Source organism: Streptomyces sp. NPDC101234, assembly GCF_044767525.1.
In the GTDB taxonomy this organism is placed as follows: domain Bacteria; phylum Actinomycetota; class Actinomycetes; order Streptomycetales; family Streptomycetaceae; genus Streptomyces; species Streptomyces sasae.
Genome location: NZ_JBIWOA010000008.1, coordinates 249,794 through 345,357, shown reverse-complemented (window position 1 = coordinate 345,357; position 95,564 = coordinate 249,794). Strand labels below are relative to the sequence as shown.

94 protein-coding genes, 1 tRNA gene, 1 pseudogene and 1 riboswitch (1 of these 97 cut by a window edge) are annotated in these 95,564 nt (G+C 69.7%); of the genes and pseudogenes, 54 read left to right on the top strand and 42 right to left on the bottom strand.

Annotation, left to right across the window (positions count from 1 at the left end; genetic code table 11):
* Window positions 1-442 precede the first annotated feature (442 nt).
* Together ACIRR9_RS17900 and dapE are read left to right on the top strand one after the other, a co-directional pair.
* The gene (locus tag ACIRR9_RS17900; RefSeq protein ID WP_403752299.1) at window positions 443-1,909 is read left to right on the top strand and encodes an amino acid permease; all 1,467 of its coding nucleotides are present in this window, start codon (window positions 443-445) and stop codon (window positions 1,907-1,909) included.
* On the top strand, window positions 1,906-2,952 hold the full coding sequence (gene dapE, locus ACIRR9_RS17895) for a succinyl-diaminopimelate desuccinylase (protein WP_403752296.1): 1,047 nt from the start codon (window positions 1,906-1,908) through the stop codon (window positions 2,950-2,952). The genes ACIRR9_RS17900 and dapE overlap by 4 nt, the downstream gene beginning before the upstream one ends.
* On the opposite strand, the gene ACIRR9_RS17890 is transcribed toward dapE, so the two are convergent.
* Entirely contained in the window at window positions 2,930-4,477 is a 1,548-nt protein-coding gene (locus tag ACIRR9_RS17890; RefSeq protein WP_403752293.1) for a PucR family transcriptional regulator, read from the bottom strand. The genes dapE and ACIRR9_RS17890 overlap by 23 nt on opposite strands.
* Before the next feature lie 117 nt (window positions 4,478-4,594).
* Here ACIRR9_RS17890 and ACIRR9_RS17885 point away from each other — a divergent pair, with 117 nt between their 5' ends.
* The 3 genes from ACIRR9_RS17885 to ACIRR9_RS17875 are packed head-to-tail and all read left to right on the top strand — an operon-like array spanning window position 4,595 to window position 7,387.
* Window positions 4,595-5,437, top strand: coding sequence for a chorismate synthase (locus tag ACIRR9_RS17885; protein WP_403752290.1), 843 nt, complete (start codon window positions 4,595-4,597; stop codon window positions 5,435-5,437).
* Complete coding sequence (menC, locus tag ACIRR9_RS17880; protein WP_403752287.1) at window positions 5,434-6,543, top strand: o-succinylbenzoate synthase; 1,110 nt, start codon at window positions 5,434-5,436, stop codon at window positions 6,541-6,543. Before ACIRR9_RS17885 ends, menC begins: the two co-directional genes overlap by 4 nt.
* Before the next feature lie 55 nt (window positions 6,544-6,598).
* Window positions 6,599-7,387 (top strand): S16 family serine protease, encoded by a 789-nt coding sequence (locus tag ACIRR9_RS17875; RefSeq protein WP_403752284.1) that lies wholly within the window; start codon window positions 6,599-6,601, stop codon window positions 7,385-7,387.
* Window positions 7,388-7,627: 240 nt separating this feature from the next.
* Here the strand turns inward: ACIRR9_RS17875 and ACIRR9_RS17870 are convergent, their stop codons facing one another.
* Both ACIRR9_RS17870 and ACIRR9_RS17865 read right to left on the bottom strand, forming a co-directional pair.
* Window positions 7,628-8,212, bottom strand: a complete 585-nt coding sequence (locus ACIRR9_RS17870; protein ID WP_403752281.1) for an ArsR/SmtB family transcription factor — start codon at window positions 8,210-8,212, stop codon at window positions 7,628-7,630.
* Between the two features lie 83 nt (window positions 8,213-8,295).
* Window positions 8,296-8,775, bottom strand: coding sequence for an Lrp/AsnC family transcriptional regulator (locus ACIRR9_RS17865; protein WP_403752278.1), 480 nt, complete (start codon window positions 8,773-8,775; stop codon window positions 8,296-8,298).
* A gap of 121 nt (window positions 8,776-8,896) precedes the next feature.
* On the opposite strand from ACIRR9_RS17865, the gene hppD reads away from it, so the two are divergent.
* Window positions 8,897-10,045, top strand: coding sequence for a 4-hydroxyphenylpyruvate dioxygenase (hppD, locus tag ACIRR9_RS17860; protein ID WP_123976620.1), 1,149 nt, complete (start codon window positions 8,897-8,899; stop codon window positions 10,043-10,045).
* A 147-nt stretch (window positions 10,046-10,192) separates the two neighbouring features.
* Here hppD and ACIRR9_RS17855 read toward each other — a convergent pair whose 3' ends face one another.
* On the bottom strand, window positions 10,193-11,674 hold the full coding sequence (locus ACIRR9_RS17855) for a tetratricopeptide repeat protein (RefSeq protein WP_403752275.1): 1,482 nt from the start codon (window positions 11,672-11,674) through the stop codon (window positions 10,193-10,195).
* 92 nt (window positions 11,675-11,766) lie between these two features.
* Here ACIRR9_RS17855 and ACIRR9_RS17850 point away from each other — a divergent pair, with 92 nt between their 5' ends.
* Window positions 11,767-13,173, top strand: a complete 1,407-nt coding sequence (locus ACIRR9_RS17850; RefSeq protein ID WP_403752273.1) for an FAD-binding oxidoreductase — start codon at window positions 11,767-11,769, stop codon at window positions 13,171-13,173.
* Between the two features lie 18 nt (window positions 13,174-13,191).
* Here ACIRR9_RS17850 and ACIRR9_RS17845 read toward each other — a convergent pair whose 3' ends face one another.
* Window positions 13,192-13,605 (bottom strand): SsgA family sporulation/cell division regulator, encoded by a 414-nt coding sequence (locus ACIRR9_RS17845; RefSeq protein ID WP_403752270.1) that lies wholly within the window; start codon window positions 13,603-13,605, stop codon window positions 13,192-13,194.
* Window positions 13,606-13,861: 256 nt separating this feature from the next.
* Here ACIRR9_RS17845 and ACIRR9_RS17840 point away from each other — a divergent pair, with 256 nt between their 5' ends.
* The gene (locus ACIRR9_RS17840) at window positions 13,862-15,328 is read left to right on the top strand and encodes an RDD family protein (protein ID WP_403752267.1); all 1,467 of its coding nucleotides are present in this window, start codon (window positions 13,862-13,864) and stop codon (window positions 15,326-15,328) included.
* Window positions 15,329-15,416: 88 nt separating this feature from the next.
* Window positions 15,417-16,091, top strand: a complete 675-nt coding sequence (locus tag ACIRR9_RS17835) for an RDD family protein (protein WP_403752264.1) — start codon at window positions 15,417-15,419, stop codon at window positions 16,089-16,091.
* A gap of 98 nt (window positions 16,092-16,189) precedes the next feature.
* Here the strand turns inward: ACIRR9_RS17835 and ACIRR9_RS17830 are convergent, their stop codons facing one another.
* Entirely contained in the window at window positions 16,190-16,483 is a 294-nt protein-coding gene (locus ACIRR9_RS17830; RefSeq protein WP_384556076.1) for a hypothetical protein, read from the bottom strand.
* Between the two features lie 421 nt (window positions 16,484-16,904).
* Between ACIRR9_RS17830 and ACIRR9_RS17825 the strand changes: the two genes are divergently transcribed.
* Together ACIRR9_RS17825 and ACIRR9_RS17820 are read left to right on the top strand one after the other, a co-directional pair.
* Window positions 16,905-19,265, top strand: coding sequence for an immune inhibitor A domain-containing protein (locus ACIRR9_RS17825; protein ID WP_403752260.1), 2,361 nt, complete (start codon window positions 16,905-16,907; stop codon window positions 19,263-19,265).
* Between the two features lie 121 nt (window positions 19,266-19,386).
* The gene (locus ACIRR9_RS17820) at window positions 19,387-19,716 is read left to right on the top strand and encodes a hypothetical protein (RefSeq protein ID WP_385680485.1); all 330 of its coding nucleotides are present in this window, start codon (window positions 19,387-19,389) and stop codon (window positions 19,714-19,716) included.
* 558 nt (window positions 19,717-20,274) lie between these two features.
* Here ACIRR9_RS17820 and ACIRR9_RS17815 read toward each other — a convergent pair.
* The gene (locus tag ACIRR9_RS17815; protein ID WP_365337986.1) at window positions 20,275-20,859 is read right to left on the bottom strand and encodes a nicotinamidase; all 585 of its coding nucleotides are present in this window, start codon (window positions 20,857-20,859) and stop codon (window positions 20,275-20,277) included.
* A gap of 148 nt (window positions 20,860-21,007) precedes the next feature.
* On the bottom strand, window positions 21,008-22,354 hold the full coding sequence (locus ACIRR9_RS17810) for a nicotinate phosphoribosyltransferase (protein ID WP_403752256.1): 1,347 nt from the start codon (window positions 22,352-22,354) through the stop codon (window positions 21,008-21,010).
* Between the two features lie 7 nt (window positions 22,355-22,361).
* Between ACIRR9_RS17810 and clpS the strand changes: the two genes are divergently transcribed.
* The 9 genes from clpS (at window position 22,362) to ACIRR9_RS17765 (ending at window position 30,449) form a co-directional block, all read left to right on the top strand.
* A complete protein-coding gene (gene clpS, locus ACIRR9_RS17805; RefSeq protein ID WP_403752345.1) occupies window positions 22,362-22,727 on the top strand; it encodes an ATP-dependent Clp protease adapter ClpS in 366 nt (121 codons plus the stop codon).
* Between the two features lie 46 nt (window positions 22,728-22,773).
* Window positions 22,774-23,379 (top strand): DUF2017 domain-containing protein, encoded by a 606-nt coding sequence (locus tag ACIRR9_RS17800; protein WP_403752253.1) that lies wholly within the window; start codon window positions 22,774-22,776, stop codon window positions 23,377-23,379.
* A 334-nt stretch (window positions 23,380-23,713) separates the two neighbouring features.
* Entirely contained in the window at window positions 23,714-25,162 is a 1,449-nt protein-coding gene (locus tag ACIRR9_RS17795) for an amino acid permease (protein ID WP_403752250.1), read from the top strand.
* Window positions 25,163-25,295: 133 nt separating this feature from the next.
* A complete protein-coding gene (locus tag ACIRR9_RS17790) occupies window positions 25,296-25,718 on the top strand; it encodes a Mov34/MPN/PAD-1 family protein (RefSeq protein ID WP_123976633.1) in 423 nt (140 codons plus the stop codon).
* 355 nt (window positions 25,719-26,073) lie between these two features.
* Complete coding sequence (locus ACIRR9_RS17785; protein WP_311737230.1) at window positions 26,074-26,169, top strand: putative leader peptide; 96 nt, start codon at window positions 26,074-26,076, stop codon at window positions 26,167-26,169.
* An 84-nt stretch (window positions 26,170-26,253) separates the two neighbouring features.
* The gene (locus tag ACIRR9_RS17780) at window positions 26,254-26,532 is read left to right on the top strand and encodes a MoaD/ThiS family protein (protein WP_123976634.1); all 279 of its coding nucleotides are present in this window, start codon (window positions 26,254-26,256) and stop codon (window positions 26,530-26,532) included.
* 7 nt (window positions 26,533-26,539) lie between these two features.
* Window positions 26,540-27,490, top strand: coding sequence for a cysteine synthase (locus ACIRR9_RS17775; RefSeq protein WP_365337995.1), 951 nt, complete (start codon window positions 26,540-26,542; stop codon window positions 27,488-27,490).
* Between the two features lie 245 nt (window positions 27,491-27,735).
* Window positions 27,736-29,811 carry a putative Ig domain-containing protein gene (locus ACIRR9_RS17770; RefSeq protein WP_403752245.1) on the top strand — a complete coding sequence of 692 codons (2,076 nt, stop codon included), beginning with the start codon at window positions 27,736-27,738 and terminating at the stop codon, window positions 29,809-29,811.
* A 122-nt stretch (window positions 29,812-29,933) separates the two neighbouring features.
* A complete protein-coding gene (locus tag ACIRR9_RS17765; protein WP_403752242.1) occupies window positions 29,934-30,449 on the top strand; it encodes a hypothetical protein in 516 nt (171 codons plus the stop codon).
* 37 nt (window positions 30,450-30,486) lie between these two features.
* Here the strand turns inward: ACIRR9_RS17765 and ACIRR9_RS17760 are convergent, their stop codons facing one another.
* Entirely contained in the window at window positions 30,487-30,945 is a 459-nt protein-coding gene (locus ACIRR9_RS17760; protein WP_403752239.1) for a type II toxin-antitoxin system PemK/MazF family toxin, read from the bottom strand.
* A 236-nt stretch (window positions 30,946-31,181) separates the two neighbouring features.
* On the opposite strand from ACIRR9_RS17760, the gene ACIRR9_RS17755 reads away from it, so the two are divergent.
* Window positions 31,182-31,934, top strand: coding sequence for an MBL fold metallo-hydrolase (locus ACIRR9_RS17755; protein ID WP_365338003.1), 753 nt, complete (start codon window positions 31,182-31,184; stop codon window positions 31,932-31,934).
* Between the two features lie 106 nt (window positions 31,935-32,040).
* Here the strand turns inward: ACIRR9_RS17755 and ACIRR9_RS17750 are convergent, their stop codons facing one another.
* Both ACIRR9_RS17750 and ACIRR9_RS17745 read right to left on the bottom strand, forming a co-directional pair.
* Window positions 32,041-33,288 (bottom strand): PTS transporter subunit EIIC, encoded by a 1,248-nt coding sequence (locus tag ACIRR9_RS17750; protein WP_403752236.1) that lies wholly within the window; start codon window positions 33,286-33,288, stop codon window positions 32,041-32,043.
* A 132-nt stretch (window positions 33,289-33,420) separates the two neighbouring features.
* Window positions 33,421-34,719, bottom strand: a complete 1,299-nt coding sequence (locus tag ACIRR9_RS17745) for a PTS transporter subunit EIIC (RefSeq protein WP_403752233.1) — start codon at window positions 34,717-34,719, stop codon at window positions 33,421-33,423.
* Window positions 34,720-34,897: 178 nt separating this feature from the next.
* Between ACIRR9_RS17745 and ACIRR9_RS17740 the strand changes: the two genes are divergently transcribed.
* The 4 genes from ACIRR9_RS17740 (at window position 34,898) to rdgB (ending at window position 37,147) form a co-directional block, all read left to right on the top strand.
* Window positions 34,898-35,131, top strand: a complete 234-nt coding sequence (locus ACIRR9_RS17740) for a PTS glucose/sucrose transporter subunit IIB (protein ID WP_365338009.1) — start codon at window positions 34,898-34,900, stop codon at window positions 35,129-35,131.
* A gap of 77 nt (window positions 35,132-35,208) precedes the next feature.
* The gene (gene rph, locus ACIRR9_RS17735) at window positions 35,209-35,949 is read left to right on the top strand and encodes a ribonuclease PH (RefSeq protein WP_365338011.1); all 741 of its coding nucleotides are present in this window, start codon (window positions 35,209-35,211) and stop codon (window positions 35,947-35,949) included.
* Window positions 35,950-36,078: 129 nt separating this feature from the next.
* The gene (locus ACIRR9_RS17730; protein WP_403752229.1) at window positions 36,079-36,483 is read left to right on the top strand and encodes a hypothetical protein; all 405 of its coding nucleotides are present in this window, start codon (window positions 36,079-36,081) and stop codon (window positions 36,481-36,483) included.
* Window positions 36,484-36,544: 61 nt separating this feature from the next.
* Window positions 36,545-37,147: an RdgB/HAM1 family non-canonical purine NTP pyrophosphatase gene (rdgB, locus tag ACIRR9_RS17725; protein ID WP_365338015.1), complete on the top strand. Its 603-nt coding sequence runs from the start codon at window positions 36,545-36,547 to the stop codon at window positions 37,145-37,147.
* A 55-nt stretch (window positions 37,148-37,202) separates the two neighbouring features.
* On the opposite strand, the gene ACIRR9_RS17720 is transcribed toward rdgB, so the two are convergent.
* Window positions 37,203-37,285 (bottom strand) — tRNA-Leu (locus ACIRR9_RS17720).
* Window positions 37,286-37,469: 184 nt separating this feature from the next.
* Window positions 37,470-37,937 (bottom strand): thioredoxin-dependent thiol peroxidase, encoded by a 468-nt coding sequence (bcp, locus tag ACIRR9_RS17715; RefSeq protein WP_403752225.1) that lies wholly within the window; start codon window positions 37,935-37,937, stop codon window positions 37,470-37,472.
* A gap of 96 nt (window positions 37,938-38,033) precedes the next feature.
* Here bcp and ACIRR9_RS17710 point away from each other — a divergent pair, with 96 nt between their 5' ends.
* The 3 genes from ACIRR9_RS17710 (at window position 38,034) to ACIRR9_RS17700 (ending at window position 39,234) form a co-directional block, all read left to right on the top strand.
* Window positions 38,034-38,366, top strand: a complete 333-nt coding sequence (locus ACIRR9_RS17710; protein ID WP_365338021.1) for a DUF3618 domain-containing protein — start codon at window positions 38,034-38,036, stop codon at window positions 38,364-38,366.
* Between the two features lie 78 nt (window positions 38,367-38,444).
* Window positions 38,445-38,747, top strand: a complete 303-nt coding sequence (locus ACIRR9_RS17705; protein ID WP_263980593.1) for a co-chaperone GroES — start codon at window positions 38,445-38,447, stop codon at window positions 38,745-38,747.
* Between the two features lie 52 nt (window positions 38,748-38,799).
* A riboswitch (guanidine-III (ykkC-III) riboswitch) is annotated at window positions 38,800-38,881 on the top strand.
* A gap of 32 nt (window positions 38,882-38,913) precedes the next feature.
* Complete coding sequence (locus ACIRR9_RS17700; protein WP_046730550.1) at window positions 38,914-39,234, top strand: multidrug efflux SMR transporter; 321 nt, start codon at window positions 38,914-38,916, stop codon at window positions 39,232-39,234.
* 39 nt (window positions 39,235-39,273) lie between these two features.
* On the opposite strand, the gene ACIRR9_RS17695 is transcribed toward ACIRR9_RS17700, so the two are convergent.
* Window positions 39,274-41,595, bottom strand: coding sequence for a transglycosylase domain-containing protein (locus ACIRR9_RS17695; protein ID WP_403752342.1), 2,322 nt, complete (start codon window positions 41,593-41,595; stop codon window positions 39,274-39,276).
* Between the two features lie 934 nt (window positions 41,596-42,529).
* On the opposite strand from ACIRR9_RS17695, the gene ACIRR9_RS17690 reads away from it, so the two are divergent.
* The 5 genes from ACIRR9_RS17690 to ACIRR9_RS17670 all read left to right on the top strand — a co-directional run bounded on the left by ACIRR9_RS17690 (window position 42,530) and on the right by ACIRR9_RS17670 (window position 47,683).
* On the top strand, window positions 42,530-43,315 hold the full coding sequence (locus tag ACIRR9_RS17690; protein WP_403752221.1) for an ABC transporter permease: 786 nt from the start codon (window positions 42,530-42,532) through the stop codon (window positions 43,313-43,315).
* A gap of 49 nt (window positions 43,316-43,364) precedes the next feature.
* A complete protein-coding gene (locus ACIRR9_RS17685) occupies window positions 43,365-44,129 on the top strand; it encodes an ABC transporter permease (RefSeq protein ID WP_403752339.1) in 765 nt (254 codons plus the stop codon).
* Window positions 44,087-45,121: an ATP-binding cassette domain-containing protein gene (locus ACIRR9_RS17680; protein WP_403752218.1), complete on the top strand. Its 1,035-nt coding sequence runs from the start codon at window positions 44,087-44,089 to the stop codon at window positions 45,119-45,121. Before ACIRR9_RS17685 ends, ACIRR9_RS17680 begins: the two co-directional genes overlap by 43 nt.
* 33 nt (window positions 45,122-45,154) lie before the next feature.
* Window positions 45,155-45,895 carry a DUF1707 domain-containing protein gene (locus ACIRR9_RS17675; RefSeq protein ID WP_403752215.1) on the top strand — a complete coding sequence of 247 codons (741 nt, stop codon included), beginning with the start codon at window positions 45,155-45,157 and terminating at the stop codon, window positions 45,893-45,895.
* 489 nt (window positions 45,896-46,384) lie between these two features.
* Window positions 46,385-47,683 carry a DUF445 domain-containing protein gene (locus ACIRR9_RS17670; protein WP_403752336.1) on the top strand — a complete coding sequence of 433 codons (1,299 nt, stop codon included), beginning with the start codon at window positions 46,385-46,387 and terminating at the stop codon, window positions 47,681-47,683.
* Here ACIRR9_RS17670 and ACIRR9_RS17665 read toward each other — a convergent pair.
* Window positions 47,655-48,614 carry an AraC family transcriptional regulator gene (locus tag ACIRR9_RS17665; RefSeq protein WP_403752212.1) on the bottom strand — a complete coding sequence of 320 codons (960 nt, stop codon included), beginning with the start codon at window positions 48,612-48,614 and terminating at the stop codon, window positions 47,655-47,657. The genes ACIRR9_RS17670 and ACIRR9_RS17665 overlap by 29 nt on opposite strands.
* Window positions 48,615-48,716: 102 nt before the next feature.
* On the opposite strand from ACIRR9_RS17665, the gene ACIRR9_RS17660 reads away from it, so the two are divergent.
* Window positions 48,717-49,628 carry an MBL fold metallo-hydrolase gene (locus ACIRR9_RS17660; protein WP_403752209.1) on the top strand — a complete coding sequence of 304 codons (912 nt, stop codon included), beginning with the start codon at window positions 48,717-48,719 and terminating at the stop codon, window positions 49,626-49,628.
* Here ACIRR9_RS17660 and ACIRR9_RS17655 read toward each other — a convergent pair.
* Both ACIRR9_RS17655 and ACIRR9_RS17650 read right to left on the bottom strand, forming a co-directional pair.
* A complete protein-coding gene (locus tag ACIRR9_RS17655; RefSeq protein ID WP_403752206.1) occupies window positions 49,622-51,088 on the bottom strand; it encodes an alginate lyase family protein in 1,467 nt (488 codons plus the stop codon). The two genes, ACIRR9_RS17660 and ACIRR9_RS17655, sit on opposite strands and share 7 nt — an antisense overlap.
* Window positions 51,089-51,196: 108 nt before the next feature.
* The gene (locus tag ACIRR9_RS17650) at window positions 51,197-51,655 is read right to left on the bottom strand and encodes a hypothetical protein (protein ID WP_403752203.1); all 459 of its coding nucleotides are present in this window, start codon (window positions 51,653-51,655) and stop codon (window positions 51,197-51,199) included.
* A 143-nt stretch (window positions 51,656-51,798) separates the two neighbouring features.
* Between ACIRR9_RS17650 and ACIRR9_RS17645 the strand changes: the two genes are divergently transcribed.
* Window positions 51,799-52,752: a GlxA family transcriptional regulator gene (locus ACIRR9_RS17645; RefSeq protein ID WP_403752200.1), complete on the top strand. Its 954-nt coding sequence runs from the start codon at window positions 51,799-51,801 to the stop codon at window positions 52,750-52,752.
* Window positions 52,753-52,756: 4 nt separating this feature from the next.
* Here the strand turns inward: ACIRR9_RS17645 and ACIRR9_RS17640 are convergent, their stop codons facing one another.
* The 6 genes from ACIRR9_RS17640 to ACIRR9_RS17615 all read right to left on the bottom strand — a co-directional run bounded on the left by ACIRR9_RS17640 (window position 52,757) and on the right by ACIRR9_RS17615 (window position 59,137).
* The gene (locus ACIRR9_RS17640; protein ID WP_365338042.1) at window positions 52,757-53,059 is read right to left on the bottom strand and encodes a hypothetical protein; all 303 of its coding nucleotides are present in this window, start codon (window positions 53,057-53,059) and stop codon (window positions 52,757-52,759) included.
* A 138-nt stretch (window positions 53,060-53,197) separates the two neighbouring features.
* Window positions 53,198-54,523, bottom strand: a complete 1,326-nt coding sequence (locus ACIRR9_RS17635; RefSeq protein ID WP_403752197.1) for a hypothetical protein — start codon at window positions 54,521-54,523, stop codon at window positions 53,198-53,200.
* Between the two features lie 29 nt (window positions 54,524-54,552).
* The gene (locus ACIRR9_RS17630; protein WP_403752194.1) at window positions 54,553-55,059 is read right to left on the bottom strand and encodes a SigE family RNA polymerase sigma factor; all 507 of its coding nucleotides are present in this window, start codon (window positions 55,057-55,059) and stop codon (window positions 54,553-54,555) included.
* Window positions 55,060-55,176: 117 nt separating this feature from the next.
* Entirely contained in the window at window positions 55,177-55,719 is a 543-nt protein-coding gene (locus tag ACIRR9_RS17625; protein ID WP_403752191.1) for an MOSC domain-containing protein, read from the bottom strand.
* 156 nt (window positions 55,720-55,875) lie between these two features.
* The gene (locus ACIRR9_RS17620) at window positions 55,876-57,048 is read right to left on the bottom strand and encodes a serine hydrolase domain-containing protein (protein WP_403752188.1); all 1,173 of its coding nucleotides are present in this window, start codon (window positions 57,046-57,048) and stop codon (window positions 55,876-55,878) included.
* Between the two features lie 169 nt (window positions 57,049-57,217).
* Window positions 57,218-59,137, bottom strand: a complete 1,920-nt coding sequence (locus ACIRR9_RS17615) for an N-acetylmuramoyl-L-alanine amidase (RefSeq protein WP_403752185.1) — start codon at window positions 59,135-59,137, stop codon at window positions 57,218-57,220.
* A 315-nt stretch (window positions 59,138-59,452) separates the two neighbouring features.
* Between ACIRR9_RS17615 and ACIRR9_RS17610 the strand changes: the two genes are divergently transcribed.
* Both ACIRR9_RS17610 and ACIRR9_RS17605 read left to right on the top strand, forming a co-directional pair.
* Window positions 59,453-60,298 (top strand): alpha/beta fold hydrolase, encoded by an 846-nt coding sequence (locus ACIRR9_RS17610; RefSeq protein ID WP_403752182.1) that lies wholly within the window; start codon window positions 59,453-59,455, stop codon window positions 60,296-60,298.
* A 76-nt stretch (window positions 60,299-60,374) separates the two neighbouring features.
* Entirely contained in the window at window positions 60,375-60,890 is a 516-nt protein-coding gene (locus tag ACIRR9_RS17605; RefSeq protein WP_403752332.1) for a TetR-like C-terminal domain-containing protein, read from the top strand.
* A 15-nt stretch (window positions 60,891-60,905) separates the two neighbouring features.
* On the opposite strand, the gene ACIRR9_RS17600 is transcribed toward ACIRR9_RS17605, so the two are convergent.
* The 10 genes from ACIRR9_RS17600 to ACIRR9_RS17555 all read right to left on the bottom strand — a co-directional run bounded on the left by ACIRR9_RS17600 (window position 60,906) and on the right by ACIRR9_RS17555 (window position 69,883).
* Window positions 60,906-61,793 carry a maleylpyruvate isomerase N-terminal domain-containing protein gene (locus tag ACIRR9_RS17600; RefSeq protein ID WP_403752179.1) on the bottom strand — a complete coding sequence of 296 codons (888 nt, stop codon included), beginning with the start codon at window positions 61,791-61,793 and terminating at the stop codon, window positions 60,906-60,908.
* Between the two features lie 183 nt (window positions 61,794-61,976).
* Entirely contained in the window at window positions 61,977-62,522 is a 546-nt protein-coding gene (locus tag ACIRR9_RS17595) for an SMI1/KNR4 family protein (protein ID WP_403752176.1), read from the bottom strand.
* A 99-nt stretch (window positions 62,523-62,621) separates the two neighbouring features.
* On the bottom strand, window positions 62,622-63,134 hold the full coding sequence (locus tag ACIRR9_RS17590) for a nucleoside deaminase (RefSeq protein ID WP_403752173.1): 513 nt from the start codon (window positions 63,132-63,134) through the stop codon (window positions 62,622-62,624).
* Window positions 63,135-63,188: 54 nt separating this feature from the next.
* Window positions 63,189-63,716 (bottom strand): hypothetical protein, encoded by a 528-nt coding sequence (locus ACIRR9_RS17585; RefSeq protein WP_403752170.1) that lies wholly within the window; start codon window positions 63,714-63,716, stop codon window positions 63,189-63,191.
* On the bottom strand, window positions 63,713-65,407 hold the full coding sequence (locus tag ACIRR9_RS17580; protein WP_403752167.1) for a hypothetical protein: 1,695 nt from the start codon (window positions 65,405-65,407) through the stop codon (window positions 63,713-63,715). Before ACIRR9_RS17580 ends, ACIRR9_RS17585 begins: the two co-directional genes overlap by 4 nt.
* A 304-nt stretch (window positions 65,408-65,711) precedes the next feature.
* A complete protein-coding gene (locus tag ACIRR9_RS17575; protein ID WP_403752164.1) occupies window positions 65,712-66,404 on the bottom strand; it encodes a HEPN domain-containing protein in 693 nt (230 codons plus the stop codon).
* 2 nt (window positions 66,405-66,406) lie between these two features.
* A complete protein-coding gene (locus ACIRR9_RS17570; protein ID WP_403752161.1) occupies window positions 66,407-67,660 on the bottom strand; it encodes a DUF262 domain-containing protein in 1,254 nt (417 codons plus the stop codon).
* Window positions 67,661-67,882: 222 nt separating this feature from the next.
* Window positions 67,883-68,653 carry a DUF6551 family protein gene (locus tag ACIRR9_RS17565; RefSeq protein WP_403752158.1) on the bottom strand — a complete coding sequence of 257 codons (771 nt, stop codon included), beginning with the start codon at window positions 68,651-68,653 and terminating at the stop codon, window positions 67,883-67,885.
* Between the two features lie 184 nt (window positions 68,654-68,837).
* Window positions 68,838-69,038: a DUF397 domain-containing protein gene (locus ACIRR9_RS17560; protein ID WP_403752155.1), complete on the bottom strand. Its 201-nt coding sequence runs from the start codon at window positions 69,036-69,038 to the stop codon at window positions 68,838-68,840.
* The gene (locus ACIRR9_RS17555) at window positions 69,038-69,883 is read right to left on the bottom strand and encodes a helix-turn-helix domain-containing protein (protein WP_403752329.1); all 846 of its coding nucleotides are present in this window, start codon (window positions 69,881-69,883) and stop codon (window positions 69,038-69,040) included. Before ACIRR9_RS17555 ends, ACIRR9_RS17560 begins: the two co-directional genes overlap by 1 nt.
* Before the next feature lie 205 nt (window positions 69,884-70,088).
* On the opposite strand from ACIRR9_RS17555, the gene ACIRR9_RS17550 reads away from it, so the two are divergent.
* Window positions 70,089-70,757: an ATP-binding protein gene (locus ACIRR9_RS17550; RefSeq protein WP_403752152.1), complete on the top strand. Its 669-nt coding sequence runs from the start codon at window positions 70,089-70,091 to the stop codon at window positions 70,755-70,757.
* 114 nt (window positions 70,758-70,871) lie between these two features.
* Here the strand turns inward: ACIRR9_RS17550 and ACIRR9_RS17545 are convergent.
* The 3 genes and pseudogenes from ACIRR9_RS17545 to ACIRR9_RS17535 all read right to left on the bottom strand — a co-directional run.
* Window positions 70,872-71,176 (bottom strand): annotated as a pseudogene (locus ACIRR9_RS17545) (DUF3427 domain-containing protein); the annotation flags it as partial.
* 380 nt (window positions 71,177-71,556) lie between these two features.
* Complete coding sequence (locus tag ACIRR9_RS17540) at window positions 71,557-71,706, bottom strand: hypothetical protein (RefSeq protein ID WP_403752148.1); 150 nt, start codon at window positions 71,704-71,706, stop codon at window positions 71,557-71,559.
* A gap of 22 nt (window positions 71,707-71,728) precedes the next feature.
* Window positions 71,729-72,130 carry a very short patch repair endonuclease gene (locus ACIRR9_RS17535; RefSeq protein ID WP_403752145.1) on the bottom strand — a complete coding sequence of 134 codons (402 nt, stop codon included), beginning with the start codon at window positions 72,128-72,130 and terminating at the stop codon, window positions 71,729-71,731.
* Between the two features lie 517 nt (window positions 72,131-72,647).
* Between ACIRR9_RS17535 and ACIRR9_RS17530 the strand changes: the two genes are divergently transcribed.
* Window positions 72,648-74,171, top strand: a complete 1,524-nt coding sequence (locus ACIRR9_RS17530) for an alpha-1,2-mannosidase (RefSeq protein WP_403752142.1) — start codon at window positions 72,648-72,650, stop codon at window positions 74,169-74,171.
* Between the two features lie 38 nt (window positions 74,172-74,209).
* Here ACIRR9_RS17530 and ACIRR9_RS17525 read toward each other — a convergent pair whose 3' ends face one another.
* Window positions 74,210-75,229 (bottom strand): hypothetical protein, encoded by a 1,020-nt coding sequence (locus tag ACIRR9_RS17525; protein ID WP_403752139.1) that lies wholly within the window; start codon window positions 75,227-75,229, stop codon window positions 74,210-74,212.
* Between the two features lie 77 nt (window positions 75,230-75,306).
* On the opposite strand from ACIRR9_RS17525, the gene ACIRR9_RS17520 reads away from it, so the two are divergent.
* Window positions 75,307-75,597, top strand: coding sequence for a DUF1905 domain-containing protein (locus ACIRR9_RS17520; protein ID WP_365338096.1), 291 nt, complete (start codon window positions 75,307-75,309; stop codon window positions 75,595-75,597).
* A gap of 52 nt (window positions 75,598-75,649) precedes the next feature.
* Here the strand turns inward: ACIRR9_RS17520 and ACIRR9_RS17515 are convergent, their stop codons facing one another.
* The gene (locus tag ACIRR9_RS17515) at window positions 75,650-77,122 is read right to left on the bottom strand and encodes a beta-1,6-galactanase (protein WP_403752135.1); all 1,473 of its coding nucleotides are present in this window, start codon (window positions 77,120-77,122) and stop codon (window positions 75,650-75,652) included.
* A 261-nt stretch (window positions 77,123-77,383) separates the two neighbouring features.
* Here ACIRR9_RS17515 and ACIRR9_RS17510 point away from each other — a divergent pair, with 261 nt between their 5' ends.
* The 5 genes from ACIRR9_RS17510 (at window position 77,384) to ACIRR9_RS17490 (ending at window position 83,847) form a co-directional block, all read left to right on the top strand.
* A complete protein-coding gene (locus ACIRR9_RS17510; RefSeq protein WP_403752132.1) occupies window positions 77,384-78,217 on the top strand; it encodes a class E sortase in 834 nt (277 codons plus the stop codon).
* Window positions 78,218-78,327: 110 nt separating this feature from the next.
* Entirely contained in the window at window positions 78,328-78,639 is a 312-nt protein-coding gene (locus tag ACIRR9_RS17505) for a hypothetical protein (RefSeq protein WP_403752129.1), read from the top strand.
* Window positions 78,640-78,645: 6 nt separating this feature from the next.
* Window positions 78,646-83,031, top strand: a complete 4,386-nt coding sequence (locus tag ACIRR9_RS17500) for a polymorphic toxin type 28 domain-containing protein (RefSeq protein WP_403752126.1) — start codon at window positions 78,646-78,648, stop codon at window positions 83,029-83,031.
* An 82-nt stretch (window positions 83,032-83,113) separates the two neighbouring features.
* Window positions 83,114-83,521, top strand: coding sequence for a contact-dependent growth inhibition system immunity protein (locus tag ACIRR9_RS17495; protein WP_384556124.1), 408 nt, complete (start codon window positions 83,114-83,116; stop codon window positions 83,519-83,521).
* A 179-nt stretch (window positions 83,522-83,700) separates the two neighbouring features.
* On the top strand, window positions 83,701-83,847 hold the full coding sequence (locus tag ACIRR9_RS17490) for a hypothetical protein (protein WP_403752122.1): 147 nt from the start codon (window positions 83,701-83,703) through the stop codon (window positions 83,845-83,847).
* Between the two features lie 126 nt (window positions 83,848-83,973).
* Here ACIRR9_RS17490 and ACIRR9_RS17485 read toward each other — a convergent pair whose 3' ends face one another.
* Together ACIRR9_RS17485 and ACIRR9_RS17480 are read right to left on the bottom strand one after the other, a co-directional pair.
* Window positions 83,974-84,282, bottom strand: a complete 309-nt coding sequence (locus ACIRR9_RS17485; protein WP_403752120.1) for a hypothetical protein — start codon at window positions 84,280-84,282, stop codon at window positions 83,974-83,976.
* Window positions 84,283-84,943: 661 nt separating this feature from the next.
* On the bottom strand, window positions 84,944-86,365 hold the full coding sequence (locus ACIRR9_RS17480) for an MFS transporter (protein ID WP_403752118.1): 1,422 nt from the start codon (window positions 86,363-86,365) through the stop codon (window positions 84,944-84,946).
* Window positions 86,366-86,433: 68 nt separating this feature from the next.
* Here ACIRR9_RS17480 and ACIRR9_RS17475 point away from each other — a divergent pair, with 68 nt between their 5' ends.
* The 4 genes from ACIRR9_RS17475 to ACIRR9_RS17460 all read left to right on the top strand — a co-directional run bounded on the left by ACIRR9_RS17475 (window position 86,434) and on the right by ACIRR9_RS17460 (window position 89,254).
* Complete coding sequence (locus tag ACIRR9_RS17475; protein ID WP_403752115.1) at window positions 86,434-86,961, top strand: winged helix-turn-helix transcriptional regulator; 528 nt, start codon at window positions 86,434-86,436, stop codon at window positions 86,959-86,961.
* Between the two features lie 48 nt (window positions 86,962-87,009).
* Window positions 87,010-87,330 (top strand): DUF6412 domain-containing protein, encoded by a 321-nt coding sequence (locus tag ACIRR9_RS17470; protein WP_403752112.1) that lies wholly within the window; start codon window positions 87,010-87,012, stop codon window positions 87,328-87,330.
* 162 nt (window positions 87,331-87,492) lie between these two features.
* On the top strand, window positions 87,493-88,236 hold the full coding sequence (locus tag ACIRR9_RS17465) for a YidC/Oxa1 family membrane protein insertase (RefSeq protein WP_403752109.1): 744 nt from the start codon (window positions 87,493-87,495) through the stop codon (window positions 88,234-88,236).
* A 160-nt stretch (window positions 88,237-88,396) separates the two neighbouring features.
* Window positions 88,397-89,254, top strand: coding sequence for a fumarylacetoacetate hydrolase family protein (locus tag ACIRR9_RS17460; protein ID WP_403752106.1), 858 nt, complete (start codon window positions 88,397-88,399; stop codon window positions 89,252-89,254).
* A gap of 124 nt (window positions 89,255-89,378) precedes the next feature.
* Here ACIRR9_RS17460 and ACIRR9_RS17455 read toward each other — a convergent pair whose 3' ends face one another.
* Complete coding sequence (locus ACIRR9_RS17455) at window positions 89,379-89,879, bottom strand: heme-degrading domain-containing protein (protein WP_403752103.1); 501 nt, start codon at window positions 89,877-89,879, stop codon at window positions 89,379-89,381.
* Complete coding sequence (locus tag ACIRR9_RS17450) at window positions 89,879-90,961, bottom strand: Gfo/Idh/MocA family oxidoreductase (protein ID WP_403752100.1); 1,083 nt, start codon at window positions 90,959-90,961, stop codon at window positions 89,879-89,881. The genes ACIRR9_RS17455 and ACIRR9_RS17450 overlap by 1 nt, the downstream gene beginning before the upstream one ends.
* Before the next feature lie 48 nt (window positions 90,962-91,009).
* On the opposite strand from ACIRR9_RS17450, the gene ACIRR9_RS17445 reads away from it, so the two are divergent.
* The 5 genes from ACIRR9_RS17445 to ACIRR9_RS17425 form a co-directional block, all read left to right on the top strand.
* Window positions 91,010-92,119: an ROK family protein gene (locus tag ACIRR9_RS17445; RefSeq protein WP_403752097.1), complete on the top strand. Its 1,110-nt coding sequence runs from the start codon at window positions 91,010-91,012 to the stop codon at window positions 92,117-92,119.
* Window positions 92,120-92,428: 309 nt separating this feature from the next.
* Window positions 92,429-93,421, top strand: a complete 993-nt coding sequence (locus ACIRR9_RS17440) for a hypothetical protein (RefSeq protein WP_403752094.1) — start codon at window positions 92,429-92,431, stop codon at window positions 93,419-93,421.
* Window positions 93,422-93,569: 148 nt separating this feature from the next.
* Window positions 93,570-94,349, top strand: a complete 780-nt coding sequence (locus tag ACIRR9_RS17435) for an HAD-IIA family hydrolase (RefSeq protein ID WP_123976709.1) — start codon at window positions 93,570-93,572, stop codon at window positions 94,347-94,349.
* Between the two features lie 118 nt (window positions 94,350-94,467).
* Window positions 94,468-95,016 carry a hypothetical protein gene (locus ACIRR9_RS17430; RefSeq protein ID WP_403752091.1) on the top strand — a complete coding sequence of 183 codons (549 nt, stop codon included), beginning with the start codon at window positions 94,468-94,470 and terminating at the stop codon, window positions 95,014-95,016.
* Window positions 95,017-95,030: 14 nt separating this feature from the next.
* Window positions 95,031-95,564, top strand: the 5' portion of a protein-coding gene (locus ACIRR9_RS17425; protein WP_403752088.1) for a class F sortase. Its footprint extends 135 nt past the window's final position; only the first 534 of its 669 coding nucleotides appear in the window; the start codon lies at window positions 95,031-95,033; its stop codon lies beyond the right edge, outside the window.

Sequence of the window (95,564 nt, the reverse complement as noted above, 5' to 3'; positions counted from 1 at the left end):
GGGGGGGGGGGGGGGGGGGGGGGGGTGGGGGGGGGGGGGGGGGGGGGGTGTTGGGGGGGGGGGGGGGGGCGGGGGGGGGGGGTTTTGGGGGGGGGGGGGGGGGGGGGGGGGGGGGGGGGGGGGGGGCGGGGGGGGGGCCCCCGGGGGGGGGGGGGGCGGGGCGGGGGGGGGGGGGGGGGGGGGGGGGGGGGGGGGGGGGGGGGCCCGGGGGGGGGGGGGGCCCCCCCCCCCGCCGGGGGGGGGGGGGGGGCCCCCCGGCCAGCCCCCACGCACCCGCAGCCAGCCGCCGTCCTCCGGCCCCCTTTGTTTCGCCCACGCACCCGCATTGGCCGATCCGCCAATCCCGCACCCCACCCTCTGGCCGATCCCCCCATCACGCTGACCCCACTCCCTCCGCATCATCAGGGCCAGACAAAGTGCCCACGGTGGAGGGAGCCGGAGTATGGAGACGGTTGGGACACGGCCGCGGCCAGGGCAACGGGCCGCCGGTACCGCAAGTCGGCTCACCCGGCGGCAGTCCGTCGACACCCTAGTCGGTGAGGCCGGCGCCAGCCCGCTGACGCGGACCATGGGGCTCACACAGCTCACCCTGCTGAGCGTCGGAGCGACCCTCGGCACCGGCATCTTCGTCGTGCTCGGGCAGGCCGTGCCCGAGGCCGGCCCCGCGATCGTCGTCTCCTTCGTGCTGGCCGGCGTCACCGCCCTGTTCTCGGCCCTGTCGTACGCCGAGCTCGCCGGGATGATCCCCGGCTCGGGATCGTCGTACAGCTATGCCTACGCCACCCTCGGCGAACTCGTCGCCTGGGTGTGCGGGTGGTGTCTGATCCTGGAGTACGGCGTCTCGGTGGCCGCCGTCGCCGTCGGCTGGGGGCAGTACGTCAACGAACTGCTCCACCTCACCTTCGGCGTCACCCTGCCGGACTCGCTCAGCGCCCCGCCCGGCGCCGGGGGCACGCTCAACATCCCGGCCGCGCTCATCGTCGTCCTCGCGATGGTCGTGCTGCTGCGCGGGGCCAGGGAGAGCGCCGTCGCCAACGTCATCATGGTCGGCGTGAAGATCGCGGCCCTGATCCTCTTCTGCGCGGTCGCCTTCACCGCGTTCCACGCCGGGAACTTCCAGCCGCTCTTCCCGCTCGGCGCCGCCGGGATGAGCGCGGGGGCCGCCTCGCTCTTCTTCTCCTACATCGGCTTCGACGCCGCCAGCACCGCGGGCGAGGAGGCCCGGAACCCGCAGCGCGATCTGCCGCGGGCGATCATCCTCTCCCTCGTCCTGGTCACGGCCCTGTACGTGCTGGTCGCCGTCGCCGCGCTCGGCGCGATGCCGTGGAAGGAGTTCGCGGGGACCGAGGCGACGCTCAGCGAGGTGCTGGTGCGGTCCGTCGGCGGCGGGAACCTGTGGCCGATCCTGCTCTCCGTCGGTGCCGTGGTCGCCACCACCAGCGTCGTGCTCACCGTGCAGTACGGGCAGATCCGGATTCTGTTCGCGATGTCCCGGGACGGGCTCGTGCCGCCGTTGTTCGCGAAAGTCCACCCGCGCACCGGGGTGCCCCGCGCCAACACCGTGATCGTCTCCTCCTTCATCGCGGTCCTCGCCGCCCTCGTGCCGCTCGGCAGCCTCGCCGACGCCACCAGCATCGGCACCCTCTTCGCGTTCATGCTGGTCAACCTGGCCGTGGTGATCCTGCGGCGGCGCAGCCCCGACGCGCCCCGCTCCTTCCGGGTCCCGTTCTCCCCGGTCGTACCCGTCCTCGGCGTCGGCTTCTGCGGCTACATGCTGTTCAGCCTGGGCACCGACACCTGGATCGCCTTCGGGACCTGGATGGCCGTCGGCCTCGTCATCTACGGCTGCTACGGCATCCGTCACTCCAGGCTCGCCCACGCCGACGCCGACCCGCGGGAAGCCGCATGACCGTCTTCGACCTCACCGCCGACGTCGTCGACCTCACCCGGGCCCTCGTCGACCTGCCCTCCGAGAGCGGGGCGGAGGCCCGGATCGCGGACGCCGTGGAGCACGCCCTGCGCGGCCTCGGGCATCTCAAGGTCGACCGGGTCGGCAACACCGTGGTCGCCCGTACCGCCCTCGGCCGGGACCGGCGTGTCCTGATCGCCGGGCACCTGGACACCGTCCCGGCCGCCGGGAACCTGCCCTCCCGGCTCGCCGACGGGTGCGTGCACGGGCTCGGCGCCTGTGACATGAAGGGCGGGGTGGCGGTCGCGCTGCGGCTCGCCGCCACCGTCCCGGCACCGGCCGTCGACCTCACCTTCGTCCTCTACGAGTGCGAGGAGGTCGAGGGCGAGCGCAACGGACTCGGCCTGCTCGCCCCCGAACTCCTCGCCGCCGACCTCGCCATCCTCATGGAGCCCTCCGACGCCGGGGTGGAGGCCGGCTGCCAGGGGTACCTCGCCGCAGACATCGTCGTACCCGGCCGGCGCGCACACACCGCGCGGGCCTGGCAGGGCGTCAACGCCGCCCACCGGGCCGCCCGGGTGCTCCAGCGGCTCGACGACCACACCGCCGAGCGGGTGGTGATCGACGGGCTGGAGTACCGGGAGGGGCTGAGCGCGGTCGCCGTGCGGGCCGGGGTCGCCGGGAACGTCGTACCGGACGAGTGCGTCGTGAGCGTCAACTACCGGTTTGCCCCCAGCCGTTCGGCGGCGGACGCGGAGGCGTACGTACGACGGCTGTTCCCGGAGTACGAGGTGCGGGTCACCGAGGCGGTCGCCGGTGCGTTGCCCCGGCTGGACCGGATCGCCGGGCTCGTCGAGGCGCTCGGGGCCGTGCCCCGGCCCAAGTTGGGGTGGACCGACGTCGCGCGGTTCGCGGCGCTGGACATGCCCGCGCTCAACTACGGTCCCGGGGACCCCTCCCTGGCACACACGGCGGGGGAGTACGTGCCGGTCGCGCAGCTGCGCGCCTGTGAGGAGGACCTCAGGGCGTGGCTCGTGCGCTGAGCCCGGCCAGCACCCGCAACTGCAGCCACAGCACCAGCCGTTCGTCGGGATCGTCCAGGTCGATCCCGACGTGCTGCCGGAGCTGGCGCAGCCGGTAGCGGCAGGTGTTGGGGTGGACGGCCAGCAGCTCGGCCGCGCCCGCCATGTCGCAGCCCGCGTCGAACCAGCAGACCAGGGTACGGGCGTACTCGGTGCCGTGCCCGGCGTCGTACGCCAGCACCCGCTGCCACGCCCCCGCGGTCAACTCCCGCTGCTCGCCGAGCACTTCGGCCAGCCGCAGCAGGGTGACCCGGGGGCGCACCTCGTCCACCGTGGCCACCGGGCGCTCCGCGTCCAGGACCCGCAGCACCAGGTCCGCGTCCGCCCGGGAGCCGACCAGCTCGCTGACGTCCGGGACCAGTTCGCCCAGGCCCGCCCGCACCGGCACCCGCAGCGCCTGCCCGGCCCGCCGCACGATGTCCTCGGCCAGCGGCCGGTGCCGTGCCCCCGGACCGGGCAGCAGCGCGTACACCACTCCGTCGACCAGCACACACGCGTGCCGCCCGTAGCGCGCCTCGCACTGCAGCCGTACGACGTCCAGCAGGCGCAGCGCGGTGCGCTCGGCGTCCGGCACGCTGGTGGTGGTGTCGAGCGTGAACGCGGCCACCCGCACCTCGCCGTCCACCCCCAGGCGGATCGCGGCGGCCGCGGCGTCCGCCGTGCCGTCGAGGAGACGGCGCAGCAGGTCGCCGCTCTGGTGGCGGGCCAGTTCCTGCGCCGCCCGGGCGCGCAGCAGGAGCAGGGCGGCGGTGGCGGCACCCTGGACGAGGGTGTCCTCGGCGTCCGGCGCGAGCGTGCCGCCGTCGACCACCCAGACCGAGCCGAGGGTCTCGCCGCCGGCCCGCACCGCCATCGCCAGCCGGGGCAGGTCGGCATCGCTCAACGCCGGGAGCCTGACCGGTCGTTCGGCGGCGAACAGGGTCCGGTACTGCTCGGTGTTCTCGGCGCTGGCCGGTACCTGGAGGCCCAGGATGCCCTGCCGGCGGTCCTCGTCGACCGGCTGCCCGGCCACGGTGGAGTAGGCGAGGAGCCGCTGCCGTGGGTCCTCGATGGCGGTGGCCCCGCCGACCCCGGCCGCGATCGCGTCGGCCAGTGCGAACAGATCGCCGAGCCCGCTCCCGGGGGCCGCCGGGCGGGCGCCGATCGCCGAGGCCAGCAGCAGGTGGACATGGTGCCAGGCGGCATCCTCGTCGACCGACAGCAGCGCGATCCCGTGCGTCTCCGCCTCCCCGACCGGCCCGTCGGCGCCCCGCACCACCACCCCGGTCAGCCCCGCCTCGGCCGCCGCCCGCACCAGCGGCCCGGCCGCCGCCGCGCGCACCCCGACCGCCAGCAGCAGCGCGCCCGGCCGCCGGGGCAGCGGGGCGTGGGCGTCGTACAGCAGCGCCTCGGTCACCGGCACGGTCAGCCCGGCGGGGGCCGTGTGCAGCCGGACGGAGGGACCGCCGACGATGTCGAGCAGGTCGCCGAGGGTGCAGGCGTCCATGGGAATCCCTAACCAGGAGTTTTTCGAGGGGGGGCTTGGCTGATCTCCTCATGACCGTACGCATTCCTTGTCCGTCCGCACAACACGGGGGAGGGCGTCGGCTCCGAGACTCGGATCATGACCCTGACCGTGACCGGAGTCAGCATCCGTACCGTCCACGACGTCGCCGGGCTCGCGGCCGTGACCGACTACTTCAGCGACGTCTGGCAGACGCCCCGCACCGCCCCGCCCTACCCGGCCGAGGTCCTGCACAGCCTGGTCCACGCGGGCGGCGCCGTGCACGCCGCCTACGACGGCACCCGGCTGGCCGGGGCGGCCGTCGCCGTGTTCGGCCCGGACCGCGACACCTACTCCCTCGTCGCCGCCGCCGACCAGGGCCTCGGGCACGCCGTGAAGCGGGCCCAGCGCGCCTGGGCCCTGGATCTCGGCGCCCGTACCATGCGCTGGACCTTCGACCCGCTGGTCGGCCGCAACGCCCGCTTCAACCTGGTCAAGCTGGGCGCCACCGGCACCGAGTACCTCGTCGACTTCTACGGCCCGATGGCCGACGGAGTGAACGACGGCGACGAGAGCGACCGGCTGACCGTGACCTGGGACCTGACGGCGGACGCCGCCGCGGTGCCTTCCACGTCGTACGACAGGCACGATGCCCCTGCCAGCCACCACGGCCCCGACGGCGAGGTCCTCGCCCGTCGCGACCTCGACGACCGGGCCGTGTGGTGCCGGGTGCCGGAGGACGTCGTCCGGCTGCGGGCCGCTGACCCGGTGCTCGCCCTGCGCTGGCGGTACGCCGTCCGCGAGGTGTTCACGGCGGCCTTTGCCGAGGGCTTCCGGGCCGTGGGGATGTCCAGGGACGGCTGGTACACGCTCGCCCGCACGACGGAGAAGACGGAGAAGACGGAGAAGACGGAGAAGACGGAGAAGACGGAGACGACGGAGACGACGGAGGGGACGGCATGAAGCTGGAGCGCGTGGAGATCGTGCATGTCGCGATCCCGCTGGTCACGCCCTTCCGTACGTCCTTCGGGACCATGACGACGAAGGACACCTTCCTCCTCCACGTCGTCACCGACACCGCCGAGGGCTGGTCGGAGTTCGCCGCCGACCCCGAGCCGCTGTACTGCTCGGAGTTCACGGCCGGCGCGGAGATCGTGCTGCGCGACTTCCTGGTGCCGCGCCTGGCGGCGGTACGGGACCTCACCGCCGCCGCGGTCGGCCCGGCGACCGCGAAGATCAAGGGGCACGAGCTCGCGAAGGCCACGCTGGAGACGGCGGTGCTGGACGCGGAGCTGCGGACGTACGGGATGCCGCTGTCCGTGTTCCTGGGGTCGGTGCGGGACCGGGTGCCGGCCGGTGTCTCGGTCGGCATCAAGGACTCGGTCGGCGAACTGCTCGACGACGTCGAGGGGTATCTCGCCGAGGGGTACGTCCGGATCAAGCTGAAGATCGAGCCCGGCTGGGACGTCGAGCCGGTACGCGCGGTGCGCGAGCGGTTCGGGGACGCGCTGCCGCTCCAGGTCGACGCGAACACGGCGTACGGCCTCGCCGACGCGGAGCACCTGCGGCGGCTCGACGAGTTCGGGCTGCTGCTGATCGAGGAGCCGCTGGAGGAGGACAACCTGCACGGCCACGCCCAGCTGCAGCGGCGGATCACGACGCCGGTCTGTCTCGACGAGTCCCTGCACAGCGCACGGGACACGGCGGCCGCGATCGCCATGGACGCGTGCCGGGTGGTGAACATCAAGCCCGCACGGGTCGGCGGCTACCTGGAGGCCCGCCGCATCCACGACGTGGCACGGGCGCACGGGGTGCCGGCGTGGTGCGGCGGAATGCTGGAGACCGGGATCGGACGGGCGCCGAACCTGGCGCTGGCGGCGTTGCCGGGCTTCACGCTGCCGGGCGACACATCGGCGTCGAGCCGGTACTTCGCCGAGGACATCACCGAACCGTTCGTCCTGGACGACGGGCACCTCCGGGTGCCGACCGGTCCCGGTATCGGGATCGAGCCGCTGCCGGACGCGCTGCGCCGCTTCACCCTGGAGCGCCGCGAGCTGCTCACGCGCTGACCGGAGCGGTGGCCGGGGCGGTGGCCCGAACAGGTCGCCGCGTTAGATTGACTCCGTGCTCTCACGTCTCACGCGTCTCCAGGCCATCGCCGTCTGTGCGGTTCCCGTCGTGGCCCTCGTCGGTACGGCCGTCTTCGCGCCGTTGCCGTTCTCGGTGGCCCAGCCCGGGATGACGGCGAACGTCCTCGGTGACAACCAGGGCACCCCGGTGATCACCATCGCCGGAGCGCCCACCCGGACGACCGGGGGGCAGCTGCGGATGACGACGATCGAGGCGACCGGGCCGGACGCCCGGGTGTCACTCGGTGACGTGATCGGCAGCTGGTTCCGCACGGACCGGGCCGTCATGCCGCGCGACGCGGTGTATCCGAGCGGCAACAGCGTCAAGGAGATCGAGCAGCACAACACCGAGCAGATGCAGCAGTCGCAGGACGCGGCGGCCCAGGCTGCGCTGAAGTACCTCGATCTCAGCGCGAGCAAGGTCAAGGTGACCCTGAAACTCGCGGACGTGGGCGGGCCGAGTGCGGGGTTGCTGTTCTCGCTCGGGATCATCGACAAGCTCGACGGGAACGGGAGCGGGGGAGACCTCACCGGGGGGAAGAACATCGCCGGCACGGGCACGATCAGTGCGGACGGCACGGTGGGGGCCGTGGGCGGGGTCGCGCTGAAGACGCAGGCCGCGCGGCGGGACGGGGCGAGTGTCTTTCTCGTGCCGAAGGACGAGTGCGCGGATGCCAAGGCCGAGCTGCCGAAGGGGCTGCGACTGGTGCCGGTGACCACGCTCAAGGGGGCCGTTTCCGACTTGGTCGCGTTGGAGAAGGGGGCGAAGGTCCCCGGCTGCTGAGTTTCGTCTGCGGGCCCGGTGGGGGCTGGCCGCGCAGTTCCCCGCGCCCCTAAAGGGGCGCTGATGCAGGGGCCGGTGTTGCCAGGCGGAGGCCTATTTCCACCAGCGTCCAGCCGATGCGGGTGCGGAGTTCCCTCTTTGGCTTGGCTGCCTTCGCTAAGCGGTAGGTCTGTGCCTGAGCGTGTCGTTCGGCCATCCGGTACTCGGCGAGCTGGGTCTGGAAATGCATCGCTCTGCCTCTCAATCCGTCCTCGTGGGAAACAGGTGGGTGTGGATGCGCACCGTCTCCGCCTCCGGGGTGTCCTTGCCGGGGGGCGTGGTGCGGAACTCGTCGATGAGGGCGTGCATCCTGCCGACCAGTTCCTGAGCGAGCTCGGGTGTCAGCCGTAGTGTCATGTCGCTCATGTCGGTGGAGCGCGCCCAGGCGGGCGACCACTCGTTGCGGGTGGTCAGCCATGCCGACAGCTCGCGTGTGTGGGTGTTGGCGACTTCGTGCATGAACGTGTCCATCGCGCCGCGCAGTTCCGGGTCGGCGTCCTGGAACTGGTCGCTGTCGAAGACCAGCCCCTCATCGGCCGCCTTCCACCAGCGCTCCCGGCCCTTGCCGTGTTCCGGAGCGTCCTCGACGAAGCCGTGGGCGGCGAGCTGGCGCAGGTGGTAACTGGTCGCCCCGCTGGACTCGCCCAGTTTCGCGGCCAGTTGGGACGCGGTGGCCGGCCCGCCGTACCGCAGCGCGTTCAGCATCGCCATCCGCAGTGGGTGCGCCAGCCCGCGCAGCGAACGGGCGTCCAGAACGCGCGGTTTCCGTGCCTCGTGCTCCGTCATGCGCACAAAGGTATCTATGCAAATAGACCTTTGCAACCCTCTCTTTGCATCAACTTCTTTGTAACTCGCTCCACTTGAGGCGGTCAGCCCTCCTCGCTGTCCTCCGCCGCCTGTTCCACCAGCGGGATGACCCGCAGCGGAACGGGGTTCTCCATGACAATCGCCGTGGAGGCGCGGACGATGCCGTCGAAGCCGACGACCCGGTCGATCACCCGCTGGAGATCGGCGTTGGAGCGGGCCACCAGGCGGCACAGCATGTCGCCGGTGCCGGTGGTGGTGTGCAGTTCGAGGACCTCTGGCACGGTGGCCAGATGGGCCCGGACGTCCGGGCCCTGGCCCTGCCGGATCTGGAGGGTGGCGAACGCGGTGACCGGGTAGCCGAGGGCGGCCGGGTCCACCTGCGGGCCGAATCCCTGGATCACCCCGTTCGACTGGAGCCGGTCGAGACGCGCCTGCACGGTCCCCCGGGCCACCCCCAGCCGGCGGGACATCTCCAGCACGCCGATCCGCGGCTCCCGGGCCAACAGCACCAGGATCCGTCCGTCCAGACGATCGATCGTCATGCCCGCCTCCCGATGGTCACCATGTACAGAAAGTCCGCCGGTATGGAGGTACCGCTGAGCATATTGCCCAGGCAAAACGCGAACTATTGCGCACCTTGCCCGCCAGGTTCACCCTTCGACCATGACGCAGACCACAGACCACACTCCCGACACGACCACCCGGCAGGACGACCCCTTCCCGGTCAAGGGAATGGACGCGGTCGTCTTCGCCGTGGGCAACGCCAAGCAGGCGGCGCACTACTACTCCACCGCCTTCGGCATGCGGCTGGTCGCGTACTCCGGACCGGAGAACGGCAGCCGCGAGACCGCGAGCTATGTGCTGGAGAACGGCTCGGCGCGGTTCGTCCTCACCTCCGTCATCAGGCCGGACTCCGAGTGGGGCCACTTCCTGGCCCGCCATGTCGCCGAGCACGGCGACGGTGTCGTCGACCTCGCCATCGAGGTCCCGGACGCTCGCGCCGCGCACGCCTACGCGGTCGAGCACGGCGCCCGGTCGGTGGCCGAGCCGTACGAACTGAAGGACGAGCACGGGACCGTCGTCCTCGCCGCGATCGCCACGTACGGCCAGACCCGCCACACCCTTGTCGAGCGGCGGGGCTACGACGGCCCGTACCTGCCGGGATTCGTCGCCGCGTCCCCGATCGTCGAACCGCCGGCCCGCCGCACCTTCCAGGCGGTCGACCACTGCGTCGGCAACGTCGAACTCGGCCGGATGAACGAATGGGTCGGCTTCTACAACAAGGTCATGGGCTTCACGAACATGAAGGAGTTCGTGGGCGACGACATCGCCACCGAGTACAGCGCGCTGATGTCGAAGGTGGTGGCGGACGGGACCCTGAAGGTGAAGTTCCCGATCAACGAGCCCGCCGTAGCCAAGAAGAAGTCCCAGATCGACGAGTACCTGGAGTTCTACGGCGGCGCGGGCGTCCAGCACATCGCGCTCAACACCAACGACATCGTCGGGACCGTGCGGACCATGCGCGCGGCCGGTGTGCAGTTCCTCGACACCCCGGACTCGTACTACGACACCCTCGGCGAGTGGGTGGGCGACACCCGGGTGCCGGTCGACACCCTCCGCGAGCTGAAGATCCTCGCCGACCGCGACGAGGACGGCTATCTGCTGCAGATCTTCACCAAGCCGGTCCAGGACCGGCCGACGGTCTTCTTCGAGATCATCGAACGGCACGGCTCGATGGGCTTCGGCAAGGGCAACTTCAAGGCCCTGTTCGAGGCGATCGAGCGCGAGCAGGAGCGCCGCGGGAACCTGTGAGCCGACGGCCGGAACGTGACTCCGGTCGAATTCGTCTCCGCCGCGACGGCGATCAGCCACGGCGGCGGAGTCCGGCGGAGTATGGCGGTGCCCAACCGGCCCGGTGGTGTCCGGCGGCGCTGCTCGCCGGAGTCCGCCGGGGTCCGGCTACCCCGGCAGCGGCTCCTCCGGTGGCTCTTCCCCGAGCGCGGCCAGGGTCGCCTTGGCCACCGGTACCTGCAGCGGCGAGAAGTACGGGTTGATCCGCAGTGCGTCCTGGAGGTGGCGGCGGGCCGGGGCCTCCAGCTCCAGGTCGCGTTCGATCATGCCCCGGTGGAACGCGTACGGCGCACTGCGGACCCCGCCGCCCTTCGTCGAGTCCGTCGCGATCGAGGCGTACCGCAGCGCCTCCTTGTCGTCACCGGCCCGGTGCAGCGCCCAGCCCAGGGCGTCGGCGACCTCGATGCCGGGCTGCCGCTCCCATTCGGCCGTCAGCCGCTGCACCGCCTCCTGGACATCCCCGTGGTCCTCCTCGTACCGCCCGATCAGCAGATCGTCGTCGATCCCGGCCGCCAGCTCCCGCTGCACCTGCGCCCGCAGGGCCGCGTACTGCGTGTCCGCCTCCCGCCCCAACCCCAGCGACTCGTACAACTCACCCAGCTCCAGGGAGACTTGGGGAGACGGCCGGTGTGCGAGGGCGCCCTGGTACGCGGTCAGCGCATCCTGTGTGCGGCCCAGCGCGGCCAGTGCCCGCCCCTGCCCCGCCCGGGCAACCGACAGGTCGGGGTCGAGGCCCACGGCCGCACGGAAGTGCCGCAGCGCGTCGTCCCGGTCGCCCCGCTCCCAGGCCAGCTGTCCGGCCTGGCACAGGTACGCGGCCTGCTCGGCGGGCGTCCGGGCGGCCGCCGCCGCGTCGGTCACCTGGGCCACGGCGTCCTCGCGCCAGCCCCGGTCCCGGTACACGGCGGAGGCCCGGGCCATCACGGCGGGCCTCACGTCGGCCCCGACCTTCAGCGCCATCAGCTTGTCCAGCGCGGACCTGGCCGCCTTGTAGTCGCCGAGCCCGTTGTAGGCGTCGATCAGCGCCGGATACGTCGACCACTGCTTCGGCGCCGCCCGCAGCGCCTCCTCGCCGAACCGCTTGGCCTCGGGGAAGTCCCGGCGGGCGTTGGCCAGCGCCGTGAGTCCGCGCAGCGCCTCGGCGTTGCCCTTGGCCGACACCTCAAGGGAGGTCTGCAGCGCCCGCTCGGCCCTCGGATAGTCGGCGATCCCGGCGGTCCGGGCCGCCCGCTCCACATACGCGGCCCCGAGCACCGCCCAGGCCCGCGCGTCCTTCGGCTGTGCCCGGACCCGGGCCTCCCGCTCGCCGATCAGCGTCGTGAGGTCGGGCAGCGCGGCGGGCATCCCGTTGACGACCTCCGTCACGACCTGCGCCGTCGACTGCCGCTGCGCCTGGGGTCCGGCGGCCGCGGGCCGGGCGGCGGGGGGTGACGGGTGCGGGTGCCACAGCAGCAGCGCTCCGCAGGCCGCCGCGCTGCCGGCCAGTGCGACGATCAGCAGCCTCCGCAGCACCCGGCGGCGGCGCGGCGGCTCCGGCTCCGGGAGCAGCGAGGTGGCGGGTCCGGACGGTCGGTTGTCGAGCGCGCACATGCCGCACACTGTGCGTCAATACGACCACCACATCCATGCGGCCCAAGGACGGACCCTGTGGGGTTCACACCGATGGCCCCGGGTGCGACGCTGTGATCATGAGCCGTATCGAAGCGCCTCGGGACGAGGCCACCGGAAACCTCACCGACCGGCTCCTCGCGGGTCTGCCGGCCGACGCGGTTCTCGTCGACCCCGATGTGACCGCCTCCTACGCCAACGACATGGCGAGCTTCTGCCCGGCCGGTGCCCCGGCCGTGGTCGTGCTGCCGCGCACGGTCGAAGAGGTCCAGCACGTCATGCGCACCGCCACCGAACTGCGTGTCCCGGTCGTCCCGCAGGGCGCCCGCACCGGCCTGTCCGGCGGCGCCAACGCCACCGACGGCTGCATCGTGCTGTCCCTGACGAAGATGGACCGCATCCTGGAGATCTCGCCGGTCGACCGCATCGCCGTCACCGAACCGGGCGTCGTCAACGCCACCCTCTCCCGCGCGGTCGAGGAACACGGCCTCTACTACCCGCCGGACCCCTCCAGCTGGGAGATGTGCACGATCGGCGGCAACATCGGCACCGCGTCCGGCGGGCTGTGCTGTGTGAAGTACGGGGTGACCGCCGAGTACGTGCTGGGCCTGGACGTCGTCCTCGCCGACGGGCGGCTGCTGTCCACCGGCCGGCGTACGGCGAAAGGTGTCGCCGGGTACGACCTCACCCGGCTCTTCGTCGGCTCGGAGGGCTCGCTCGGCATCGTCGTACGGGCCGTGCTGGCCCTGAAGCCCAAGCCGCCGCAGCAGCTGGTGCTGGCGGCCGAGTTCGGCTCCGCGGCCGCCGCCTGCGACGCGGTGTGCAAGATCATGGCGGGCGGGCATGTGCCGTCCCTCCTCGAACTGATGGACCGCACGACCGTGCGGGCGGTCAATGCCCTCACCCACATGGGCCTGCCGGAGTCCACCGAGGCGCTGCTGCTCGCCGCCTTCGACACCCCGGACCCCGCCGCGGACCTGGCCGCCCTCGGCGAGCTGTGCGAGGCCGCGGGCGCCACCCAGGTGGTCCCGGCCGACGACGCCGCCGAGTCCGAACTCCTCCTCCAGGCCCGCCGGTCCTCACTCGTCGCCCTGGAGGCCGTCAAGGGCACCACGATGATCGACGACGTGTGCGTGCCCCGTTCCCGGCTCGGCGACATGATCGAGGGCGTCGAGCGCATCGCGGACAAGTACCGGCTGACCATCGGGGTGGTCGCCCACGCGGGCGACGGCAACACGCACCCCACCGTCTGCTTCGACGCCCAGGACCCCGACGAATGCGCCCGCGCCCGTGCGTCCTTCGACGAGATCATGGCCCTCGGACTGGAGCTCGGCGGCACCATCACCGGCGAACACGGCGTCGGCGTCCTGAAGAAGGAGTGGCTGGCCCGCGAGATCGGGCCGGTGGGCGTGGAGATGCAGCGGGCCGTCAAGGACGTCTTCGACCCGCTGGGCATCCTCAATCCCGGCAAGCTGTTCTGACCTCATCCGCCGGGGGCCTCACTGGGCCAGCAGCTGGTCGAGCGCGTCGTCGATCCCCAGCCGCCGGCCCTCGGACCCCGGGGGCACCGCCCGCAGCGTCCGCTCCAGCCAGGCGGACACCTGGGCGGTCGGCGCCTGGAGCAGGGCGTCCCCGTCGGGCGAACTCAGCGCCATCAGCACGACGCTGCGGCCCTCCGACTTCGTCGGCCACACCCGTACGTCCCCGTGCCCGCTCGGCCGGAACACCCCCTCCACCAGGAGGTCGCGGGCGAAGGTCCAGTGCACCGGGAAGTCGGAGTTGATGTGGAAGCTGACATGGACGGCGTACGGGTCGTCGGAGCGGTAGGCGAGCCGCGCCGGGACCGGGATGCTCCGCTCCGGGGACAGGATGAGCCGGAGCTCCAGCTCGCGTTCCACCACGGTGTGATCCATGACGTTCGTTTCCTCTCTCGATCATTCGTTCTCGATCAGTCGTACGGGCGCCTGCGGGTGGGCCCGTACGAGTGGAGAGAGGCTGGGGCCGCGAGCATTACGCGGGTTCCGGAAGATTTTTTTCCGATGCGGTGAAGGGGATGCACAGGGCTGCCCGGAAAGGGGCGGGTCCTGCGGGACTGGCGGTGGGGACCACCCGGGTCTGATAGATGTGGAGGCTCCCACACGACCCCCGAGCAGATACGGGACGACGGACATGAGCGCCCCAACTCCGGCACCCGGTGACGAACGGCCCCGCGAGGGCTACTACCCGGACCCGTCCATCCCCGGCTACGTCCGTTACTGGAACGGTGCCTCCTGGGTGCCGGGCACCAGCCGCCCCGCCCCGGCCGACGGCCGGCCGCTCATGCCGCCGCCCGGCTCCGGCCCTGCGGCTTCCGGGGCTCCCGCGCCCCCTGCGGCCTCTTCGGTGGAGGAGACCGGCCCGCACTTCTTCGACGAGGACCCGCAGGCGGCAACCTCCGGCTGGGGCGCCGACCCCCGGGCGGCCGGCGCCCCGGCCCAGCCGGACGGCCGGTCGTCCCGCACCGACGGTACGGCGACGATCCCGCCGGCGGACCAGGGCGACATCGACTCGGGGGGCACGTTCATCTTCCGCAGGCCGACGGTCGGCCCGGCCCAGCCGCCCATGGACGACGGCACGCTGACGTTCCGTCCGATCCGGGGCGAGGGCGCGCAGGGGCCGGACACCGGCGCGGCGGACCCGGGCACGGGGGCGGGCGGTACCGGCGCGGGCCAGGGCGGGTTCGGTGCGCCGGGCTCCGGTGGTGCCGGTGCGTCCGGTCCCGGTGGTTACGGCGCTCAGAGCTCCGCCGGTCCCGTCGGCGCGGCCGGCTTCGGGGCCCAGGGACCCGTCGGCGCGCCCGGTGCCGGAGCGGGCGGTACCGGCACCGGCCGTCCCGGCTTCGGTGCCGGAAAGGCGGCCGCGGCCCGCGCGGCGGCGGCCCAGGCGGAACCCGACCAGGGGCCCGCCGCTCCCCAGGCGGTCGCCCCGTCCCTGCCCCAGCAGTCCGGTCTGCCGCAGTCCCCGACGGCCGCCGCCGGCCCCATGGCCGCCGGTGCCGGCGGCGGGCAGTCCTCCTGGGCGCAGCAGGTGCACCAACTCGCCGGTGACCAGCAGCCGGCGCCCTGGAAGCCGCCGGTGGAGGACGTCTTCCAGGCGGCCGCCCGGCGGCAGGCGGCGGCCCGTCCCGCCGGACTCGGCAAGCGGTTCGCCGCGCGGCTCGTCGACAGCCTGATCGTCGGCGGGGTCACCGCGGCCGCCGCCGTACCGTTCGGCACCAAGGCGGCCCAGCACGTGCAGGACAAGATCGACGCGGCCAAGCTGTCCGGCCGTACCGAGACGGTCTGGCTGCTCGACGGCACGACGGGCGCGTACCTCGGGATCGTGCTCGCCGTCCTGCTCGTCGCCGGTGTCCTCTACGAGGTGCTGCCCACCGCCAGATGGGGCCGCACGCTCGGCAAGAAGCTGTTCGGCTTGGAGGTACGGGACATCGAGGGCCATGAGCCCCCCGCCTTCGGCGCCGCGCTGCGCCGCTGGCTGGTGTACACCGTGCCCGGGCTGCTCGGCATCGGGATCGTCGGTGTCGCCTGGTGCCTGTTCGACCGGCCCTGGCGCCAGTGCTGGCACGACAAGGCGGCGCGCACCTTCGTGGCGGAATAGGGATCGCCCCCTCCGTGGCCGGACGGGGATTGCCCCGTACGGCCGCGCGCCGGATGCGGGCCGGGCGGCTTCGCGGTCCACTCGGGCCATGAGCACCGAACCGCCGCCGGGCTCCGGACAGCCGCCGGAAGACGACCCGTTCAGGAAACAGCCCCCGCCGGGCGAGGGCCAGGGGCCGGGTTCGGGCTCGCCGTACGACACCCCGTACGGCGGCTCGCAGCCCCCACCGCCCTCCTACGGCGGTGGCCCCTACGGCGGCGGCCCCTACGGAGCGGGCGGCGACGAGGGCGGCTACCCCGCCGATCCGCTCGCCGGGATGCCCCCGCTCGCCGACAGCGGCAGACGCACCCTCGCCAGGATCATCGACATGATCCTGGTGGGCATCGTGGTCGTGCTGGTCACCTTGGCGTTCGGGGTGAGCGAGTACCAGATGCACGGCGAGCGGATCTCGGCCGGCAGATCCCTCGCCCAGTCGGTCATCGCCGCCGTCCTGTTCGTCGCCTACGACACCCTGCTGATCGCCAAGACGGGCCAGACCCTCGGCAAGAAGTGGCTCGGCATGCGGGTCGCCAACCTGAACGACGGTGCCACCCCCTCCGGCCAGACCTCGCTGATGCGGGCCCTGGTGCTGTGGCTGCCGTTCGCCTTCTGCTGCGCCTGCGTCTGGACGATCATCTGCGGCGGCTGGAGTTTCTTCGACAAACCGTACAAACAGGGGTTGCACGACAAGGCCGCGAAGACGGTCGTCGTCAGTACGAGGTGATCCCGCCGTAGGCGGTACGAGGTGGTCCCGAGGGGCGCACAAGCAGTCGGCGGGTCCGTCAGTCTCACGGACCCGCCGACTTCGCGTGTGTGCGTGTGTCAGGGCGCGGTGGGCTCCCGGACGGGCTCGGCCGTGGCGGCGGCCACGGTCTCCCGGGGTGCGGGGACCCGCACACCGGGCGGTGCGGTCGGGGTGGGCTGTGACTGTGCGACCGTGCGGGGCCCAGGGAGCGGGACCGTCATGGCCACCAGCAGTCCCAGACCGAGCGCGGCGAGCGCGATGACCGCGATCCCGATGCCCGAACTCGTCTGTGACAGCAGCAGCATGGCGAGCGTCGAGCAGATCACGGTGCACGAACCGTAGACGAGCTGTGCCGGGGTCGGACGAGGCATGGCAATCGTGTCCTCGGAAGATGTGGGGGTGAGACGGGTAGCCGGCCTGACATTTCACCGGCTTCCGGGCGTTCCACCATTCGACTCTATTCGCGTGTGTGCCCGAGAGGAACGACCGGTAAGCGTGACCTAACCCACGGTACCGGTGCACAGGGGGCGCACGGTCGCATGGCATACGGCAACCAGAGGCATATGCGCGCCGGTTGAGCGAGGTCCTTCGTGGGTGGGTCCCTCCCCGGGCGTCCGTAAAGCGAACTTCAGCTCCGCATACTGGAGTTGAAGTTTCTAAGTCAAGGTCTGTCTTTTCTCGTAAACCAGTAGTCAAATGTCGTCACTTGAATCGACGCGTTGAACGTGCGCGCACGGACCCAACCATGACCCGGTCCCCCTTCCGTGCGCGCGGCGCGGGGGAGGAACTCAAGTGACCAGCAGACCCTGGACGTTCAGAGCACTCGCCGTAGGAGTGACGCTCGCGACCGCCTCCGTGGGATTCGCCACCTTCGCGGTCGCGGAGGCGGCGACCCCGGCCGCGACCGCCACCGCCGGCCGGCACGACCCGTCGGCGAAGCAGGACGAGCACGATCTCGACGGCCCCCTGAGCAAGACCCAGGAGGCCCAGCGCCAGGAGGCCCTCGACCAGGTCATATCCGGCAAGGCCCAGGTCAAGGACCGCAACGGTTCGAAGGTCGTCCAGCTCAAGGGCAAGAAGGGCGACAGCAAGTACGTCGAGCTCGGCCGCGAGAAGACGGACAAGATCTTCACGATCCTGGTGGAGTTCGGCGACCAGACCGACCCCCGGTACAACGGCACGGCGGGCCCGCTGCACAACCAGATAGCCCAGCCGGACCGCACCAAGGACAACTCCACGGCGTGGCAGGCGGACTACAACCAGGCCCACTTCCAGGACCTCTACTTCGGCACCGGCAAGAACACCGAGTCGCTGAAGAAGTACTACGAGAAGCAGTCCTCGGGCCGCTACTCGGTCGACGGTGAGGTCACCGACTGGGTCAAGGTCCCCTACAACGAGGCCCGTTACGGCAACAACGCCTGCGGTTCCACCACCTGCTCCAGTGTCTGGAACCTGGTGCGCGACGGCCTGAACGCCTGGGTCGCCGACCAGAAGGCGGCCGGCGAGTCCGACGCCGCCATCAAGGCCGACCTCGCCCAGTACGACCAGTGGGACCGCTACGACTACGACGGCGACGGCAACTTCAACGAGCCCGACGGCTACGTCGACCACTTCCAGATCGTGCACGCGGGCGAGGACGAGTCCGCGGGCGGCGGCGCCCAGGGCACCGACGCGATCTGGGCGCACCGCTGGTACGCCTTCGGCACCGACGCCGGCGCCACCGGCCCCGACAACAACAAGCTGGGCGGTACCCAGGTCGGCGACACCGGCATCTGGGTCGGCGACTACACCATGCAGCCGGAGAACGGCGGCCTCGGCGTCTACGCCCACGAGTACGGCCACGACCTCGGCCTGCCGGACGAGTACGACACCGACGGCGGCGAGAACTCCACCGGTTTCTGGACCCTGATGTCCTCCGGCTCCTGGCTGGGCACCGGCAAGGAGTCCATCGGCGACCTGCCGGGCGACATGAACGCCTGGGACAAGCTGCAGCTCGGCTGGCTCAACTACGACGTGGCCAAGGCGGGCGTGAAGTCCGCCCACAAGCTGGGCGTCGCCGAGTACAACACGAAGAACAAGCAGGCCCTCGTGGTCACCCTGCCCGACAAGGCGGTCACGACCACGGTCGTCACCCCGGCTGAGGGCTCGACCCAGTGGTGGAGCGGCAGCGGCAACGACCTGAAGAACACGCTGACTCGTGAGGTCGACCTCACCGGCAAGTCGTCCGCCGCGCTCTCGCTCGACGGCTGGTACGACATCGAGGCCAACTACGACTACCTCTACGCGGAGGTGTCCACCGACGGCGGCGCCAACTGGACCGCCCTGGACGGCACGGTGAACGGCGCGGCCATCCCGCGCGACGGCAGCGACAAGCCGGCGCTCACCGGTTCGATCGACGCGTACGCCAAGCTGTCGTACCCGCTGGACGCCTACGCGGGCCAGAAGATCCAGCTCCGCTTCCGCTACCAGACCGACGGCGGGGTCGCCCTGAAGGGCTTCACGGCCGACGAGATCACGGTGACCGCGGACGGCTCGGCCGTCTTCTCCGACAACGCGGAGTCGGCGGACGCCGCTTGGACCGCCTCCGGCTTCTCCCGCATCGGTGAGTCCTTCACCAAGGACTATGCGCAGTACTACATCGCGGAGAACCGCCAGTACGTGTCGTACGACAAGACCCTCAAGGTCGGCCCGTACAACTTCGGCTTCTCGACGACCCGTCCGGACTGGGTGGAGCACTACCCGTACCAGAACGGCCTGTTGATCTGGAAGTGGGACACCTCCGAGGCGGACAACAACACGCACACGGGCGACGGCGGTCACCCGGGCACCGGTCTGATCCTCCCGATCGACTCCCACCCGGCGCCGCTGAAGTGGTCCGACGGCACGCTGATGCGCAACCGCATCCAGGCCTACGACTCGCCGTTCAGCCTCTACCGCACGGACGGCATCACCCTGCACAAGGCGGACGTCGCGACGAAGATCAAGTCGGCTGCCGGGGTGCCGGTCTTCAACGACCACACCAGCACCTACTACGACGCGTCGAACCCGGCCGCCGGTGTCAAGATCACTGACACCAACACCAAGATCAAGATCGTCAAGGAAGCGCGAGACGGCTCGACGATCTCCCTCCAGGTCGGCCCCGCGACGAAGTAATCCCTGTTCTCGCAGGTCAGACACATATCGGCGGCGACCCCTTGGCGGGTCGCCGCCGATCGTGTTTAGGTGCGTCCTGTGGATTTCTTATTGACACCGACGCGGACGGGGATCTGATCGCATGGCCGCAGGAGGCTTCTGCAAGCTGCCCAACGGCATGGTGGTGGTGGCGCTGAACCTGCCCAGCCCGACCGCCGCGGACGGCTCGTCCGCGGTACGGGTACTGGTCCATGCCCAGAACCGCGCCCGCGCCCTGACCAGGCTCCGCAACCTCGGCATGCGAGCGGTCTACCTACGGGGCAACGCCGCCCCTCCGACCCCGGACGAGATCACGGCCGTCCTCCACCACCCCGACGGCCTGATATGGCGAACGGCCCCTGACAACGGTGTCACGGCAACCGAACTGTGGAGACCGATCAGATCCCTACTCCGCCGACCAACAGCAGCGTGACCAGCACGTTCCCGACACCGGCCGGGCAGCCGACCCAGGGCCGCAAAGGCCGACGGCAAGGGTTGAGTACTGGGCAGGGCAGCCAACCCAGGGGCGCGGGGAACTGCGCGACCGGCCCCCACCGGCCCGGGCAGCCGACCCAGGGCCGCAAAGGCCGACGGCAAGGGTTGGGCGCCGGGCGGGGCAGCCGACTCAGGGGCGCGGGGAACTGCGCGACCGGCCCCCACCGGCCCGGGCGTGGGCGGGTGCGTCGATCGGCGCCGGCCCGGGCAGCCGCCCCAGGGCCGCAAAGGCCGACGGCAAGGGTTGAGTGCTGGGCAGGGCAGCCGACTCAGGGGCGCGGGGAACTGCGCGACCGGCCCCCACCGGCCCGCGGGTGACCACCGGCCGGTCCGGCACCGCCGAAATCCGCCGTCGCGGCTGAGCGCCGCTGCGGCGGAGATGAATGTGAGCGGTGGACGCAGCCGCAGGGGGCCTGAGGGTGCAGCGGCCTGAGGGTGCAGCGGCCTGAGGGTGTGGCGGCCTGAGGGTGCGGTGGCCTCGGGGGTGTGGCGGTTTCTAGACGACCGGCTTGCCGGTCAGTTCTACGCCGGCCTCGCGGAGCTGTTCCAGGGCGCGTTCCGTCGTGTCCTCGGCCACCCCCGCCGTGAGGTCCAGCAGGACCTGCGTGCGGAAGCCCTCCCGCGCCGCGTCCAGCGCCGTCGCCCGCACGCAGTGGTCCGTGGCGATGCCCACCACGTCCACCTCGTCGATCTTGCGGGCGCGCAGCCAGTCGCCCAGTTTCACCCCGTTCTCGTCGGCGCCCTCGAAGCCGCTGTACGCCGCCGCGTACTCCCCCTTGCTGAACACGGCGTCCACCGCCCCGGAGGCGACCGCCGGGGCGAAGTTGGGATGGAAGCCCACCCCCTCGGTGCCGGCGACGCAGTGCGCCGGCCAGCTGCGGACATAGTCGGGGTTGTCGGCGAAGTGGCCCCCCGGCGCGATGTGGTGGTCGCGTGTCGCCACCACGTGGCGGTAGCCGGCGGGCGCCTGCCCGATCAGCTCCGTGATCGCGGCGGCCACATCGGCACCCCCGGTCACCGCGAGACTGCCCCCCTCGCAGAAGTCGTTCTGCACATCGACGACGATCAAGGCGCGGCGCATGGTCGGTGTCCTTCGCATTCGATTTCGGTTCTGTCGACGGGGGAGACGCGTGGATGAAGCGTGCGGGTCCGGCCTGAACCTACGAGCGTAGAGACTTACGGGGGCGTAGGGGAGGGGGCTTTGCGGGGCGCGTACGCGGGCACCCGCTCTAGCTACCCGAGCGCCCCTGTACGTACTCCGTCGGAAGGACCGGTTCCCCTCGGGAGAGCTGGGTCGCGGACAGGGGGAGATTCGCCCGGGCCGCCGCATGGCGGGTGCGGGGCGCGTCCAGGGGCTCGCGCGCGACCACCTCGCCGGACTTCACCAGCTCGACCAGGAGCTGCTGGTCGACCAGGTCGGCCGGGACCTCCCCGGTGCCGACGACCTCGGCCTCCGCCACCCCGTCGGCGTCCAGGCGCCGCGCCGCCCACTTGCGGCCGCCGACGGACGTCTTGCCGCCGGTCGACTTCTTCGCCACCGGCACCAGCGGCGCCCTGAGGTCGGCGGACTCGGCGCGGGCGACCAGCTTGTAGACCATGGAGCAGGTGGGGTGCCCGGAGCCGGTGACCAGCTGGGTGCCGACGCCGTACGCGTCCACCGGCGCCGCGGCGAGCGAGGCGATGGCGTACTCGTCCAGGTCCGAGGTCACCACGATCTTGGTGTCGACGGCGCCCAGCTCGTCCAGCTGCTGGCGCACCCGGTGGGCGACCAGCAGCAGGTCGCCGGAGTCGATGCGGACCGCGCCCAGCTCGGGTCCGGCCACCTCCACGGCCGTACGGACCGCCTCGGCGACGTCGTACGTGTCGACGAGCAGCGTGGTGCCCCGGCCGAGCGAGTCGACCTGGGCCCGGAAGGCGTCGCGCTCGCGGTCGTGGAGCAGGGTGAAGGCGTGGGCGGAGGTGCCGACGGTGGGGATGCCGTAGCGGAAGCCGGCGGCGAGGTCCGAGGTGGTGGCGAAACCGCCGACGTAGGCGGCGCGGGAGGCGGCGACGGCGGCCAGTTCATGGGTGCGGCGGGCACCCATCTCGATCAGCGGACGGTCCCCGGCGGCCGAGGCCATCCGGGAGGCGGCGGCCGCGATCGCCGAGTCGTGGTTGAGGATCGAGAGGATCACGGTCTCCAGGAGCACGCACTCGGCGAAGGAGCCCTCCACCCGCATGATCGGCGAGCCCGGGAAGTAGACCTCGCCCTCGGGGTAGCCCCAGATGTCACCGCTGAAGCGGTACCCGGCGAGCCAGCGCAGGGTGGGCTCGTCGACGATCTTCCGCTCCGCCAGGAAACCGAGGACGCCGTTGTCGAACCGGAAGTTCTCGACCGTGTCCAGGACACGCCCGGTGCCCGCCACGACGCCGTAGCGGCGCCCCTCCGGCAGCCGCCGGGTGAAGACCTCGAAGACGCTCCGCCGCTCGGCCGTACCCGCCTTCAGGGCGGCCTGCAGCATCGTCAGCTCGTACTGGTCCGTGAAGAGCGCCGTCGAGGGAACGTCCACCGGCAGCCCAAGGTCCGCTGTGTTCATGACGAGGATGCTACCCCCATTTCGTCAGTGTGACGATTTTTCCTCGGCGTGGCAGCATGGCCATGTGACGTCACCCGCTCCCGTAGAGATCGAACGCACCGAGTCGGCGGAGGAGGCCTTCGCCGTACCTGAGCCCGACGTCCCGTGGATCACGATCGTGCACAACGACCCCGTCAACCTCATGAGCTATGTGACGTACGTCTTCCAGTCGTACTTCGGCTATCCCAAGGACAAGGCCACCAAGCTCATGCTGGACGTCCACCACAAGGGCCGGGCGGTCGTCTCCAGCGGCAGCCGCGAGGAGATGGAACGCGACGTACAGGCGATGCACGGCTACGGCCTGTGGGCCACCCTCCAGCAGGACCGGAAGTAGCCCCAGCCCCCTCCTCGACCAGGACCGGAAGCAGCGAATCCCCTCCATGCCAGGAATCTTCGAACCGCTCCCCGGCGGCGGCGCCGCCGTCGCGCTCGACGACGTCGAGATCTCCATCATCCGGTCGCTGGCCGTCCAGCTCCTGGAGCTCATCGGACCCGGCCCCGCCGAGGACGCCCCCGACGACCCGCTCGCCGAACTGTTCGCCGAGGGCCCGAGCGAGGCGCCCAGCGACCCGGTGCTGCGCCGGCTCTTCCCGGACGCCTACTGCGACCCGGAGCGGCTCCCGGAGTCCTCGCAGGAGGCGGAGGAGCAGCGGGCCCATTCCTCCGAGTTCCGCCGCTTCACCGAGAACGACCTGCGGGCCGGCAAGAGGGAGAGCGCCCTCGCGGTGATCCGCTCGCTGGACGCGCTGGCTCCGGTGGAGAAGGGCGGTGCGGTCCTCAAGCTGTCCCCGGACGAGTCCCGGCAGTGGCTCGGCGCCCTCAACGACCTGCGCCTCGCCATCGGCTCCCGCCTCGACATCACCGACGAGGACGACACCGATCTGCTCTACCGGCTCCCGGACGAGGACCCGCGCAAGCCGATGGTGATGGCGTACCTGTGGCTCGGCGGTCTCCAGGAGACCCTGGTCGCCACCCTTATGTCGTAGAAGGTCCGGATTTCGTGTTCGCTCAGAGGACGCTCAAATCCGGATAACGATCCTGTCACCGATGCGGCCTGGTATGGCCGTTTCGGCCGCACTATGTCCGCTTCTTCCAGTGGCGTGCGCCACAATCCCTCTCGGCGGATCCCGGTGATCAGCGTTGCGGCCGTGATAAATCTTCACGACCGCCCGGCGCACACACCACCCATGTGTACGGCCGGGTGCGCCACCGAACCGGCAACCACCGGTCAGGCACCGCTCCATCAATCCGGGGGGATCGAAACCCGATCCGAGGCCGACCAGAGGCCCGGTTCGGCATGGAGAAAGGCGCGCACCACACATGACCTCCGCTCAGGTCGACACATCGGAGAAGGCGTCCAGCGCCTCCGAAGCCCCCGAAGAGGGGTACGAGCGCGGGCTCGGCAGCCGTCAGGTCCAGATGATCGCGATCGGCGGCGCCATCGGCGTCGGCCTCTTCCTGGGCGCCGGGGCGAACATCGCCAAGGCCGGTCCCAGCCTGATCCTGATGTACGCCGTCGCCGGCGCCATCGTCTTCTTCATCATGCGGGCCCTCGGCGAGCTCCTGCTCTACCGCCCGGTCTCCGGCTCCTTCGCCGAGTACTCCCGGGAGTTCCTCGGCCCGTTCTTCGGATACTTCACCGGCTGGACGTACTGGCTGATGTGGGTCGTCACCGGCATGGCCGAGCTGACCGCCGCAGCGATCTACGTCCACTACTGGTTCCCGTCGATCCCGCAGTGGGTGACGGCCCTGGTCTTCCTGGTGGTCCTCTTCGGGGTCAACCTGATCTCCGTGAAGGTGTTCGGAGAGCTGGAGTTCTGGTTCTCCATGGTCAAGGTCACCGCCCTGATCGGCATGATCGTGATCGGCCTCGGCGTCCTGACCTTCGGCTTCAGCAGCGCCGGTGACACCGCGTCGGTCGCGAACCTCTACCAGTTCGACGGCTTCTTCCCCAAGGGCATCGGCTCCTCCCTGATGACCCTGCAGGGCGTCATGTTCGCCTACCTCGCGGTCGAGCTGGTCGGCGTCACCGCCGGTGAGTCGGAGAACCCCGAGAAGACCCTCCCCAAGGCGATCAACACGCTCCCCTGGCGCATCGCCCTCTTCTACGTCGGCGCGCTCACGGTGATCCTCTGTGTCGTCAAGTGGACCGAGTTCGCCCCGGGGGTCTCGCCCTTCGTCGCCGCCTTCGCGAAGATCGGCATCCCGGCGGGCGCCGGCATCGTCAACTTCGTCGTGCTGACCGCCGCCCTGTCCTCCTGCAACTCCGGCATGTACTCCACGGGCCGGATGCTGCGCACCCTCGCCGACAGCGGCGAGGCGCCGGCCGTGTTCCGCCGGCTGTCCGCGTCCAAGACCCCGGCGATCGGCGTCACGGTCTCGGTCCTCTTCATGGGCATCGGCGTGGTCCTCAACTACATCGTCCCGGAGAAGGCGTTCGGCTACGTCACCTCCGTCGCCACCGCGGCCGGCATCTGGACCTGGCTGATGATCCTGATCAGCCACGTCCGCTACCGCCGCGCGGTCGACGCGGGCCGCCTGCCCGCCTCCTCCTTCCCGGCCCCGGGCGGCGCGGTGTGCAGCTGGATCGCCATCGCCTTCCTGCTCTTCGTCACCGGCCTGATCGCGTACGACGCCGACTCCCGCGTCTGCCTCTACGTGATGGCCGGCTGGGCCGCCGCGCTCGGCGCCGGCTGGCTGGTCCTGAAGAACCGCAACCCGGAGATCACCGAGCGGCGCGAGCAGCCGTCGCCGGCGAAGGTCAGCTGACCACCCCCTCCGGACGTCCGCCCCGGGGAGCACTCGTGGCGTTCCCCGCGGCAGCCGCTCAGGACGTCCGGCATCTGGGCCGTCCCGTACCAGCCTTCGGTACGGGACGGCCCTTCTGCTTATCCTGACCGACATGCTGACCATCACCCAGGCCCTCGTCGACCAGATCGTCGCCCACGCGCGCAAGGACCACCCCGACGAGGCGTGCGGCGTCATCGCGGGCCCGGCGGGCTCGGACCGCCCCGAGCGCTTCATCCCGATGCTGAACGCGGCGATGTCCCCGACGTTCTACGAGTTCGACTCCGGCGACCTCCTGAAGCTCTACCGCGAGATGGACGACCGCGACGAGGAACCGGTGGTCATCTACCACTCCCACACGGCGACGGAGGCGTACCCGTCCCGCACGGACATCTCCTACGCGAACGAGCCCGGCGCCCACTACGTCCTCGTCTCGACAGCCGACACCGACGGCCTGGGCGACTTCCAGTTCCGCTCCTACCGCATCGTGGAGGGCGAGATCACAGAGGAAGAACTCACGATCGTCGAGGCGTACTGAGGCCCGGCCGACCGGCCTCTCACGGCCCCGGTGCTCGCCCTGTCCTCTCCGCCGTCGACAGGCTTCCCCGCCGCTCCCGTTTCTCTCGTCGGCCACATCTCTCCGCCGCGGCGGCGCTTCGCCACGACGGCGGATTTCGGCGGTGCCGGACCGCGCGGTGGTCACCTGCGGGCCGGTGGGGGCTGGTCGCGCAGTTCCCCGCGCCCCTGGGTGGGCTGCCCCTGGCCGGCGTTGGAGACGTGACCCCGCGCCCCGGGGTGGCCGCCGCCAGCCTCGTCTCAGAGTGCGGCCGGAATCCGTCCGGTATATGGGATCACACTCCAGGACCCCGGTCGGGAATCGATACGATGACCCCATGGTTTCCTACGACGTGAGCGACAAGGCGCCGGGCAGCATGCTCGTGGCGCGGCTGCACGTCGACCTGTGCAGGCTGAACAGCGCCATCTGTTGACGTTCCCTGCCGCCGTACGGCCGTGAGCCGCGGCGTGCCGCTGCGCGCCCACCCACCCAGACTTTCCGACAGGAGCCCTGAGCCATGGCCATCGAGGTCCGCATCCCGACCATCCTCCGCCAGTACACCGACGGTCAGAAGGCGGTGGAGGGCGGCGGTGACACCCTCGCCGACCTCTTCAACGACCTCGAGTCCCGGCACACCGGCATCCACGCCCGCATCGTGGACGACGGCAAGCTCCGCCGCTTCGTGAACGTGTACCTGAACGACGAGGACGTCCGGTTCCTCGACGGCATCAACACCAAGCTCAGCGACGGCGACACCGTGACGATCCTGCCGGCGGTCGCCGGCGGCATGGCCTGAGATCGGCATGCGCTACGACTCCCCGTTGGCCGCGGTCGGCAACACCCCCCTGGTGCGCCTGCCGCGGCTCTCGCCGTCCGCCGACGTCCGGATCTGGGCCAAGCTGGAGGACCGCAACCCGACCGGCTCGGTCAAGGACCGCCCCGCCCTGCACATGATCGAGCAGGCGGAGAAGGACGGCCGGCTCACCCCGGGCTGCACCATCCTGGAGCCGACCTCCGGCAACACCGGTATCTCGCTGGCGATGGCCGCCAAGCTCAAGGGCTACCGGATGGTCTGCGTGATGCCCGAGAACACCTCGCAGGAGCGCCGTGACCTGCTGGGGATGTGGGGCGCGGAGATCATCTCCAGCCCGGCGGCGGGCGGTTCCAACACCGCCGTGCGGGTGGCGAAAGAGATTGCCGCCGAGCACCCGGACTGGGTGATGTTGTACCAGTACGGCAACCCGGACAACGCCGGTGCGCACTACGCGACGACCGGCCCGGAGATCCTCGCCGACCTGCCGTCCGTCACGCACTTCGTCGCGGGGCTCGGCACGACGGGCACGCTGATGGGCGTCGGCCGCTATCTGCGTGAGCACAAGCCGGATGTGAAGATCGTCGCCGCGGAGCCGCGGTACGACGACCTCGTGTACGGGCTGCGCAACCTCGACGAGGGCTTCGTGCCCGAGCTCTACGACGCCTCCGTGCTCACCACCCGCTTCTCGGTCGGCTCGGCGGACGCCGTGACCCGGACCCGGGAGCTCCTGCAGCAGGAGGGCATCTTCGCGGGCGTCTCCACCGGCGCCGCGCTGCACGCCGCGATCGGCGTCGGCAGGAAGGCCGTACAGGCCGGCGAGAGCGCCGACATCGTGTTCGTCGTCGCCGACGGCGGCTGGAAGTACCTGTCGACCGGCGTCTACACCGCCGCCACGACCGAGGAAGCCATCGAGACCCTCCAGGGTCAGCTCTGGGCATAGCCCTCATCATGTACGCGCCAACCCCCTCTCATGAGGGGGCCAAGCGCCCCCTACGCCGCAGTAAAGATCTTCGCGCGGGGGAACCGGTCTCGACCGAACCCCGTTAGGTTCTGCACCGTCCTGTCATGCCACGCACATCGGCATCCCAGGGTGTTCGAAGTGTCATGCTCATGACTGCGCACTCTGCCGCCGCTACGCGCGTCACGGGCCTGCCTTGTAACCCCACCGATGGAGGCAGTACCCCCATGCGTGAATCACGACGGAGCGTGCGAAGACTCCTCGCCTTCGCCTTCCCCGCTCTCGCCCTCGCCGTCTCCGGTTTCGTCGCGGCACCGACCGCACAGGCACAGGCACCCGCCCCCCAGATCGCCCAGGCGTCCCAGACCTCCCGGGTCGCGCAGAACTCCAAGGCCCTGACCGACCCCGCCCGGCAGGCCGTGCACAGCACCGGCAAGGCCGGGCAGAAGGTGCCCACCAAGCACCTGTGCGCCACCGTCTCCAAGCCCGGTCAGGCCAACTGCTTCGCGCAGCGCCGCACCGACATCAAGCAGCAGCTGTCCGCCGCGCTCGCCGCCGCCCCCTCCGGGCTGAGCCCCACCAACCTGCACAGCGCCTACAACCTGCCCTCAACCGGCGGCTCCGGCCTGACCGTTGCCGTGGTCGACGCCTACAACGACCCCAACGCGGCCTCCGACCTGGCCACTTACCGCTCCCAGTACGGCCTGTCGGCGTGCACCGTCGCCAACGGCTGCTTCAAGCAGGTCAGCCAGACCGGCTCGACCACCTCGCTGCCGACGAACGACACCGGCTGGGCCGGCGAGGAAGCGCTCGACATCGACATGGTCAGCGCGGTCTGCCCCAACTGCAACATCGACCTCGTCGAGGCCAGCTCCGCCACCGACTCCGACCTCGGCACCGCCGAGAACGAGGCCGTCGCGCTCGGCGCCAAGTTCGTCTCCAACAGCTGGGGCGGCTCCGAGTCCTCCTCGCAGACCACCGAGGACACCTCGTACTTCAAGCACCCGGGTGTCGCGATCACCGTCTCCGCCGGTGACAGCGACTACGGCGCCGAGTACCCGGCGACCTCCCAGTACGTGACCGCCGTCGGCGGCACCGCACTCTCCACCTCCTCCAGCACCCGCGGCTGGTCCGAGTCCGTCTGGTACACGAGCTCCTCCGAGGGCACCGGCTCCGGCTGCTCCTCCTACGACTCCAAGCCGAGCTGGCAGACCGACACCGGCTGCACCAAGCGCATGGAGGCCGACGTCTCCGCGGTCGCCGACCCGGCCACCGGTGTCGCGGTCTACGACACCTACGGCGGCTCCGGCTGGGCGGTCTACGGCGGCACCAGCGCCTCCTCGCCGATCATCGCCGGCGTCTACGCCCTCGCGGGCACCCCGGGCACCAGCGACTACCCGGCGAAGTACCCCTACAGCCACACCAGCAACCTGTACGACGTCACCAGCGGCAGCAACGGCTCCTGCTCCACCGCCTACTTCTGCACCGCCGGGACCGGCTACGACGGCCCGACCGGCTGGGGCACCCCGAACGGCACCACCGCCTTCGCCGCCGGCACCAGCAGCGGCGGCAACACGGTGACCGTCACCAACCCGGGCAGCCAGTCCACCGCCACCGGCTCCTCGGTCAGCCTCCAGATCTCGGCGACCGACAGCGCCAGCGCCACCCTCACCTACAGCGCCAGCGGCCTGCCCACCGGCCTGTCCATCTCCAGCTCGACCGGCCTGATCTCCGGCACGGCGTCCACCGCGGGCACCTACAGCACGACCGTCACCGCGACCGACTCCACCGGCGCCTCCGGCTCGGCCTCCTTCACCTGGACCGTCAGCACCAGCGGCAGCGGCTCCTGCACCTCGTCCCAGCTGCTCGGCAACCCCGGCTTCGAGTCGGGCAACACCACCTGGACCGCCTCCAGCGGGGTCATCACCAACTCCAGCAGCGAGTCGGCGCACGCCGGCTCCTACTACGCCTGGCTCGACGGCTACGGCTCCACCCACACCGACACGCTCTCCCAGTCGGTGACCATCCCGTCCGCCTGCACCAACACCACGTTCACCTTCTACCTGCACATCGACACCGCCGAGACCACCACCAGCACCCAGTACGACAAGCTGACGGTGACCGCCGGTTCGACCACCCTGGCCACGTACTCGAACCTCAACGCGGCCTCCGGCTATGTGCAGAAGTCCTTCAGCCTCGGGTCCTACGCGGGCTCGACCGTCACCCTGAAGTTCAGCGGTGTCGAGGACTCCTCGCTCCAGACCAGCTTCGTCATCGACGACACCGCCGTGACGACCAGCTGACCCGCGCCCTGAAGTGACCGGATCCCGCCCCCGGAAGCCGTCCGGGTGCGGGATCCGTATGACGGGCGGCTACGTCATATCGGCATCAAGGGTCCGTTCCCCGACGGAAAGGCGGACACCTCATGCGCCGTACGACGTTCCACCGCGCGTCGCTCGCCACGGCCACCCTGCTCCTGCTGGCGGGCTGCGGCTCGCAGAGCGGGAGCGACGGCAAGGGCAGCGGCGCGGTGTCTCCCTCGCCCACCGCCTCCAGCCCCGGCACGAGCGCCAGCCCCAGCCCGAGCCCGAGTGCCAGTGGCTCCTCGGGCGGCTGCACGCCTCTGACCTCCGAGCTCACCGCCGCCGACAGCGGCCGTACCTACTGCCTGGCCGCCGACGGCACCTTCCGGATCACCCTGACCGGCACCGAGCAGCGCCCCTGGAAGAAGATCGCCGAGGCCGGCGACACAGGCGCCCTGAAGCCCATGAACTACGGCATCATGCTCCGCGGCGGCGACGCCGGAGCCGCCTACCAGGCCATCGCCGCCGGCACCGTCACCCTCACCTCGACCCGCCCGCTGTGCGCCGAACCCACCGCGCCCGGCCAGGTCTCCTGCAAGGGCATCCAGGAGTGGCACGTCACCGTGAAGGTGGGCTGAGCGCGAAGGCGGGCTCGGCGTGAAGGTGGGCTGAGCCTCACTTCGCCAGGTGCCGGACCTGGTCCCACAGCACCGGGTCGACCACGCCCACCCGGCGCCGGAACTCCCACACCGCGATCTCGCGCAGCTCGTCCGTCTCCAGGAAGCTCGGCCGGCCCTGGGCGTCCCCGACCGAGCCCGGCGGCAGCGGGATCACCCCGGCCCGCTCGTCGTGGTACTTGCTGGTGATCTTCGCGATGGTCGCCCGGTTCCCGTGCACGGCCAGCACCAGACAGGGCCGGTCCTTGGCCTCCGGGCCGTCCTCGTAGGGCACGTTGGCCCACCAGATGTCCCCCGGGTGGGGATGTCCGGTCTGCTCGCGGGTGCCCCGTGGATGCCCCGGCGGCCGGGTCCGGTGCCCGCGCGGACGGTGACCCCTGCCCCATCCGTCGACGAGCGTGGCGACCAACGCGAGCAGGACCACCGCCGCGAGCGCGAGCCACCATGACGTGTCCATACGACGACGTTACCGGCGCGAGATAATCGACGCGCGCCCTCTCGCAATCCTTATGCGCCGCGGGTCCAGCCGAACCGGTGACACCACAGGTGAGTTCGCCCACAACGGCCCCTGGTAGAGGAGCGACCGGCTCTTTTGCGCCTTACGCTCGACAAACCGCACGACCCCCGCCATACCCCATTCCCGACTCCGGTTCCCGGTCCTTCCGGGTCACCGCCAACGGAGGTTTCTGCTTCATGAAGCTCACCGTCGTCGGCTGCTCGGGGTCGTTCCCGTCCGCGGAATCGGCCTGCTCGAGCTACCTCGTAGAGGCCGACGGCTTCCGGCTGCTCCTCGACATGGGCAACGGCGCCCTGGGCGAGCTGCAGCGCCACTGCGGTCTCTACGACCTCGACGCGATCTTCCTGAGCCATCTGCACGCCGACCACTGCATCGACATGTGCGCCTATTTCGTGGCGCGCTACTACCGCCACGACGGCGGCCCGTGCCCGCCGATCCCGGTCTACGGCCCCGAGGGCACCGAGCACCGCCTCACCACCGCCTACGCCGACACCCCCACAGCCTCCTCGATGAGCGAGGTCTTCGACTTCCACACGGTGAAGCCGTCCACGTTCGACGTCGGACCCTTCACGGTCCACACCGAGCGGGTCCGCCACCCCGTGGAGGCATACGGCATCCGCGTCGAACACGCCGGGAAGTCCCTGACGTACTCGGGCGACACCGGTGTCACGGACGCGCTGGAGGACCTGGCCCGGGACACCGACCTGTTCCTGTGCGAGGCCGCCTTCACGCACGGCAAGGAGAACATCCCGGACCTGCACCTCAACGGCCGCGAGGCAGGGGAGACGGCCGCCCGCGCCGGCGCCCGCAAGCTGGTCCTCACCCACATCCCGCCGTGGACCGACCCCGCCGTCAACCTCGCCGACGCCCGCGAGGCCTTCGACGGCCCGGTGGAACTCGCGGCGCCGAGGGTGACGTACGAGATCTGACCGTCGTACCGCGGAGTTCAGGTCCGCAGGTACGGCAAAGGCCCCCGCAGCCGCCGGGCTGCGGGGGCCTTCGTCACCCCGTGGGGGACTCACGCCTTGAGGGACCTCACGCCTTCGTGATGTCCTCCAGCTCCTCCTCGGGCTCGCGGCCCGGAGTGGGGAGGTTGAAGCGGACGATGGCGAAGCGGAAGACGAAGTAGTAGATCGCTCCGAACACCAGGCCGATCGGGATGATCAGCCAGGGCTTGGTCGCCAGGTTCCAGTTGAGTATGTAGTCGATGACACCCGCGGAGAAGGTGAAGCCCGCGTGCACCCCGAGCGCCCAGGTGATCGCCATCGACAGGGCGGTGAGCACCGCGTGGATCACGTACAGCAGCGGCGCGATGAACATGAACGTGAACTCGATCGGCTCGGTCACACCGGTCACGAAGGAGGTCAGCGCCATCGACAGCATCATGCCCATGACGGCCGCGCGGCGCTCCGGGCGGGCGGTGTGCGCGATGGCCAGGGCGGCGGCCGGCAGGCCGAACATCATGATGGGGAAGAAGCCGGACATGAACTGACCGGCCGTCGGGTCACCGGCGAAGAAGCGGGTCAGGTCGCCGTGGACGATCGTGCCGCTCGCGGTCTTGTAGTCACCGATCTGGAACCAGGAGACGGTGTTCACGAACTGGTGCATGCCGACCGGGATCAGCGCTCGGTTGATCAGACCGAACAGACCGGCTCCGAAGGCGCCGAGGCCGGTGATCCACTTGCCGAAGTCGGAGATGCCGTCACCGACGGGCTTCCAGATCAGACCGAAGAAGACACCCATGACCGTGCCGACGAAGGCCATGATGATCGGGACGAGCCGGCGGCCGTTGAAGAAGCCGAGCCAGTCCACCAGCCTGGTCCGGTGGAAGCGCTGCCAGACCACCGCGCCCAGCAGACCCATCACCAGGCCGCCCAGCACACCGGGGTTGTTGTAGGTCGCGGCCACGTCCGCGCCGGCCTGCACCTTCGCCTCGGTGACGGGGAACGCGGTCAGGACGTTCTTGTAGACAAGGAAGCCGACCAGGGCGGCCAGCGCGGTGGAGCCGTCCGACTTCTTGGCGAAGCCGATCGCGACACCGACGCAGAACAGCAGCGGCAGGTTGTCGAAGATCGCGCCGCCCGCGGTGGCGAACACCGCCGTGACCTTGTCGGGCAGATGCAGCTTGTCGTGGATGTCCTGCTGGCCGAAGCGGAGCAGGAGGCCCGCCGCCGGCAGCACGGCGATGGGGAGCTGAAGGCTTCGGCCGACCTTCTGCAGACCCTGGAACAGACCGGAACCCCACTTCTTTGTGGGGGCCGCCGTTGCGGTGGCGGTTGTCATACTTCCTCCATCGGTGATGGTCTACACCACTCAGTGGTGTAGACCTGTTGTACACGATGGGGGCGTTATAAGGAACCCGTCAGTTCCGCAACCGCATCACTACGTGCTGTAGGCCATACGAAGACTGTCCGCTCACGCCTTCGTGACGTCCTCCACCTCGTCCTCCGGCTCTCTTCCCGGCGTCTTCAGATCGAACCTCGTGATGGCGAAGCGGAAGATGACGTAGTAGACCGCCGCGAAGCACAGCCCGATCGGAACGATCAGCCAAGGCTTCGTCGCCAGATGCCAGTTGATGACGTAGTCGATCAGCCCCGCCGAGAAACTGAACCCGTCGTGCACCCCGAGCCCCCAGGTCACCGCCATCGACACCCCCGTCAGCAGTGCGTGCACCGCGTACAGAAGGGGCGCGATGAACATGAACGAGTACTCCAGCGGCTCGGTGATGCCCGTCACGAACGACGTCAGCGCCACCGACATCATCAGACCGCCCACCTCCTTGCGGCGGTGCGGCTTCGCACAGTGCGTCATCGCCAGCGCGGCGGCCGGCAGCGCGAACATCATGATCGGGAAGAAGCCCGAGGTGAACTGGCCGGCGCTCGGATCGCCCTCCAGGAACATGTTGATGTCACCGTGCACCACCCGCCCGTCGGGCGTCGTGTAGCTGCCGAACTGGAACCAGATGGGCACGTTCAGGAACTGGTGCAGCCCGATCACCAGCAACGCCCGGTTCGCGACCCCGAACACTCCCGCACCCCACGACCCCGCGTCCCGCAGCCAGTGACCGAAGCTCTCCAGACCGCTGCCGACCGGCGGCCAGACCCACAGACACAACGCGGCGAAAGCGATGGCCACGAACGACATGATGATCGGGACCAGCCGCCGCCCATTGAAGAAACCGAGCCAGTCCACCAGCCTCGTGCGATGGAAACGGGCCCAGAAGAAAGCGGACAGCAGCCCCAGCGCGATCCCGCCGAACACCCCCGGATTCTGGAACGTGAACGTCGACACCGTCCCGTCCGCGACCTGGCAGCCGATGCCCGGCAGCGTCTTCGAACCGGCCGGGCAGTCCATCGGGAACTGGTGCAGCACCCCGTAGTAGACGAGGAAACCCGCCACCGCCGCCAGCGCCGTCGACCCGTCCGCCTTCTTCGCCATACCGATCGCGACCCCGACGCAGAACAGCAACGGCAACCCGACCGAACTGTCGAGGAGCGCCCCGCCCGCGCCCTTCATCACCTTGGAGACGACCGTCCAGCCGAGACCCTGGTCGCCGAAGACGTCCGGCTGGCCAAGCCGGTTGAGGATGCCCGCCGCCGGCAGCACCGCGATCGGCAGCTGAAGACTCCGCCCCATCTTCTGCAGCCCCTGGAAAAGGGCGTGCCACCGCACCCGCGCGGGACCGACCGTACTGCCGGCGCTCTCGGCACTCATGGACACGTCCTTTGGGCCATGGGGGGTTTGTCGACCGGGTGTCAGCTGGTGTAGACCAGTCGACAGACGGTTCCGCCGCGATGCTCGCCATCATTCGGCACGCGCGGCACGACCGCTCGCAAAGATGGGCCAACTGTGGGTTACTGCGACAAAGCGGTTCGGATCAGGGAGAGAACACATGGCCACCAAGGCTGAGAAGATCGTCGCCGGGCTCGGAGGCATCGAGAACATCGAGGAGATCGAGGGCTGCATCACCCGACTGCGCACCGAGGTGATCAACCCCGACCTGGTCGACGAAGCCGCCCTGAAGGCCGCCGGCGCCCACGGCGTCGTCAAGATGGGCACCGCCATCCAGGTCGTCATCGGCACCGACGCCGACCCGATCGCCGCGGATATCGAAGACATGATGTGAACCTCGCGGTTCACCCCGAAGGGGCTCCTCCCGCCTCGGGCGGAGCCCCTTCCGTCGCTCCCGATAGGCTCATGGCCATGTCTCGAATCGACGGCCGCACCCCCGAACAACTCCGCCCGGTCACCATCGAACGCGGCTGGAGCAAGCACGCCGAGGGCTCCGTCCTCGTCTCCTTCGGCGACACCAAGGTCTTCTGCACCGCCTCCGTCACCGAAGGCGTCCCCCGCTGGCGCAAGGGCAGCGGCGAGGGCTGGGTCACCGCCGAGTACGCCATGCTCCCCCGCGCCACCAACACCCGCGGCGACCGCGAGTCCGTCAAGGGCAAGATCGGCGGCCGCACCCACGAGATCTCCCGCCTCATCGGCCGCTCCCTGCGCGCGGTCATCGACTACAAGGCCCTCGGCGAGAACACCATCGTCCTCGACTGCGACGTCCTCCAGGCCGACGGCGGCACCCGCACCGCCGCCATCACCGGCGCCTACGTGGCGCTGGCCGACGCCGTCGCCTGGGCCAAGGAACGCAAGCTCATCAAGGCCGGCCGCCAGCCCCTGACCGGCACGGTCTCCGCCGTCTCGGTCGGCATCGTCGGCGGAGTCCCCCTCCTCGACCTCCGCTACGAGGAAGACGTCAAGGCCGACACCGACATGAACGTCGTCTGCACCGGCGACGGCCGCTTCGTCGAGGTCCAGGGCACCGCCGAGGCCGAACCCTTCGCCCGCGACGAACTCAACGCCCTCCTCGACCTCGCGGTCACCGGCTGCACCGAACTCGCCGCCATCCAGCGGGCGGCACTCGAAGCCACCCTCGCGGCAAAGTAAAGGGGAACCAAAAAGCGGAGGTACGGCAGGGCAACCCGAGCGGCGGACCCCGCGTCCCTATGGATACGGGCGCACGGCATCACCACCGTGCGCCCGGCCAGTCGTACACAACGGGAGGGGAACACCGCCATGGCCGCCGACCGACGCCGAGGCCGTCGCAGCACCGCCATCGCCGCCGCAGCCGCGACCACCGCACTCGCCGCCGCCCTGCTCGCCGGCTGCGACTCGATGAACAAGGCCCTGGACTGCGTCCAGACCGCCGACACCATCGCCGACAGCGTCACCGACCTCCAGCAGGCCGTGGAGAAGGCGTCGAACGACCCGGCACAGATCGACGCGGCCATCACGTCCATCGGGAACAACCTCGACAAGATCCACAGCAAGACGGACAACGCCGACCTCGACAAGGCGACCCAGGACATGCGCGGAGCCCTGGCCAAGGTCCAGACGGCCGTCCAGAACGGCGACAGGACACCCGACATCAGCGGGGTCACGGACGCGGCCGGCGAACTGACGAAGGTCTGCAAGCCGTAGCGGGCGACCGGCGGGCGGAACCCGGCGCGGGGGCCCCGACGCTGCCGGGATACTGGTCCCCATGACCCGCCTGATCCTCGCCACCCGCAACGCCGGAAAGATCACCGAGCTCCGTGCCATCCTCGCCGCGGCCGGCCTGCCCCACGAACTGGTGGGCGCGGACTCGTACCCAGACATCCCCGACGTCAAGGAAACGGGCGTCACCTTCGCCGAGAACGCGCTGCTGAAGGCCCACGCCCTCGCCAGGGCCACGGGCCTTCCCGCCGTCGCCGACGACTCCGGCCTCTGCGTGGACGTCCTGAACGGCGCCCCCGGCATCTTCTCCGCCCGCTGGGCCGGCCGCCACGGCGACGACAAGGCCAACCTGGACCTCCTCCTCGCCCAACTGTCGGACATCGCCGACGAACACCGCTCCGCCCACTTCGCCTGCGCGGCGGCGTTGGCACTGCCCGACGGGCGGGAACAGGTGGTCGAGGGCCAACTGCGGGGCGTACTCAGGTATGCGCCGACAGGCACGAACGGCTTCGGCTACGACCCGATCCTCCAGCCTGAGGGCGAGACGAGGACCTGCGCCGAACTGACCCCCGACGAGAAGAACGCGATCAGCCACCGGGGCAAGGCGTTCCGGGCACTGGTGCCGGTGGTGCGGGAGTTGTTGGGCTGATTGCCGGCACGGAAACGGCCTGCGTATCGCTCCTTGGATTCGCAGGCCGTTTGTGTGCGGCGGAAGGGATTCGAACCCTCAAGCCCGTTAAGGGCCACAGGACCTAAACCTGCTGCGTCGCCGTTGCGCCACCGCCGCCAGCGCCTGTCATCGTACCGGGAGTTGTCCGCTGCCGTTTGCCTCCCCTGCGTCATGTGCTGGTGATCGCGTGGCAGTTCGGGCGCGGCACGGGCTTGTCGAGCCGGTCGGGACCGGAGCAGAGGAAACGGCTCGCACCAGGGCAACCCCGGTGCGAGCCGTCAGTGGTGGGGGAGGGTGGGCTTCAGATGCCCAGGTCCTTGATGATCTTGGCTACGTGGCCGGTCGCGCGGACGTTGTAGAGGGCCTTCTCCACCTTGCCCTGCTCGTCGACGATGATCGTGGAGCGGATGACTCCCAGGTAGGTCTTGCCGTAGTTCATCTTCTCGCCGAAGGCGCCGTACGCGTCCAGGACCTTCTTGTCGGGGTCGGCGAGGAGGGTGACCTTGAGGTTCTCCTTCTCGCGGAACTTGCCGAGCTTCTCGGGGGCGTCCGGGGAGATGCCGAGGACGTCGTAGCCGGCACCTGCCAGGAGGTCGAGGTTGTCCGTGAAGTCGCAGGCCTGCTTCGTGCAGCCCGGCGTCAGTGCGGCCGGGTAGAAGTAGACGATGACCTTGCGGCCCTTGTGGGCGGAGAGGGACACCTCGTTGCCGTCGGCGTCGGGGAGGGTGAAGTCGGGGGCTACGTCCCCGGGCTGGAGTCGCTCGCTCATCGGTCTAGCGTAACGGGGGGTCCTGGCATGGCGACGGCGGCGAGAGCTGACAGACTGTCCGGAACAGGCAGTACGGCAGACTTCGGAGGGCCTACGGTGGCGGAGACGTCGGACACCAGAACCCCGGCGCAGATCGAGGCGGACATCAAGCGCCGCCGCGAGGTGCTGGCCGAGACGCTGGACGAGATCGGGGTGCGGGTGCATCCGAAGACCATCGTCGGCGATGCGAAGGCCAAGGTCGCGGCCAACGTCGATCACACGATCGGGCGGGCCTACGTCCAGGTCAACCGGGTCGTGAGCGATGTGAAGGCCCAGTTCGTGGACGAGGAGGGCGCGCCGCGGCTGGAGCGGGTCGTGCCGGTCGCCCTCGTCGCCGTGGGCGTGGTCGGGCTGCTGGTCTTCAGCGGCACCCGGCGGCGTAAGAGCTGACCAGAGGCAGGTAGGTTCAAAGCCGTGAGCGCCAAGAGAGACGAGCAGAGCAGCCGGCACGACAAGCTGCCCATCCGGATGCTGCACGACCGGGTTCTGGTCAAGCAGGACGCCGGGGAGGGCGAGCGGCGGTCGGGCGGAGGCATCCTGATTCCCGCCACGGCGGCCGTCGGGCGCCGGCTGGCCTGGGCCGAGGTGGTCGCGGTCGGTCAGAACGTGCGGACGGTGGAGCCCGGCGACCGGGTGCTGTACGACCCGGAGGACCGTGCCGAGGTCGAGGTGCGGGGTGTCGCGTACGTACTGATGCGGGAGCGCGATCTGCACGCGGTGGCCGCCGACCGGTTCGAGGGCTCGGAGGACTCGACCGGCCTGTATCTGTGAATCGACGGTAGAAGAGGGCTGGTGACTGCGGTCACCAGCCCTCTTTGTCATTTCTTTGCTACCTTCGAAGGAGCCAGCCCGACGAGACGCGCCGTACCGGGACCGTGAGTGCAGCAGGGCAAAGACGACGCACCCCGTTCAGACACGTGTTTCGGAGGTGCCTGTCATGGCCTGGGTTCTGCTTGTCGTCGCCGGTCTGCTGGAGGTCGGCTGGTCGGTGGGGATGAAGTACACCGACGGGTTCACCCGGCTCGTGCCCAGTCTGTTCACCGGCGGCGGGATCGTCGCCAGCATGGTGCTGCTGTCGTACGCCGCCCGGTCCCTGCCCATCGGTACCGCCTACGGCGTCTGGGTGGGGATCGGGGCGGCGGGGGCGGCGGTGTTCGGGATGGTGGTGCTGGGGGAGCCGGCCACCGCCGCCCGGATCTTCTTCGTGTGCCTGTTGCTGGTCGCCGTGGTGGGGCTCAAGGCGACCAGCGGTCACTGATCAGGATCAGGATCAGGGACGGGGCAGGGGCAACCGCGGCTACTGGAAGAACCCCGCGGTGTCGCCCGCTGTCGTCCCGGTGGTGGTTCCGGCGTCGCCGGTTCCGGCCGTCGTACCCGTACTGCTGCCGTCGGTCGTGGTCCCGGTGGAGGTGCCGGAGTCGGTGCCCGAGGTCGTCGTCCCCGAGCTGGTGCCCGAGGTCGTCGTACCGGACGTGGTCGTACCGGAGGTGGTGGAGCCGTTGGTGGTGGAGCCGTCGGTGGTGCCGCCGTTGTTGTCACCGCCGGTCGTGCCGCCGTTGTTCTGGTCGCCGCCCGTGGTGCCGCCGTTGTCCTGGCCCTGGTTCGTCGTGCCGCCGTTGTCCTGGCCGCCGGTGGCCGGCTGGGTCGGGGCCTGGGTACCGGGGGCCACGGTCTCGGCGCCGGCCTGGAGGTCCAGGTCGAAGGCGAAGGACGCGGTGCCCTTCAGGGCGGCCTTGGTGTACTGCGCCCAGATCTCCGTCGGGGCGCCGCCGCCGTTGATGCGGGGCAGGCCGAGCGCGCCGTACAGCGACTTGTGGGCGGCGGTCACCGGGTCCTGGCCCATCACCGAGACGACGGTGGCGAGGTCGGGGGTGTAGCCCGCGAACCAGGCGGCGGTGTCCTCCTCCGCGGTGCCGGTCTTGCCGGCCGCCGGACGGCCGGCGCCCTGGGCGGCGGTGGCGGTGCCGTTGTCGACCACGCTCTGCAGTATCGAGGTGGTGGTGTCGGCGGCCTGGCGGCTGACGGCCTGGGTGGTCTTGGACTCCGGCAGCTTGATCTCCTGCGTACCGTCCTTGGTGATCTTTTCGACCATGGTGTACGTGCCGTGCTTGCCGTGGTTGGCGAGCGTGGCGTACGCCTCCGCCATGTCCAGGACGCTGGCGGTCGCGGTGCCCAGCGCGATCGACGGGTACGGCTGGAGGTCCTTGGTGTCGGAGGGGATGCCCAGGCCGACGGCGGTCTGCTTGACCTTGGACGGGCCGACGTCGACGGCCATCTGCGCGTACACCGAGTTCACGGACAGGTCAGTGGCCTTGCGGACGGTGATCTGACCGTACGACTTCTGGTCCTCGTTGTCCGGTGCGTAGGAGCTGCCGGGCCAGCCCTGGACGGAGCGTCCGTTGGTGCCGTCGTAGTAGGTGTTCGGGGTGATCGTCTGGCCGGACTGGGTGGTGGAGTCGTTGTCGACGGCGGAGGCGAAGACGAAGGGCTTGAAGGTGGAGCCGACCTGGAAGTCACCGCGGGTCGCGCCGTTGGTGTACTGCTTCACGTAGTCGATGCCGCCGTACATGGCGACGAGCTTGCCGGTCTTCGGGTCGACGGAGGCGCCGCCGGCGCGCACGTAGTTGTCGGCCTTGTTGTTCTTCTTGTCCAGCTTGGAGATCAGCTTGTCGTTCACCGCCTTGACGAAGGCGTTCTGCTTGTCCTTCTCCAGGGTGGTGGTGATGCGGTAGCCGCCGGCCTCCAGGGAGTCCGAGTCGACGATCTTGTTCTTGATCAGGTAGTCGTTGACCGCGTTGACGATGTAGCCGCGCTGCCCGGACATGCCGGTGGAGGCGGTCTGCTCCTTGGGCATCGGGAACGTCATCGCCTGCCGCTTGGAGGCGTCGAGCCAGCCCTTCTTGACCATGCCGTCCAGGACGTAGTTCCAGCGGGCGACGGCGGCGGCCTTGTTCTCGGGGTGCGCGACGACGTCGTACTCGCTGGGCGCGTTGACGAGCGCGGCGAGGTAGGCGGCGCGGGCCGGGTCGAGGTCCTTGGCGTCCTTGCCGTAGTAGGCCTGGGCGGCGGCCTGGATGCCGTAGGCGTTGCGGCCGAAGTAGCTGGTGTTGAGGTAGCCCTCCAGGATCTGGTCCTTGGAGTCCGTGCGGTCCAGCTTGATCGCGACGAACACCTCCTTCACCTTGCGGGTGACGGTCTGCTCCTGCGCGAGGTAGTAGTTCTTCACGTACTGCTGGGTGATCGTCGAGCCGGACTGGGTGCCCTTGCCGGTCGCCGTGTTCCAGGCGGCGCGCAGCATCGCCTTGGGGTCGACGGCGGACTCGGTGTAGAAGTCCCGGTCCTCGGCGGCGAGCACGGCGTGCTGGGCGTCCACGGAGACCTGGGCGAGGGTGACGTTCTCCCGGTTGACCTCGCCGTCACGGGCGAGCTGGGAGCCGTCGGCGTACAGGTACACGTTGGACTGCTTGGTCGCGAACGCGTTGGCCGCCGGGATCTTCACCATCGAGTAGCCGACGAAGAACAGGCCGATCAGCAGCAGTGTCCCGACGAAGAAGGTGCCGAGCAGCATGCGCCAGGTCGGGAGGATCCGTCGCCACCCGGTCCGCTTGGTCCGCTTCATCTTCTTCCCGCCCCCCTTCGTCTCCAGGCCGGCCGCGGACGGCTCCGCCGTGGCTGCCGTGGCTGCCGTGGCCGCGTTGGCCGCAGTGGCGGCGTTCGCGGCGTTCGCCGCGGTGGCAGCCGTGACCGCCTTGGCCGTGCTGGCCGCGGTGGCCGCCGTGGCCGTGCCGGGCGCTGGTGCCTTCGGCGCCCTGATCGCCGCGAGTTGCCGTGTCTGCGTGTCCGGCGTGTCCTGCCCGCCCCGCCTGTCCTGCGTGTCCCGCCCGTCCTGCCGGTTCTGCGTGTCCTGCGTGTCCTGCCGGTTCTCGGCCGCCGCCGCCGGCGGCCGCGCCTTCGGTGCCGTGACCGCGGTGAGCTGCTGCGTGTGCGTGTCCTCGGCAGCGGCGGCCGGCCGTGCCTTCGGCGTCTTCGGTGCCTTGATCGCGGTGAGCTGCTGGGTGTGCGTGTCCTCGGCAGCCGCCCGCGGCGGTGCGATCTTCTTCTCGCCCGCCGGTGGCCGGGGATGCGTGCCCCCGGCCACCGGCCGCTGCTCCGTCCTCGCCTCCTCGGCCGCCGCGGGCGGTTCCGTCGTCTTCTCCCCGGCCGCCGCGGACGGCTCCGGCTTCTTCGCCTCGGCCACCGGCTGCGGCGGGTTCTTCTTCTCCTCGGCCGCAGCCGGAGGCTCCGTCGGGCCTCCGCCGCCCTGGTTCGGCTGTTGCGGCTGCGGCTCGTCGCTCATGTCGTGCACGGACTCCTGTTTCGCGTCGTACGTTCCCGTACGACCTCGTACGCCTTCTGCGCCCCCTGCTGAAGACTCTCGCACCACGCGAACCGTTCCCGGATTCCGGCATTCTTCGGTCACGGATATTGCGTGGCCTGCGAGGTCGCCCGCGCAGTAGGCTCCTGCGCTTCGTGTCGGGTGGTCCGGGAGGTCGGTTGGTGTGGGCGCGGGGCGGTTGTACACGGCCGTCGCGGCGGGGGGTTTCAGACGTTACGCGACGTATCGGGCGGCTACTGCGGCCGGGGTGTTCACCAACACGGTCTTCGGGATCATCCTCGTCTACACGTACTTGGCGCTGTGGGACGAGAAACCGCACCTCGGAGGCTATGACCAGGCGCAGGCCGTGACCTATGTGTGGCTCGGGCAGTGCCTGTACGCGACGCTCGCCATCCAGGGCGGGGGTGTCGAAAAAGACCTGATGGAGCGTATCCGTACGGGTGAGATCGCCATCGATCTCTACCGTCCGGCCGATCTTCAATTGTGGTGGCTGGCGACCGATTTGGGTCGCTCGTTGTTCCAGATGCTGGGACGGGGGGTGATCCCGTTCGCGTTCGGCGCGGTGTTCTTCTCCATGTACCTGCCGACGGACGTGGTGACATGGATGACATTCGCGGTGGCCCTTTTCCTCGCGATGCTTGTCAGCTTCGGCATCCGCTACCTCGCGGCGCTGAGCGTGTTCTGGCTGTTGGACGGTATGGGCGTCAGCCAGGCCATGATGGTCCTGGGGATCTTCTGCTCGGGCATGACGCTGCCGTTGAACGTCTTCCCGGGCGCCTTCGGCGAGGCCGTACGGGCCCTGCCGTGGGCGGCGCAGCTCCAGGTGCCGGCGGACGTCCTGATGGGGGAGAGCACGCCGTTGCGGGCGTTCGCCTTCCAGGCGGCCTGGGCGGTGGCGCTGCTGGCGGCGGGCCGGCTGCTGCAGACGGCGGCGACCCGGCGGGTGGTGGTGCAGGGTGGGTGAGGTCACACGGTTCGGGGAGGGCCTGCGGGCGTACCGGCTGATCGCCGGGATGTGGATCCGGTCCTCCCTGACCTACCGCGCGTCCTTCTTCCTCACGTTGATCGGCAACCTGGTGGTGACCGGTCTGGACTTCGCCACGATCCTGCTGATGTTCACACAGGTCGACCGGCTCGGTGGCTGGACCATGCCCGAGGTCGCCTTCCTGTACGGCCTGTCCGCGACCGCGTTCGGCTTCGCCGATCTGGTGTTCGGCTCGCTGGACGTGCTGGGCACCCGGATCCGCGACGGCTCCTTCGACACGCTGCTGGTGCGGCCCGCCCCGGTGCTGGCGCAGATCGGCGCGGACCACTTCGCGCTGCGCCGCCTGGGCCGGATCTCCCAGGGCGGGCTGGTGCTGGCGTACGCGCTGACCGTCGTCGACGTCGACTGGACGCCGGAGAAGGTGCTGCTGGTGCCGGTGACGGTGGCCGGCGGTGCGGTGATCTTCTGTGCGCTGTTCCTGGTGGGCGCGACCTTCCAGTTCGTGGCGGGGGACGCGGCCGAGGTGCAGAACGCGTTCACGTACGGCGGTACGACGTTGTTGCAGTACCCGCCGACGGTGTTCGGGAAGGACTTCGTGCGTGGGGTGACCTTCCTGGTGCCGCTGGCCTTCGTCAACTGGATCCCGGCCGCCCACATCCTGGGGCGGCCGTATCCGCTGCGGCTCCCGGAGTGGACGGCGTGGGCGCCGCCGCTGGTGGCCGTGGCGGGCTGTGTGCTGGCGGGTCTGGCGTGGCGGGTGGGTCTCAGGTCGTATCGGAGTACGGGGAGTTGAGCGTGTTCATCGAGGTCGACGGGGTCGAGAAGGTCTTCGAGGTCCGCAAGAAGACGGGTTTCCTGAAACGGGAACGGCGAGAGGTGCGGGCGGTCGACGGGCTCTCCTTCACGGTGGCGCGCGGCGAGATGGTCGGCTACATCGGCCCGAACGGCGCGGGCAAGTCGACGACGATCAAGATGCTGACGGGGATCCTGACCCCGAGCGGCGGCCGCCTTCGCGTGGCCGGTATCGACCCGTCCCGCGAACGCGCGAAGCTGGCCCACCGCATCGGCGTGGTCTTCGGCCAGCGCACCACCCTGTGGTGGGACCTCCCCCTCATCGACTCCTACCGTCTGATGCACCGCATGTACCGCATCCCGGACGCCCGTTACCGCGAGAACCTCGACCGCCTGGTGGAACTCCTGTCCCTGGAAACCCTGTTGGACGTCCCGGTACGACAGCTCTCGCTCGGCCAGCGGATGCGCGGCGACATCGTGGCGGCGCTGCTCCACGACCCGGACGTGCTGTACCTGGACGAGCCGACGATCGGCCTGGACGTGATCTCGAAGGCCAAGGTCCGCGATTTCCTCCGGGAGTTGAACGAGGAACACGGCACCACGGTCCTGCTGACCACCCACGACCTCCAGGACATCGAGCAGTTGTGCTCGCGTGTGATGGTCATCGACCACGGGCGGCTGATGTACGACGGTCCGCTCGCCGGCCTGCACGAGGCGGGGGAGAGTGAACGGACGCTGGTCGTCGACCTGGAACGGGAGCTGCCGCCGATCGACATGGGCGGTGCGGCGCGGGTGGTGAAGGTCGAAGGCCCCAGGCAGTGGCTGGCGTTCCCGGCGTCGGAGTCGGCGGCGCCGCTGGTGGCGCGGGTCGCGGCGGAGTATCCCCTGGTCGACCTGTCCGTCCGCGAACCGGACATCGAGACGGTGATCGCGAAGATGCTGCATTCATCGGGGGACACCCCCAAACCCCCGTCGGACCGCACCACCGCATAGTGCCGGCCGACCATAACTCGTAGTCTGCTCTGTATGACCGAGGATGCCCCGGAGCTCCGTGCCTCCGACGCCGATCGTGAACGAGTCGCCGAGGTCCTCAGGGACGCCCTCGCGGAGGGCCGGCTCGACATGGAGGAGTTCGAGGAACGGCTGGAGGCGACGCTCAAGGCCCGTACGTACGGGGAGCTGACGCCGATCACGCGGGACCTGCCCGCCGCGGCCGCCGCGGTGCCGGTGTCGTTGAACAAGGCTCCGGTGGACAGGGGCAGTTGGGGAAGCCGGATCGTGGGCGGCGAGGGCTCGTCTACCTGGGCGGTGGCGGTGATGTCCGGGTTCCAGCGCAAGGGGCGCTGGACCGTGCCGAGGCGCTTCGACTCCTTCGTGTTCTGGGGCGGCGGCGAGATCGACCTGCGTGAGGCGGACTTCGCCGATGGTGAGGTCGTGCTCAACTGCATCGCGATCATGGGCGGGATCAGCGTGATCGTGCCACCGGGCGTCCAGGTGGTGATGCGCGGCATCGGCATCATGGGCGGTTTCGACGAGCGTGAGCACGACATGGCGCCGGATCCGGGCGCCCCGACGGTCATCGTCACGGGATTCGCGTTCTGGGCCGGCGTCGAGGTGAAGCACAAGATCACAAAGGCGGAACAGCAGCGCCTGAAGGAAGCACGCCGCCAGGAAAAACTCGAACGCAGGTCGGCCCGCCAGGAACTGCACGCGGCGCGGCAGGAGTGGCGCGACGAACGCCGGCGCCGAAGGCACGGCAACTACTGACGAGGACCGGGCGCAGCCGACCCAGAGGCGGGGCCTGCTGAGCGACGGTTGCGCAGCCGACCCAGGGGTGGGGCCTGCTGAGCGATGGTTGCGCAGCCGACCCAGGGGTGGGGCCTGCTGAGCGATGGTTGCGCAGCCGACCCAGGGGCGGGGCCTGCTGAGCGACGGTTGCGCAGCCGACCCAGGAGGCGCGGGGCCTATTGAGCGACGGTGACGCAGCCGACCCAGGGGCGCGGGGAACTGCGCGACCAGCCCCCACCGGCCCGCAGGTGCCCACCGGCCGGTACGGCACCGCCGAAATCCGCCGTCGTGGCTGATCGCCGTTGCGGCGGGATTGTTGTCGGCGTCGGCTGAAGGCGCGGCGGGATTGTTGTCGGCGTCGGTCGAAGGCGCGGCGGGAACTCTTGTTCCGTTCCGGGAGTAGTCAGGAAGGGACAATATGTGCGGGATCACCGTGAGGGTGTGACCGGCTGCGAACGGGTGGAGCAGATGGCGGAACCTACGGATACGGCGTCCTACAAGTCCATGAACGCCTTCACACCCGCAGACGAGGAGCGCCAGCGCGGCGTACGGCGTATGAAGCGCACGGCGACCGGCCTGCTGCTGCTCGTCGCCGTGGTGTACGTCCTGGCCAAGGTCGCGTCCGGCGCGGGTGCCGGCGTCTGGGCGGACTATGTCGCCGCCGCGGCCGAGGCCGGCATGGTCGGCGCGCTCGCCGACTGGTTCGCGGTGACCGCCCTCTTCCGCCACCCCCTCGGCCTGCCCATCCCGCACACCGCGATCATCCCGACGAAGAAGGACCAGCTCGGTGTCTCGCTGGGCGAGTTCGTCGGCGAGAACTTCCTCTCCCGGGACGTCGTACGACAGCGGCTGCACTCCGTCGGCATCGGCAGCCGGCTCGGCGCCTGGCTCGCGGAGCCCGCGCACGCCGACCGCGTGACCGCCGAGCTCGCGACAGCGCTGCGCGGAGCCCTGACCGTGCTGCGGGACTCCGACGTCCAGGCCGTCGTCGGCGAGGCGATCACCCGGCGGGCCGACGCCCAGGAGATCGCCCCCGGCATCGGCAAGCTGCTGGAGCGGATCGTCGCCGACGGCGGCCACAAGCGGGTCGTGGACCTCGTCGTCACCCGCGCGCACGACTGGCTGGTGCTGCACGGGGACTCCGTGATGGACGCCGTCCAGGGCGGCGCCCCCGGCTGGACGCCCCGGTTCGTGGACCGCAAGGTCGGCGAGCGCGTCTACAAGGAGCTGCTGCGCTTCTGCGCCGAGATGCGGGACATGCCCTCCCACCCGGCGCGCGGCGCCCTCGACCGTTTCCTCACGGACTTCGCGAACGACCTCCAGTCCGACACCGACACCCGGGCCCGGGTCGAACGGCTCAAGGGCGAGGTCCTGGGCCGCAGCGAGGTGCAGGACCTGATCGCGTCCGTCTGGACGGCCGTACGGTCCATGCTCGTCGCGGCGGCCGAGGACGAGCGCAGTGAGCTGCGGCTGCGCGTCCGCGCCTCCCTGATCTCCCTGGGCGCCCGGATGGCCAAGGACCCCAAGATCCAGGACAAGGTCGACAGCTGGGTCGAGGGCGCGGCCGTGCACGTGGTGACGACGTACCGCAAGGAGATCACGTCCCTGATCACCGACACGGTGGCCAGCTGGGACGCGGAGCACACCACCCGGAAGATCGAGGCGCACATCGGGCGCGACCTGCAGTTCATCCGGATCAACGGCACGGTGGTCGGGTCGCTGGCCGGCGTGCTGATCTTCACGGTGTCGCGGGCGCTGGGGGCGTAGTGCCTCCCCCGGGGTGCCCCGCTGCCCGCTCCCGGTACCGCCCCGGTGTCGTACCGAACTCTCTCCGGAAGGCGTGGGACAGGGCGTACGGGCTGCCGTAGCCGACGCGGTCGGCGATCGTGGACAGGGTTTCCGGGGTGTCGCGGAGCAGGCTCGCGGCGAGGATCAGGCGCCACCACGTGAGGTAGGCCATCGGAGGGCGGCCCACCAGCGCGGTGAACCGGCGCGCCAGGGTGGGGCGGGAGACACCCGCCTCCGCGGCCAGGCGGTCGTTGCTCCACGGCGCCGTCGGGTCCGAGTGCAGCGCCCGCAGGGCCGCCGCCGTCACCGGGTCGCCCAGCGCGGCCGGCCAGGCTCCTACCGTGCTCTCGCTCATCCAGGAGCGGATCATGTAGACGAGGAGGAGGTCGAGCAGGCTCGGCAGCGCAACGCAGGAACCGGGCCGCCGCGCGTCCAGCTCACCGGCGAGCAGGTCGATCGCGGCACGCAGTTCGGGGTGGCGGCCCACCCGGTTGGGCAGATGGACGACCGCGGGGAGTTCCGTCATCAGCGGGTGCATACGGCTGCAGTCGAGCCGGTACTTGCCGCAGAGCAGCTCCGTGGCGTCCCGGTCCGGCAGCCATGCCCGCGGCCCCGTCCCCTCGGACCACCGCTCGAACGGCACCGCCTTCGCCGCCGCGACCGCCGCGTCGAGCGGGGAGTCCGCGATCACATGGCCGGTGCCGTGCGGCAGCAGCACCGCGTCGCCCACCCCGAGGGACACCGGGTCGCCGCCGTCGGGCAGCAGCCAGCAGCCGCCCTGGAGTACGACATGGAAGCCCGCGCCGTCGTACGGGTCCAGCCGCGTGCACCAGCTCCCACCGATCCGCACCCGGTTGGAGGAAGGGTGTCCCAGGTGTACGACGGAGATCGCGTCGCTGACCACATCCATCCGCCCAGCGTAATCTCCCGTACAAGTGCATGAGACGGACGCGTATCTCAGTGAGCATGGAGCGCATTGAGACGCTCGTCCCGGCTTTCTAAGCTCGGACGCATGACGAACGAGACCGAGAGTGTGCAGAGCATCGTGCTGGGGGACGTCGAGGTCATCCGGGTGGTCGAGTGGCATCAGCCGTTCGTGCCCGCCTCCGGCATGTTCCCGGACGTCGCCGCCGAGGTGTGGAAGGACAACGAGGACTGGCTGGCACCGGACCACTGGGAGCCGGAGAGCGACCGGGCGGTGCTCGCCCTGCAGACGTGGGTGCTGCGCAGCGCCGGGCGGACCGTCCTCGTCGACACCGGCGTGGGCAACGGGCGCGAGCGGCCGGGCATGCCGCCGTTCCACCGGCGGGAGGGCGATTTCCTCGGCCGGCTGGCGCGGGCCGGGGTGCGCCCGCAGGACGTGGACGTCGTCGTCAACACCCACCTCCATGTCGACCATGTCGGCTGGAACACCGTCGACGCGGACGGGGAGTGGGTGCCGACGTTCCCCAACGCGCAGTACCTCCTCCCGGCCGCCGACGACTTCCACTACGGCCCGGACAACGCCTACGCGAACGGCGAGCGGGAGGACGACCGCCTGATCTACGAGGACAGCATCGCTCCTGTCCACCGGGCCGGACAGACCGTGCTGTGGGACGGCTTCCACCGCATCGACGAACACCTCACCCTGGAGCCCGCGCCCGGCCACACCCCCGGTTCGGCCGTGCTGCGGCTGGCGTCCGGGAGCGACCGGGCGGTCTTCGTCGGAGACCTGCTGCACAGCCCGGTGCAGCTCCTCCGGCCCTGCTGCAACAGCAGCGCCTGCCTGGACCCGGAGCAGGCGGTGGCCAGCCGCCGCCGAATCCTCGGGCGGGCGGCCGACGAACGCGAGCTGCTGGTCCCCGCGCACTTCGGTGGTGCGGGTGCCCTGGAGGTCCGCCGGGACGGCGACGGATTCGCCCTCGGCCCCTGGGCCGCCTACTGACCGCCGCGCGTCCGCTTGCGCAGCAACAGCAGCCCGCCGGCCAGCGTCGCGACCGCCGCGGTCGTGGTCCACCCCACGATCTCCCCCGCTCCCGTGGTGGCGAGGTCATCACCCTTGCCCTTGGTCTTGCCCCCTGCCGAGGCGGAGGCCAGTGGGGCCGCCGACCCCAGCGCACTCGGCGCCGCCGCCGGACTCGGCGACGCCGAGCTCCCGGTCGTACTCGTCGCCCGGTCCCGTGTGAACGCCAGGGTCCCGAAGCCCAGTTGGTCGAACCCGCCGCTGTTCGGCCCGTAGTCCCCGCCCCCGCCCTCGGGCGCCGCCTTGGCCGCGATCTGGGTGACGTACGTCGCCGACAGGCCCCGCCGCTTGGTGTAGTGGTTGGCGATCATCGCCCAGATGGGGCGGGTCATCGCCGGGTCGACGGCCGCCGCGGCGGTCACCGTCTCACTGCCCGACCAGACCCCTGCCGCCCCCTTCCGCCGTGTGTTCGCGGTGAACGGCACCTGACCGCCCATGCTCCACTTGGCGACGTACTGCGCCCCCTTGAGGAACCGGCTGTCGTCGTAGCCGTACAGGTCGAACCCCTGGTTCCACGCCATCTCGCAGAACGTGCCCATCAGGCCGACCCCGAGCAGCGCGTGCCCCTGGTCGCGCCCCGCCTCCAGCCATTCGCCCAGCCCGTCGTCGTACACGACGGGAATCGCGTTCCTGATCGACCCGAGCCCGGCGCCGTTCTTGAAGTAGTCGACCGCGCGGGTGACCTGGGCGCGGTCGTCGCAGAAGATGGCGGTGGCGAGGACGCAGGCCATGTTGGCGAGGTCCCAGTTGGTCCAGTAGTTGGAGGTGAAGGCGCCGTTGTGCTTGGCCAGGAAGTCGTCACTGACCGCACCGAAGAGCTTGCTGAGCATCTCCTGGAAACGGGCGAGTTCGAAGTCGCCGTGGTCGCGGACGAGTTCGGCGGCGTTGGCGAACTGGTAGCCGTACAGTCCGGCGGCCAGGAACCGGTCGGCGGAACCGTTCACGGCGGTGAGCGTCGAGGACCAGGCGTTGAGGATAGCGACGGCGGTGTCGGCGTACACGCTCTCGCCGGTGACGTGGAAGCGCAGGGCGTTCTGGTAGGCGGCGTGGATGTCGTTGTAGAGGATCGTGTAGTTCTGCGGGGTGCCCGCGCCCCGGTACACGACCGCCTGCGGCCGGGGCTGCCAGCCGCTCTGCGCGTGCCGGTTGGCGGTGAGCCTGGCGAACCCGGCCGTGTAGGGCGCGGCGCCCGCCTTCACCTTGGCGGCCATCCGGTCGAGATCGGTACGGGTGTGCAGCAGGCCGGGATGGGCGAAGGCGCCGGACCCGGTCCCGGCGGCGGTCGCGGTACCGCTCGCGGCGGCGATCCCCGCGGCGGCCCCCACCGCCACTCCCGAGGCCTTCAGCATGCTCCGGCGGCTGATCTGTCGAGTCGTGTGCATGCCCTGGGAGACGGGCCGGCCCGGCCCGGATAACAGAAACCGGGGAAGTCGCCTTCAGATGCCGGCGGGCCTTCAGACGTCGGTGGGCCTTCAGGTTCCGGTGGGCCTTCAGGCGCCGGTGGTCGACCCCGGCCGGACGATCATCAGCACCGTCACGACAGCCCACAGCAGGTTGAACAGCCCGGTGAACATGGCGAGCCGGACGGTCGCCTCGCGCGTGACAGCGCCCGCGCCCCCCTCCACCAGCGCGGTCTGCCGGGGCAGTACCAGCGCGACGAGGACGACCGCAGCCAGTGCGGTGAGTGCGATCGACGTGATCAGCCATGCACTCCCGAGCACATGCATATTGCTCGCCGTGGCGAACCCGAACGCGGGGACGACGATGCCGACGAGGGCGTACACCCGGCATATCCGGTACAGCAGCTGAAGGCTCTCGGCGGCCCGGACGTCGTCCGGCGCTTCCATCACACGGCGGGCGGCGGGCGGGAACATGCTGGTGGCCACGGTGACGGGACCGATGGCGACGATCGCCGCGAGGACATGGACGGCGAGGAGGAACTTGGTCACGGCGTCGACCGTAGGCGGCCGGACGATCTCGCAGAAGCGGCAATAATGCCACCGTCCAACAGATTCTCGCCACCGGTGGAATCTCTGGCAGGAGTGGAGAGCCCCAGGTTGGCGACAACCCGTCGACCGGCTACGTTCCTGCCATGCACACCGTCGCCGTACTCGTCCTGGACCAGGTCATCCCGTCCGATTTCACCGTGCCGATCGACACCTTCGGCTGGGCCCGGCTGCCCGACGGCCGGGACGCCTACCGGGTGCGGGTGTGCGGGCCCGCGGACGAGGTGACCGCGGCGGGCGGCGCGTTCACGATCAAGGCGCCGTACGGGCTGGACGCGCTGGCCGAGGCGGACACGATCATCGTGCCGGGCCTCGCGGACCCCACCCTCCCGCTCGCCCCCGAGGTCGCCGACGCCCTGCGCGCGGCGGCCGCGAACGGCACGCGGATCGCGTCGGTCTGCGTCGGCGCGTTCGTCCTCGCGGCCACCGGCCTCCTCGACGGGCTGCGGGCGACCACGCACTGGGTCGCGGCCGACACCCTGGCCGCGATGCACCCGGAGATCGACGTCGACCCGAACGTCCTGTACGTCGACAACGGCCAGTTCCTGACCTCGGCGGGCGCGGCGGCGGCCATGGACGTGTGCCTGCACATGATCCGCAAGGACCACGGCTCGGCGGTCGCCGCACACGCGGCGCGGTTGTCGGTCATGCCGCTGGAACGGGAGGGCGGTCAGGCCCAGTTCATCGTCCACGACCAGCCGCCGGCCCCCGCGGGCGCCACCCTGGAGCCGCTTCTGTCCTGGCTGGAGGACAACTGCGACCGGGACCTCACCCTGGACGAGGTCGCGACGCGGGCCGGCATGAGCACCCGTACCCTCAACCGCCGCTTCCGCGACCAGACCGGCACGACCCCGCTGCAGTGGCTGCACCGGGCGAGGGTGCGCAGGGCGCAGCACCTCCTGGAGACCACCGGCCACCCCGTCGAGCGCATCGCGGTCCAGGCCGGTTTCGGCTCGCCGACGGCGTTCCGGGAACGGTTCCGCAGGGTCGTCGGGACGAGCCCGCAGGCGTACCGGCGGTCGTTTCGCAGTACGGCCTGAGCGCTCAGGCCCGGCGGTCGGCGACGGCCCAGGACGCCAGTGCCACCGCGCCCGCCACGCCGAGGACGGACGGCCAGGCGCCGACCTTCTTGGCCAGCGGATGCGATCCGGCGAACGCGGCGACATACGCGGCGGACAGCGCCCCCGCGGCCTTCCCGCCCGCCTGCTGCCGCCACTGCTGCGCGGCGGCGGCCCCGGCGACGGCCAGCACGGCCCCGCCCAGCGGCCGCTTCTTCGTCCACCGGGCCACGCCGTACCCTCCGACGAGGCCACTCGCGGCGATCACCGAACTGGGAACCCTGGCCATGTCTGTCTCCTTCTGTTCTGTCTGGGTTTCCCGAGGCTAACGCGGCGGCGGTCGCACGGGGCGAACATGAGCCGACCCGTGTCAACCCTGTCCTCCGGAACCCTGTCCCCCGGAGAGGCCCCCGCGCCTACCGCACGGCTACGACCGCCACCTGGGGCTGAGGGCGATGGCGCGGAGCTGCTTCATGGTCGGCGCCGGGGTGCTGCGGGTCGCGGCGCTCTGCTGGGAGCCGGAGTTGAAGGCGCTGATCACCACGCGGAAGCCGTCGGTGCGCAGGGTGTCGACGGTCCACATGACGACCCCCGCACCGCCCTTCTCCCCGGGCTGCTTCCGCTCGGCGACCTTCGTCCCGTCGGACAGGGTCTCGGACCCGGCCCCGAACAGCTCCTTCGCCACGTCCGACATGTTCGACTGCACATTGATCTGGACGAGGCTCCGGCCCTTGCCGTCGTCGACGACCACATAGGTGAACCCGCTGTCGTCCTCGCTTCCGTGAGCCACCACCTTCAGCCCCTTGGGAACCAGCGAGGCGAGCGTCTGCTGGATCCCCTTGCCGACCTCCTGCGTGGCTGACGGCTCCTGGGTCTGCCGGGGATCCTCCGGGATGGCGTCGACGACCCCACGCCAGTCCTTCGCGGCCGCGAGCACCTTCAACTGCGCCGCCGAGAGCGGCGGTTGGTCACGGGTGATCGACGCGTCCTTCTCGGCGGGGGCGTTCCACTCGCTGACGGAGACGTGATGGCCGTCCGGGGTGAGGAGGTTCGCGGTCCAGAGCTTGGTGTCCACGCGCCGGTCGGGGTACTCGTACCCCTTCAGGACGGTGACGACGGAGGCGTCGGGCAGCCGGCTGGTGACGCAACTGTCGTAGGGGCTGTAGACCTTGTCGGGGCACTGGGTGATCTGCCGGGCGTCGGTCCCGCCGGGCAGCACCCGGTTCACGGCGACGCTGATGGCGGCGGCACCGTGCCCGTCGTCGTACACCAGCTGCGCGTACGGTGCCACGAGCGGCTGGTCCGGGTCGATCCCGCGCCCCTCGGCCTTGCTGAACTTCCCCTTGGGCAGCAGCCGTTCGAGCGTGCGGATCATGTCGTCCGAGGTGACGGCGCGGCCGACCGTGGAGGACGTGGTGGTCGGGGTCCTGCCGGCGACGGAGGGCGGCCGTGCGACGGACGACGACCCGCCCCAGGGCACCGACAACGCGCCGCCCACGCCGACCAGCGCGACACCCGCGGCCCCGCCCACGACCGCGGCCCGCCGCCGCTGCCGTAGCCGCCGGCCCCGGGCCGTCCCGGCGGCGGCGAGCGCGGCCCGGTCGGTGTCGAAGGCGCCGCCGGTGCGATGCAGCGCGGCGGAGAACTCACGCTCCAAGCGTTCGAAAGACTCGGAAGACTCGGAAGACTCGAAGGGCTTGAAAGGCTCGAAGGGATCGCTGTCGCTGTCGCTGTGCTGCTGCTCGACGGGCATGACGAACCACCGTTTCCACAAGGTTGAGGTCAGGGGCGGGCGTATTCGGCGAGGTCCTCGCCCAGCAGCTCGCGCAGTCGCGCGAGGGCGCGCACGCACCGGGTGCGGACGGCGGCCGAACTCACGTTGAGGGCGTCCGCGGTCTCGTGAATCGACCGGTCCTCCCAGTACCGCAGGACGACCACGGCCCGGTCCTTGGCGGGCAGCCGCGCGAGCGCGTCGAGGAGGGTCAGCCGCAGCGAGGGATCGGCGCCCGTGTCGGCCGGCTCGGGGAACGAGTCCCTGGCTCTCTCGCCGCTGCTGAACCGCCGCCGGTGGGCGAGAAAGGTCCGGGTGAGGACGGTCTGCGCGTACCCGGCGGGATTGTCGACGCGGGAGACCCGCCCCCAGCGGACGTAGATCCGCCCCAGGGCCTCCTGCACCAGATCCTCCGCGAGATGGGTGTCCCCGGCGGTGAGCAGACAGGCGGACCGGTACAGATGCCCGGCCCGCGCCGCGGCGAACTCGGCGTAGTCCTCCACAGGCCTCTGACTCATCCGCAAGCTCCCCGTCCCCGTCCCCGGCGTTCTGCCGCTCACCTCATTGATGCGGTGGGCCCGGGAAAATGTTTCAGGGATTCCAAGGGATTCTCAGAGCCGGCTCACCGCCCCCTCTCAGACCCGCTCCAACGGCCGATGTTCCCCCACGGGCAGCTCCACCCGGACCACATCCCCCGGCCGCACCACACCCCCCACCTTCACCACGCTCATCACCCCGGCCCTGCGCACGACCTGCCCGCACTCGTCCCGTCCGACGACCTGCTTCAGCAGCCCCTGCTGAAAGCCGTCGATCTGCAGACACGGATTCCGCAGCCCGGTCACCTCGACGACGGCGTCCTCCCCGATGTGCAGCAGCGTCCCGGTCGGCAGCCCCAGCAGATCGACACCACGGGTGGTGATGTTCTCCCCGAGCTCCCCGGCCCCGACCCGGAACCCGGCGCCCCGCACCTCCTCGAACAACTCCTCGTGGATGAGGTGCACCTGCCGCAGATTGGGCTGACTCGGATCCTGCGCGACCCGGGACCGGTGCTTCACGGTCACCCCGGCGTGCACATCGCCCTCCACTCCGAGTCCGGCGAGCAGCGTGATGCTCTCCCGGTTCGGCTTGGTGAAGGAGTAGACATCATTACGACTGACAGCTGCCACGACCCCGTTCATACCGCCGACCCTAATCGGCCGGGTGGTCCGCCGTCCCGCCGTCCCCCGGTCCGCCGTACCACCCGTCGCCCGCCTCAACCGTTCAAGCCGTCGCCCGCCTCAACCGTTCAAGCCGTCGCCCGCCTCAACCGTTCAAGCCGTCGCCCGCAGCGGCCGTCAGGCCGTCGCCTCCCGCACCGCGTCGACGAGCGTGGACGCCCGCGGGTCCTCGGCGCCCTCGACGATGCTGTTCATGACGTAGCCGAAGGCGATGCCGTGCTCGGGGTCGGCGAAGCCCAGCGATCCGCCCCGTCCGGGGTGACCGAAGGCGCGGGGACCGGTCAGGGGGTTCGTCTCGACCGGCAGCATGTACCCGGAGGCGAAGCGGACCGGGAACATGATGACCTTGTCCGGCCCGGCGGCCTGCTCCGCGGTCGCCGACGCCAGGGTCTCGGGGCTGAACAGCCGTACCCCGTCCACGTCCCCGATCAGCGCGGCGTACATCCGCGCCAGGCCGCGCGCGGTGCCGATGCCGTTGGAGGCGGGAATCTCGGCGGCCTGCACCTCGGCCGAGTTGAAGTCGATCTCGGCGGGATCGGTGAGGGTGAACGCCCGGTTGCTCAACGACTCCGGGTCCTGCAGCGCGGCGACGTACTCGCGCGCCTCCGGCGGCACGGCGTCCAGCGGTACGGTGCTCAGGTCGAACTCCGGCTTCGGGTACACCATCCGGCTGACCCGTCCGCGCTCGGTCGCCGGCAGCCCGATGAAGAAGTCCAGTCCGAGCGGCCCGGCGATCTCCTCCGCGAAGAACCGGCCCGGCGTACGGCCGGACACCCGCCGGATCACCTCTCCGACCAGCCACCCGAAGGTCCGCCCGTGGTAGCCGTGCCCGGTCCCCGGCTCCCACTGGGGCCGTTGCGCGGCCAGCGCGGCCACCATCGCGTCCCACCCCAGGGCGTCACCCAGCGGCACCGGCCGGTCCAGCGTGACCAGCCCGGCCCGATGCGACAGCAGCCACCGCACCGGAATCCCCGCCTTGCCGTTCGCCCCGAACTCCGGCCAGTAGTCGGCCACCGGAGCGTCGAGATCCAACTCCCCGCGCTGGGCGAGCAGATGAGCGACGGTGGCGGTGGCTCCCTTGGTCGCGGAGTACACGAGTTGCAGCGTGTCCCGCTCCCACTCCCGCCCGGTGTCCGGATCGGCGACACCGCCCCACAGATCCACCACGGGCCGCCCGTCCCGGTACACACAGACGGCCGCCCCGACATCCCCCCGCCGCTCGAAGTTGGCGGCGAACGCCTCCCGTACACCCTCGAACCCGGCCGCGACTTCCCCGTGGATCATCGTCATGCCCACATCCTGGCACCGCGGCCAGGGCCCTGCGAGCCCTGAACGACCCAATCCCGCGGTCATCGACGGCAGTTGACGGCCGGACATGGGTGGTGCCCAGGAGGCCGGAACCTCCTGGGCACCACTTTCACCACTTTCCGAGCGGCGTGCCGTCAGCGGACCGTCGTCCTCATCCGTCCGTGGCCGTGACGTCCGAGGAGTACACGAGGGCGACCCGGTGGTTGTACTGGATGGTGTACATCGCCTTGGCGCCGGTGACGACCGCACCGCTGGAGGGGAAGAAGTCGTCCGTGAGGGACGGCGCCACGGTGGCCACATAGGCCTGGCCGGCCGGGACGGTGTACATGCTGAGCGGCGCCTGCGTCGACGGCGACAGGCCCGCCGGGTACTCGGCGGCGTCCGGGTAGCTGGAGCCGTAGACCGCCACCGGGGAGTCACCGGCCGCCGTGATCACCTTCACCCCGTGTGCGGGCGCGGTGTTGCAGCCGTGCGGGTTGTAGAACCACACCTTCGAGCCGCTGTACCAGATGGCGGTCCAGTCCCCGTCCTGGTCGGCGACCACGAACTGCTGTCCCGCCGCCGCGGTGCCGCCCCAGTCGTTGATCCGGTCGGTGCCGGCCGCGCCGGGGTGCAGCGCCTGGTCCCCGAAGAGGGGCGCGGTGTCGCTGGGCTCGGTGCGCAGGTAGACGAAGTTCGACGGCTGCTGCGTCTCGGTGCACGCGGTGGTCGCGCCGGTCGGGTCGTCGGAGGGGCAGATCTGGACGGTCTGCAGGTTGTCGTCGAAGCGCGGGGCGATGGTGACCACCGAGCCGACGGGACCGACACCGTGCCGCCCGGTGTGCACACCGAGCAGGTTCATGAAGTGGTTCCAGTCCCAGGACGGGCCCGGGTCCCAGTGCATGCCGGAGACGAGGGACGACTTCGGCCCGGCGACGTTGTCATGGCCGACGATGTGCTGGCGGTCCAGCGGTATGCCGAACCGATCGGCCAGGTACTCGACCAGCTCGGCCGTGGCCTCGTACTGCGCCTCGGTGTACCAGGTGGCACCGTGCGCGGCGTAGCCCTCGTGCTCGATGCCGATCGAGTGCATGTTGGTGGAGTAGTTGCCCGCGTGGAAGGCGAGGTCCTTGGTGGGCACCATCTGCGTCACCGCGCCGTCGGAGGACCTCATGACGTAGTGCGCCGCGGAACCGCCCGCCTTCTCGAAGGTGGTGATGGCGGCGTCGTACGAGCTCTCGGTGTCGTGGATGACGATGCTGTCGATCCGGATGCCGTTGGCGGGGCGGTTGGAGACCTGGCCGTTGGACGCCGCGGCCGGAACGAAGGTGCAGGCGACGGTGGTCGGGCACTCGGTGTCCGTGGTCGCCGCGGACTTCAGGTCCAGGGCTTTCAACTGGCCGGTGGCCGGGTCGACATCGCTGTCGGCCGCCAGGCGTACGCGCTCGCCGTCGGCCGTGGTGCGGCCCGCGCCCTTCTGCACCGTGGCGAACACCCGGTCGGCGAAGGCCTCGGCGCCCTGCCGCCGGCTGGACTGGCTGTAACGGGCCACGGCCGCATACCAGTTGCCGGGATCCGCGGAGGTGGATCCGGTGACGGCCTGCTGGTACGACGCGAGCAGCGCCGCGCCGCCGCGGATGTTGGCCGTCGGGTCGGTGCGCAACTCCTCGGCCGACAGCCCGGTCAGCTTCGCGGCCGCCTGAAGGGTGTGCAGGGCCGGATCGGCGGCGAGCTTCGCCAGGTCGGCACGGCCCGCCGCGCCCGCGTCGCCCCCCGCCATCATGGCCGGGGTGACGTCCGTCAGGTGCATCGGCCCGTAGCCGCCGTCCGTGCTGTGCTGCCCGGCGTGCGTGTCCCACGCCGACTCCTGGTACGCCACCGCCAGCAGCACCTGCTGCGGGACGTGGTAGGCGTCGGCGGCGGCCGTGAAGTCCTGCTGCAGAGAGGTCGCCGACTCCGCGGTGTCACCGGCGGCGAGGGCCGGCATCGGCACGGCCGCCCCGCCCGTGACGGCGAGTGCGGCGACGGCGGTCAGCAGGGCCGCACGGCGGCGCTTCGACGCGTCTGCGCGTCTGGGAATGCTCGTTCTCATAAAAGGGTCCCCGGACCTCAGAGAGATCAATAAGAGATCAACTGGCCGCACGGACATGGCATACGACGGGCCATCGGTTCGTCGACCGGGCCGGTACGCGCTCAACTCCGTTGGTCTGCTCGGGGCTTCGTCCGTCGGCGTCTGGCAGTGGATGATCCCCCTCCGGCGCAACTCGCGTCAACCTCGCTCAAGGGAGGGGAACTTGAACAGAGCGCGACGACTGTGCCGCCCCTTGGCCCGGTGCGCGGTTGACAGCTTTGGCTAACAAGGTTAGCTTCAAGCTAACAACGTTAGCCGCGCCATCCGAGGAGTGTCATGACCGAGTACCTTGCCGTCGACGGCGGCACGATCGCCTACGAGGTGTCGGGCTCCGGCCCGCTGATCGTTCTCGCACACGGCATGGCCGACAGCCGCGCCGCGTACCGTGCCGTGATCCCCCAGCTGGTGGCGGCCGGCCATCGGGTCGCCGCGGTCGACCTGCGCGGCTGCGGCGAGTCCAGCGCCGACTGGCCGGCCTGGAGCCGCACCGCCATCGCCGGCGACCTGCTCGCCCTGATCCGCCACCTGGGCGGCCCGGCCGTGCTCGTCGGCCACTCGATCTCCGGCGGCGCCGCCACCATCGCCGCGGCGCAGGAGCCCTCGCTGATCAGCGCGGTCGTCGAGCTGGCGCCGTTCACCCGCAAGCAGTCGCTCCGCCTCGGCGACCTGCGGGTCAAGCGCTTCCGGCAGGGCATGCTGCGGCTGCTCGGCGCGGGCGCCTTCGGCAGCGTGCCGCTCTGGCGCTCCTACCTCGACGTGGCCTACCCCGGCGTGAAGCCGGCCGACTGGACCGAGCGGCTCGGCCGCATCGACTCCCTGCTGCGCGAGCCGGGCCGGATGAAGGCGCTGCAGGGCATGGGCCGCACCACCCCGGCCGACGCCGGCGCGCAGCTCGGCAACGTCCGCTGCCCGGTCCTGGTCGTGATGGGCACCCTCGACCCCGACTGGGCCGACCCGCACGCCGAGGGTTCCGCGATCGTCGACGCCCTGCCGTCCGGCCTCGGCCGCCTGGAGACGATCGAGGGCGCCGGGCACTACCCGCACGACCAGTTCCCCGACCAGATGGTTTCACTGACGCTCGCCTTCCTCCGATCCCTCCGGTCGGACGCCGCCAGTGCCTAGGGCCGGCCTGGACCCGACGGCCGTCGTCGCGGCCGGCGCCGCCCTCGCCGACGAGGTGGGCCTCGCCAACCTGACGATGGGCCTGCTGGCCGAGCAACTCGGCGTACGCACCCCGTCCCTGTACAAACACGTGGACGGCCAAGAAGACCTCAACCGCCGCATCGCCACCCTGGCGTTGAACGAGGCAGCCGATGCCGTCGGCGGCGCGGTCCAGGGACACGCGGGCCGCGACGCCCTCGCGGCCGCGGCCCACGCCTTCCGCGCCTTCGTCCTGGCACACCCCGGCCGCTACGCCGCGACGATCGGCATCGAACCGACCGGCCCCGACGACCCGCTCGCCACCGCGAGCCGACGACTGCTCGATTCCTTCACAGCGGTCCTGCGCGGCTACGAGATCGCAGAAACCGCGGAGATCACAGAAACCGCAGAAACCGCAGAACCCGACGTGGACCACGCCCTGCGCACACTCCGCAGCCTCTGCCACGGCTTCGCCACACTGCAGTCGGTCGACGCCTTCCAGTGGAGCGCCGACATCGACGAGAGCTTCGACTGGCTGATCACCTTCGCGGACCACGGCCTGCGCGCGATGTGAGAACGCCGCGCCGCCCTATGCCCGGGGTGTGCCGTCCCAGCGCCATGTGGTGAGGCGAGGGTGTCCCGGTAGTTCGGCGCGTCCGGCCGCCCACAAGAGGGTGGGCCAGGTGTCCGTGGAGGACGGTGCGTCCGGAAACAGCCGGGCGAGCACCCGAGCGCACAGATCGGCAGGCGGGCTCCAAGCGAGATCGAGACCCTGTGCCAGGTCGTGCATGTGCACCAGGGTCTCCACGATCCCCATCGCGGCGAAGCCCTCGGGGTCCGAGACACCGAAGACGTGGTGAGCGCGGGTCTGCGGAGGCGTCGTACGCACCATGGCGACCAGCAGCGCACCGCTCGCTTCCAGAACCTGCAGCAGTCCTGCGGGCCCCGCCTCGCGGTTCGCGTGAATGGTGTTCGCCGGACCGCCGGGCCGTCGGCTCTCGTACACGAAGGGCACCTCGCTGTCCAAGGGCGGTGTTCTGGGGCCCAGTTGCGCGGCGTAGGCGAAGAGGTCGTCGCTGAGGTGCTCGACGGTCTCCCAGCAGTCCCATTCCAGCGAACCGGCCCTGCCGTCCCAAGCAGCCGGAGGCGCCTCGCGAAGGACCGCCACAGCAAGCTGCACGGCACGGTCGACGTCGTCTGCGGTGACGGGGCGCTGGGAGGGGCCGGCATCGGCTGATCGGGACATGGCAGGACGGTACCGCGACCGGAAGAGCGGTTCCTCCTGTCGATCACAGGGCTGGTGGCCCGGCGAAGGTTTGCGGTGCGACGTCAAGTGGTTGACCAACTGCCGCACGTTCCACTCGGTGCAGGGCGTTGGCCAGGACCGCTGCTCGGATCGCACTGCGCGCAGATTCCGTTCGAACTCGGCACTGGACCCGAGGAACCGATCGATGAGCCCCTCGAACGCGTTGACCATGTGGCCCACCATGCCCGGGACGGGCGGCCGGGTCCGGCGGGTATCGGACGTCGAGGTGGAGTTCTCGGAATGTGGAGTTCTCGGAATGAGGATCAAGGTCCGGACAGGCCTGGCCTGTCCGGTCTCCCTCATGTTCGAGCCGCTTGCCCTCGTCGTGCGTCTGACTCTGTGTTCGGGGAGCGGTCAGTCCCACCAGCCGCCGTCAGCGTGCCAGCGTTGCACCCATTCCAGGAAGCCGGCCGCCTCCGGCATCGGATACGGGTAGGCGCCGACGTCGGTGACCACCCAGACCTTGCCTCGTTGGGGACCGGTCACGACCAGGACCCAGTAGAAGAGGCCGTCGTCGGTACCGAGCACGACGGAGCCGTGGTTGAAGACGTCGGCGACGCGCTCGTGATGGTCGTCGGCGAGGGGTTCGCTTTCCCAAGCCCAGGCCTCCTGGAGCGGGAACGGGGCGGCGGGATCGCGATCCCCTTCGTACGGCCAGTCCGGCGGAAGCCAGCCCAGAGGGAGAAGGCCGCCGTCTTCCGGCGGCCCGAGGGGCGACCCGTTGGCGACCTCGGCGATCAAACTCCGGTACGGCTCCGGAAGCACGACCCCGTGCTCGGATTCCCACGCCGAGACACCCTCGTGCCCCAGCGCCGGCTCACGCCACTCCGGCTCGATCGCGGAGCGCAGGAACTCCAAGGTGACCTCGGCAGGGCGCTGATCAGGTGATGTGGTGGTCATCGCCGCATGGTTCCAGAAGGGACTGACGGGGCTGCTGCGAGACCATCGGGCTCGCGCCTCGCACCCGCAGAGCCGTCAAGCCCGGACCCATCGGCAGGTTCAGAGCTTGGGCTCCACCGGGAAGGGCATCTTCTCGGCCCAACCGGCCAGGGCCGCCGCCGCGATCTCGCGGACTTCGCCGCCGACCGCGGTCTCCTCAAGGAGGGTTCGCTCGGCGTTGGGGACGGTGAGCTCGCGGTAGAACTGGAGGTCCTCGAAGCCGTTGACCGCTGAGTCCTGCTTGGTGGCGGCGTAGACGAGGCGGGAGACACGGGCCCAGTAGCAGGCCACCAGGCACATGGGGCACGGCTCGCTGCTGGAGTACATCACCGAGCCCTCCATCAAGTGGCGGCCGAGTTTGCTGCCCGCGGCGCGAAGGGCCATGACCTCGGCGTGCGCGGTCGGGTCGCGGAGCTCGATGACCGAGCTGGTGCCCGTGCCGACCACCTCCCCGTCGATGACCACCAGGGCCCCGAACGGAGTCTTGCCCTCGTCCTCCAGGGCGTGCCGGGACAGCTCGATGGCCTGGGCGAGAAAGGCGTGGTCCTCGGGGATCTCGGGGGAGAAGGGCACCTGGTCTCCAAGTCTCTGGTGGGCCGCTCACGACCGCGCTCACATGTGGACGGCTCACATGTAGACGGAGGGATCGGCGTCGCCGAACGGGCCGTCCAGGTTCATGTCGTAGCCCGTGAGGGGCGTGGTGGCACCGGCTGTATGGATGATGTCCAGCGCCAGCCCGGCCTGCCGGTGGTCGGTCCAGTCGCCGTTGTCCAGCACTTCGACCATATCCGGGATGGGCGCGGGCGACTGGTCGCCGCCCAGGATGAGACGGTGGATCCTGGGCGCCGGCCGTCCGTCCGCACAGAGCAGCAGACCGGCGGCCGACATCCGAAGCTGCCATTCCTCGAACGCCCGTGCAGCGGCGGCGAAGTCGACAGGGAGACTGTGCAGGACCACGCGGTCGACGGTGAGGCCGGCACCGCGCCGCAACTGGGCCCTCATGACGGCCTGGTCGATCTTGTTGCGGAGACCGAGGAGATCGGCCCGGAGCCACGCCAGATCGCACTGCACCACGACGGCGGCCGTCACCGTCTCCGACTCCAGCGCAGCGATACGCTCACGCCAGAGGCCCACGTCCAGGGCCGGATCCGTCATGCTCCCTCCTGGGTGTGCGCCCCGACCAGCGTCAGGACCTTCAGGCCTACGACGACGGCCTCGACCGGATCCGTCTCCGCGACCGTGGCCGCACCGGGCAGGACACGGGCGGCCAGACCGGCGGTGATCCGCAGACTGACCGAGGGGAGCATGGCGAGGAAGCCACGCAGCTCCGCGTCGTCCCCGCCGGGCACGAGCGGAGCCAGCCGGCACGCGACAGCCAGGATCACGGCGCCGGGCCGGAGCTGCGGCTCCACGTACGGGGCGGGCACACCGTACGCCCGTCCGACCCGCCCATGATGCCCATGCTCGCTCGCCGACCCGGCCGGAGCCGTACGGGAGAGAAGCCGGAGCAGGGCCGTACGCGCCTCCTCTGCCGTGTCGAAGTAGCGGTGAGTGGCGAACGTCCGCAGATACGCGCCCAGCAGTTGATGATCAGGGGTGAACTCGGGCCGTACGAGCTCCGGAGGATGACCGACCCGGCAGTCCCGCAGAGTGGCGAGCGCGGTCACCGAGGTCAGGGCCCAGAAGTGGTCGTACTCCTCGACGCTGCCGAAGGCCGTACGCGCCGAGTCCGCCGCCGGAGTGTCCACGGCGTCATCGACACCACCGAACAGCGACCGGCGCAGTTGCGTGAGGATGGACGCGCCGTCCCAGTAGTTCCCCATGAACTTCGTGCCGGTGAGGATCTCGTACACGCCGTACAGGGCACCGGCCTGATGCGCACCGTGGAACTCGGCGAAGTCCGAGCTCCACATCAGGACTTGGAGCGGATCCGGGAGCAGAGTGCCGAGTTCGTCCGGGCCACTGGCCGACTTCGGGTCCGGGTCGACACACCGCAGGATCCTTGACCGGGCGTCGGTACTCAGGGCGACCAGCTCACGGGCGGACCGGTTGGAAGCGACCCCGCGTACGGACATCAACAGCGCGGTGTTGGCCAGCCAGGCCAGATAGCGACTGAGGGCGCCGAGCGGCGGGGCGGGCTCGGGCAGGGGCCGGCACAGCCGCACGACGGAATCGACCAGGGCGTGACCACAGGTGGTCGCCTGGATCGGATCGGCCCCGCTGACGAGAGCGGCGCGGGCGAGCCGGTGCAGGACGTCGATATGGAGGGTGATCGCGTTCTCGGCCGCATCCACCGCGACCTCGGCCTCGATCAGCTGGTCTACGAGGTTCCTGACGGCGGTCGGGTCGTTGCTGGTCACGGCCTCGCTGATGGCGCCGAGGTAGGCGTTGACGACCGGGCTGTTCTCGATGCCGTGGGACAAGGAGCCGACGTCCGCGCCCGACTGCCCGAGCGCCTCGGCGAGCGTGCGGCACAGCAGCCGGTTACGACCGCCGACGCTGGCCAGACCGAAGAGCTGGACGAAGGAGAAGATCCCGAAGATGTTGGCGAGCAAGAACAGCAGCGCGCCGTAGGTCGCGCTGACCCTGTTGTCGCCGAGCAGCCCGCACGCGGTGAAGAGAGCCGCGAACCACCCGATCAGCACCCACTCCCGGAAGGCGATGTGCCCGTCTATCGCCTGTAACGAGGGCCAGGAGCTGGCCGCGGAGAAGGTGAGCGCAAAGATCACGGCTTCGCCGGTGAGCAGCGTGGCGAAGAAGGCGATGCTGAACTGGGTGGCGGCGACGACGTCATCGGCGCTGCGGGGATAGAAGACGGCGACGAGCGCGAGTACGACAGCACACACGCACAGCACAACTTGCCGACGCCTCTGTACCACGACTCCCGCCCGTTCCCCCGCGCCTCATGTGGTGCGTCCAACTCTTGCAGGAGGAGCGGAAGTTGCCAACAGGAGGCCGATGCTCGATGGTCAGACAAGAGGCAGACGAAATGGAGTACTTCACCATGTGGGCTACGAGTCTGCGCCATGTTTGGGTGGGGAGGGACCCTCAAACGAGATCTGTCGGGTCGTTCCGAGTTGAGTACGAGCGCGGTGAAACGTTGGGCTGATACCCCAATTGGCTGCTGACTGATATCCCTTGGCATGCCCACTAACGCCAGATTGGCATCAAAACACGCGGAGCGTATCTATCCATTTTGGCCAAGCCATCATCGATGTCCTGGTAAAGTTTCAGTTCTTGGGCCCCAGTGGGAATTGTGGACATTAGGGCTCCAGCTCCATGAGCTACTTGGCCCCGCTTCTCCCCAAGCTCTTGCATTTTATCGCGAAACTGGACAGTGAAGAAGGTGTCGCGAAATCCGAGCGGTATCAGAATCATATTGAGATTTGCCGGCTTTATCCCGTTATTTCCTGCAATTCTCCTCCTGTGGGCTTCGATAGCCTTTAGTAGCGAGCCGGATGTTGAATTCCAATTGGCTCGAAGATCTCTATTCGAGTATCCGGGGTATGAAGCCTGCGCTGAATTGCGGGGCAGGCTCAGCGGGTTAAGTGATTGAAAAACAAGCAGGTGATGTCCCGCATGGGTCAAGCGGGATTGGCGGCATCTTCTTTCGCTAACATCGAGTATGTTGCGCGCCACGCTCTCGACATAGTGCTGGACTTCGGCATGCATCAGGACCCGGAATGAGTGGAGTCTATCCGTGTCTGATTGACTTTGAGGAACTAGGTTTGGTGTCACGGAAAGCGATGTCGCCAGCTGCTGCACTCTGGCCCGGAGCGCAAGGATTCTTCGAGATCTCCGGCACGGCCCTTTGATCGATGTGCCCAGGTAGAGGTCAGTCATTTTTACGCCTTACGGGGCGCTATGGGCAGGAAGGGTAGGATGTAGTCGCTTGTGGCAACCCGCATTCCAATTGCCGCCCCCAAGGCCTGGCCCCAGAGGTCGATCCGACCGTTTACCGCATCGGCCCGCTTCGTGGTTGAGATCAGATAGGAAGAGAACTCCTCATCGTTGCGGCACAGATTCTCGAATGCCTCTATGACCCGATTGGAATTTTCCTTCGCCAAGTCTCGAATTTGCGGGTCTGCGAAATACCATGTCATTAGATCAAATACCGCCACGTTGAATCGTGGCATGTATTTATCTCGGCCTGCGTCGAACCGCAAGAAGGCGGTCCTGCCGAAGATGTCAAAGGTTGTTTCGATTGCGGATTCGAGGCTCTGGAGCAGATCTCTGAGGTTGGATTCGATCTCGCCGTAGTGGTCGTTTCCTCCGCGGAGTACGCGATCGAGGAAGTCTCGAAGATCCCCACCGTATTTGGTAATGTTGGTCTTAAAGGCGATGTAGCGAAGCAGGGTCTCTGCGTCCCTTAGGCGAGTATCTGCCTCTTTGAGTCGTCTAGCCCTCAGGAGGGGCCGGCTCTCAGCGCTCTCCTTGTTGATGAAGTAGGTGAGTTGGCCTGGGAAGAGTGCTTGTCGCAACTCGTGTGACGCCAGTGGCACACTGGCTTTGTTAAGCCGAGAAAAGATCAGGTGTAGCAGTGCTGGCGTTCGCCAGTTCCTCACAACGATTGTGCGGATCGGTTGGGCGTACATTGTCTGGATGAGGCGCCTAGTGTCAGAGCTCAGGCGAATTTCATCGAAGTTCTTGCCTGAGATGCGATCGTCAAGCAATTCGAGACCGGAAAGCTTGAGCTTTTCCGGATCTCCCTTCACAAAGGCCTTGAGCGCTGTCAGTCGCTGCTTTCCGTCTAGAACGTAAAAATGACTAGGGTTTGTAAGGCTTTCCGCCAGCACTAGCGGAGGAATGGGGAGCCCGAGCATAAGTGATTCGATGTACAAGCTTTGACGGTCACTATTCCAAGCGGTCCTGCGTTGGAAAGGAGGTGATGTAAAAATGACACCTTGAGCGTCTGGGGCATTCGGATCTGCGTCGATCTGATCGATTACAGAGCCGATAGTCCAGTCAACGGTGTAGATGACGCTGCCTTGAACTTGCTCAGCTGTGAGTTTCCCAGGCTCTTCGTAAGACTCTCCGAATTCGTCGTCCGGATCGATCTCGATCTCGATCTTTGAACTTCCCGCTTCTGGGGTGCCCATTAAGTCTCCTGCATGACTATGATTTCTTATGGCCACTAATCTGAAATCTCTAGTGGTGTGAGATCTAATCGAGTCCGTATCGATTGCATAGCGACAGATGAATCGATAGGCAGGCGCACCGGACTTCTCGGGTCGATTCGCCATCCGCACGAGAAGTCCAGATTGTCAATCTAGATTTTCTGTTAATCGACCGTTCTGGGTTCGAGGCTGGGGAAAATGGTCTCAGATCTCGATGCGGTTCTCAATCTTTCGGCCCTTGTTCCAGGCGTTGACGATCATCCGATAAGAGGTACTCACGCGAGAACCGGTGCCGCTGTTGTTGAAGCCGCCGCGGGAGGACTGGCTGAGAATCTCCGACCGCCACTTCGCGGCTGATCCCATTCGCTCCATCTTCTTGGCGAGCTCTTTGTCATCTACGAGATCGCCGTGGCGGCCCAGGAACATACCGATGCCACCCAGGAGCATGCCGTCCCACGACTCCGCAGACCGGCCCCACGCATCTTCGGCGATTGACAGGGTTCGATCGAAGACCTGAGCTCCATAACGATCGGTGATCTGAAGTACTCCCGACACTGCGCCAACGCTGTTGGTGGAGGAGGAGCCCAACGCAAGCTCGTGCTTCTTCAGGATGCGATCGGTGTCAACGAAAAGAGGAACGCCTCCGGTGAGCCCCACGTGGTATTCGTCGATGGGGCGCGGTTTGTGCGACTCGCGGTTCTTGATCAGGAAGAGGATGGCTTCTTGGGCTTGCGTGAGACCATGATGGATGTCTGCCCGCATGGTGGGAATCTCTGCGAGCGCGCATGCACGCCACCGATGCTGACCGTCGATGATATAGAGATCGCCGTCAACTCGCTGAGAGACGACGATCGAACCGATGGCCTCACGTACCAAGTGGTTCGCAATGTTCTGCGCGCGACTCTCATTCAAAGTTCGCTGCGCTTGGGGATCAATGTTGAGGTCGCTGATCGCGACCTCCTTCCCGTAGTCCACATGGTGGACCGGGAGCTCGAAGGTGTATCGAGCCTTAGGCATGAACGTGCCCTTTCACACCGCGTTTTGGGGGAGGGTTGGCATTGCCGGATTTGGGAAGCGGTGCACCGAGGATGATAATCACGTTGTTGTTGGTGTTTCAAGTGGTTTGAGGCGCAGACGAGTTAGCTGTCTAGCAGGCTCGTCAGTCGTGAAAGTCCCCACGGTGCAGGCTCTCTATGAACGACCGCCAGGCGTGACTGGCGACGGTCATGATCGGGCCGTCCCCTTGCTTCGAGTCACGCAGCAGGGTGTCGTTGCCGGCATGGGTGCACTCAATGCACTCTGTTCCGCTGCCGCCGCTGAACGAGGACTTGAACCAGCGGTGCGCTGGGGGCGTTGTCATCAAGGCTCCCTGAGTGTGCGATCGACAAGCTTGGCTGAGGATTCGAGGTCGAGTGCCTGGGCGCTGAGGTACTCGAACGCCAACCTATAACGCTCCAGTTCGGGTTGCTTCTCCATGAACAATCCGCCGCCGAGTAGATCCACGTACACCACGTCCAGTTCCGTGGCTGGACCTCGCAGGACAGCGAAGCTGCCAACAGACGCTGCGTGCGCGCCTGCCGAGAAGGGGAGGATCTGGACTGTGATGTGAGGCTGCTGTGCCACAGCGAGTAGGTGCCGGAGCTGCTCCTGCATGACATCCCGGCCGCCTACGCGCCGCCGTAGCGCCGCCTCGTCGATCACGCACCAGATATGCGGTGGATCATCCCGATCGAGGAGTTCCTGTCGTTTCATGCGGATGTCCACCATTTGCTGTACCTCCCGCTCTGGGCACTGCACCTCCGAGGCTCGGTGAACCGCCTCAGCGTAGGTGCGAGTTTGGAGGAGGCCGGGGATGTACATGCAGGCGTAGTGGTCTTCGCGTACCACTTCGTCTTCAAGCGTGAGCATGAGATTCATCGACTCTGGGATGGGGTCGGCGAGTGATCGCCACCACCCTTGGATCTTGGCGCCCTTTGCAAGCTCGACAAGGGCGAGGCGCTCGTCGTCGGTTGTTCCGTACTCGCGGCAGAGTGCGTCGACCGCCGGCCACTTGACCGTGCCCTCCTTGGTCTCGTAGCGGCTAAGGGTCGCCTTCGAGATGCCGACTCGTGCGCCCGCCTCCTCAAGAGTGAGTCCCGTGTGCTCACGGAGGCGACGCAGGTCCGCCCCTAGCTGGCGCCTGCGCGTTGTGGGTCCAACTGCCATTTTTTGCGGCCCTTCATGTCGATCCAGCTGATCGTCCTTGGTGTCCTTGTCTGGCGGCAAGGTGGCGCGCGCCGGGGGCGCTCGCAGTGCGGTTGCACCACCACCAACCCTGAATGAGAGTTCCATTTTGAGAGTTCCAATGCAACTCTCTGTGTGTGGCCCGACTCGGGCTGTGAACGGTAGGGGATGAGGGAGGAGACGGAAAGTGGACTGCATCACGGGTGTCTCGAGGAAGCCATGGAGCCTTCCATTCACTGCAAAACCGGAGGAGGTTGCAGCGCTGCGGCGGATCACGCGGCTTCACCTGACGCTCTGGGGGCTGCATGACGTCATCGACGCCGCCCAGATCTGTGTCAGTGAGCTTGTGTCCAACGTCATCAATCACGTGGGCGTTGGTACTCCCGGCACTCTGGCTGTCTCCATGAGGGGCACTCGGGTACGAATTGAGGTCCATGATCCCGACGCGCGGGCTCTGCCGACCCTGCTCGCCGCATCTGTTGAGGCGGAGTCCGGCAGGGGCTTGGCGATGGTCAATGCCCTTACCGACTGCTGGGGCGTTCAGCTCCAAGCCGACCGGAAGGTAACGTGGTGCGAGCTGGCGACGGACTTGGAGTCAGCTGGCGGGCATGCCGGCGGTATGCGTGTGAATCGAGTCGAGACGATGCTCGGTGTCTACGGGCGTGAGCGGGCTCAACCACTATCAGTGGGATCGGGTTTGCTGGGCATGGCGGTGGTGGAAGATCGGGCAATTGACTTCATTGCTGACGTCCTGCATTGGCTGAGAGCTCACGGTTGTGATGTCGACGAGGCTCTTGATCGTGCGCAGACCCACTTCGAGGCAGAGGTTGAAGAGGGCGAGACGCTGTCCCATTGAAGGGCCTGGTCGGCCAACGCATCGTGCGCGGCCTGACGGTGTCAGAGCGCCTGACTACCCTGCGGCGATCGTGGAGTACGTCCGCACGTCGGCCGGAAGGTTGTGCTTTAGGCGCTAGGTGATCGCCATCGGGTTGCTGTCGGTGTGCTCCTTGTAAGTGGCTGGACCGAGGAGCATCCATGGATGTGACTTGCCGATGTCGGTGTCCTTGTAGCGGCGCATGAACAGGAGAAGCGGCTACCCCGCTGGGAGTGGTGCTTGTAGCGCATGCCCGTAGGGGAGTTTTCGGCGGTTGCGTTCTGGGACTCCCCGTGGAAGAGGTGGCGGCTCAGAATAAAGTCTTTGTAGCGGATGGTGGGTGAGAATTCCCTTTCATTCTTCTCCAGGGTGATGAGCAGGGTGTCGGTCTGGATGCCCTCTTGGCTCCCGTCGGCCCCAGGTCCGCACCGCCCCGGTTCTTCGAGCCGCCGACCAGAGTCGGTGTTGGTGGCCGGAATGCCGCCGCCCGCTGCCGCGCGATGGCGACGAGGACGCCCTACTTGCGGTTCTGGGCACGCCGAAGTCGACCACGTTCACGACGAACCAACTGAACTCGCGTCCCAGGCCAGCCAGTTCGGCTCGCGCGAAATCACGAAACTGCTTGTAGGCGTCCGAGTGCGAGCCCGGAAACGTGCTCGATGAGCATCGTGCGAGACCCGGTCGCATGGACGAGATAGATCGTGGCTGTCAGCAACCGCTTCTCGGCTCCCGAATCCGCGCGTCTGACGGTCGGATTCGACTTCACCCGCAGCAGGCCGGCCTAGAGGAGATCCACATCGAGGCTCTCAGGATGGTCTTGGGGGTCGAAGTCCATCAGGTCGGTGTGAAACACGTTCCAGTGCGGTCGGTTGGCCTGCGGAGTATCGACGGCGAGGTTGTCCTCGTCCAGCAGCAGGCGCGGCTCGAGCACATATCCACGAAGGTCAGTCCGCTTAGTCTCTTCTCCCTCGGGTCTCGTCGGTCCGGCGCTGCGCCACGGCCGCTGCCACGCGTGCGGCCACTTCCTCAGGAGCTTCGTGCTCCCAGAATCGCAGCACCGTCCAACCTTCCGCGGTCAGATGCTCGGTCGTCTCCCGGTCGCGGGCCATGTTTCGGTCCAACTTGCGACGCCACCAGTCCGCGTTGGCCTTTGGCTGCGTGGCGTGCTGAGGGCAGCCGTGCCAGAAACAGCCGTCGATGAGGACCGCGACCTTGGCCCTGGTGAACGCCACGTCGACCCGGCGCCGAGGCATGCCCGGCACGGGGTACTCCACGCGATAACGCAGTCCGGCCGCGTGCAACAGCCGCCGCACTGCCAGTTCGGCCTCCGTGTCCTTGCTCGCCTGCCTGCTCATGCGGGCGGAAACGGGAGGAGAGGATGGGGCGACATCTGACACAGGAGCATTTTGCCAGCGAAGGTGGATCGGCGCACAGCCAAGGGTGGGCCTGCCTCGTTGGAGTGGGCGCCGTCGCCAGAGGGGCCGCCCGCTTCTTCGTCAGTGTCGTGCCTCCGCGGCCCGCCTCAAGGGCGCTCCCGCTCCGCTGCGCTCCGCGTCCGCGTCGGCTGCGCCGATGGCCCTGCGGGCCACCCTTGACCCGGGCCGCTCCGGCACGGGTTAGAAGCGAGCGGGCGGCCCGGGGAAAGTGGCGGCTTTCCGGGGTGTGCCGTGGGGTCGGCTGCGTTTCCGGGCGGGGTTGGGGCGCGTCGGCTGGGTGGGGGCACGCCGGGTTGTTCGGCGGGTGCGGTGGTGTCTTACGAGCGATCTGTGGCGGTATCCCGTTGATGTCAGTGGGGCGGGCTAGGGTCCCTGGTCACGGTCGGCATCAGTGGGTGCGGGCCCCGGTGACGTGCCGTCAATCAATGGAGTGGGCATGGGATTTGGAGTCACGTACGCGGACTTTTCGGTTGAGCCGGCGCGGCTGGCCAACGGGCGGGCGCGGTACGACGGGGCCCGGTTCGCCGGGGCGCATGTGGTGGTGGGGGCGGGCGGGACGGTGGCCGTGGACTTCGAGGTGGAGGACCCGGGGGATGTCGTCCAGGCGACGCTCACCGTCACGGCCCTCGTGTCCAAGCTCGGTTCCTCGCCGGGGTACGCGCCCATGACCGTACGGCTGCAGGGCAAGGTGCTCGCCGAGGATCTGACCGTGCCCGGTGGTGGGGACCTGGCGCATGACAATGTTTTCGCCGTGCCCGGGGATCTGCTCATACCCGGCACCAACACGCTGGAGATACAGTCCTCGGCCAAGGCCTCCAGCATGCTCTGGTTGTACCGGATCACCCTCGACCCCGTCTGGGAGCGCGGCCGTTCGGAGCGGGCCCGAGTGGCGGAAGGCGCCCGGGACTCGGTGTTCGCCTTCCGTACGGAACTGCGCCCGGCCCATGCCGCCAACGGCCCCTGGCAGTCGGCGCCGAGACTTCTCTTCCACGTCGACCGCGGCGAACAGTCCCTGCCCGCGCAGCTCTCCTGGCGAGGCGAGGACGGAGCCGAGGCCGCTGTCAGCTTCTCGGGCGAGATGTCCGGCTTCCATGGTTGCTACCGTGCGCAGGACGGCACGGCGTACGAATATCGGGGAGATCTCACCGACCGGTGGCCTTTCGCCGACGAGATCGAGCACCTTTCGGCGGCCACCCTGAACCGCTTCCACGCGGAGGAAGGGTGGGGCGGCGGCTGGCACCGCTCTTCCGAGCTGCGGCTGCTGGTCGACGACGGTGGAGCGTCCGTCGAGCGGGTGAGCTGGCGCGACCAGCGCGGCAACTCCGGCACGGCCGTCCTGCACACCGCCTTCACTGACGTCGAGGTGACGGGGGTCGAGGCGAGTGACGAGTACGACGACGCCGGCGAGGTGGCGGACAACCTCCTCGATGGGCGGCACAGTAAGTGGCTGGGCCGGGACGACACCGCACGGCTCGACTTCGCCCTCGCCCGCCCCGCCGCCGTCGCCTCGTACTCCCTGATGTCGGCGAACGACGCGCCCGACCGCGACCCCCGCGACTGGACGCTCCACGGCTCCCACGACGGCCGCACCTGGACGCCGTTGGACACCCGCGCCGGTGAAACGTTCAGCGGGCGCTTCGAGACACGGGAGTTCGTGCTACGCGGCCACGCACGGACGTACCGCCACTACCGTCTCGACATCACCCGCAACTCCGGCTCGACCGAGACCCAGCTCGCCCGCGTCCGCTTCGCCGGAGCGCCCGCCGGGCAGGCCTTCACCGGCTACTACCAGCGCCACAACGAAGGCCCCATCGGTTATCGGGGCACACCCGTCAGGACCGAAGACTCCGGGCTCACCGCCGTTCCCGGGCTTGCCGCGGAGCTGGAAGCCGCCGTGTCCAGCCTGACCGAGACCTCCCGGACACTGGCTGCCCTGGCGGCGCAACTCCGCAAGCACTGACCCGAGGCGGACGAGAGGAGCGGGGGCGGGCCGGTGCTTCAGGCGCCGGTACCGCCGTGGCACTCGGCGTAGACCGAGCCCACCCCGCACCAGCAGTCCGAGCTGCGCTGAGGCGGCCAGGCCACCGCTCGGCCTCGGGCCGCCAGCGTCGTCGCGTACTGCGGGAGCAGGGCGGAGTCGCCCGGTGAAGAGCTCTCCGACGCGGCGAAGGCCTCGTACGACGGGACCGTGCCCGTGACGATGCCCAGGTTCGGGGTGCCGGAGGTCGAGAGCTCGCGGAGGGAGGACTCTATGGTCGAGAGGTGTTCGGGGTGGGAGGGGTACTCGGTGGCCAGGTCGGGGTACGCCGACAGGAGTTCTGAAAGTTCCTCCGCCGGCCAGTGCAGGACCGCCACCGGGAACGGGCGTGAGAGGGCCTCGCGGTAGGCGCCCAGCTCGGCCTGGAGGCGGGAGATCTCCGCCTCCAGCTCCGCCGGGTTGTCCGAGCCCAGGGACCAGACGCGCTTGGGGTCGTGGAGTTCGTCCAGGGAGACCGAGGACGAGTGGAGGGTGTCGGCGCGGGCGTCCCAGTCGTCGTGGGGGAGGCCCAGCATGCGGCGGACCCGGTGGCGGCCGAAGAGGAGGGGGCGGGTGGCGTAGGGGGGTTCCGGGACGTCCGTGAGGAGGAGGGTTGCCGCCTCCGTGAACGTGTCGTGCGCCGCTTCGAGTTCGTCGTGGGATTCGAGGGATTCGGCCACGATCACCCAGGGGGCCGGGTCGCGGGGGGCGGTGGTGCGGAGACCGTCGATGATCGCGCGTGCCTCTGCCTCGTGGTCGTACTCCCACAGGTTCGACGCCTTCAGGGCGCGGACCAGGGGCGCGTTCTCCAGCTTGTCCGGGGTGGCGAGCAGACGGTCGTAGAGCGCGGTCGCGGCGGGGCGGGCGTCGGCCAGTTCCAGGTGGGCCGCGGCCTGGAGGAGGAGGGCCTCGGCGTCCGCGGGGTAGAGGCCGGCGGTCCGCTCCAGGCGTGCCGCTTCGGCTGTGTGGTCGACGTTCTCGGCAGGCGTGTCGGGGCGCATGAACGACACCGTACTGCCCGGCGGTGACAAAGGAGAGATAGAGATGGGGGGCAGTCGGTCGTGAGGGGAGTCGTTTTATGCAGTTCGTGTTCGGGGGGCGCGTCATCGAGTGGCGAGGGCCCGCGCCGTACTACTTCGTGCCCGTGCCGGAGGAGGAGTCCGAGGAGGTTCGGGCTGTCGCCGCCATGGCCTCGTACGGGTGGGGGGTCATTCCCGTCGAGGCGAGGGTGGGAGACGGCGTGGTCTTCGAGACGTCCCTGTTTCCCAAGGACGGCGGGTATCTGCTGCCGCTCAAGAGTGCGGTGCGCAAGCCTCAGGGGGTGGCGGTGGGGGATGAGGTGCGTGTCGAGATGAGCGTTCGGCTGTGATGGCGGAGGGGGCAACGGCAGTCGCCGTGCCCCCTCCGCCACCGGTCGCCTTCTAGATCGTGACGCCGTCGATCTGCAGGGTCTGCACCGCCTTCGCCGCGACCGACACCGCCACCGTCTTTCCGGACAGGTACGTGTCCGAGTACGACTTGTACGTGTCGCCGCCCGTCGTCACCGTGTTCCAGCGCGGGACCAGGCCGCCCGTGCCGCCGGTCACCGTGGTGAAGCCGGAGAGGTTGAAGGTGAAGGTCTGGGCGGAGGTGGCGGTGTTGAGGGCGACTATCACCAGGCGCTTCGCCGAGGAGTCGTAGGCGGCCACCGCGTTGCTCACGCCCGTGTCGAGGATCTTCATCCCGGGGCGGATGTGGCGGCTGAACTGGGCCATCACGTAGTACTTGGTGGTGATGGCGCCCGCCGTCAGGGTGCTTGCGTCGTACGCGATCATCGCCCAGTTCGTGGACGGGTCCATGACCTGCCAGTAGACCCAGGCGGTGGGGTGCAGCCAGCGGAAGTCGTAGAGCAGGTTGAAGGCCATGGTGTAGCCGGTGCCGTCGTTGTCGCCGGTCTCGGAGTTCCACAGGGCCTTGCCGGCCGTCGTCACGACGTCCGTGTAGAGCAGGTCGCGGCGGCCGCCCGAGCCCTGGTAGCCGTGGACGTTCACGCGGTCCACGTAGCCCTTCGTGGTGGAGGAGAAGGCGCTCCAGGTGGTGCGGGCCAGGTCGTAGCTCGTCTCGTCCGAGGCCGAGATCTTGGTGCTGGTCAGGCCTCGGCTGTTCAACTCGCTGCGGAGGTAGGGGAGTACGGCCGCCTGGACCGTCGAGTCGATGTGGCAGCCCTCCTGGGTGCCGGTCGCCGTCCACCAGGCGGACGAGGGCTCGTTGAAGGCCTCGACCGTCGCGAAGTTCACGCCCCAGTTGTTCTTGGCGTACAGCGCGACGGACGCCAGGTGGGAGGCGTGCTGGCGGTAGTTCCAGGACTGGAGGTTGTTGCCGCCGTCGGCGGCGCCGGACGGGTTGTGGTTCAGACACATCCACCACATGGGGGAGTTGGCGAAGAGCTCGGCGGTCGCGCCGCGGTTCACCGCCTTCACGAGCATCGCGCGCTGGGTCGCGTCCGCGGTCCAGTTCCAGGCCGAGGACGTCGGGTCCTCGTTGTTCCAGTCCTGCCAGTAGCCCTCGATCTGCTTGAACGCGGGGATGTTGGCGGACGCCACCATGCTCTCGCCGTTCACGGTGTTCCAGCTGGACGCGCCCAGGTTGTAGCGGGCGATGTTCAGGCCCAGGCCGGGGAGCGAAGTGCTGTTGTACGTCGTCGACTTGGTGGTGAAGAAGATGTCGGCGAAGTCGTCCCTGGTGCCGAAGACGTTGCCCCACCAGGCGAGGGACGTACCCCAGCCCTCCCAGGTGCCCCACGAGGTCGACGGGCTGACGGCGATCGTCGCGTCGGCGCGTGCCGTGCCGGTGGCCAGGGCGCTGCCCAGGAGGCCGCCTCCCGCGGCGGCCAGGAGTGTTCTGCGTCGGATCATGGCTGTTTCTCGACCTCTCCGTGCGGCTCAAACACCGGTTCCCGGACCGGCGTCGACTCGTCCCCCCGCATGCCAACACGAAGCATCAGGTGTGGCGTGTGGGGTTGTCGAGGGTTGCGACAGCGGTTTCTAAAACCCGTGGAGGAAGTGATCGCGGGGAGGGACTGCGACAGGAAGCCCTACGGCTCTGGTGACTTGGCGGCGGTCGCCCTATCGTGCGGGCCGGCTGTGGGCCTGTTGTGGGCCGGCGGGAGGTGTGCGATGCGGCGGGGCGTGGGACGCGGTGACCGGAGGGGCGTGGGAGGCGGTGGGCGACGGGTCGTGGTCCACGGTGACCGGCGGTGGCGGGCGCGGCGACGGCGGGTGGTGTGGACCGGGGGTGAACTGCTCGTCACCGTGGGCGTGGTGCTCATGCTCCTCGTCGTGCACCAGCTGTGGTGGACCAACCGGGAGGCGAAGCAGGGAGCCGAGCGGAAGGTGGAGGCGCTGGAGCGGGAGTGGGGGCGGGGCGATGGCGGGTCCGCCGGCTCAGGAGGTTCGAGCGGTGCGGACAAGGGCGGTTCCGGTACGGCACGCTCCGCGCCGTCCACCCGTTCCGGTTCCGGCCGGCAGCAGACGTCGTACACCACGCGGGTCGTCGCCTCGCAGGCGTACGCCATCCTCGTCATCCCGCGTCTCGGTCTCCGCGTCCCGATCGCCGAGGGGGTCAGCAAGCCGAACGTGCTCAACCACGGGTACGTCGGTCACTATCCGGGCACTCAACAGCCGGGTCAGGCGGGGAACTTCGCTCTGGCCGGGCATCGCAACACCCACGGCGAGCCGTTCCGCTACCTGCCCCGCCTCCGGCGCAAGGACACGATCGAGGTCGAGACCGAGTCGGCGACCTACACCTACGTCGTGGACCAGATCCTGCCGCAGACGTCGTCCCGGGACTCCGGGGTCGTGCGCGCCGTACCGCGTTCGATCGTGAAGCCGTCGTACGGATACAAGGAGCCCGGGTACTACATCACCCTCACCACCTGCACGCCCGAGTTCACCTCGCGGTACCGGATGGTGGTGTGGGGGAAGCTGGTGTCGATGCGGCCGTGGGCGTAGGCGCTTGCGGTCTTTGCCGTGCCTTGGGCTCGCCGATACCTTCCGCATAACCGCTCTCCATAGTGTCTTGGGTTGGCATGTGCACAGAGTGAAGTGCGGGGGTGGGTGGCATGTCGGACCTGAAGAAGGAAGCCGCGTCGATGCACAAGGCGGCGTCGGGGCTGCGTGGGGTGGGGCATCACACGGCGAAGCCGTTGCAGCAGTTCCGGGCGCAGTCGCATGACCTGGATGCGCTGGGCGCTCTCGGGTCACTGCTCAGTGCCACGGGCGAGATACGCGAGGGCATGACCACACTCGCCAGACTCACCCAGCAGTTGGGCGAGGAGTGGGACGCGGAGGCGAAGCTGATCGGTGAGGTCTCCGACGCCTTCGATCTGCTGGACGTGCTGATCGCGGCCGCGGCCCAGGGCGAGAAGGGCTGACCGGGCGTGGTTGACCTCAACCCCCTGCACTACATCAGCAAGTTCAACCACATGTTCGGCGACTCGGTCGCAAGTGGTCTTGAGTTCCTGGGGATTTCGGATCCGGCGGTGGATCCGGACGGGGTTCGTGAGATCGCGACGAAGTGGCGGCACCTGGCCGGTGGTCTGGACGACGCCGCCACCGCCGCGGAGCGTGCCTTGCGGGGCGTGGAGTGGGACGGCAAGGCGGCCAAGGCGTTCGGCAAGCGCTCCAAGGCGGCTCGCAAGCAGGCCACGGAGATGGCGCACGCGCTGCGCGAGGGCGCCAAGGCGCTCGACGACTTCGCCGACAAGGCGCACGAGCTGCTGTCCGAGATCGGCGTGATGCTCGCGGAGATCGCCGAGTTCGAGATCGCGGGCCTGGCGCTGTCGGTGCTGACCGCGGGTGCCTCGGATGTGGCCGCCACCCTGATGGCGGGCGAGCGGGCGCTGAAGGTGGTGGCGCTGATCGGGCGGATCGAGGAGGAGGGCACCGCCCTCGGTACCGCCGTACGCGAGATCATGGAGGTCATCCGGAGTGTGGAGCGGGCGCTGAAGGCGCTCAAGGAGATCCGCGCCGTCGCCGGGGTGGCCAAGCTGGCCAAGGAGGGCGCGACCTTCACCGCGTTCACCACGCTGCTGGAGGACCCGGGCGCGTTCAAGGACCCGGAGAAACTGGCGGGGATCCTTGCCGAGGGCGCGGTGATGGGCGTCGGGTTCGGGATGCTGGGCAAGGCGCTCGGCAAGGGGTTGAAGGCGCTGGGGCCGGCGGCACTGGCCCGGCTCAGCAAGACGATGGGACTGGACTGTGCCGCGTTCGAGCGGCTGAAGCTGAGTCCGGGCTTCGACAAGCTGCCCGCTTCGATCCGCAACATGGTCAAGAAGTTCGTGCGGGACCCGATCGACGTGGCCACCGGCGACATGGCGCTGCCCCGCACCGACGTGTCCCTGCCGGGCGTACTGCCCCTGGTTCTGGAACGTACGCACATCTCGTCGTACCGGTGGGGCGGCTGGTTCGGGCCCAGTTGGGCCTCCACCCTCGACCAACGCGTCCAGGCCGACGAGGAGGGCTTCGTGTACGCGGCGGCGGACGGCGCCCGCCTGTGCTTCCCGCCACTGGATCCGCAGACCGACGAGCCGGTGCGCCCGCTGACCCCGGGCTCGCGGCTGACTCTGTCCTGGGACGCGGAGACCGACGGCGCGGTCCGTGTCACCGACCCGGACACGGGACTGATCCACGTCTTCCACTCCCCGGTCGCCGCAGCCGACGACACGGCCGTCGACCTGCCCCTGCAGCACATCCAGGACCGCAACGGCAACCGCATCACCGTCGAGTACGAGCAAGGCGACCTTCCGGGCGCGGTCGTCCACTCCGGCGGCTATCGGATCGCCCTGGACCACGACCCGGCCCGCTCCCGCATCACCGGCCTGCGCCTGCTCGACCCCACCCGCCCGGACCGGCCGGGCACCACCCTGCTCACCTTCGGCTACGACGAGCAGGGCCGGTTGGCCGGCGAAACCAACTCTTCGGGGCTGCGGATGCGTTACGAGTACGACGTCGAGGGTCGCGTCACCTCCTGGACCGACCGGAACTGCACCACTTACTGGTACCGGTACGACGAACAAGGCCGCGTGATCGCCACCGGCGGCACCGGTGACGCCCTCGCCTCCACCCTCACGTACGACGACGCCACCCGCACCACCTCCGTGACCGACTCTCTCGGCCACACCCGCGTCTACGAACACAACGAGAACCTGCGGCTGACCAGGGAGACCGACCCCCTCGGCAACACCATTCGCCAGGAGTGGAACGACCAGCTGCAAGTAACGGCCTTCACCGACCAGACGGGATGCAGCACGCACCTTTGCTACGACAGCACGGGGGACATGATCAAGGTCATTCGGCCTGACGGTTATGAGACGGCTGCCACGTACAGCGCCCTTGGGCTGATCGAGACGGTGACGGACCCGGTCGGCTCGGTGTGGCGCAATATCCACGACGATCGTGGGAACCGCATTGCCGTCGTGGAGCCGAGTGGAGCGACAACCCGATTCGGTTACAACAGCTCCGGGCACCTGACGTCGGTCACCGATGCTCTGGGACGCACCACGTCCGTACGGAACAACGCGGCGGGCGTGCCGCTCCAGATCCGGGATCCGCTCGGCAGTGTCACCGGGTATGAGCGAGACTCCTTCGGCCGCACCATCGCACTCACGGATCCCCTGGGGGCCGCGACCCGCACGGAATGGACCGCCGACGGGCAGCCGAAGCGACGGATCACGCCCGACGGCAGTTCGGAATCCTGGGCATACGACGCCGAGGGGAACTGCACGGCCCACACCACCCCCACAGGAGCGACGAGCCGCTTCGAATACGGCCACTTCGACCTGCTGACTGCCCGTGTCGATCCCGACGGTGCGCGCTACGAGTACATGTACGACACCGAGTTGCGCCTGGCGAAGGTGACGAACCCGGCCAATCGTACGTGGCATTACGTGATCGATGCTGCGGGACGCCTGGCCGCCGAGACAGACTTCGACGGCCGCACACTCAGCTACTCTCACGACGCGGCCGGCCGTCTCGTGGGCAAGAGCGACACCCTCGGCCAGATGGTCCGGTTGGATCGCGACGCCCTCGGTCACGTCGTCCGCAAGGACATGCTCGGTCTGGTCACCACATACGCGTACGATCCCGCCGGACGTCTTGTGGACGCATGCGGTCCGGACGCGTCATTGAGCCGACAGTTCGACATCAGCGGCAACTTGAGCGCCGAAACCGTCAATGGGCTCACCACACGGTATACGTACGATGAGCTGGGCCGCCGTACGAGCCGTACCACTCCCGTCGGCGCGGTGAGCACCTTCGGGCACGATGCTGCGGACAACCTCGTCGCCCTTGTCGCCGCAGGCCGCACGATCAACCTCGAATACGACGCCGCCGGCCGAGAACGCGCCCGGCGCGTCGGCGAGTCCATCGTGATGTCCCATACCCACGACGTGGTGGGTCGGCTCACCCGGCAGGCCGTGACAAGCCCCACCGGTCACGTCATCCAGGAGCGCGGCTACAGCTATCGGTCGGACGGCTACCTCGAGCGACTGGACGATCACCTGAACGGCAGTCGGCGCATGACGCTGGACGTCATGGGGCGCGTCACCGAAGTCCGGGCGGAGGGCTGGGCGGAACGCTACGCGTACGACGAGTCCGGCAACCAGACCGCGGCGGACTGGCCGGAGGTACACCCGGGCCACGAGGCCGCCGGGCCGCGAGTGTACGACGGCGGCCGCATCACACGGGCTGGGCGCGTTCGGTATGAACACGACGCTCGTGGCCGGATCACTCTTCGCCAGAGGACAAGGCTTTCCCGGAAGCCGGACACCTGGCGCTATACCTGGGATGCCGAAGACCGGCTCACAACGGCCGTGACGCCCGACGGCACGGTCTGGCGCTATCTGTACGACCCTCTGGGGCGCCGCATCGCCAAGCAGAGGCTCACTGCCGACGGCACAGCCGTCGCCGAACAGGTCGACTTCACCTGGGATTCCAGCACGGTCTGCGAACAGACGACCAGAGTCGCGGATTCGCCACGTCTGGTCACCCTCACCTGGGAGCATGACGGCTTGCACCCGCTTGCCCAGAGCGAACGTGTGACTCTTGCCGAAGCACCTCAAGAGGAGATCGACTCACGCTTCTTCGCGATCGTCACCGACCTCGCCGGTGCACCGACGGAACTTCTCGGCGAAGAGGGAAGCGTCGCGTGGCGGACACGCTCCACGCTCTGGGGCAAAACAGCGTGGACGGCGAAGAGCGCGGCCTACACTCCGCTCAGGTTTCCGGGTCAGTACTACGACCGTGAGACCGAACTTCACTACAACTACTTCCGCTACTACGACCCCGAGAGCGCCCGCTACCTCTCCCCGGATCCTCTCGGGCTGCTTCCGGCTCCGAACCCCCATACCTACGTCCACAATCCACTCACGTGGACCGATCCGCTCGGACTCGCGCCAGAGTGCCGTGAGCTGGGACTGCGTGATGCCGCACAGCGGGCGATCAGCCGACTTGAGAACATCAAGAAGGACCCTCTCGGAGAGATAAACTCCCAGCCGAACCACAACCACTACAGCGCCGCTCGCCGGGAGGCGAATGGCGAGGTTGTCGCCAGGAAACCTGATGGAACTCCTTTCGACCACATCGCCGACCTGACGCAGGCCCGCAACGGCTTGAACAACATCCGTCAGATCCTGGATGCGGAGTTGAGGAATCCACCGGAATCCATCACGGACCGCGGTTTGGAAGTCCTGAAGAAGAAGCGTAAGGAAACCATTGACGAGCTCGACCGTCTGAATGGCTTCCTGCACTCGATCGGCCACCGCTGAGCGGTGCACGATCCCGCCGCAGGGGCTCGGACCGCTTTGGCTCGCGCCTGGAACAGGAGAGGACCCGACGATGTCCCAGCCCATGGCCCTGGACAAGTCGCTCGAACAGTTGGAGGGGCGCCGCTGGCCGGATCCACCTGAGGAAAGCACCTCGCTGGTCAAGGCCATCCACCAACTCCGCCGACGCCCGATCGGAACCCTGGAGTCCCATGAACTGGCCAGGTTGATCACCCAGAAGGAGGGGGTGCCCCTGCTCCTGCCCCTGGCGGTGAAGATCCTCACTGAATCGGCACGAGCCCAGGCGGAGGGCGGCTACTTCTTCGACGACGAGCTTCTGTACGCGGTAGTCGTCGTGGATCCGGAAGTATGGAAGGAAAACCCCGACCTCGCTCGCGAGCTGAAAGCCGCCGTGACGATGCTGACCGACCTGTCGAGCTACGTGAAGCCGGACGTCGAGACTTTCCTCGCCTCGCTTCCCGAGGAGAATTAGGCGCACGGTGGTCGCGTAGTTGTCGGTCGGTGGTCTCGACGCCTTCCGGTACGAGGCGTTGTCGCAGATGCGGGAGGATGACGCCGTCTTGTCGCTCTCGATGCACCCCGCGGTGGCACCGGAACCTCATCCGATGACGCCCTGCCCGCATCTCCCGTAACAAGCGGCCTGGCCGTCCGTTGATTCGCTGGGACGGCTACGACACGCTCGCAAAATGCACATCCGTCGGCACGTCGCTGGTCAACTCCAACAACAGGTTCATCGCTTACATGTGCAATCAGGAGACCAAGGCGTACGTCCTCTGGGTCGAGGAACGCATCAGCTGACGACGGCCTTCGCGGCCATCGCCAACGGCCCGGCGTGCCACTCCGGGTGTGCCGGGCCGCTTGCCAGCCAACCGTCTTGGATCCGCGCAACGCTCCCCGGGACCGCCACGGCCGGACTCCCGGATCTCAGGGGCAGAACACGTCTGCGGACGAATGGTCGGTTTCCCTGCCGGACGTCATGTCCTTTCCCGCTACGGACACCGAACTCCCGCATCCGAGTGGGGGCTTCACCACTGCGCTCCAAGTGACGAACCCGCTCTGGTCCACGTCCGCCGTGCCTTGCGCCAAGGTCTTGCCGCTTCCGGTGAACGTGAAATGAGCTTTTCCGCCCGGTGTGAAGTTCTCGCCGTCAACTCCCAGCGAGGTGGCGTTCTTGCCGGGGACGTCGTTGCCGGCATCGACATCTATGATCCGAGGAGAAGGTTCAGTGGGCATGGTGCGATCCCTTACATCGGCTCACGGCTTCACGATCTGAATCCGAGAGATGCAAGCTCCTCCTCCCAATGTGTACCGACACCGGTGGCACTGCAATGTGGGCGACTGCGGCCGCGGTCGCGCGCCGTAGGCTCCCGTCGCCGAATGGGAGGTCCGACGTGGGTTCTTGGGCGCACAGGACTTGGCCTGCTGCCGCACTCGTCGCGGGATTCGCGGGATTCGCGGGATTTCTGAGTGCTTGCGATCCGGCGACCATGGATCCCACGGACCCTGCCAACTTCAGCTCCGTCGCCTTCGTCAACGACACCGGATCCCCGGCCGTCCTGTTCGAGTGCGGCGACAGCCGTGGGCGTGACTGCCATGACATGAGCGGTCGACTCGCTCCCGGAGAACGCAGCGACGAACAGGTGTCCTGGGGGACAGGTCTCGATCCCTGGCAGGTTCGGGACACGCGGGGGCGGGTGGTCGGCCGGCTTCTCGTGAGCTCACCGCGTCGTGAATCCGGAGCCGTCTACTACCTCGGCGATGCCGAGTCCCGGCCCGGAGGGGCAACGGCTCCACGCGTCTCGCCGCATCCCGACCCGACGCAGTAGTGGCCGCGTGCCGCCGGCGAACGGCTCCGCGAGGCCGTATCGGCAGGGCGAACCCTGCCGATACGGCCCTAGTGCGCCCGCTCCCGCAGCCCCAGTACCCCCGCCGCCCCCACGGCCGCCAGCGCCGCCGACACCACCATCGCCACGTCCGCCCCGTGGGCCAGGCCGCCGCCGCTGGACGTCGCCAGGGCGATGGTCAGGGCCACGCCCGCGCAGGAGCCGATGTAGCGGAACGTCTGCTGGGCGCCCGAGCCCATCGCCGCGCGGGCGGTGGGGACCGACTCGACCGCGAGCAGCGGCAGGGCCGCGTTGAGGAGGCCGCTGCCCACCCCGCCCAGGACCATGCCCGGCAGCAGGCGTGGCCATGAGCCGGCGTCCAGCGCGCCCAGCATGGTCAGCGCGCCGGCCGCGTGCAGCAGGAAACCCGCCGCCAGTTGCCAGCGCGGGGAGACGCGGCCCGCCAGGCGCTTGGCCTGCAGTGCCACCGTGAAGGACAGGCCGGACCAGAGCAGGAACAGCCATGCCGTGTTCATGGCGGACATCCCGAGCGTCCGCTGGAGCAGCGCCGGCAGGAAGCTGAACAGGCCTATCACCGTCAGGCCGGTGAAGAGACCGGCGGTGGAGGAGCCCAGGAAGCGGGGGCTGCGGAGCAGGGCCAGGTCGATCATCGGGGTCGGTGAGAAGCGCCGCTCGATCAGGGTGAAGACCGCCAGCAGGATCACCGTCGCCGCCAGCAGCAGGCCCACCTGCGGGCGCAGCCAGCCGTCCCGGCCCAGGGTCAGGGCCGCCACCAGGGACACCAGCGCGAGGCCGAAGGTCAGGGCCCCGGCGACATCCGGGCGGCCGCCGCGCGGTGAGCGGGACTCCGGCAGCGTACGGAAGGAGAGCGCCGCCACGATCAGCGCGGCCGCGCCCAGTACGGCGTACGCCACCCGCCAGTCGGGCATCGCCCCGGCGACCAGCGGGCCGACCGCGATGCCGCCGCTCACGAACGCGCCCCACACACCCGTCGCGTGCAGCCGGCCGCGCGGGCTCGGGTACGCGGTCACCAGCAGGCCCAGGCTGCTCGCCAGGATCGCCGCGCTCGCCGCGCCCTGCGCCACCCGGGCGAGGGTGAAGGCCCAGGTGGAGGTCGTCAGACCGCCGAGGGCGGTGGTCAGGCCGAGGGCGAGGGTGCCGGCGACGAAGATGCGGCGGCGCCCGTAGTCGTCGGCCAGGCTGCCCGCCACCAGGAGGAGGGCGGCGAGGCCGAGCGGGGTGCCGTTCAGGAGCCAGGCCTGCGCGGAGGCCGGTGTGTGCAGGGCCGCCGCCGTGTCCGGGAGCGTGACCACCGGGGCCGTGTACGTCATCAGGGCCACGGCGGTCGCGGCACTGGTCAGGGCGAGGGCGGAGCGGGCGCCTCGGGTTGGGGACGAGGGTGGTTCCGTGACGGCCGGCGTACTTGGCGAAGGGCTCGCAGGCTTCAAAGTTCTTTCATTGAACCTAGTCATGGCTGTACCGTAACACCGTCGGTTCGTTCATTGAACCCGTAGCTGCGAAACTGACTAAGGTGGACTCCATGGCACTGGGCAAGGACTACGCGACGCAGGAGTGCTCGATCGCCAGCGCGCTGGAGGTCGTAGGCGAGCGGTGGACCCTGCTCGTCATCCGCGACGCGCTCTACGGCGTCCGGCGGTACAACGACTTCCTCGTCCACCTCGGCATCCCGCGCGCCGTCCTGTCGGCCCGCCTCAGGACGCTCACCGAGGAGGGGATCCTGGAGAGGCGCCGGTACCAGGAGTCGCCGCCCCGGGACGAGTACCTCCTCACCGACTGCGGGATCGCGCTCTGGCCCGTCCTGCGCGCCCTCGGTGTCTGGGGGCGCGAGCACCGCATGGAGCGCCGGCTGCGCTACCTCCGGCACGTGGAGTGCGGTACGGAACTCGGGTCGTACGGCGAATGTCCCGCCTGTGGAACCGTCGTACCCGTCGCGGACGTTCTCCTTACGCCGGGACCGGGACTCAACCCCGACCCGGCCGATCCGGTCAGCCGGGCGCTCCTCAAGCCCAAGAGGCTCCTGGAGCCGCTGGAAACGGATCATGTGTAATAGGCGGCAGTGAGCATGGGCGTATGCGTGAGCGGAGGGGGCTGGGCGATGCGTGTGAACGGCCGTTGGGTCCTGCCGTCGCGTCCGGCCGCCCTTCTGTTGCTCCTGCTCCTCGACCTTCTGCTGCTCGACTCCGGCAGCCTCTTCACCACCGTCGCGCTCGCCGCGACCGCCGCCGCCGGATCCGCCCTCGCCGTCTGCGCCCTCCGCGCGGCCCGCTCCGCTCCCGCCGTACCGCCCACCCGGGTCCGTACGGCGATACGCGACCGGGACCGGCGCACCGCCTTCCTGCCGCAGCGCGATCCGGATGCGAAGGGTCGCAGCCGCCCACGAGCACCCGGACACGCCCTCCAGGCGACCACCGCGTAGGGCACCCGGCCGATCGGATCCGATCCGATCTGATTCGGTCCAAGCCGGTCCGATTCGGTCCGGTCCGGTCCGGGTGACCCCGCGCGGGTCGTCATGCCGTCCCACCTCTTCACTCACGGCACGACGAGACCCCTCGGAGGGCTCCCACCCATGTCCGTTCCCATGTCCGTTTTCGCCGGCCTGGTCGAGCATCTCGCCGACCTGCTCCAGCCGCTCTTCCACGCCTCGGCGGCCGCCGCCGCGATCGTCCTGTTCACCGCGCTGGTACGACTGCTCGTGCATCCCCTCTCCCGCGCCGCCGCCCGCGGCCAGCGCGCCCGCGCCGCGCTCCAGCCCAGAATCGCCGAGCTGCGGAAGAAACACGGGAAGGACCAGCAGGCCCTGCAGAAGGCGGTGCTGGAGCTGCACGCGGAGGAAAAGGTGTCGCCGTTGTCCGGCTGTCTGCCCGTGCTGCTGCAACTGCCCGCGTTCTTCCTCCTCTACCACCTGTTCTCCAACTCCACGATCGGCGGCCATGACAACGGCCTGCTCTCCCATGAGCTGCTGGGGGCTCCGCTCGGCGGGCGGTGGGCCGACGTCCTCGGCGACGGGGCGTTCGGGAGCGCCGGGCTGGTCTATCTGTCGCTGTTCGCCCTGGTCGCCGTCGTCGCCACCTTCAACTTCCGTCGCACCAGGCGGATGGGGATGGGGACGGGGACACCGGCGGTGACGGGGACGGGGGCCGGGACGGCGGGGGTGAGTGAGGGGGAGCAGCAGGTGCCGGGCCTGGGGGCGGTCGCCGGACTCGCGCCGTACATGTCCTACTTCACGCTCGTCACCGTGGCCGTGGTGCCGCTGGCGGCCGCGCTGTACGTGGTGACCAGTGCGGCCTGGAGCGCGGTGGAGCGGGCGGCGCTGTATCGATGAGGCTGTGCCGATGAGGCCGTATCGATGAAGGCGGCGCGGCTACGGTCCAGTACGTGAACAGGCTCTTGCCCGCTGCACCCGCATCTTGGAGGATCGACCAGTCCTCCGATGGCTGCACACGTCGGCCGGGCGCCCGCTATCAAGGGAGATGGTGACGACCATGAAGCTGCTGCGAGTCGGTACGGCGGGGGCGGAGCGGCCCGCGCTGCTCGACGCCGAGGGAACCCTGCGGGACCTGTCGGGTGTCGTGGACGACATCGACGGGGCGCTGCTCGCCGACGACGCGGCGCTCGGCCGGGTCCGTGCCGCCGCCGACGCCGGGGAGCTGCCCGTGCTCGACGCGACCGGGCTGCGGATCGGGCCGCCGCTGGGGCGCATCGGCAAGATCGTGTGCATCGGGCTCAACTACCACGACCACGCGCGTGAGACGGGGGCCGAGCCGCCGGCCGAGCCGGTCGTCTTCTTCAAGGCCGCGGACACGGTCGTGGGGCCGAACGACACCGTGCTGGTCCCCCGCGGGTCCGTGAAGACCGACTGGGAGGTCGAGCTCGCCGTCGTCATCGGGCGTACGGCGCGTTATGTGGCCGACGACGAGGACCCGTTGGCCTATGTCGCCGGGTACGCCGTCGCGCACGACGTGTCCGAGCGGGAGTTCCAGATCGAGCGGGGCGGGACCTGGGACAAGGGGAAGAACTGCGAGACGTTCAATCCGCTGGGGCCGTGGCTGGTCACGGCGGACGAGGTCGGGGATCCGCAGGAACTGTCCCTGAAGCTCTGGGTGAACGGCGAACTGAAGCAGGACGGGACCACGGCCGAGCAGATCTTCCCGGTCGCGGAAGTCGTGCGGTACGTAAGCCGGTTCATGGTGCTCTACCCGGGTGACGTCATCAACACGGGGACTCCGGCCGGGGTCGCGCTGGGGGCGCCCGAGCCGAAGCCGTTCCTGCGGGGCGGGGACGTGGTGGAGCTGGAGATCGCGGGGCTCGGCAAGCAGCGGCAGGAGTTCAAGAACGCCTGAGGGGCGTGGGGTTGCTCAGCGCGGGCGGGTGCGGCGTCGCCGTGGTTGCTCGCGCAGTTCCTCCCCCAGCCTTCGGCCGGGGGTACCCCCAACGCCCCTGACGGGGCGCTCCAGGGAGGGGCGTCTACAGCTTCAGGAAGTTCTCCAGGGCCTCCACCACGAAGCGGTGGTCCTGGAGTTGGGGTAGGCCGGAGACTGTCACCGAGCCGATCACGCCCACGTTCTCCACGTTGATCGGGAACGAGCCGCCGTGTGCCGCGTAGGTGTCCGGGTCCAGGCGGGACGACTCCTCGAAGGACGTGCCCTTCGCCCGGAAACGGGCCCCCACCAGGTACGAAGCCGCGCCGTACCGCTCCACCACCCGGCGCTTGCGCTCGATCCACGCGTCGTTGTCGGGGGTCGAGCCGGGCAGGGCCGCGTGGAAGAGCTGCTGGCCCGCGCGGTGGATGTCGATGGCCACCGGGGCCTGGCGCTCCCTTGCCATCTCCACCAGCAGGGAGCCCAGCGCCCACGCGTCGTCGTTGGTGAACTGCCTGAAGACCAGGCGATGTTCCTGCTTCTCCAACTCCTCCACCGACGGGGTGAGTTCGGGAGTGGACCGCGGGGTGATCTGCGGGTGGTGCATCAGAGGGTCACCGTCACCTTGTCTCGCGCCGAGCGGCGGGCTGCTTCCAGTACGTCCAGGGCGGCGGCCGCCTCCAGGGCGGTCACCGGGTTGGGACCCTCGCCCCGCAGGGCCGCGGCCACGGCCGTGTAGTACGCGGGGTAGTCGCCGGGGACAGTGGGGACGATACGGCCGCCGCCGGTGACCGGGGACTCTCCCGCGCCGATACGGCCGTACAGGGACTCCGGTTCGGCACCCCAGCCGTCCGAGGTGCCCGGGCGCTCGCCCTCGCGCAGCGCCGCCTCCTGCGGGTCCAGGCCGTACTTGACGTAGCCGGCCTTCGAGCCCAGCACCCGGAAACGCGGGCCGAGCTGGGCCGTCGTCGCCGAGACGTAGAGGTGGGAGCGGACGCCGTTCGCGTGGGTGACGGCGATGAACGTGTCGTCGTCGGTCTCCGCGCCGTCGCGGCGGATCACGGACTCGGCGTACACCTCGGTGGCCGGGCCGAAGAGGACCAGGGCCTGGTCGACGACATGGCTGCCGAGGTCGTAGAGGAGACCTCCGATCTCTGCCGGGTCGCCGGACTCGCGCCAGCCGCCCTTGGGCTGCGGGCGCCAGCGTTCGAAGCGGGACTCGAAGCGCCAGGCGTCACCGAGCTCACCCTCCGCCAGCAGCTTGCGCAGGGTCAGGAAGTCGTTGTCCCAGCGGCGGTTCTGGAAGACCGAGAGCAGCAGGCCGTGCTCCTCGGCGAGGGCGGCCAGCTCGCGCGCCTCGGCGGCGGTGCCGGCGACCGGCTTGTCCACCACGACCGGCAGGCCCGCCTTCAGCGCGGTCGTCGCCAGCGGGACGTGCGTCCTGTTCGGGGACGCGATGACGATCAGGTCGAGTTCGGCGGTCCGGTCGAACAGCTCGTCGGGGGTGGCGGCCGTCCGGACGTCCGGGAACTCGGCCTTCGCCTGCGCCTGCCGCTCGGGGTTCGAGGTGACCACCGTGTCCAGGGCGAGGCCCTCGGTGGCGGCGATCAGGGGTGCGTGGAAGACGGATCCGGCGAGGCCGTAGCCGATGAGGCCGACGCGGAGGGGAGTGGCAGCTGTGCGGGTCATGGGTTCCACTTTCGCAACGCTGTTGCCAAAGTGCAAGTGGCAGGGAGAATGGGTGGCGTGAACAGGACGAGGAGCGGGCCGGGCGCGGCCGGAGCGAATCTGCTCGCCGTGCGCAGTCACAACACCGCGCTGGTGCTGGATCTGCTGCGGACGGCGGGGAGCGAGGGCATCAGCCGGCTCGAACTGGCCGAGCGGACCGGCCTGACCCCGCAGGCGGTCAGCAAGATCACCGCCCGGCTGCGGGAGGAGGGCCTCGCGGCGGAGGCCGGGCGGCGCGCGTCCACGGGGGGCAAGCCGGCCACCGTGCTGCGGCTGGTGCCGGAAGCCGGGCACGCGGTGGGCGTGCACCTCGACCGGGACGAACTGCGGGCGGTGCTCGTCGATCTGGACGGCAGGGTCGTGGCGGAGCGGCGCGCCGAGCTGGACCTGGGGGCGGGCGCGGCGGCCGTGGTGGGGGCGGTCGCGGAGCTGGTGGGGGAGTTGCGCGGGGAGACGGACGTCCTCGGCGTCGGGGTCGCGCTGCCCGGGCCGCTCGATCACATCCACGGTGTGCTGCACCGGGTCACCGGGTTCCCCGAGTGGGACGGCTTCCCGCTGCGGGACGCCCTCGCGGAGCGGCTCGGGGTGCCGGTCGTCGTCGACAAGGACACCAACGCGGCCGCCCTCGGCCTCGCCGTCGGCGGCGAGGCCGGGTCCTTCGCCTATCTGCACCTCGGTACGGGGCTCGGCGCCGGTCTGGTGATCGGCGACAGCGTGCACCGGGGGGCGCGGACCGGGGCGGGGGAGTTCGGGCACCAGGTCATCCAGCTGGACGGGCCCCCGTGCCACTGCGGCAACCGGGGCTGCGTCGAGGCGCTGTGCCTGGCGGCGGTGGGCCGGGGGGACGGGGGCGAGGCGGCGCGTGTCCTTGGCGCCGGGGCCGCGAACATCGCCGGGCTGCTCGACATCGACCTCGTGCTGCTCGGCGGCCGTACGGTCGCGGCCGCCCCGGAGACCTTCGTGCGGGGCGTCGCCGCCGTCCTCGACGGACGCGCCCGTCGCGAGGGCGGCCTCGGCACGATCGTCCCCGTCCGCCTCGCCCCCGGCGGCGACCGCGCCGTCGCGGAGGGTGCGGCCCAACTGCTCCTCGCCCCGCTGTTCGGACGGGCGGACGGCTGACCGAGCCGAGGCGGCAGACGGCTGACCGAGCCGAGCTGAGACGCGAGGGTCGCCCGGGCCGAGCTGGGACGCAGGGGCCGGCCGGGCCGAGCTGGGACGCGGCGGCTGACCGGGCCGAGCTGGGACGCGGGGGCCGGGCCGAGCCGGGAGCGGGGGTCGACGCGGGGGTCGGCCGAGCCGAGCCGGGAGCGGGGGTCGGCGCGGGGGTCGGCCGGGCCGAGCCGGTAGAGGGCTGATCGAGCGGAGTCGGGGCGTTCCGCGGAGTGGCGGCCTGCCGGCCCGGGTCGGGCGCGGCAGGATCACATGACCATGCGACTGAGCACGTCCCTGTCCCTCTGCGTGGCCGTGGCCGCAGCCGCCGTCCTCGCCCCCGTGCCGGCGGCGACCGCCCTGACCGCCGTCGAGGCGTCCTGCGCGGGCGCCGACGAGCAGGGCTTCCCGCTCACCACCCGCATCCACGACGGCACCTCGGTCTACGACCCCGGCGGCGGCTTCGGCACCTGGTACCTCGACCTCACCAACACCACGCGCCGCACCTGCACCGACATCCACCCGGTCGTCGTCCTCGTCGACGACAAACGCGTCCTCAAGGCCTCCCAGACCGAGCTGGAGTTCTACGACGGCCCCCACACCCGCCCGGTCCGGCTGGAGCCGACCGACCAGTCCGAGCTGGTCGGCGTGTTCGACGGGAACGACTTCCCCGGGTTCAGCCTGGCACCGGGGGCGACCGTGTCGGTGAAGGTCAGACTCACCGTCACCTCCGACGCCGTCACCCCGAACGCCGTCACCGTCAACGCGGCCGCCGTACAGCGGCACGGGTCGGACGGGGCCTGGGTGGGGGAGTCGAACGACTACCGGTTCGGCATCGGCGACGACCCGCCACCGGCCCCGAGCGCCACCCCCACACCCTCCGCGACCCCCGCCACTCCCGCGGCCCCTGCCACCCCGGCCGCTCCCGCCACGGCCACCGACGCCGACACCGACACCACGACGGCCACCGCCGCCGTCCCCGCCACCGATTCGGCCGACTCGGACGCAACCCCGGGGAGCAGTCCGGGAAGCGGTTCCGGGAGGAGCTCCGGAACCGGCCCGGTGACCGGCCCGGTGACCGGGCCGGGCGACGCCCCCAACGCCTCCCCCGGCAGCGGCCTGCCCTTCGCCGAGGAGGCCGAGGAGGCCGGCGAACGCGCCCGCGAACTGGCCCGCACCGGCGTCGGCCTGGCCCACGGGCTGTTCACGGCCGCGCTCGCGCTCGTCACCGTAGGAGCGGGCGCGTTCCTGGTGGCGCGCAGACGGCGCTGAGCCGTACCTCAACTGCCTGGTGAGACGGGCATTCCCGGGCGATCCCGCGTGTGTCTAGGCTGGGGGGCGTCGGTACGCCGTGGTTCCGGCGCCCCCAGCTCACGCATGACCGCACGTACGCCATCCGCACGCCAGGAGACGCACCAACATGGCAGACCGCAAGCCCATCGAGTCGTGGCTCACCGACATGGACGGCGTCCTCATCCACGAGGGTGTGCCGATCCCCGGAGCGGACGCCTTCCTGAAGAAGCTGCGGGAGTCCGGGCGGCCGTTCCTGGTGCTCACCAACAACTCCATCTACACCGCCCGTGACCTGCACGCACGGCTGCGGCGGATGGGTCTCGACGTGCCGGTGGACAACATCTGGACGTCCGCGCTGGCCACCGCCCAGTTCCTGGACGACCAGCGGCCCGGCGGCAGCGCCTATGTCATCGGCGAGGCCGGCCTGACCACCGCGCTGCACGACATCGGGTACATCCTCACCGACCACGAGCCCGACTTCGTGATCCTCGGCGAGACCCGCACCTATTCGTTCGAGGCGCTGACCAAGGCCGTGCGCCTGATCAACGACGGTGCCCGGTTCATCGCCACCAACCCCGACAACGTCGGTCCGTCCACCGAGGGCGACCTCCCCGCCACCGGCTCGGTCGCCGCGCTGATCACCGCCGCGACCGGCAAGAAGCCGTACTTCGTCGGCAAGCCGAACCCGCTGATGATGCGGGCGGGCCTCAACGCGATCGGCGCCCACTCGGAGACCTCCGCGATGATCGGCGACCGGATGGACACCGACGTCCTCGCGGGTCTGGAGGCCGGGATGCGCACCTTCCTGGTGCTGTCCGGGGTCACCCAGCCCGACCAGGTCGACCGCTACCCCTTCCGTCCCTCCCAGGTCGTCGACTCGATCGCGGACCTCGTCGACCTCATCTGAATCCGCTCCGGCCGGCCGGGTACGAAACCTGACCTCACCCGTACGGAGCAATACGGCGCCTCCCGAGGATGCGGGGGCGCCCGGTGCGGGGGAGCCTCCAGATATCTGGAGGTTCACGATGGGCTCAATTCGCCTCACTCTCTGTACAGGACTCCTGGGCTGCGCCGCCGCCCTCGCCCCGGCGGCCGCCCAGGCGGCGGACGGCCGAGGGGTCACCGTGACCCCGGCTGCCCCGGCCCCCGGCTCCGAGGTGGCGCTGCGGGTGGGCGGCTGTTCCGGTACCACCGGCAACGCCGTCTCCACGGCCTTCGTCTCGGACGCCCGCCTCAGCGGCTCCGACGGCACGCTGGCCGGCGAGACCCGGGTCCGCTCCACGGCCGGCGCCGGCTCCTACGCCGTGAAGGTCAGCTGCGCCGGCTCCGTGGTCACCGGCACCATCACCGTCGTGGCACAGCAGGGCGGGCAGCTGGACGCGCCCGACGCCCTGCTGTCCTCGCCGGTCGCGCCCGTGCACGCGGGCGGCGGGGGCACCGCCCCGCTCGCCTCGGCGGACTCCCGGGCCTCCGGCCCCGACACCGCGCAGGCCGTGACCGGACTTCTCCTCGCCGGGTTCGCCGCGGCCGCCGTCGGGCTGCTGGGCGCCCGTCGGAGCCGCGGCCCGCGCTGAGGAGCGGCACCACCATGTCCGACGACACCGAACCCGCCGCCGGCGACGGACGGCTGCTGACCGGCGTGGCCTGGGCGATCCTGCTGCTCGGGCTGTGGCTGTGGGGCCGCGGGGTGACCGAGGCACCCGACGGTATGTCCGGGCCCACCACGGGCGACGTGGCCGCCGTCGGCCGCCCCGCCGGCGCCGAACTCCCGCCCGCCGCCAAGCCGTTGAACTCGGCCCTGCCCGAGCGCATCGACATCCCGGACCTGAGCGTGCAGGCCCCCGTGGTCGCTCGCGGCCTCGACCGGGAGGGCGGGATCGACCCGCCGCCCTTCGACCAGCCCGGCGTGGTCGGCTGGTACGGCTCCGGAACCGAACCGGGGGCCGCCGGCACCGCGCTCCTCGTCGGGCACGTCGACACCGAGACCCGGCCCGCCGTCTTCTACAAGCTCAGCGCCCTGCACCCGGGGGAGACGATCCGCGTGGTCCGCGCCGACGGCACGGTCGCCGAGTTCACCGTCGACGATGTGCAGGTCCTGCCCCGCGACCACTTCGACGCCCAA

What these genes read in the sequence shown, in the direction of transcription:
- ACIRR9_RS17530 (WP_403752142.1), top strand. Translation starts at nt 72,648, where the DNA reads ATGGGATTTGGAGTCACGTACGCGGACTTTTCGGTTGAGCCGGCGCGG.
- ACIRR9_RS17750 (WP_403752236.1), bottom strand. Translation starts at nt 33,288, where the DNA reads ATGACAACCGCCACCGCAACGGCGGCCCCCACAAAGAAGTGGGGTTCC.
- ACIRR9_RS17535 (WP_403752145.1), bottom strand. Translation starts at nt 72,130, where the DNA reads ATGAGCAGGCAGGCGAGCAAGGACACGGAGGCCGAACTGGCAGTGCGG.
- ACIRR9_RS17555 (WP_403752329.1), bottom strand. Translation starts at nt 69,883, where the DNA reads ATGGCAGTTGGACCCACAACGCGCAGGCGCCAGCTAGGGGCGGACCTG.
- ACIRR9_RS17890 (WP_403752293.1), bottom strand. Translation starts at nt 4,477, where the DNA reads ATGGACGCCTGCACCCTCGGCGACCTGCTCGACATCGTCGGCGGTCCC.
- ACIRR9_RS17705 (WP_263980593.1), top strand. Translation starts at nt 38,445, where the DNA reads ATGCTGCACGACCGGGTTCTGGTCAAGCAGGACGCCGGGGAGGGCGAG.
- ACIRR9_RS17675 (WP_403752215.1), top strand. Translation starts at nt 45,155, where the DNA reads ATGACCGAGGATGCCCCGGAGCTCCGTGCCTCCGACGCCGATCGTGAA.
- ACIRR9_RS17615 (WP_403752185.1), bottom strand. Translation starts at nt 59,137, where the DNA reads ATGAGAACGAGCATTCCCAGACGCGCAGACGCGTCGAAGCGCCGCCGT.
- ACIRR9_RS17795 (WP_403752250.1), top strand. Translation starts at nt 23,714, where the DNA reads ATGACCTCCGCTCAGGTCGACACATCGGAGAAGGCGTCCAGCGCCTCC.
- ACIRR9_RS17830 (WP_384556076.1), bottom strand. Translation starts at nt 16,483, where the DNA reads ATGCCTCGTCCGACCCCGGCACAGCTCGTCTACGGTTCGTGCACCGTG.
- ACIRR9_RS17790 (WP_123976633.1), top strand. Translation starts at nt 25,296, where the DNA reads ATGCTGACCATCACCCAGGCCCTCGTCGACCAGATCGTCGCCCACGCG.
- ACIRR9_RS17515 (WP_403752135.1), bottom strand. Translation starts at nt 77,122, where the DNA reads ATGATCCGACGCAGAACACTCCTGGCCGCCGCGGGAGGCGGCCTCCTG.
- ACIRR9_RS17645 (WP_403752200.1), top strand. Translation starts at nt 51,799, where the DNA reads ATGCACACCGTCGCCGTACTCGTCCTGGACCAGGTCATCCCGTCCGAT.
- ACIRR9_RS17865 (WP_403752278.1), bottom strand. Translation starts at nt 8,775, where the DNA reads ATGACGATCGATCGTCTGGACGGACGGATCCTGGTGCTGTTGGCCCGG.
- ACIRR9_RS17685 (WP_403752339.1), top strand. Translation starts at nt 43,365, where the DNA reads ATGTGGATCCGGTCCTCCCTGACCTACCGCGCGTCCTTCTTCCTCACG.
- ACIRR9_RS17835 (WP_403752264.1), top strand. Translation starts at nt 15,417, where the DNA reads ATGAGCACCGAACCGCCGCCGGGCTCCGGACAGCCGCCGGAAGACGAC.
- ACIRR9_RS17760 (WP_403752239.1), bottom strand. Translation starts at nt 30,945, where the DNA reads ATGGACACGTCATGGTGGCTCGCGCTCGCGGCGGTGGTCCTGCTCGCG.
- ACIRR9_RS17700 (WP_046730550.1), top strand. Translation starts at nt 38,914, where the DNA reads ATGGCCTGGGTTCTGCTTGTCGTCGCCGGTCTGCTGGAGGTCGGCTGG.
- ACIRR9_RS17510 (WP_403752132.1), top strand. Translation starts at nt 77,384, where the DNA reads ATGCGGCGGGGCGTGGGACGCGGTGACCGGAGGGGCGTGGGAGGCGGT.
- ACIRR9_RS17625 (WP_403752191.1), bottom strand. Translation starts at nt 55,719, where the DNA reads ATGAACGGGGTCGTGGCAGCTGTCAGTCGTAATGATGTCTACTCCTTC.
- rdgB (WP_365338015.1), top strand. Translation starts at nt 36,545, where the DNA reads ATGACCCGCCTGATCCTCGCCACCCGCAACGCCGGAAAGATCACCGAG.
- ACIRR9_RS17740 (WP_365338009.1), top strand. Translation starts at nt 34,898, where the DNA reads ATGGCCACCAAGGCTGAGAAGATCGTCGCCGGGCTCGGAGGCATCGAG.
- ACIRR9_RS17430 (WP_403752091.1), top strand. Translation starts at nt 94,468, where the DNA reads ATGGGCTCAATTCGCCTCACTCTCTGTACAGGACTCCTGGGCTGCGCC.
- ACIRR9_RS17810 (WP_403752256.1), bottom strand. Translation starts at nt 22,354, where the DNA reads ATGAACACAGCGGACCTTGGGCTGCCGGTGGACGTTCCCTCGACGGCG.
- ACIRR9_RS17610 (WP_403752182.1), top strand. Translation starts at nt 59,453, where the DNA reads ATGACCGAGTACCTTGCCGTCGACGGCGGCACGATCGCCTACGAGGTG.
- ACIRR9_RS17745 (WP_403752233.1), bottom strand. Translation starts at nt 34,719, where the DNA reads ATGAGTGCCGAGAGCGCCGGCAGTACGGTCGGTCCCGCGCGGGTGCGG.
- ACIRR9_RS17660 (WP_403752209.1), top strand. Translation starts at nt 48,717, where the DNA reads ATGACGAACGAGACCGAGAGTGTGCAGAGCATCGTGCTGGGGGACGTC.
- ACIRR9_RS17520 (WP_365338096.1), top strand. Translation starts at nt 75,307, where the DNA reads ATGCAGTTCGTGTTCGGGGGGCGCGTCATCGAGTGGCGAGGGCCCGCG.
- ACIRR9_RS17780 (WP_123976634.1), top strand. Translation starts at nt 26,254, where the DNA reads ATGGCCATCGAGGTCCGCATCCCGACCATCCTCCGCCAGTACACCGAC.
- ACIRR9_RS17585 (WP_403752170.1), bottom strand. Translation starts at nt 63,716, where the DNA reads ATGACGGATCCGGCCCTGGACGTGGGCCTCTGGCGTGAGCGTATCGCT.
- ACIRR9_RS17595 (WP_403752176.1), bottom strand. Translation starts at nt 62,522, where the DNA reads ATGACCACCACATCACCTGATCAGCGCCCTGCCGAGGTCACCTTGGAG.
- ACIRR9_RS17670 (WP_403752336.1), top strand. Translation starts at nt 46,385, where the DNA reads ATGGCGGAACCTACGGATACGGCGTCCTACAAGTCCATGAACGCCTTC.
- ACIRR9_RS17755 (WP_365338003.1), top strand. Translation starts at nt 31,182, where the DNA reads ATGAAGCTCACCGTCGTCGGCTGCTCGGGGTCGTTCCCGTCCGCGGAA.
- ACIRR9_RS17620 (WP_403752188.1), bottom strand. Translation starts at nt 57,048, where the DNA reads ATGACGATGATCCACGGGGAAGTCGCGGCCGGGTTCGAGGGTGTACGG.
- ACIRR9_RS17730 (WP_403752229.1), top strand. Translation starts at nt 36,079, where the DNA reads ATGGCCGCCGACCGACGCCGAGGCCGTCGCAGCACCGCCATCGCCGCC.
- rph (WP_365338011.1), top strand. Translation starts at nt 35,209, where the DNA reads ATGTCTCGAATCGACGGCCGCACCCCCGAACAACTCCGCCCGGTCACC.
- ACIRR9_RS17480 (WP_403752118.1), bottom strand. Translation starts at nt 86,365, where the DNA reads ATGACTAGGTTCAATGAAAGAACTTTGAAGCCTGCGAGCCCTTCGCCA.
- ACIRR9_RS17765 (WP_403752242.1), top strand. Translation starts at nt 29,934, where the DNA reads ATGCGCCGTACGACGTTCCACCGCGCGTCGCTCGCCACGGCCACCCTG.
- ACIRR9_RS17695 (WP_403752342.1), bottom strand. Translation starts at nt 41,595, where the DNA reads ATGAAGCGGACCAAGCGGACCGGGTGGCGACGGATCCTCCCGACCTGG.
- ACIRR9_RS17465 (WP_403752109.1), top strand. Translation starts at nt 87,493, where the DNA reads ATGTCCGTTTTCGCCGGCCTGGTCGAGCATCTCGCCGACCTGCTCCAG.
- ACIRR9_RS17900 (WP_403752299.1), top strand. Translation starts at nt 443, where the DNA reads ATGGAGACGGTTGGGACACGGCCGCGGCCAGGGCAACGGGCCGCCGGT.
- ACIRR9_RS17665 (WP_403752212.1), bottom strand. Translation starts at nt 48,614, where the DNA reads ATGGATGTGGTCAGCGACGCGATCTCCGTCGTACACCTGGGACACCCT.
- ACIRR9_RS17485 (WP_403752120.1), bottom strand. Translation starts at nt 84,282, where the DNA reads ATGCCCACTGAACCTTCTCCTCGGATCATAGATGTCGATGCCGGCAAC.
- ACIRR9_RS17635 (WP_403752197.1), bottom strand. Translation starts at nt 54,523, where the DNA reads ATGCCCGTCGAGCAGCAGCACAGCGACAGCGACAGCGATCCCTTCGAG.
- ACIRR9_RS17475 (WP_403752115.1), top strand. Translation starts at nt 86,434, where the DNA reads ATGGCACTGGGCAAGGACTACGCGACGCAGGAGTGCTCGATCGCCAGC.
- ACIRR9_RS17455 (WP_403752103.1), bottom strand. Translation starts at nt 89,879, where the DNA reads ATGCACCACCCGCAGATCACCCCGCGGTCCACTCCCGAACTCACCCCG.
- ACIRR9_RS17470 (WP_403752112.1), top strand. Translation starts at nt 87,010, where the DNA reads ATGCGTGTGAACGGCCGTTGGGTCCTGCCGTCGCGTCCGGCCGCCCTT.
- ACIRR9_RS17855 (WP_403752275.1), bottom strand. Translation starts at nt 11,674, where the DNA reads ATGTGCGCGCTCGACAACCGACCGTCCGGACCCGCCACCTCGCTGCTC.
- clpS (WP_403752345.1), top strand. Translation starts at nt 22,362, where the DNA reads ATGCTACCCCCATTTCGTCAGTGTGACGATTTTTCCTCGGCGTGGCAG.
- ACIRR9_RS17450 (WP_403752100.1), bottom strand. Translation starts at nt 90,961, where the DNA reads ATGACCCGCACAGCTGCCACTCCCCTCCGCGTCGGCCTCATCGGCTAC.
- ACIRR9_RS17505 (WP_403752129.1), top strand. Translation starts at nt 78,328, where the DNA reads ATGTCGGACCTGAAGAAGGAAGCCGCGTCGATGCACAAGGCGGCGTCG.
- ACIRR9_RS17870 (WP_403752281.1), bottom strand. Translation starts at nt 8,212, where the DNA reads ATGACGGAGCACGAGGCACGGAAACCGCGCGTTCTGGACGCCCGTTCG.
- ACIRR9_RS17575 (WP_403752164.1), bottom strand. Translation starts at nt 66,404, where the DNA reads ATGACTGACCTCTACCTGGGCACATCGATCAAAGGGCCGTGCCGGAGA.
- ACIRR9_RS17815 (WP_365337986.1), bottom strand. Translation starts at nt 20,859, where the DNA reads ATGCGCCGCGCCTTGATCGTCGTCGATGTGCAGAACGACTTCTGCGAG.
- ACIRR9_RS17440 (WP_403752094.1), top strand. Translation starts at nt 92,429, where the DNA reads ATGCGACTGAGCACGTCCCTGTCCCTCTGCGTGGCCGTGGCCGCAGCC.
- ACIRR9_RS17525 (WP_403752139.1), bottom strand. Translation starts at nt 75,229, where the DNA reads ATGCGCCCCGACACGCCTGCCGAGAACGTCGACCACACAGCCGAAGCG.
- ACIRR9_RS17800 (WP_403752253.1), top strand. Translation starts at nt 22,774, where the DNA reads ATGCCAGGAATCTTCGAACCGCTCCCCGGCGGCGGCGCCGCCGTCGCG.
- bcp (WP_403752225.1), bottom strand. Translation starts at nt 37,937, where the DNA reads ATGAGCGAGCGACTCCAGCCCGGGGACGTAGCCCCCGACTTCACCCTC.
- dapE (WP_403752296.1), top strand. Translation starts at nt 1,906, where the DNA reads ATGACCGTCTTCGACCTCACCGCCGACGTCGTCGACCTCACCCGGGCC.
- ACIRR9_RS17435 (WP_123976709.1), top strand. Translation starts at nt 93,570, where the DNA reads ATGGCAGACCGCAAGCCCATCGAGTCGTGGCTCACCGACATGGACGGC.
- ACIRR9_RS17600 (WP_403752179.1), bottom strand. Translation starts at nt 61,793, where the DNA reads ATGGTCAACGCGTTCGAGGGGCTCATCGATCGGTTCCTCGGGTCCAGT.
- ACIRR9_RS17840 (WP_403752267.1), top strand. Translation starts at nt 13,862, where the DNA reads ATGAGCGCCCCAACTCCGGCACCCGGTGACGAACGGCCCCGCGAGGGC.
- ACIRR9_RS17640 (WP_365338042.1), bottom strand. Translation starts at nt 53,059, where the DNA reads ATGGCCAGGGTTCCCAGTTCGGTGATCGCCGCGAGTGGCCTCGTCGGA.
- menC (WP_403752287.1), top strand. Translation starts at nt 5,434, where the DNA reads ATGAAGCTGGAGCGCGTGGAGATCGTGCATGTCGCGATCCCGCTGGTC.
- ACIRR9_RS17570 (WP_403752161.1), bottom strand. Translation starts at nt 67,660, where the DNA reads ATGGGCACCCCAGAAGCGGGAAGTTCAAAGATCGAGATCGAGATCGAT.
- ACIRR9_RS17770 (WP_403752245.1), top strand. Translation starts at nt 27,736, where the DNA reads ATGCGTGAATCACGACGGAGCGTGCGAAGACTCCTCGCCTTCGCCTTC.
- ACIRR9_RS17775 (WP_365337995.1), top strand. Translation starts at nt 26,540, where the DNA reads ATGCGCTACGACTCCCCGTTGGCCGCGGTCGGCAACACCCCCCTGGTG.
- ACIRR9_RS17785 (WP_311737230.1), top strand. Translation starts at nt 26,074, where the DNA reads ATGGTTTCCTACGACGTGAGCGACAAGGCGCCGGGCAGCATGCTCGTG.
- ACIRR9_RS17460 (WP_403752106.1), top strand. Translation starts at nt 88,397, where the DNA reads ATGAAGCTGCTGCGAGTCGGTACGGCGGGGGCGGAGCGGCCCGCGCTG.
- ACIRR9_RS17655 (WP_403752206.1), bottom strand. Translation starts at nt 51,088, where the DNA reads ATGCACACGACTCGACAGATCAGCCGCCGGAGCATGCTGAAGGCCTCG.
- ACIRR9_RS17445 (WP_403752097.1), top strand. Translation starts at nt 91,010, where the DNA reads ATGGGTGGCGTGAACAGGACGAGGAGCGGGCCGGGCGCGGCCGGAGCG.
- ACIRR9_RS17885 (WP_403752290.1), top strand. Translation starts at nt 4,595, where the DNA reads ATGACCCTGACCGTGACCGGAGTCAGCATCCGTACCGTCCACGACGTC.
- ACIRR9_RS17495 (WP_384556124.1), top strand. Translation starts at nt 83,114, where the DNA reads ATGGCCCTGGACAAGTCGCTCGAACAGTTGGAGGGGCGCCGCTGGCCG.
- ACIRR9_RS17630 (WP_403752194.1), bottom strand. Translation starts at nt 55,059, where the DNA reads ATGAGTCAGAGGCCTGTGGAGGACTACGCCGAGTTCGCCGCGGCGCGG.
- ACIRR9_RS17560 (WP_403752155.1), bottom strand. Translation starts at nt 69,038, where the DNA reads ATGACAACGCCCCCAGCGCACCGCTGGTTCAAGTCCTCGTTCAGCGGC.
- ACIRR9_RS17845 (WP_403752270.1), bottom strand. Translation starts at nt 13,605, where the DNA reads ATGGATCACACCGTGGTGGAACGCGAGCTGGAGCTCCGGCTCATCCTG.
- ACIRR9_RS17605 (WP_403752332.1), top strand. Translation starts at nt 60,375, where the DNA reads ATGGGCCTGCTGGCCGAGCAACTCGGCGTACGCACCCCGTCCCTGTAC.
- hppD (WP_123976620.1), top strand. Translation starts at nt 8,897, where the DNA reads ATGACGCAGACCACAGACCACACTCCCGACACGACCACCCGGCAGGAC.
- ACIRR9_RS17820 (WP_385680485.1), top strand. Translation starts at nt 19,387, where the DNA reads ATGGCCGCAGGAGGCTTCTGCAAGCTGCCCAACGGCATGGTGGTGGTG.